This is a genomic window from Paraburkholderia sp. Ac-20347, assembly GCF_017104805.1.
Lineage (GTDB): Bacteria > Pseudomonadota > Gammaproteobacteria > Burkholderiales > Burkholderiaceae > Paraburkholderia > Paraburkholderia tropica.
Map to the genome: position 1 here is coordinate 1 of NZ_JAAGPN010000004.1, position 88778 is coordinate 88778.

Sequence of the window (88778 nt, forward strand, 5' to 3'; positions counted from 1 at the left end):
GGCGTCGGTCAGGGCGGCGATGGCGGCCTGGGCGCGCGGATGCGCATCGGCGGCCGCGTGCGCCTTCACGCGCTGCAACGCGTGGAGCCACATGACGGTGTCGAGAAAGCTGCGGTCGAGATCGAGAAAAACGGAATGCAGCAGCCGCATCGACGGATCTTCGAACAGCGCGCCGGTGCGCAGCAATTCCACGTTCGCCCGCTCGCCGATCAGGCCCAGAAGGGCGCTGGTTTGTGCACTGGCTTGCGTCGGCGCGGCCTCGCGCACGAGCGTCGCGCGCAGCGTGCCCAGCAGATGCGTGAAGCTCGCGCGGCCCGCCGCGTAGAGCGCGGGCGCGACCTTGCGCGGCAACACGACCGTGCTCACCACGCTCGCGCTCAGCACGCCGATCACGACTTCGCTGATCGTATAGATCACGTTGTCGAACACGCCATACGGATTCGAGAGCGCGGGCATCGCGGTGATCGCCGTGGAAAAACCGGCGAGCACGAGCCCGTACGACTGGAAGTTGCGGAAGTACGCCGAGCCGTACGCGCACAGCCCGATCCACGCGGCGAGCGCGATAAAGAACGGCAGCGGCTGCTGCGCGAACAACGCGATCAGCACGAGGCCCGCGAGACTGCCGGCCACCATGCCGAGCCCGCGATAAAAGCCGCGCGCGATCACGATGCCGCTTTGCTGATGCATCATCACGATCACGCAGGACAGCATGGCCGTGGCGGGCGAACGCAGTTCGAGGCGCATGCACAGCCCCATCGCGATGACGACCGCGAGGCCCACCTTGCCGATGTGCAGCAGGCGCGGCGCGTCGTCCCGCCAGTAGGCGAGCCATTCATCGCGCAGGCGCGTGGGTGTGGCGCCGGCGGGCGTCACGTTCATGGGTGTCCCTGGTCGGTGTGGATCGCGAGAAGTTTGCGTACGAGCCGCTGCGGCAGGCTCAAGCGCGCGACACAGGATTGCACAGAGAAAAAACGCGTGCGCTTAAGCGCAGTTGTATCGACGCCACGTGCTGTTCGATGCGTGAGCGGACATGCAGGGACGAGGGCGGCTCAGCGTCAGCGAGACGCGGTTTTGCGGGTCGACGGAAACACGTGCGCGCTCAGAAAATCCACCAGCGCACGCACCTTCGGTGACGGATGTTTGCTGGCGGGCCACAGCACATGCACGACGCCAGGCCGTTCGAGATGCGACGAGAGCACCGCGCGCAGGCGCCCGTCCGCGAGCGGTTCCCTGATCGAGAAGTCGGGCAGGTAGGCAATGCCACGCCCTTCGAGCGCGAAGCACACGCGGGTTTCGATGTTATTGCAGATCATCGAGACCGGCAGCGCGAGTTCCGGCTCGCCTTTGGCGCGACGCAGCGCCCAGCTTTCGAGCCGTCCCGTGCTCGGATAGCGATAGTGCAGGCAGGTGTGATCGAGCAGATCGGCGGGTGTTTTCGGCGTGCCGCGCCGTTCGAAATACGCGGGCGAACCCACCACGCGCCAGCGAAACGTGCCGAGCTTGCGGGCGACGAGCCGCGAATCGCCAGGCTCGCCGATCCGCACCACGGCGTCGAAACCTTCGTCGATCACATCGACGACGCGGTCGGTGAAATCGAGGTCGAGTTCGATCTGCGGATACGCCTGCATGAAGTCGCTGAGCACCGGCAGCATCAGCGCGCTGACGAGCGGCAGGCTCACGCGCAAGCGGCCGCGCGGCGCGGCGCTCGCCTGCGAAATCTCCAGCTGCGCCGCTTCGATTTCGGCCAGAATGCGGCGGCTGCGTTCGAGAAAACGCGCACCTTCCGACGTCAGCGTGATGCTGCGCGTGCTGCGATGAAAGAGCCGCGCGCCGAGCTTGTCTTCGAGCCGCGCGATGCTCTTGCCGACCGCCGACGCCGAGACGCCCAGCACGCGTCCGGCCGCCACGAAACTGCGCGTTTCGGCGACCTGGACGAACACCATGAAGCCGTTGAGGCTTTCCACTCGATCTCTCCATTGCGGACATCGGTGTCCGCATAACGCGGAACTCTACCCCACTTTTTCTTCAATCGTCGGATCACTATCGTGGAGGCATGTTCTTTCGACGAGGTCGAACCGATGACGATTTCCGCTTTTGCTGCGCGCCTGGATGACGCTTCCACGTCGCTGTCCGCGCGTGTTCACGAGGTAGTCCGGCGCGCGCTGGACGAGCGGCGACTGGTGGGCGCGGTCGTGCTCGTCGCGCAGGGCGGCGAGCTGATTCACCGCGAGGCCGCCGGGCTGGCCGATCGCGAAAGCGCGCGGCCGATGCGCGTGGATACGCTGTTCCGGCTGGCGTCGGTCAGCAAGCCGATCGTGTCGACGGCGGCGATGGTGCTGGCCGCGCAAGGGCGGCTCGACCTCGACGCGGGCATCGAACGCTGGCTGCCGACATTCCGTCCGCGTCTGGCCGATGGGCGCGCGGCGCGCATCACGGCGCGTCAACTGCTCAGTCATACGGCGGGGCTCGGCTACCGTTTTCTCGAAGCCGATGACGATGGCCCGTACGCACGCGCGGGCGTGTCGGACGGCATGGACGATTCCGCTATCGATCTCGCGGAAAACCTGCGGCGTATTGCGAGCGTGCCCTTGCTCTACGAGCCGGGGACGGCGTGGGCTTACTCGCTCGCGATCGACGTGCTGGGCGCGCTGATCGAGCGCGTGCAGGACGCGCCGCTCGCCGTGGCGGTGCGCGATCTCGTGACCGGTCCGCTTGGCATGACGGAAACTGGCTTTCATGTGCACGACGCCGCGCGACTCGCGACGCCCTATAAAAACGGCACAAATGAATCAAACGACGACCACGACGAGGCCGGTCCGCGATTGCTGCGCGAAGGCGATCTCGTCGCGCCGTTCGAAGGGACGGTCGGCATCCGCTTCAGTCCGGCGCGCGTGTTCGATCGTGCGGCGTTCCCCTCTGGCGGCGCGGGCATGGCGGGCAACGCCGAGGATGTGCTGCGGCTGCTCGAAACCTTGCGCGAAGGCGGCGGCGCGCTGCTGCCCGCCGAATTGGTGGCGCAGATGGGCCGCGACCAGACCGGCGGCCGCGAACCGCCGGATGCGCCGGGCTACGGTTTCGGCCTGGGCTTCTCCGTGTTGCGCGACCGCGTGCGCGCCGCGTCGCCCGAGTCGAACGGCACCTGGCGCTGGGGCGGCGCGTACGGCCATTCGTGGTTCGTGGATCCGGCGCGTCAACTGAGCGTCGTCGCGCTCACGAATACGCTTTACGAGGGCATGTCGGGCCGCTTCGTGACCGAATTGCGCGACGCCGTCTACGGCGTAGGCGAGGTGGCGCGGTGACGCCCGCCATCGACGCACGCCTGCCGCTCGCGAAGCTGTTGCCGCTGTCGCTCGCAGCCTTCGTCACGATCCTGACCGAAGCGCTGCCTGCCGGGTTGCTCGCGCAGATGGCGCAGGGGCTGGGCGCCTCGCAGTCCGCGGTCGGTCAGACCGTGACGGCGTACGCGGCGGGATCACTGCTGGCGGCGATTCCGCTCGTCGCCTCGACGCAGCGTTTGCGACGCCGTCCGCTGTTGCTGGCGGCGATAGCGGGCTTTGTCGTCACGAATGCGTTCACGGCGCTCTCGCACCATTACGCGCTGACGCTGGTCGCGCGTTTTATCGCCGGTGTTTCTGCCGGGTTGATCTGGGCGCTGCTGGCGGGCTACGCCGCGCGGATGGTGCCCGAGCATCGCAAGGGCGCGGCGATTGCCGTGGCGATGGCGGGGACGCCGCTCGCGTTGTCGCTGGGCGTGCCCGCGGGGACGCTGCTCGGCACGTGGACCGGCTGGCGCGCGGCCTTTTGTGTGATGAGTGTGCTCGCCGTTGCGCTGCTCGTGTGGGTGCGGGCGATCGTGCCGGATTTTGCGGGGCAAACGCAGGGGAAAACGCAGGGGAAAATGCAGGGAAAAGCGCAAACCCGGCGTCCCGCATTGCGCAGCGCGCTCAGCTTGCCAGGCGTGCGCGCCGTGCTGCTGGTCGTGTTGACTTTCGTGCTCGCACACAATCTGCTTTACACGTATATCGCGTCATTTCTTGCAACGGCGAGTCTGGGCGATTCGACCGATCGTGTCTTGCTGACGTTCGGCATCGCGTCATTGTTCGGGATCCTGATCGTCGGCGTATTGATCGATCGGCATTTACGCACACTGACACTCGCCAGCACGCTGCTGTTCGCCGTCGCGACGCTGATGCTCGCGCGCGCGGGCAACGCGGAAACCCTCGTTTATACGGGCGTGGCCGTGTGGGGCCTCGCATTCGGCGGCGCGGCGACGTTGTTTCAAACAGCGCTCGCCCATGCAGCGGGCGAGGCCACCGACGCCGCGCAAGCTGTGCTCGTCACGGTCTGGAATGCGGCGATCGCGGGCGGCGGCATGATCGGCGGCGTGCTGCTCGACCGCTTCAGTATCGCCGCGTTTTTTCCGGTGCTGCTGGGCTTGCTCGGCGTGACGTTCGTGGTCGTGTGGTTCGCGAAAGACCACGGTTTTTCCGCGCGAACTTCGCGAAATCCCACCGAAGCTGTGCCTGCCGAGCATTGCAGCCGTTAGACCGCGAACCCGCGAAGTCGCGCATTCAATGCCAGAACAGCGCGATCAGAATGATGATGGGAATCGGCACACCGAGCATATAAAGAAGAATCGAGCGCATGTCAGTCTCCTGGCGTTAGAAGAAAGAAAATCGTTGCGATGCCTTGAAACAGGCCTCAAACCGGCATCACCATTCGCGCATGCGGGCGCCCACCGTCGCCATCAGACTGGCAACGAATGCGCCCAGCAGCAGCGAAACGAACAGCCACAACGTGACGTGGATGGTGGCCTTGCGCGCCGTGTCGGCGGCTGCGCGCGCGGCGTTGTCGATCTGGGTCGTCTTGTCCTGCAGACGCGTCCAGGTTGTCGTCACGCGAGCGCGGGCGTCGGCGGGCGCGAGTCCGGTGCGTTGCGCGACGATGCGCGCGACGTAGTCGCTGTCCTCGGATGAGAGCGCGCCGTTCGCGGGCAGACTGTTGAGGAAGATGCGCGCGATTTCCTGCTTTTGTTCGACGCTCGTGAGCGCGGTGTCCGCGTTTTGCGCGGCGGGCGTCGGCGCATCCGCGACGGGGCGCAGCATGCCGTCGATCAGATAGCCCATCGGCCAGCTTCGATACGCGGCGAGCGCATTGCCGCGATCGAGCGTGGACAAACCGCTCGCGAGCGGTGCGCCGCCCGACGCGCTTTCATGCGCAGCCAGCGCGCTCGCCCCTTCGCGCGCGATGCCCGAGAGCGCGGAGGTGAGCACGAAGGCGGTCAGCAAGGTGGCGAGCGCCCACGCCAGAAAACCGTGCGCGGTGTCGCGGAAGTGCGTTTCGTCGGTGCCGATGCCCGGCCAGTGACGGCGCAGGCGACCCGCAAGATAACCGCCCAGACCCGCCGACATGATTTGCGTCACGCAGATCCAGACGATGGCGGCGAAGCCAAACGCTTTCGCATGCGCGCCGCTGCCCGGCCACGGCGAGAGCGACGAGAGCCCGAGCCCGGTGCCGAGCGTGAGCAGAATCAGCGCGAACGCGGCCATCGCGACGGCGCCCGCGATCACGGCGGACCACGAGACGGCGGAGCGCGCGCGCCCGCTGCGTTCATAGGGTGCTTGCAGGGCGCGCTCCGCGGCGTATTGTGCGTCTTCTCGCGCATCCAGTCGGCGTGTCTCGTCCATGATGCCTCCGCTGTCCGGTTGGAGCGCGGCGCCGGACTGGGTGTCTGACGCCGCGCGTGTCATGTCGAACACCGATCAGCAGAAAGCGTGCCGCGACTGGCGGTTGTCATGAGCGATGCACGCGAGACGGCCTGAACGGCCTTACTGGCCGAAGTAGACCGGCTTGAGGCCGGTCGCGCCGGTGTGCGCCGGCTGGACGGTTGCGCTGGACGACTGCTGGGGCAGGCGGTTGGGGCCCCATGCCGACGAACCGTCCGCGACGCCGCCGTATCCGCCCGTCGAGGCCGCGCTGACCTGCTGCGCGCCGATACGCGCTTCGGCCGCCTGCACCTGACGCGGATACGACGCCTGGTCGCCGACCGACTGGTCGTAGCCCGCCTGGCGCATCTGCATCTGATCCTGCTGCACTTGCGCACGCGTGAGCGAATCGGACGACGGCGCGGTCTGCGCGAGCGCGACGATCGGCGTGGCGAAGAGTGCGGCGACAACGGCTGTGCGTTTGATGGCATTCATCCTGATTCTCCTGAAGAGTTGGGAACGCACTCTTCGGGAAGCAGGTGGTGTGCCGCGTTTTCGGTGAGGCCTTAAAAAAAGCGGTGTTTCGCCAAACGCTTTCGATTACCCGACATTAACCCACATTACCCGCCAACAAAACGCATCAACTCAAACGCATCAACCCTCGCCAGCCGCAATAAACCGCCGCTCGCGCATCCATTTCGTCGCCACCCATTTTTCGCCACCGAGCACAGGCGCGGCCGCGTGGCGCGTCTTGCCGTCGAGTCGACCGTTGCCGTCGCAGTATTCGAAATACAGCGCATTGCCTTTGCGCGGCACAACCGACAAGCCGATCTCCGGAAACACGGTTTCGCCGCCGGATTCGACATCGTTCAGATAGATCACGAGCGTGCTGACGCGCTGACCGCTGCGTGCAATCGAGGCCTGATTGGCCGCGTTCGACGGAATCAGGAAATCGAAATGCGGACGGCTTTGCGCGCCCGGCGCGTAATTCAAGACTTGCAGCCCTTCGCCATGTTCGATCGGCATTTGCATGAGTGCCGAGACGCGTGCGTCGATGGTTTGCAACAGGCTCGTTTCCGCGAGACGGAAAAACATGCCGAGACTGCTGCGATCGGTCGAGGTGATTTCCTCGCCGGTTTGCGGATCGACTGTGGTCGACGGTTTGAGGCGAGGCCGCGCAGCGTCGATCAGCGCATCGCATTCCGCGTGACTGAGCACGCCTTCGAGCACGGCAATCAGCGGTTGCTCGATACGCGAGAGCACGCGCACGTCGCGGTCGCCGCCCGATAACACCGAGACGCGCGGCAAGCGGCCGGATGCGATCTCGGCGGCCTCGCGCGCGACGGCCTCGCGCTCGACCGTGATCTGGCCATCGGGAATCGGCAAGCCTTCACGCAGCACGCGCGCGAAAGCCTGCACGAGGTCGCGCGCCGTGCGCGGATCGTACTGGCGCGAGGCGAGCGCTTGCACCAGTGCGTCGGGATCGGCGCCGCGCCGTAGCGCATCGAGAATCCAGTCGCGCAACGCGGCGGAAAAGTGCAGCGTGGCGAGCTGCGTTGGCGAGGCAGCATCAGGCGATGAACGAAAGGCGGACGGTGAAGTGGCGTTCATGATGAGCAGTCGATGACGTCGTTTCCCGGCTCATTCGGCGAAGCGCCTCGCGAGCGGGGCTGCAAGTATCGCTTCCTTGCAGTTGTGTTCGCAACAAATTTCCGATTGGTTTCTAAAATATTGGTACGCGAAAGCAATTTGGAATGTTTTTGTATTTTATTAACGAAATAGTCACATCTCCTGCCTAGCATCCCGCCTGCTGCACATGAGCGACAGCGACCCACGGGTGCCGTCGGCCGGGAGACATCTCGCCTGGGAGACACGCGTCGCCATGCGGGCGACCCGCATGACGATCGGTGATCACCATCGGTGACGACGACCGGCGCGGCGCACAACGACAACCATTGATAAGCCGCGACGAACCGGCGATAAAACAATGAGAATGCACCAGAGAATCCGAGGCAATTCCCCCACTTTCGTCCCTCTGCTGACCGCGTTCGCGGCGGCCGCCATGCTCGCGGGCTGCGGCGGCAACGGCAATAACAACAACGGCGCGAGCGGCACCGATCAGAATTCCGGCGGCGTGCAGCAGACGCTCAGCGGCGTCGTCACCGGCGCGGCGATCAAGAACCCGGGCGGCGTGGCCAACTCGTCCGCATCGGGCGTGGACTACGCGAAAAGCAGCACGGGTGACGCCGTCGATCAGACCTTCGTGCCGATCACGTACGCGAACGCCACGGTCTGCGCGGACACGAACAACAACGGCGTGTGCGATCAGGGCGAAGTCTCCACGCGCACCGACAGCAGCGGCCGCTTTACGCTGGCATCGTCGAGCGCGAAACTCGTGGCCGTGATCGACACGGATGCGACCTACAACGACCCGAGCGCCGGCACCAAAAACGTCGCGAGCAAGCTGGTGCTGCGCAGCGCGGCCGAGCAGGCGAGCGCGGGCGGAGACGTGGTGATCAGCCCGCTGACGACCGAAGTGGTGCGCCTGACCGAAGCCGAGCAACTGAGCTACGACGACGCGCGCAGCGCCATCGCGGGCCGCCTGAGCTTCACGGGCGGCACGGCCGATGTGACCGTCAAGGCCGACGACGTGGTGGGCGCGCTGTCCAGCACCGGCAGCGGCAGCACCGCGCTGCTGACCGAAGCCAACGCGTTGGCGAGCCGCTACACGCTCGCTTCGAAGATCCTCGATCGCGGCTACGTGAGCGACGTCACGACCGATCCGGTCACGACGGTCAAGGCCGCGCAGGACGCCGCGTTCAATCCCGAAGGCATTCCGCGCTACGACCATCTGTTCGTCGTGATCTTCGAAAATCACAGCAACCAGACGATCGACGATCCGGCCTATCCGAACTTCTACAAGTACCTGCACACCGAAGGCAACAAGGCCGCCAACTACTTCTCGACCGGCAACCCGAGCGAGCCGAACTACATCTCGCTCGCGAGCGCCGACGACTGGGGCGTGGCCGACGACAACGCCTGGAACTGTCTGCCCGCAGGCGACACGGCGAATCAGCCGAGCGATGTCTACGTGCCGGTGACGGCGTGTAATGCCGACACGAAGGTCCACAACATCAAGGGCCGCCGCAATATGTTCAGCGCGATGTACAACGCGGGCCTCGGCACGCGCGTGTACAGCGAGTCGATGAACCCCGGCCAGGATCCGCGTGTGGATGGCGTCGCCAACGCTTCCATTTCGGGCACGAACTCGGTCTCGGGCGCGACCGAGACAATGCCCGCGGGTCTCTACAAGACCAAGCATCATCCGGCTGTGAATTTCGACGACGTGCGCAACCGCCCGGACTTCTTCAAGAACCTGACGCGCTCGGTGGGCGGCGGCCAGTGGGATACGTCGATCGCGGCTTACGCGACGGCCAACAAGATCACCTGGAACACGCATCAGTTCGAGGACGATCTTCAGAGTGGCGACATCGGCGCGCTGAACTACATCGTGCCCGACCAGTGCGACGATATTCACGGCGTGAGCACCTGCAAGTCGACGGAAATCTCGCGCGGCGACGCCTACGCCAAGTACCTCGTGGACAAGATCGAAGCCTCGCCGATCTGGAAGAACACCAACCGGCGTGCGGCCATCGTCATGCTGTTCGACGAAGGCACGAGCTTCTACGGCAGTTCGTCGTGCTGCGGCTGGAACGTGGGCGGCGGCACCACCAGCGGCGCGCCGCTCGGCGAGGGCATCACCACGGCGATTCCGAAGTACAGCGGCGGCAACAAGGGCGACGGTCCGACGATCTTCTCGCTGCTGACGAATCAGCCGAAGGCGCCGAAGCAGATCGTCGATTCCGACTCGTATAGCCACTTCTCGTTCGTGCGCACGATGCAGGACATGTTCGCGCTGGCCGACCCGGCCGTGGCGACGTCGTATATGAACCGCTCGAAGTACACCGAGAAGTTCATCGCCGACAACCTCGCGAATCTGGCCGAGTACTCGGGCAGCGCCAACACGCACTTCGACTCGGTGCGGCCGATGAATCACAAGTACGTGATGCAGGCCGGCGATATCGAATCGGGCGGCAGCACGAAGGGTGTCAGCGGCAGCGGCTCGGTGGGCAGCGGCAACAACACGGCCACCGGACCGGACGCCACGCAGACCAACATCTGGGCAATCAAGTCGTAAGGCCGGACGCCGGACAAACGGTCCGTCCACGGCAGCCGAAGCGCCCGCGCGAGCGGGGCGCTTCGGCGTCGTACGTGCTTTCGGAATGTCATGCCGGTCATCTGCATTTGATTCGGAATGCGAATGATCGGCCTCAATCGTTATCATCATGCGCCAAACCCTGCTTGCTGCCGGCTTCACGGCAGCCGCGCTCGCCGTTGCACTCGCCGCCTGCAAACCCGCGACATCTGCGGATTCTTCCGGCGCCGTGAAGGCGAATCAAGCCATCGTGCCGGTCAAGGCCGAAGTGCCGCTTGCCCCTGCCTCGCCGTTGTCGCCCGCCGCGCAAGTCGGCGCGAAGCTGTTCTTCGACCCGGCGTTGTCCGGCTCCGGAAAAATGGCCTGTGCGACCTGCCACGATCCCCAACACGCGTATGCGCCGGCCAACGATCTGTCCGTGCAACTGGGTGGCCGCGATGGCTTGCAGCCCGGCACGCGCGCCGTGCCGACGCTGATGTACAAGGATTACACCAACCCGTATTCGGATACCTTCCAGAATCCGGACATGGTCAGCGATCCCGGCCCCGGCGGCGGCCTGACGTGGGACGGCCGGGCCAATACGATCGCCGAGCAGGCCGCGATTCCGCTGCTGGCGCCCAACGAAATGGCCGCGCAGAGCAAGGCCGCGGTCGTGAGCGCCGTGCGCGAGGGCGCTTACGCCGAGCAGTTCCGCGCGGCCTACGGCGCGAATGTGTTCGACGACACGGACCGCGCGTTCGCACTCGTCGGCGCGGCCTTGCAGGCGTATCAGGTCGAAGACCGCAGCTTCCACCCGTATAGCAGCAAGTTCGATCGATACCGCAACAACAAGGTCGGCGGCGCGCTGACCGACGCCGAAATGCACGGCCTGCGCGTGTTCCTCGATCCGAACAAGGGCAATTGCGTGGCGTGCCATCTGATTGGCGGCGGCAACGACGGCAGTCAGGACATCACCAGCGATTACTCGTTCAACGCCATCGGCGTGCCGCGCAACAAGGCGATTCCCGCCAACGCCGATCCGAAGTATTTCGATCTCGGCTTGTGCGGTCCGTTGCGTACCGATCATCGTCCCGGCAAGGACAAAGGCGCGAGCGCGACGTGCGGCATGTTCAAGACACCCGTGCTGCGCAACGTGGCGACGCGGCACGTGTTCATGCACAACGGCGTGTTCAGTTCGCTCGAAGACGTCGTGCGTTTCTACAACACGCGCGACACCGAACCGGAGAAGTGGTATCCGCGCGACGCGCGTGGACGCGTGAATAAATTCGACGATTTGCCCGCGAAATACCGCGCGAATATCGACAAGCAAATGCCGCTCGATCTGCGTCGTGCCGGCAGCCGCGCGCCGATGACCGACGACGAAATGCGCGATCTGATCGTGTTCCTGAAAACGCTCAACGACGGCTACGTGCCGCCCGCGCATGCCGATGCCGATCGCGCGCATCTGCATAGCGTGGCGAACGCGATCAACGATCCGGCAGCGCATAAGCCGGGCGTGCAATGAGCGACAGAAACCCCTTGAAAATAGCGATGAAACCACTTTTTATCATCACGCTGATCGCAACGGCGACGCTCGCGCTTGGCGGCTGCAATCGTCCCGGCGACGCTAACGAGGCGAATCTCAGCGCCGCGTTGGAGAAACATTTCGAAGTCCACGGCGATCTGTGCATTGGTCGTCATACCTGGCCCGTCGATGTGCCCGACGTGCCGGCCGCCGGTCAGTTGCGCGACGGCATCCAGATGCCTGCGCTCGAACATGCCGGGCTTGTCGACCATGTCGACGCGGAAATGAAAATGCCGCGCCGCGACGGTGCCGACGAAACGGTGAAGGCGCGCCGCTACGCGCTGACCGCGAAGGGCAAGGCGCTGTTCAATGCGCATCCGCATACGGCCGCTCGCGGCGCTGACGCGGCGCAGCCCGACCTGTGCTACGGCCACGTGCGGCTGAACAAAATTGCGGGCTGGGACGCGCCGCACAAAAGCGAGGACGATCCGGCGCATCTCGTCACGACCGTGCGCTACACGTACACGCTCGACCCCGCGCCCTGGGCGCGCGATACGGCGGTGCAGGGCGCGTTTCCCGTGCTCGCGCGTGTCGTGAAGGGCAGCGGCGCGCTGGAGTTGAAGCAGATGCTGGTTGCCGCCGACGACGGCTGGCATCCGCTTTAGTTTGAGCGCTGAACGAAGCCAGCCGAAGCGAAGCGCGCGGCGCATGGCGAAGGCGATGAACACTTCGCATGCCGCCGCGTGACTTCGCCTGTCGTCGCGACGGGATGAGCCTGTGCCGCTAATGTCGGCACAGTGCATCCCGAGATTGGTTCATGAACGTCGACAAACTTTCCCACGCCGCGCAATCCGGCATCCAGCAAACGGGCAACGACGCCCACACGCCGCGGCCCGATCACACGAGCGCATCGACTTCGCAGATGCCGTCGCAGTTGTCGGCGCTGTCGCCGCGCAGTCGTTCGGGTTCCGTGGACGGCAATACGTCCGGCAACACGTCCGGCAACGAGGCGGGGCCGTCGCGCTTTCGCGCGAGTCAGGGCAGCCAGGGAACGCAGAACGCGTCCGCGGGCCGCAACCCGAATCTGCTACACAACGACACGAACGACACGCAGTTCTTTCCGCTCGTGGACGACCTCAAGAATTACGACGACAAGTATGTGTACGTCACGCATGGCACGCCGGCGTCGAACCTCGCTGGCATCAAGCAGACCGGCCTCGACCCGAGGCAAGGCGGTAGCCAGCTCGGCGCGGCGTCCTACGAGCGCATGCCCAGCTCGGATTCGATCGGCAAGCTGAAGTACGCGCACGATCCGAATATCGCGCTCAAATATTCGAACGAGCCCGCGAACAACGGACGCGTGGGCCTGCAACTCGAGGCGCGCGTGAAGCGTGAGGACTTCCTGAACCGCTTCGATGGCGATCCAGGTTCGACTTACTGGCGCGCGGAAAGCGGCGGCGAGAACGCGCCCGCGAAAATCAACAACGAGCCCTACAGGCAGTCGATGGAACCGGCCATGCCGCAGGCCGCCAACACCACGCGGATCTGGTCGTCCGAAACCAATCAGCACATTCCGCCCAAAGACGTGCGCGTGGTGGGCGTGTCGGTGCCGGCGCATCAGAGCGTCGATCCATCGACGCTACACACCGAGTACGGCGACGAATAAGCGACGAATAAGCGACATGGCTGTGAGGGCGCCGTGACCGGTGCCAAACCGGTACCCACGCGCCCCATTAAAAAACTACTAGACGACCGGTCGACTACGTGTCATAGTGCGACCCATGGAAACGATCAACACCCCCGAAACCGCTGACGTTCGCGAAAAGATCATCGCGATCGGGCAGAGCATCATCGGCGCGAAAGGCTTCGCGGCGGTGGGCCTGAGCGAGATTCTCGCCGCGGCGGGCGTGCCGAAAGGGTCGTTCTACTATTACTTTGCGTCGAAGGACGCGTTCGGCGTGGCGCTGCTCGAAAATTATTTCGAGGACTATCTGGCCGAACTCGACAAGACGCTGAGTCTGCCCGGCATGAACATGGCCGGGCGACTGATGAAGTACTGGCAGATCTGGCGCGAAACGCAGTCGTTTTTCGACTGCCAGGGCAAATGCCTCGCGGTCAAGCTGGGCGCGGAAGTGGCCGACATGTCCGAGCCCATGCGGGCGGCGCTCAATCGCGGTACGGCCGGGGTCGTTGCGCGGCTGGCGCGGGCGATCGAGGCAGGCGTCGCCGAAGGTTCGCTCACGGTGGACGCCGAACCGCGCGTCGTCGCGCAAAGCCTGTATCAGCTTTGGCTCGGCGCCAGCGTGATGGTCAAGATCGTGCGTAACCTCCAGCCGTTCGAGGTCGCGCTCGAAACCACGCGTCGCACGCTGCATCTGCCGGTCTGATCGGCGCAACAACGGTTTTCCAGGCACTTCCTCCGAAGTGCCTTTTTTAGGCCCGGTTACTAGACGACCGGTCTACTATATGGGGCACATTGCCTCGCTCGACGGAGAAGCAACATGAAAGTCCTGATGGTTCTGACCTCGCACGATCAACTGGGCAACACCGGACGCAAGACGGGCTTCTGGCTCGAAGAACTGGCCGCGCCGTATTACGCGTTCCAGGACGCGGGCGCGCAGATCGTGCTCGCTTCGCCCCAGGGCGGACAACCGCCGCTCGACCCCAAGAGCGACGAGCCGGCGTTCCAGACCGAGCTGACGCATCGCTTCCAGGCCGACGCCGTGGCGAAGGCGCAGCTTGCGGCGACCGTGCGTCTCGACAGCGTCTCGCACGAGGACTTCGACGCGGTCTTCTATCCGGGCGGCCACGGCCCGCTTTGGGATTTGGCCGAAGATCCGGTTTCGATCGCGCTGATCCAGTCGTTCTTCGCCGCCGGCAAGCCGACTGCACTGGTGTGCCACGCACCGGGCGTGCTGCGCCACGCGAAGGCGCCGGACGGCCGTCCGCTCGTGGAAGGCCGCAAGGTGACGGGCTTCACGAATACCGAAGAAGAAGCCGTGGGCCTGACGCAAGTGGTGCCGTTCCTCGTCGAAGACGAATTGAAGGCGAAGGGCGGCATCTATTCGAAGCTCGACGACTGGGCGGTGTATGTCGTGACCGACGGCGTGCTGATCACCGGCCAGAACCCGGCGTCGTCCGGTCCGGCCGCGCTCGAACTGCTCGCGCATCCGGCGCTCAAGGGCAAGCGCTAATCACATCACAACGAGAGCCCGGCACAGGGCTCCGTCGATTCAAAAGACAACGAACGACAACATCCATTTCACGCGGCGCGGGCGATTCAGCCCGCACCCTCTCGCAACACGTTTCAGGAACTCATCATGCAGCACTCCGAATTTTTCGATGCCGTCGCGCTCGGGCCGTATCGACTCAAGAACCGCATCGTGCTGCCGCCGCTCACGCGTCAGCGCAGCGCGCGCGACGGCGACGTCGCCACCGACCTCATGGCCGAATACTATCGGCAGCGCGCGAGCGCCGGTCTGATCGTGAGCGAAGGCACGCAGATCGAGCCGCGCGGCCAGGGTTATGCGTGGACGCCCGGCATCCATACCGAGGCGCAAATCGCGGGCTGGCGCAAGGTGACCGATGCCGTGCACGAAGCGGGCGGCATCATGTTCGCGCAACTCTGGCACGTGGGCCGCGTTTCGCACAACGCGCTGCAGCCGGACGGCGCCGCGCCGGTCGCGCCCTCGGCGCTCAAGGCGGAGCAAGCGAAAGCGTTCATTGCGACCGGTCCCGACACCGGCACGCTGATCGCGCCCCCGGTGCCGCGCGCGCTGAGCACCGTGGAAGTCCGCGAGATCGTCGAACTGTATGCACAGGCCGCGCGTAACGCGCTTGCTGCGGGTTTCGATGGCGTCGAAATTCACGCGGCGAACGGCTATCTCGTCAACCAGTTTATTTCGGCGCATTCGAATCAGCGTGACGACGAATACGGCGGTTCGCTGCAAAACCGTCTACGCTTTTTGCGGGAGATCGTCGAAGCGGTGACGAAGGTCGTCGGTCCGGGCCGCCTGGGCGTGCGTTTTGCCCCGCTGTTTGCAGGTACCGATGAGGACCGCGTGTATATCGGCCTCGTCGAAGAAGATCCGCATGCGACCTATATCGAAGCCATCAAGATTCTCGATGAATTCGACGTGGCCTATCTGTCGATCGCGGAAGCCGACTGGGACAACGCGCCGGATCTGCCGCTCGAATTCCGCCGCGCCGTGCGCGAGACATTCCGGGGCCGCATCCTGTATGCGGGTCGTTACACGGCGGAACGCGGCGCGCGTCTGCTCGCAAGCGGTCTCGCGGATCTGATTGCATTCGGCCGTCCTTTTATTGCGAATCCCGATTTGCCCGCGCGTATTGCCAACGGCTGGCCGCTGAATCAAGTCGATGCCGCCACGCTTTACGGCGGCACGGAAAAAGGCTTTACCGATTATCCGACGTACAGTGAATCCCAACGTCTTTCCACCGAAGAGGTGCTGTGATGAGCAATAACATTGAAAGCAAGGTCGTGCTGATTACCGGCGCAAGCAGCGGCATTGGCGCGGTGTCCGCGCGTCATCTCGCGGCGCAGGGCGCGCACGTGGCGGTCGCCGCGCGGCGCACGGATCGCCTCGATGCCCTGGTCGCGGAAATCGAAGCGGCGGGCGGGCGCGCGAAGGCGTATGCGCTCGACGTCACCGACAAGGCGCAGGTCGAGAGCGTGGTGGCGGCCGTCGTCGCCGATTTCGGGCGTCTCGACGTGCTGATCAACAATGCGGGGCTGATGCCGATCCGTCCGATGGCCGAAGTGAATACGGACGAATGGGACGCGATGATCGATGTGAATATCAAAGGCACGCTGTATGGCATTGCTGCCGCGCTGCCGCGTTTTCTGAAACAGCAAAGCGGTCATTTCATCAATCTGAGTTCGGTGGCGGGCATCAAGGTTTTCGCGCCGGGCGGCACGGTTTATTCGGGCACCAAATTCGCCGTGCGCGCGATTTCCGAAGGGCTGCGCCAGGAAGTCGGCGAGAACATTCGCGTGACGTCGATCGAGCCGGGCGCCGTTGACAGCGAGCTGAAACTCAGCACAACGGGCACGGCGCAGCAAACCGTGCTCGACTTCTACAAGCAGGCGGTGCCGACCGAGTCGGTGGCGCGCGCGATTGCGTTTGCGATCGAACAGCCGGGCGACGTCGATATCAACGAAATCGTGATCCGGCCGACTCGCCAGGAATTCTAGGCATCCGGCCCGCCCAATCCGCACGATCCGCGCGCGAGTCATTGCGAAGCGGATCGTGCGGGCGGTAGAATTCGTGTCGCCGAAAATAGAGTGGCAGGTTGGTATCTCCTGCGCCCCGCGAGGGGTTCTATGCATGCCACGGCGTCAACCTGACTTTCACAAGTTGAGGGGACGCGCGGGGGTATGGACTGCGCGCCCCGCACGAATGGGGATGTGTACCGATGCGCAATCACGCAAACGATCCGGCGGCCGGCAACGGCGTAGTGTTCAGCGACACGAGTTTCAATCGCGACGACCTGACTCGCGCGCTCCGCGAGTCCGGCGACGAGCCGACTTTCGAGCGCTGCCAGTTCGACGGCGAAGACCTTTCCAATATCGATTTCCGCGCGGCGCGATTCGCGCAGTGCACGATCGGGCAAACCCGCTTCGAGCACAGCGATTTATCGCGCACCCGCTGGATTGGCTGTCGAGGCGCGGCGGCCAGTTTCCGCTATGCGAATGCCGGCGACGCGCGCTTTATCCGCAGCGATCTGAACAATACCGACTGGACCGGCGCGAAACTCGCTTCGACCGTATTTACCGAAGTGAAATTGACGGGCGCGCGTTTCATCGACACGCGCGCATTGGGCCTCAGTTTTCACGATTCGCTGCTCGTGGGCGCCACGCTTCGAGGTTTGTCGTTTCGAAAACAGACGCTCGAACAATTGAATTTCTCCGATGCCGATCTCGCGGATTGCGACTTCCGCGACGCCGTTTTCGAGGGCGGCAGCCTCGGCAACGTGCGCCTCCTCAACACGCGTTTCGACGGCGCGGATCTGCGTTCCGTCGATTTGAGCGGGCTGCGTTTATCGGATGTTTTGCAGCATCTGAAAGGCACGATTCTTTCGGTCGATCAGGCGGTTATGCTGGTCGGCGATTGCGGCGTGCGTGTGATGTGAATCGTCCCAGCCGATGCTGCATAGACCCGCTGCCGAGGCACTATTGCACGGCGTGAAGATGACCGTCGACAATCGACGCAACGATCGGCGGCAACTGCGTCATCCGCTCGAACACGAGGCTCGCGCCCGCGTCGAGCAGTTTGCGGATCTGATCGCCGGGTAGATGTTTCGCGCCCGCGAAACCGAGCACGGTCATGCCGGCCGCGACGGCGGCGCGCGCGCCGGTCACGCTGTCTTCGACCACGAGGCAATGCGCGGGCGCGACGCCCACGCGATGCGCGGCGGCGAGATAGACGTCGGGCGCGGGCTTGGGATGCGCGACCTGATCGGCGGTAAATACGCGGTCGGCGAAGTGGTGGATGAGGCCCGTGCGTTGCAGCGCGCTCGACACGTAGTCGGCGTTGCTGTTGCTCGCGCAGGCCTTGCCGAGTGCGATCGCGCCGAGTGCTGCGTCGACGCCCTCGATCATGGGCGCGAGCACGGCGCCGCGGCGCACGGCGTCGTCGATGGTGGCGAGGGTTTCGGCATGAATGACATGGCCGAGCGTGTCGGCGACGCGCTCCAGCAGCGGCCGCGTGCGCATGCCGAGCAAAGGGCGCACGGTATCGGCGATATCGTCGCGCTGCCAGAGCGCTTCGAGCCGCTCGACGATGATGCGTTCCGCGATGGCTTCGCTATCGATCAGCACGCCGTCGCAATCGCAGATCAGAAAGCGGGCTTGCGGCAGGCTGCCGCTCGGTGTGGCTTGCATGGGGTGTCGTTCCATTTTTCAATCAGGCGCTGGCGCGCGGGGTGAAACTGCCGTCGCGCAGCGCGCGCTCGATGTCTTCGAGGCTGCGTCCGCGCGTTTCGGGCATGGCGAAGAAAATGAAGATCCACGCGAGCACGTTGAGGCCGCCGTACACCCACATTGCGCCGCCTACGCCGAGCAGTTTCGTCATCGAAAGGGCGGTGCCGGTGAGAATCAGATTCGAGCCCCAGAGCATCGCGCTGTGCGCGCCGGCCGCCTTGTCGCGTATCGGCAGCGGATAGATTTCGGCGCCCGTGAGCCAGCCGATCACCTGAATGCCGCCCGAGTTGAAGACCATGAACACGATCAGGCAGGCGATCACCCACCATTGCTGCGCGTGGCCGGCGAGATGGAAATGCAGCACCGCGCCCAGCACGAACAGACTCGCGGCCGCGAACGGCAGCGTCGCAAGACTCAGCGCGCGGCGGCCGAGATGGTCGATGCTGAACTTGCCGAGCAGCGTCATCGTGAGGTAGGTGAGCGCCACGCCGAGCGCGGCCCAGAGCGACGCCGAGTCGCCGAAGCCCGCATCGCGCAGGAAAGTGGGCGTGTAGTAGATCATCATTTCGATGCCCGTGAGTTGCGTGAACGCGGCCACGCCCAGACCGGCGATCAGCGCGGGACGCACCCACGGTTGCGCGAGCGCGCGCCAGCCGTGCGCGCCGCCTTCGTCGTGATGCTGCTGGGCGATTTCCATCATGTCGGCGATTTCCGCACGCACCTGTTCGCGCGTGTGGCGCACCTTCGCGAGTTCGATGCGCGCATCGCGCACGCGGTCGTGCTCGACGAGCCAGCGCGGACTGCGCGGCAAACGGCTCATGCCCGCGAGCAGCAACAGCGACGGCACGAGCGCCACACCGATCATCCATCGCCACGTGAACACATGCTCGCCCGCCACGCCGACGATCGCGGCGAGCAGAATGCCCACGCCAATCGCGCAGTTGAAATAGGTGACGAGGCGGCCGCGCTTGTCGGGTTCCGCGAGTTCGGCGATATAGGTGGGCACGACCTGGGTTGAGCCGCCAACGGCGAGGCCGATCACGAAGCGCGAGAGCGCGAGGCACGTCACGTTCGGCGAGCATGCGGCGGCCAGCACGCCCACGGAATAGAGCGCGGAAATCATCATGATGGCGCGACGGCGGCCTTGCGAGGCGGACAGGCGCGTGCAGGCGAGCGAGCCGATCACCGCGCCGAGCAGGATGATCGCGGCGACGAGTTCCTGGGCGCGATAGTCGAGCGAAAACTCGCGCGCGATGAGCGGCAGCGCGCCGGAAATGATGCCGGTGTCGTAGCCGTAAAGGCCGCCCGCGATGGCGGCGACCGCGGCGATCAACGTCATGTAGGCATCGGGTTTCAGGCGCTGCGCGGCGGCCGAGTCGAGTGACGTGGTGCTCATACGGCACCTCCGACGACGATCGACGGGCAGGGCGGGAAGGCAGTAGCGTGGGTCAACATGGGCGTGGCTCCTCAAGGCGTGGCGCAGCCGCGTGCGCGCCGCCGTGCGCGTAGGCAAGGCGGCAGCGAGCGAATAGCGCGAACTGCGCGTATGGGCGTGCGTATTTATTTCGCAATGCGAATTACTGCGCAAGCGCGGTGAAACTCGCATGGGCGAAGCAACGCATTTCGGCGCGAATCAACGTTGAATCAGCGCGATATCACACGAATGACGGAGCGGGCAAAAAGCAAAATGCAGCGTCAATCAGCGGGCAGGCCGCGTGAATCGCGTGACCTCGTGCTTGATCCGTACGTGAGCGAAACGGAGAACTCAGACGGCCGGCCGTGCGGGCGAGCAGGCAGACGGAAAGCGGCCGCAGGAAGCGGCGCAAGGAGCGGTACGACGCGGTCCGCGCGAGCGCAGGGGAGCGTTGTGACGGAGATGGGTCATGGCAGTCGCCTCGTTCTGAACCCGCATGACGCGTGAGCCGGTGAGAGCCGCCGCGTGGCGCGTGTTCTTTGGGGTTGCCGCACGATCTATAGCCGCACTTTGGGGGAAGGTGCCAGTGTCTCCCCTGGCACTTCAGTTCGGGTTGCCGTCGCGGCTCGCAGGATGATCGAGCTCGCGTGCCGCATTCAACAGAACAGTATCCGTCGATTAATGTGCAGCGCAACACATTGCGCTATTGCGATCAATTGTACATCATGCGGGCAAATGCTCAAAAACATCAGGAAAATTCGCCAAACCTCACGCGCGATTGAGCGGCGCAAGACGCTCCATCAATTGATCGACGAATAACGCCACCTTGCGCGAGCGCGAGCGATTGACCGGATGGATCGCGTAAAAGCTCGCGGGTTCCGGCTCGAACGCGTCGAGCACGGTCACGAGTCGGCCATCCTCGACGTGTTGCGCGACCTCCCACCACGACTTCTGCGTGAGCCCGAGTCCCGCGAGCGCCCACGTGACCGGCAAGGTCGAACTCGTACTCGCGAGCGCGCCCGCGATGCGCTGTCTGCGCGCGTGCTCGCCGCGTCCGAAACGCCACTCCGCGAACAGATGCGGCTGCGTATTGAAGACGAGACAGCGATGCGCGGCGAGATCTTCCGGTTGCGCGGGCGCGCCGTGCCGCGCGAGATACGCGGGGCTCGCCACGACCACGCGCCGCGTATCGAAGAGATGGCGGCCGATCAGATTCGCGTCGACGCTCGGACCGCCGCGAATGGCGACATCGAAACCTTCGGCGACGATATCCGCGTAACGGTCGTCGAGCGTCAGATGCAGGGCGATCTCGGGATAGCGCGCGGCGAACTGCTCGATGAACGGCGCGATCCACGCGTGGCCGAGCGGATTCGGCGCGGTCACGCGCAACGTGCCGCGCACCTCGCGCGCGCTTTCGGTCACGCGATGCTCGAGCGCGGTCAGGTCGCTGAGAATGCGCCGCGCCTCGTCGAAATAGGCCTCGCCCGCTTCGGTCAGCGACTGACGCCGCGTCGTGCGCAGCAGCAGCGGCACGCCGAGGCGCTTTTCGAGCCCGCTCACGCGATCGGCGATCACCGACGACGCGAGGCCCAGACGCCGCGCCGCCGCCGAGAAACTGCCTTGCTGCACGACCTCGACAAACACTTCCAGTTCGGTAATGGCATGCATGGGATTACACGGAAAAGCCGGGAGCTGTTTCCGGGATTTAACCATTTTTCGATGCAGCGCAGCATTGGAAAATTCGTGCGTTGCAGCATTTTTCCGTTCGACGAAGGGAGGCAAGACCCGTGATGCAGGCGATTCCCATGATGCAGAAGCCGAAACGACGCGCCGCGCGGATCGCGTGCGCGGCGGCGTTGCTGTTGAGCGCGGCGTCCGCCGCGCACGCCGCGGACTCGAATCTCGTCAGCACGCAAAAGCTGCGCTGGCAAACCGCGCAGGCGCTGGCGGCGGAGGCGGTGCGCGTCTGCGCGAGCGAGGGTTATTCGGTGACGGCCACGGTGATCGATCCCTCGGGCCATCAGCAGGCCGTGATCAAGGGCGATACGGTGCCGCTGCAGTCGTTGTCGGTGTCGTATCGCAAGGCCTACACGGCCTACGCGTACGGTCTCGCGTTCGACAAGGACAGCACGAGCGCGCTGATCGCCGCGAAAGTGACCGGCCCGCTCGACGGCGCGGTGCTCGCGACCGAGCCGGAAGTGCTGTTCATTCCGGGCGGCGTGACGTTGCGCACGGCGAATCGCGCGGCTATTGGCGGACTCGGCGTGTCGGGCGCGCCTGGAGGCGACAAGGACGAAGCGTGCGCGCAGGCCGCCGTCGACAGGTTCAAGGGAGACTTCCATTGAAGCGCCGCGATCTGTTTGCCGCGACGGCCGGCGCGGCGCTCGCCGCCGCGCTGCCTGCGAGCGCGCGAGCGGCCGGAACGGTGTCGGGCGATACCGCGCCTGCGGGCGCGTTCGAGATCGTCGCCGCGTTTTCCGGGGCGGGGCCGTCGGGCATCGCGGTGACGCCGTCGGGACGCGTCTTCGTCGGCTTTCCGCGACACGCCGACAATCACCGCGAGGCCACGCTCGCCGAATTGCGCGACGGCACGCTGATTCCCTATCCGGACGCCGCGATGAGCCTGCCTTCGTCGCGTCCGCCCGAGCAGCGGCTCATGTCGATCCACGGCATGACGACCGACAGCCATGGCCGTCTCTGGGCCATCGACGACGGCAAGCTCGCGGGCCAGCCGATCGCGCCGGGCGCGGCGAAAGTCATCGGCATCGATCCGGCGAGCGACCGCGTGATCGCGAATATCGTGCTGACGCCGCCCGCGATGCGCGAGGACAGCCACATGAACGATCTGCGCGTGGACCTCACGCATGGTGCGCGCGGCACGGCGTATGTCGCCGATTCGTCGTTCGGGCACACGGGCGCGCTCGTGGTGGTGGACATCGCGACGGGGCGGCAGCGCCGCGTGCTCGCCGCGCATCGTTCGACCCAGCCCGAAGCGGGCTTTCGCGCCGTGCTCGAAGGGAAGCCGCTGCGTTACGACGCGGCGCATCCGACTTTTCCGGTCGGTGGCGCGGACAGCATCACGCTCAGTGCGGACAGCACGCGGCTTTACTATTCGCCGCTGACGAGCCGTCGGCTCTACAGCATCGCGACCGATCTGCTGGCGAACTTCGACGCGACCGAGGCGCAACTCGCGGCCGGCGTCGTCGATCACGGCGAGAAGGTGATGACCGACGGACTCGCAACCGATGCCGCCAATCGTCTCTACCTGACGGCGGGCGAGCATGACGCGATCATGCGGCTCTCGCCCGACGGCAGCATGGACGTGGTGGTGCGCGATCCGCGTATCGTGTGGCCCGACGGCATCTTCGCGGATGCCACGCATGTCTGGTGCACGCTCGGGCAATGGAATCGATTGCCCGGTTTCAATGGCGGCAAGGATTTGCGGCAGCCGCCGTATCTGCTGATCCGCACGCCGATTGTCAGTAGCCCTGAGTTATCGTGAACGTGACGATGAGTGCGGCCGCCACCACGCCACGGCCCTGAAACACAGCCAGTTGGCAAGCACGACGCCGATCGCGACGAGCGGCAGCGCCGAGCCGTGAATGCCCGCCGCGATCAATCCCGCGCCCATCGCAAAGGCCGCGACGAGCGGGAGCAGAAACAGGGCGACGCCGCGCAGCACCGTCGCGCCGTTCAATACCGCGCGTATTTCGGCCCGCGTCATGCGCAGTTTGCCGATCTGCGCGATGCAGCCTGCGTAGACCGCGCCCGAGCCATAGAGACACGCGGCCAGCGCCACGCCCGCCCAATGAAACGGCGTCATGGGCGGCGCGGCGTGATCGCTGCGAAAGTTCACCGCGAACGCCTGCGTGACGAGCGGATCGACGGAGAGCATCAGCACGTAAAAACTCGCCGCCGAATACAGCACATAGCCGAGCCAGCCCGCATTGGCGCGGTCGAAAATCAGGTTCACGGGTTCGCGATACGGTCTCATGGAATCCGGTTTCTCCTCGCAACGATGCGCAATGCGTCATCACGGATCACGCCTTGCGCATCGGCCGCTCACTCGCTCAGCGACGCTTTGTCGCTGAATTGAACACTATTTTATCGGCGGCCCGAATCGCTGCGCATGCAATCAACGGGACGCAAACCTTTGCGCGATTTTATATACAAATAAGCTTTCCAAAACCCTTCAGAAGCCCAACGACGCTGCCGTAACCACAGACGTATCCAGCACGTCTGCGTGACGCGCATTTGCCGTGGGAGGCGTATGAAGGAACTGAAGCTATCCACTCGTCTGATTGCGGGTTTTTCGCTGTTGACGGTGTTGCTGCTCGGTGTGGCTGGCCTGGCGTTCTACGGATTGTCGCAACTGAACGACCGGCTCGACGAGATCGCGCGCGTCAACAATACCGAATCGCGGCTCGCCAATGTATTGAAGTCGTCGATTCAGGATCGGGCGATTGCCGTGCGCAATCTCGCGTTTCTGGAGAATCGTCCGGATCTGCTGGCCGAAGTCGATCGCATCAGAAGTCAGGATCGTATTTACGCCGACGCCGCGCGGCAATTGCGCGACATGTTCCGGCAGGAACCCGGCACGAGCGCGAGCGAGCGCAAGCTGCTGAGCGAAGTCGATCAACTCGAAGCGCAGGCCATGCCGCCGATGAACAAGGCCATCGATCTCGCGCTCGCCAACGATATCGCGGGCGCGACCCGCACGATCATGCACGAAGCGCGGCCGCCGCAGCGCGCGTGGCTCGCGAAGGCGGTCGCGCTGGCGGAACAGGCCGACGAGGAGAACGCGAAGTCGCAGAAGGCGGCGGTCGCCACGTACGCGAGCATTCGCGTGCTGGTCGGTTCGCTGGCCGCACTGGCGGTGCTGGCGGCGATCGTCACGGCGACGGTGCTCACGCGCAGCGTGCTGCGCCAGCTCGGCGGCGAACCCAGCGAGGCGCAGCGCATCGCCGGACAGATCGCGGCGGGCAATCTGCTCGTGCCGATCACGCTGGCGCGCGGCGACGAACGCAGCCTGATGGCGTCGCTCGAAGCGATGCGCGCGCAGCTGACACGCATCGTCATGGACATCAAGACGTCGGCGGAATCGATTGCGTCGGCGGCGAGCGAAATCGCGCAAGGCAACCTCGATCTCTCGCAACGCACCGAAGAGCAGGCCGCTTCGCTCGAACAGACCGCGGCGAGCATGGAGGAACTGACCTCGACGGTGAAGGCGAACACGGACAACGCGCGTCAGGGCAGCACGCTCGCGGGCACGGCGTCGCAGACGGCGGCGTCGGGCGGCGACGTGGTGCGCCGCGTCGTCAGCACGATGGAGGATATTTCGTCGAGTTCGTCGAAGGTGGGCGAGATCATCGCCGTGATCGAGGGCATTGCGTTTCAGACCAACATTCTCGCGCTCAATGCGGCGGTCGAGGCCGCGCGCGCGGGCGAGGAAGGGCGCGGCTTCGCGGTCGTGGCGGGCGAGGTGCGCACGCTCGCGCAGCGCAGCGCCGGAGCCGCGAAGGAAATCAAGGAGCTGATCGAAACGTCGGCTTCGTTCGTGCGCAACGGCTCGGCGCTCGTGCAGGATGCGGGCCAAACCATGCACGAAGTCGTGCGTTCGGTGCAGCGCGTGACCGACATCATGGGCGAAATTACCTCGGCCTCGGTCGAACAGACCACGGGCATCGAGCAGGTCAACACGGCGGTGACGCAGATGGACGAGGTCACGCAACAGAATGCGGCCCTCGTCGAGCAGGCGAGCGCCGCCGCGCAGGCGATGGCCGATCAGGCCGAAACGCTGCGCGCGACGGTCGCGATCTTCAAGGTGGATGGCGCGTCGGGCATTCGATGAAGCCGCGCTTCAATGAAAATGCTTAGGCACCGGAAACATATCCGCCGTCGACCGGCAAGGTCGCGCCGGTGATGAACGCCGCGCCCGGCGAAGCCAGAAACAGCGTGGCGCCGACGAGATCCTCGGCTTCGCCCCAGCGCTTGAGCGCGCTGCGCGCGGCGATCTTCTGCGCGGCGGCCGGCGATTCCCAGAGCGGACGCGTCATATCGGTGCGATGGTAGCCCGGCGCAATCGCGTTCACGCGCACGCCCGCCGCGCCGAACGCATGTGCGAGCGAACGCGTGAGGCCGAGCACGCCCGTCTTGCTCGCGCAATACGCGGGCACTTCGACATCGGCGAGATAGCTGAGCATCGACGCGACGTTGATCACGCAGCCTTTCGTGCGTTCGAGTTGCGGGCGCAGCGCCATCGACAGACGCATCGCCGCCGTGAGGTTCACGTCGAGCACTTCGCGAAACACGTCGTCGCGGTATTCGTCGAACGGACGCGCCACGCCCGCTGCATTCACGAGCACGTCGAGCGTTTCCGTTTGCGCCGCGAAATCCTGAATCGCCTGTGCATCGCGCACGTCGAGCTGCGCGAAGCGGATAGCCGAGAGCGTCGTGTCCGCGCGCAGCGTGTCGAGTTTTGCGGCGGAACTGCCGGTTGCGATCACGCGTGCGCCGAGCGACGCGAAGCCGTCGGCGATTGCGAGTCCGATGCCGCTCGTCGCGCCCGACACCAGCACGGTGCGGCCGTCGAACAGGCCGGGGCGAAAGGCGTGCAGTTCCTGCTTTTGCGTCGTGATCATTCGGTATCCTGAGTGTTGTGATGGGAATCGAATCGCGCGGCATAGGTATCCATCGCCTTGAGCGCGGCGACGACCATCGCCGGTTCGACCGGATAAGGTTCGTTATGGATGATTTCGCCAGCGCGGCAGGCACGCGCCGCGACAATCTCAAGCGCGGCGGTATCGGCCACGTCGACGTTGATTTGATGCAGGCGCGTCGGCAGTCCGACCGCGTGGCAGAAGTCGAAAACGCGCCGGCGTTCTTCGTCGGGCACCGTCGAGAGGAACAGCGAGGCGAGCACGCCGATCGCCACTTTCTCGCCGTGCAGCAGACCATGCGACGAGGGCAGATCGGCGAGGCCATGATGGATCGCGTGTGCCGCCGCCACGCCGCCCGATTCGAAGCCGATGCCCGAGAGCAGCACGGTGGCTTCGAGCGTGGCGTCGAAGTCGGGCGTGACGAGCTGGGCGCGGCAGTCGGCCACGGCTTGCGGCGCGTGCGCGAACAGCATGTCGCGGCACAGGCGGGCGGCTTCGAAGGCGAGCGCGGTGCCGCGTCCGCCGCACAGGTTGCGCGCGTAGGCGCGGCGGCAGGCGTCGGCTTCGTAGTAGGTGGCCAGCGCGTCGCCGATGCCCGCGATAAAGAAGCGCGCGGGCGCGCGCACGATCACGGCGGTATCGAGCAGCACGAGATCGGGATTGCGGCGCACGAAGCGGTCGCGGACCACGCGGCCTGCTTCGTCGTAGATCACGGCAAGCGCGCTGCACGGCGCGTCCGACGCCGCGATGGTCGGCACGCAGACGAACGGCAGGCGCAGGTCGTCGGCGGCCGCACGGCCCGTGTCGATCACCTTGCCGCCGCCGAACGAGACCACGATATCCGCGCCGCTCGAACGGATCCAGTCGGCGGTGTCCGCGACGGCGCGCTCGGTGCAGGCGGCGTCCACCGCGCGCACTTGCAGCGTGACTTTGTCGGCGCGCGCGAGCGACGGTTCGAGCAGGTTCGCGACATTGCGGTCGACGAGACAGGCCGCGCGCGTGCCGAGCCGCGCGAGTTCGGCGTCGAGCGTGTCGAGCGCGCCCGCGCCCTGGACGTAGCGCGAGGGAAAGATACTGGTTTTCAGCATGATCGTGGCGAGGTCGAGGGTGGAAGGGAGAGGCCGAGCGCGGCGGCGAGTTCGCTGGCGCTGCGCACGAGTTGAACCTGCGGCGGGAACAGCGCGACGTGGGCTTCTTCCGCGGGCCAGCCGAGCACGCGCATGCCCGCCGCGAGCGCGGCCTGGGCGCCGGTCGGGCTGTCTTCGACGGCGACGGCGTCGCGTACGTCGACGTCGAGCAAATATGCAGCGCGCAGATAAGACTCGGGATCGGGCTTGCCGTGGCGCACGTCGTTGGCGCTCACGGAAACGAGTTCGGGCGCTTGCAGGCCGAGCGCGTTCAGATTCGCTTCGAGCAGCATGCGTCCCGCGTTCGAGACGATCGCCTGACGCAGCCCGGCGGCTTGCGCGGCGCGCCAGACTTCCAGCGCGCCGGGCCGCGGCACGAGATGCCGCGCTTCGGCCACATAATGCGCGGCGCGAAACGCCGACCAGTCCGCGAAACCGGTCTCGATGCCGAAGCGTTCCTGCACGATGCGGTGTACCGCTTTGCCGGTCTGCCCGAACATCAGCGGATGCAGTTCGTCGCCCGCGATCACGCCGTTGTGCGCGAGCGCGGCGATCAGCGTGCGCATGTGGAGCGGTTCGCTGAGCGCGAGCGTGCCGTCCATGTCCCAGAGGACCGCGCGCGCAGAAGTGCCGGTTCGTGTGCTCATGCGCGTTCTCCCTGAAGTGCGTCGAGATCGTCGTAGAACTGCTGCGCGTTCACGTAGAGCCGTTCGAACAGCGGCATCATGCGGTCGTAGAGATCGCTCGCGCGCGGGTCGGGCTGCACTTCGCGCTCGAAGCGCACGAACTTGCGCACGGCGTCGCCGAGCGTGGCGAATTGCCCCGATGCAGTCGCCGCAAGCAGCGCGCAGCCGATCACGCCGCATTCGACTTCGGCGGGCACGAGGATCGGCGTGCGATACATGCTCGCCTTGATGTCGAGCCACAGCGCGGCCTTCGCGCCGCCGCTGGCCGCCACCAGACGTTCGATCGGCACGCCTTCGGGCTGGATCATCTGCATATGGCGGCGCACGCCGAACGCCACGCCTTCGAGCACCGCGCGATGCAGATGCGCGAGTCCATGCCGCGCCGCGATGCCGAAGAACTGCGCGCGCGAATTCGGATGATCGCCGAAACGTTCGCCGGTCAGATAGGGCAGGAAAAACAGGCCTTCCGCGCCGACCGGCGCTTCGGCGGCCTTGCGCGCGACGGCCTCGTAAGAGAGCGTGTTTTCGTGGAACGCGCGGCGCGCCCAGCGCATCGCGTCGCCGCCCGAGTCGAGCAGCGTGAAGCGGCCCCACAAGCCTTCGCAGGTGGCCACGTTCGAGACTTCCGGATGCAGCATCGGCGTGTCGGCGATCACCGTGATGATCGAGGAAGTACCGGTGATATCGGAGGCGAGGCCCGGTTCGTAGACGCCCGAGCCGAGCACCGAAGCCGGATAGTCCGCCGCGCCCACCAGCACGGGCGTGCCTTCGCGCAGACCGGTCGCGGCGGCGGCGGCGCGCGTCACGTGGCCGAGCAGCGCTTGCGGCGCGCGAATCGGCGGCATCTTGCGGATGTCGAGGCCGAGTTCGTCGAACATCGCGGGCGACCAGGCGCGCGTTTGCGGGTCCATCAGGAACATCATCGACGCGTCGCTCCAGTCGCACGCGCGCTCGCCGGTCAGGCGGAAGTTCACGTAGTCCTTCGGCATGAAAACGGTGGACGCGCGCGCGTAGGCGTCGGGTTCGTGATCGCGGATCCACTGGAGCTTGAACGCGGGCCACGCGGCCGTGGGCGGATTCGCGGTGCGCGCGAGGTAGTCGTGGCGTTCGTGCAGGCGGTCGGCGCTACGGTAGCGCGCGCGGAACGCGTCGACCTGCGCGGCCGAGCGCTTGTCGTTCCAGAGCGGCGCGGCGTCGCGCGTGAGTTCGCCGTCGGCGTCGATCAGCACGGTACCGTGCATTTGCCCGCACGCGCAGATCGCCGCGATCTGCTGCGCGGCGCCAGGCTCGGCGGCGAGCACTTCCCGGATCGCCTCGACCGCGCCCGTCCACCAGTCGAGCGGACGCTGTTCGGACCAGCCGTAGCGCGGCACGATCTGTTCGTGCTCGCGCGCGGCGAGGCGGCGGATCTTGCCGCTGGCGTCGACGAGCGCGGCGCGCACGCTGCCGGTGCCCACGTCGATCGCAAGGTAAGGGGTTGTCTCCATCATCGTTCTATGTGTCCGGGTCGCGAGGGAAGCGTGATGCCTGTCGTTCGAATCGGCAGGCTAACCGCTTTGCCGTGGGTCCGTCTGTGCGTTCGCGCGGATACGCCAGGTGCATTGCGTGCGCGCGCGATAGAGCGCGAGCGCGCCGCGCTCCGCGACGATGCGCGTGTCGATCACGGCGGGATCGAGCGTGTTGAAATCGAACAGGCCATGATGATGCGCGATCATCGCGCGCACGCCCGCATGCTTGCAGAGCGCCACGGCTTCGTCGAGCGTGAAGTTGCCCGGCACGCCGTTGCCGCTGCGTTCGTCGTCGCGGCCGTTCACGGGCAGCAGCGCGAGATGCGGCTGCAAGGCCGCCACGTTTTCATGCAGGCCGTCGTACGGCACGCAGTCGCCCGAGTGGTACACGCGCACGCCCGCCACGTCGATCACGTAGCCGAGCCACGGATGGCGGCCCTGATCGTCCACATCGAGCGTTTCGTGCGCGGACGGCACCGGCGCGATCCGCACGCCCGGCAGCGGCTCCACGCGCTCGCCCGCATCGACGGGAATCAGGCGCGCGACATCCACGCCGCAGCGCTTGATGGCTTCGTCGAGCGTGGCGGCGGGCACCACGAAACGCAGCTTCGGAAAGCGCCGGGCGAGTGGCTGGAGCGTGTCCGGGTCCATGTGGTCGGTGTGACGGTGCGTGCACAGCACGAGGTCCACGTGCTCGAAATCTTCGGGCGCGACCGGCGCGGCCATCATGCGCCGGTGCGGGTAGCGCGTGCCCTGATACTTGCGCGCGAGCGAATCGGAGAGATACGGATCGATCAGCAGACGCAGGCCCGCGCCCTCGATCACGAAGCCCGCCTGGCCGAGCCAGTTCAGCGCGACGCCGCCCGCGGGCGGCGCGGGCGTGAACGGTTTCGGCGCAGACCGCGCGCGCGCCGCGAGCTGCGCGGCGAGCGGCATCTCGAAGGTATCGACGTCGATCGACAGCATGGCGGCGCTCATCGTTACCAGCACACGTAGCCGCCGTCGGCGAGCACGATCGAACCGGTCATCAAGCTCGCGGCCTCGCTGGCGAGAAACAGCACCACCGAGGCGACTTCGTCGACGCGGCCGAGCCGGTTCATCGGCGTGCCGCCGACCCAGTGGCGATACATCTCCGGGTCGTCGTAGACGTACTTGTTCATTTCGGTGTCGATATAGGTGGGCGCGACCGCGTTCACGCGCACGCCGCGCGCGCCCCATTCGGCGGCGAGCGAGCGCGTGAGGTGATGCACGCCCGCTTTCGACGCGTTGTAGTTCGCCTGTTCCTGCGGCCGGTTGACGATGAAGCCCGACATCGAACCGACGTTCACGATGCTGCCGCCGCCGTGTTCGAGCATGCTCTTGCCGAACGCGCGGCAGCAGCGGAACACGCCGTTGAGATTCACGTCGATGACGCGGTCCCAGACTTCGTCGCTCATGGTTTCGGCGGGATGGTTCGAAATGGCGATGCCCGCGTTGTTCACGAGCACGTCCACGCGGCCGTGGCGCGCGATCACGGCGTCGTGCACGCGCTGCACGGCGGCCGCGTCGGTCACGTCGAGCCGTTCGCTTTCGACCTGCGCGCCCGCGGCCGTGAGTTTCGCGACGGCTTCGTCGAGCGCGCCTTGATGCATATCCGTGAGCACCACGCGCGCGCCCGCTTGCGTCAGCGCTTCGGAGATGGCGAAGCCGATGCCGCGCGCGGCGCCGGTCACGACGGCGAGCTTGCCGTCGAGGCGGAATTTGTCGAGATACATCGTCGATCCTTCGGTTCAGTGTCGGTTCGGTGGTCGTTCTTTATCAGACGGGCGGCCTGGCGGGCGCCGGCTTGCCCGCCGCAGCGGCGATGCGGCAGATTTCGTCGAAGTCCGGCCCGCGCGTCGGAATGTCGATATGAAACACCTCGGCGATCACGCGCGTCCAGCCATAAATGAAGTAGGTCCAGCCGTCTTCGACCTGCAGGGCGCGCGCGCTTTGCTGGGCTCGCGCCTGATCGAGAAATACCAGCTCGCCGCGATAGTTCAGATCCCAGGCGATGGCGCGTTCCGGGAACACGCCCGCGTTCGTGAGCGGTGAACCGGGCGCGTCCTTGCCGAGCCCCGTCGCGTTGATGACGAGCGCGCCCGGCGAGAGCCGCGCGAGCACCGCGTCGTTGTCCTGCGGACGCGGCGCGACGACGTACTCGCACGGCACGCCCAGATGCAGCTCGCGGTGAATGCGCTCGATTTCCTCCAGACGCGCCGCCGAGCGATTCGAGACGATCACGCGCGACGGCCGGTTCGCGCCCCGGCTTGCCTGCATCAGATGCCAGGTGAGGGCGATGGTCGAACCGCCCGCGCCCATCGAAAACACTTCCGCGCCGGTGCGCGCGAAATGCTCGGGCGGCAGAAAACCGTCGAGCGCGAGACCCGAGGTGATCGGGTCCTTCGCGTGGCAGATGAACTTGCCGTCGCGCTTCGAGAGACAACTGGTCTCGCCCATGATGCGCGCGTGCGGGTCGATTTCGTCGAAGAGATCCTCGCAGGCCGCGTACAGGTCGATCTTGTGCGTGGTCACGAGCGCGCCGAGCGACAGCGGATCGTCGCGCAGAAACTCGACGGCCTCGCGGTACGCCTCGCGGCTCGCGTGCAGCGGAAAGTCGATGCCTTTCATTTCGACGTCGCCGAGGCCGAGATGGCGCGCCCATTCGGGGAACACGCGCATGATCGAACTCTGCGCCGTGGTCACGCCGATGAAGTAGAAGGTCGGTCGGGTGGCGGCGGTGTAGCTCATCGGGCTTGCTCCGTTTCGTTGCGGCGCGCGACCAGCGCCTCGATTTCCGCGAGCGTGCGCGCGCGCCATTCGGGATTCGGCTCGCTGCGCCAGCCACGCTCTTTGTCCTCGACGATGCGCAGTCGCATGCCGTTCGAACGCTCGATGATTTCGTAGTCCTGGCCCGAGTCGGCCGGATAGCAGAACAGCATGACGAAGTCGCCCTGACCGAGATTGACCGAGCGGTGAATCCAGCGCGGCGGCACGTAGCAGACGGTGTTCGCGCGGATTTCCACGATGCGCGTTTCGCCGTCGGGCGCTTCCATCAGCATCAGGCCGTGGCCTTTGAGGCCGAAGTACAGCTCCGGGCGGTCGATGTTCGCGTGGATGTGCCCGCGCGTCATGAAGAACTCCTTGCCCACCTTGCCCGCGCTCATGCGCGTCACGCCCGTGATGAGGTCGCCCGGCTCCGCGTTGGGCCGATGGTCGGTGACTTCGTAGACGACTTCGTCCGCGCGCGCGGCGGCCAGCGCGTCGAACGCGGCGGCGTCGGCGTACAGACCGGCGAGATCGCCAAGCCGTTTCTGATAGTGCGAATCCGTACCGGTCATCAGACCCGTCTCCAGATTCACGTCGAACGAACGGGGTTCCGGCCATTGCATGGTGCTTCTCTCCCTGAAAGTGTGTCGATGCCAAAACGTTAGTATTGGTGATGATATAGTTTGTGAAACAAACGAACACTCGGGTTTTCACTAGGGTTAAACGTGTGTTTTGCAAATATAATGGCAGCAACACTATCGTTAATGCATCTCGGGTAGGAGACAGATCCCATGCAAGATCAGGCTGAAGAGGCGCGCCGCGAGGCAGTGGTCGCGGCATTGCGCGAGGCGCTCGGCGCCGCCGTGGTCAGCCTGCCGGCCGACTTCGCCGGCCGCCGTCACGCCGACTCCAGCCGCATGCCGTGCGCGGAGCCGATCGCGCTGGTGCGGCCGCGCACGACCGAACAGGTATCGAAAGCGTTGAGCATTTGTCACGCACACCATCAGCCGGTGGTCACGCAGGGCGGCCTCACGGGGCTCGCGGGCGGCGCGTGCATGCTGGGCGGCGAAGTGGCGCTGAGTCTCGAACTGATGAACGCGATCGAGGAAATCGATCCGGTCAGCGCGACCATGACCGTGCAGGCGGGCACGCCGCTGCAGACCGTGCAGGAAGCCGCCGACGCGGCCGGTTTCATGTTTCCGCTCGACCTCGGCGCGCGCGGCAGCGCGACGATCGGCGGCAATCTGGGCACCAATGCGGGCGGCAATCGCGTGATCCGCTACGGGATGATGCGCGAGCAGGCGCTCGACGTCGAAGCCGTGCTCGCGGACGGCAGCGTGGTCGGCGGCCTGCGCAAGATGATCAAGAACAACACGGGCTATGACCTGCGCGATCTGCTGATCGGCAGCGAAGGCACGCTCGGCGTGATGACGCGCGCCGTGCTGCGGCTGCGTCCCAAGCCGCGCGCCGTCTCGACCGCGTGGTGTGGTCTGCCCGACTACGAGAGCGTGACGACGCTGCTGCGGCTCGCGCAGGAACGCCTGCCCGCGGGTGTGTCGGCGTTCGAGGTGATGTGGCCGGGTTATTACGACTTCGTGCTGTCGCGCCTGCCGGAACTGCGCGCGCCGCTCGAAGGCCGTCACGCGTTCTACGTGCTGCTCGAAAGTAGCGGCGCGGATCCGCAGAGCCAGAACGACGTCTTCGAAGCCTTCCTCGCCGACATGCTCGAAGCCGGCACGCTGAGCGACGCCGCGCTGGCCGCCAACGAGGCGCACGCCGCCGCGTTCTGGGCGATCCGCGACGCGCCCGGCGAATACGGCCGCTTCATTCCCGGCCGCGTGTCGTTCGACGTGAGCTTTTCGGTCGCGCAGGTCGGTCTCGCGGCGCGGCGCTGCGAAGCGCGTCTGCGCGAGCACTGGCCCAACGCGACGATCCTCATCTACGGCCATCTCGGCGACGGCAATCTGCACATCGTCGTGCACGAGCCGGACTGGCCCGCGAGCGCCGCCGCCGAGGTCAAGCGCGTGGTTTATGGCGTGACGGGCGAGCTGGGCGGCTCGGTATCCGCCGAGCACGGCATCGGCACCAAGAAGCTCGAGGTGCTCGCGCTCTCGCGCACGCCTGCCGAACTCGCCGCGATGCGTGCGGTGAAGGCCGCGCTCGATCCGCGCGGCATCCTGAATCCTGGCAAGTTGTTCCTTGAGTCAACGCCCACGATGCAGTTGAAGTAGCGCCGGCGCGTTCGTGCCGGTTCATTACGTGACACACCTAAAAGAGGAGGAGACATGTCGCGTCTCATGCAGAAGTTGCTGTGCGCAGCCGCGTTCGCCACGGCGGGCATCCTGGCCGCGGCCCCGGCGTTCGCCGCCGACAAGATCAAGGTCGGCATTTCGATGAAGGTGCTCAACGCGCCGTATTTCGCCGCCGCGATGGAGTCGGCCAAGGCGCGCGCGACCGAACTGGGCGCGGACGTCATCGTCGCCGATGCGCAGGGCAAGATGGGCAAGCAGATTTCGGATGTCGAGGATCTCGTCACGCGCGGCGTCAAGGTGCTGCTGATCGATCCCGCCGATCCGGAAGCGCTGGTGGGCGCCGTCAACGCCGCGAGCGCGGCGGGCGTGAAGGTGGTCGTGTTCGACAGCACGCTCAACGAGAAGGCCAATTACCTCACGCTCGTGCAGTCGTCGAACAGCCAGAACGGCGCGCTGGTGGGCCGCTGGGTCGTCGACAACATGGGCGACAAGCCGCTGAAGATCGCGCTGATTTCCGGCGAAAAGGGCAATCCGGTCGGCCGCGAACGCCGTGACGGCGTGCTCTCGGGCATCGTCGAGGCGCAGCTCGAAAAGACCGGCAAGTCGAATCTGCAGATCGTCGGCCAGGGCTGGGGCAACTGGTCCGATGAAGGCGGCCTGAAGGCGATGGAGGATCTGCTGGTCGCCAACAAGGACATCAACATGGTTCTGAGCGAGAACGACAGCATGCTGCTCGGCGCGCGCCGCGCGATCCAGAGCGCGAACCGCGACGGCATTACGCTGGTCGCGGCCGCCGACGGCCAGAAGGAAGCGCTCGCGCTGATCAAGCAGGGCAAGTACGGCGTGACCGCGCTCAACGATCCGGCGCTCGTCGCGCGCACGGCGGTCGATATCGGCATGAAGGCCGCGAAGGGCCAGGCCGTGAATGTGCCGAAGGTCTCGTACACGCCGCCGGTCGCCATCTCGAAGAGCAACGTCGACAAGTACTACAACCCGAAGGCGATTTTCTAAGGCGTTTGCTTCGCCGGTTTTTTTCGACGTATGCGCGCGCCCGCCGGACGCCGGGCGCGCGCCTGAGTGGAGACAGTTCAATGATTCCGTTCATCGCACTAACGGGCATCGACAAGCGGTTCGGCGGCATTCACGCAATCGAGAACATCGATTTCGATGTCCGCAGCGGTGAAGTCCATGCGCTCGTCGGCGAAAACGGCGCGGGCAAATCGACGCTCATGCGCGTGATCGGCGGCGGCCATCAGCCCGACGCCGGCAGCATCAGCGTGCAGGGCCGGGCGATGGTGCTGCGCAATCCTCACGCGGCGCTCGCCGAAGGCATCGCCGTGATTCATCAGGAGACGGCGCTCGCGCCCGATCTGTCCGTGGCCGAGAACGTGTTTCTCGGCGCGCTGCCCGCCGTGATCGACTGGCGCACGCTGCGCGCGAAGGCGCGCGCGCTGATCGAAAGCCTCGGCTTCGAGATCGATCCGGCGGCGCTGGTCGGTACGTTGTCGGCGGCGCAATGCCAGGTGATCGAGATCGCCAAGGCGCTGTCCGGCGAACTCAAGCTGCTCGTGCTCGACGAACCGACCGCCGCGCTCGCGCCGTCGGACGCGGACCGTCTGCTCGACATCGTGCGCTCGCTGCGTGCGCGCGGCGTGGGCATCGTCTATATCTCGCACCGGCTCGAAGAAGTGTTCGCGATTGCCGACCGCATTACCGTGCTGAAAGACGGACGTCGCGTCGATACCGTGACGCCCGCCGATATCTCGCGCGACGAACTGATCCGCAAGATGGTCGGGCGGCCGCTTTCGGTGCTGTTTCCCGAGCGCAAGGCGCAGACCGGCGCGGTCGTGCTGAAGGTGGACGGCCTGTCGCGCGGCGAGGCCGTGCGCGACGTGTCGTTCAGTTTGCGCGCGGGCGAAGTGGTCGGACTCGGCGGGCTGATCGGCTCGGGCCGCACCGAAGTCGCGCGCCTGATTTTCGGCGCGGATCGCGCGGACGCGGGCACGATCGAACTGAAAGGCAAACGCCTGAATGTGCGTACGCCGATGGCGGCCGTGCGCGCCGGTATCGGCCTTGTGCCCGAGGATCGCAAGGGCCAGGGCGCGGTGCTGTCGATGCCGATCCGCATCAACGCGACGCTGGCTTCGCTCAAGTCGGTCAGCGCGCCGGGCGGCTTTCTCGCGTTCGGACGCGAACGCGGCTACGTGGCGCAACTGATGGACGCGCTGCGCATCAAGGCGCGTTCGATGGACGCCGACGTGTCCACGCTCTCGGGCGGCAATCAGCAGAAAGTCGTGCTCGCGAAATGGTTTCATGCGGACGGCGATCTCATCATTCTCGACGAACCCACGCGCGGCGTGGACGTGGGCGCGAAGGTCGAAATCTACACGCTCATCAACCAGCTCGCGGAACGCGGCAAGGCGGTGCTCGTGATCTCGTCCGAGCATCAGGAATTGATGGGTCTGTGCGACCGCATCATGGTGATGGGCGAGGGCCGGATTCGCGGCGAATTGCAGCCGGACGACTACAGCGAGGAAGCGATTCTCGCGCTGTCGCTGCGGCGCGATCCCGGCGAGACGCATGGCGATCCGCACGGCGAGCTGCCTGACGACACACGCGATACACGCGCGAGCCAGCAAACCGGCGCGCGCGACGGCGCCACGCTCATGCACGGTTGACGCCGCCCACGCGCGTCGAAACAGACAGTCATATCAGATTGCATAGATTGGACAGATTGGAGACACCCATCATGAATCCCAGCGCCACCACTCCGAACACGCGTCATCGCCAGGCCAGCAACTGGCAGCATCTCTGGCAGACGGCGCGCCGCTTCAACACGGTCGCAATTCTCCTCGTACTGGTTGTGGCCGCATCGTTTATTTCCGACGACTTCTTTTCCGCGCCGAATCTTTCCAACATCACGCGCCAGGTCGCGGGCGTCGGCATCATGTCGGTCGGCATGCTGCTCGTGGTGCTTACGGGCGGCATCGACCTGTCGGTCGGCTCGGTGGCGGCGCTCGGCAGCGTGCTGTCGGCGATGCTGATTCCCGAGCACGGCCTCTGGTTCGCGCTGGCGGCGGCGCTCGTGACGGGCGGCCTGTGCGGGCTCGTTTCGGGCGTGCTGGTGGCGTTCTGCCGCCTCACGCCGTTCGTGGTGACGCTCGCCATGATGACCGTGGCGCGCGGCATCGCCATGATCGTCTCGAACGGCTCGCCGATTCTCGTCGACGACGCCGGCCAGGCGCTGCTCGACTTCGGCCGCCACAGCTATCTCGGCATTCCCGGCCCGACGCTGGTGATGCTGATCGTGTTCGTGGCGGGCGGCGTCGCGCTTGGCCGCATGCGCGCGGGCCGCGTGGTGCGCGCGATCGGCTCGAACGAGGAAGCGGTGCGGCTCTCCGGCGTGCCGGTCGCGCGCCATATTCTGGGCACTTACGTCTGCTCGGGCGCGCTGGCCTCGCTGGCGGGCATCATCTCGACGGCGCGCGCCAGCGTGGGCGCGCCGACCGTGGGCGTGGGCGACGAACTGACCGTGATCGCCGCCGTCGTGATCGGCGGAGCGAGCCTCGCGGGCGGCAAGGGCGGCGTGCTCAATACGCTGATGGGCGTGCTGATTCTGGGCGTGATCGGCAACATCATGAATCTCGCGAGCGTGCCGGGCTATCACCAGCAGGTCGTGATGGGCGCGATCATCGTCGCGGCGGTGCTGATGCAGCAGGGCGCGGGCTTCTGGCGGCGCTGGATCTTCCGCTAAACTCCTCTTCTGGCGCGCCGCGAACCGAACCGCGATGCACGGCGCGCCGGATTGCAGGACCCTGGCTCCGCGCCCGTACGTCAAAGAAGGAAATCTCGCGTGCCCGATTACAACATCCTCGAAGTGATTGACCGCGCCCGGCCGAATTTGCGGCGCGGCAGCCGGCAGGTCGCCGATTACATTCTGGAAAACGTTCACTCCATCGCGGAGCTGAGCCTGTCCGAACTCGCGCGCCTCGCGCAGGTGAGCGAGCCGACGGTGCTGCGTTTTTGCACGACGATCGGCTGCAACGGCTTCAAGGACTTCAAGATCCGCGCGGTGCAGAGCCTCGCGCTCGGCGCGCCCGCCACGCATTCAGTGCTGTCCGGCGCGGATACGCCCGAAACCGTGGCCACGAAGATTTTCGATTACACGATCACGAGCCTCGACTGGGCGCGCAAGAAGCTCGACTTCGAGGCGATCGGGCGCGCGGTCGATCTGCTGGCGGCGGCGTCGCGCATCGAATTTTTCGGTTTTGGCGCATCGGGCATCGTGGCGCTGGACGCGCAGCAGAAGTTTCCGCTGTTCGGTGTGCCGTGCGTGGCGCATCAGGATTCGCATCAGCAGTTCATTGCCGCTTCGATGCTCAAACCGGGCGACGCCGTGGTGGCGATTTCCAACACCGGCGCGACGCGCTCGCTCATCGAAGTCGCACGCACGGCAAAGGAGCGCGGCGCGCATGTGGTGGTGATCACCGGTTCGCACGGGCCGTTGACGCGCTATTGCGATGTGGCCGTGGTGGCGGAGACGCTTGAAAACACCGACGTCTACACGCCGACTACGTCGCGGCTGGCGGCGCTGGTGATCGTGGATATTCTGTCCACCAGCGTCGCGCTGAAAAAGGGCGAGGCCCACGCGCGCGACGTGCAGGACATGAAGCGCCATCTCGCCGATATGCGGACCTCCGGCGTGATCTGATTTTCCATGGTTGGCGATGGCTCTTTTTTGAGCGATCGTCCGGTCTTATTGCTTAGCTATCCGTACGATATGAAGATTATTGTCGCTGTGAAACGCGTGGTCGATTACAACGTGAAAGTTCGTGTGAAGTCGGACGGCACGGGCGTGGATATCGCGAACGTCAAGATGTCGATGAATCCGTTCGATGAAATCGCGGTCGAGGAAGCGGTGCGCTTGAAGGAAGCGGGTATCGCGACGGAAGTGATTGCGGTTTCTGCAGGCGTTTCGCAAGCGCAGGAGACGTTGCGCACGGCTTTGGCGATTGGTGCGGATCGTGCTGTGTTGATCGAATCGAATGAAGATTTGCAGCCGTTGGCTGTCGCGAAGCTTTTGAAAGCGCTCGTCGATAAAGAGCAGCCTTCGCTGGTGATACTCGGCAAGCAAGCCATCGACGACGATTCGAATCAGACCGGTCAGATGCTTGCCGCTTTGGCTGGCCTTCCGCAAGCGACCTTCGCTTCGAAGATTTCCGTCGCGGATGGCAAGGCAACGGTATCGCGTGAAGTCGATGGCGGCGCGGAAACCTTGGCCTTGACGCTGCCCGCTGTCGTGACCACGGACTTGCGTTTGAACGAGCCGCGCTACGTCACGCTGCCGAACATCATGAAGGCGAAGAAAAAGCCGCTCGAAACTCTGACGCCTGCCGACCTCGGAGTCGATGTCGCGCCGCGTTTGAAAACGCTGAAAGTTTCGGAACCGCCCAAGCGCAGTGCAGGCGTGAAAGTGCCTGACGTGAAAACGCTGGTCGAGAAGCTGAAGACCGAAGCCAAGGTGCTGTGAGGAGCGAATCGAAAATGACGAATCTGGTAATTGCAGAACACGACAATCAGTCGATTAAAGCCGCAACGTTGAACACGATTGCAGCGGCGCAGAAAATCGGCGGCGATGTGCATGTGCTGATCGCGGGCCATAACGCGCAAGCGGCTGCGGAAGCGGCGGCGAACATCGTCGGCGTTTCCAAGGTGCTGCTCGCCGATGCGCCGCAACTCGAACACAGTCTCGCGGAAAACGTTGAAGCGACGGTGCTTTCCTTAGCGAAGAACTACTCGCATATTCTCGCGCCCGCTACGGCAAGCGGTAAAAACGTTACGCCGCGTATTGCAGCCAAGCTCGACGTCGCGCAGATCAGCGATATCACTGCTGTCGTTAGTGCCGATACGTTCGAGCGCCCGATTTACGCTGGCAATGCGATTGCGACCGTGCAATCTCAAGATGCGATCAAGGTCATCACCGTTCGCACCACGGCATTCGACGCAGTCGCTGCAGAAGGCGGCAACGCATCGGTAGAAAAAATTGACGCGGCAGCGGATAACGGCAAAGCGCAATTCGTCAATCGCGAAGTCACCAAACTCGATCGCCCTGAATTGACTAGCGCGAAGATCATCGTGTCAGGCGGTCGTGGTCTTGGCAGCGGCGAAAACTACACCAAAGTACTCGAACCGCTCGCGGACAAACTCAACGCAGCACTCGGCGCATCGCGCGCAGCCGTCGATGCGGGCTACGTGCCGAACGACTATCAGGTCGGTCAAACCGGCAAGATCGTCGCGCCGCAGCTTTACGTCGCCATCGGTATTTCAGGCGCGATTCAACATCTCGCGGGCATGAAAGATTCGAAGGTGATCGTCGCGATCAACAAGGATGAAGAAGCGCCGATCTTCACCGTGGCCGATTACGGCATCGTCGGCGATCTGTTCAGCGTGGTGCCGGAACTCGTTGCGTTGACCTGAGCGCCAGCACGCACAATCTTTAGCGGCCCTGCTTCTCGACAGCAGGGCCGCACCGTTCGCGCGCCTACAAGGTTCGCAACATTCCCCCATCCACGAAATACGTGGACCCCACGCTGTAACTCGCGCGCTCGGAGCACAGGAACACGACGAAATCGGCCAGTTCCTCGGGCGAAGCAAAGCGCTGAATGGGTGCGTGCTCGTTCGCGACCTGCTGCAGATAGCCTTCCCAGTCACCGCCCGTTTCGCTGCTCAGTTGTTTGGCCGTCTTGATCCAGTCCGGCGTGAGCACAAGCCCCGGATTGATGGTGTTGACGCGAATATTGTCGCCGACCACTTCGTTCGCGAGCGTCTTGGAAAACATCATCAGCGCGGCTTTCGTGACGTTGTAAATGGGCTCGTAGCCCAAAGGCTGCGTGGCGCAGATCGAGGCGTTATGAAGGATCGCGCCGCCGCCCCGTTGCTTCATCAGCGGCACGAGTCCGCGCGCGAGGCGCACGGCGGCCATCACGTGCAGTTCCCAGTACGCTTGCCATTTGTCGTCGGGCGCGGTCATGATCGTTTCGTTGCTGCCCGTGCCCGCGTTATTGAACAGAATGTCCGCGCCGCCAAATGCGTTGACGGTGGCGTCGACGAGTTGCGTCACGCCTTCGACCGTTGCGATATCGCACGCAACGGCTACGGCCTGAATGCCATGCCGCTCGACGAGCGATTGCGCCGCTGTTTCCAGACGTTCGCGCTGACGCGCGGCCAGCACGAGATGGGTGCCTTCGGCGGCGAAACGGTCCGCGACCGCAAGACCAATGCCGACACTCGCGCCGGTAATGACCGCGACTTTTCCACGCAATTTCAAATCCATCGCTCGCTCCTGAATGCTGTGAATAGTGTGATGGGTGTGACTCGGCATGCCCGCGCTTTTCTATCGCACCGTGCAGAAAAGCGCACTATTGCGGCGCTTATTAAACATTATCATTTGTAATGATGTTTGAGTTCAATGACGCGTGATTTCACGTATACACCTATGTAACGATAGCAATACTATCGTTATTCTGCGCTTGCACAGTCGTCGAAAATCCGCGCCAGCATGCGTGCGGAAGGCGGGAAGTGTTGTCGTGACGATGTGAATCGCAATCCAGCCAAGCAAAACAAATAAACAGGAAAGTGCGTCATGAGACTACGAAATGTGTTGATGGCCGCGCTCGTTTGCGCAGTGTGCGCCGGTCATGCTTTTGCTGCCGACAAGCTCAAGGTCGGCATTTCCATGAAGGTGTTGAACGCACCGTATTTCTCGGCGGCCATGCAAGCCGCGAAAGCGCGCGTGGTGGAACTCGGCGGCGAGCCGATCGTCACCGACGCGCAGGGCACCATGCAGAAGCAGATCGCCGATGTCGAAGACCTCGTGACGCGCGGCGTGAAAGTGCTGATCATCGATCCGGCCGATCCCGAAGGGCTGGTGAGCGCCGTGAACGCTGCGACGGCAGCGGGCGTGAAAGTGATCGTGATGGACGCCGATCTCGATCCGAAGGCGAATTACCTCACGCTCGTGCAATCGTCGAATCGGCAAAACGGCGCGCTGGTCGGTCGCTGGGTCGTCGATACGTTCGGCGACAAGCCGCTGAAGATCGCGCTCGTGTCAGGCGACAAGGGCAATCCGGTGGGCAAGGCGCGACGCGATGGCGTGCTCGAAGGCATCGTCGAAGCGCAGCTCGAAAAGCTCGGCAAGGCGAATCTGCAGATCGTCGGGCAAGGCTGGGGCAACTGGACCGACGAAGGCGGCCTGAAGGCGATGGAAGATCTGCTGGTCGCGAACAAGGACATCAATCTCGTGCTCGGCGAAAACGACAGTATGGTACTGGGCGCGCGTCGTGCAATCGAGAGCGCGAATCGTCAGGGCATCACGCTCGTGGCGGCTGCCGACGGTCAAAAGGAAGCGCTCGCGCTCATCAAGCAGGGCAAGTATGGCGCGACGGCGCTCAACGATCCGGCGCTGATCGCGCGCACCGCTGTCGACCTCGGATTCAAGGCCGCAAATGGTCAGGCGCGGGATCTGCCGAAGATCACCTATACGCCGCCTGCGGTGATCGATCGCGGCAATATCGACAAGTTCTATAACCCGAAGGCCGTGTTCTAAAGCGGTGCTTCGATTCAACTGCAACGCAGTTTCCATCGAACTGGAGTCAAGCTTGATGTCAGTTATTCCCGCGCTGGGTCTCGGCACATTCCGCGTCGCCCCGGACATCACCACGCAATCGGTGCGCACCGCGCTCGAACTGGGCTATCGCCATATCGACACCGCGGTCCACTACGAGAATGAAGCGGCAGTGGGTGCCGGCATTCGCGAGAGCGGCGTGAATCGCGACGAGATTTGCGTGACGACCAAGGTGTGGTTCGACAGCCTGCGCCATCGCGCGGTGCTCGACAGCCTGGAAGCGAGCCGCGAGCGGCTCGGTGTCGGTGTGATCGATGTGGCGCTGGTGCATTGGCCGTCGGTCGACGGCGTACCGGTGGCCGAGACGATCGGTGCGATGCGCGAAGCCGTGGATGCGGGATTGATCCGCTATTACGGCGTGTCGAATTTCACCGGGCCGCTGCTCGACGAAGCCGTCGCGGTGCCGGGCGGCGATGCGATCGTGACGAATCAGATCGAGGTGAATCCGTTCTTCGCGAATCGCGCTGACGTGGACGCGACGCATCGGCATGGCATCAAGGTGACGGCCTATATGCCGCTGGGCGAGGGCCGCGTGCAGCGCGATCCCGTGATCGCCGCGATTGCCGAACGTCATGGCGTGGATGCGCCGCAAATCGCCTGTGCGTGGCTGCTCGCGCGCGGCATGCTGGTGATTACCGCGTCGCGCAGCGTCGAGCATCAGCGTGCGAATCTGCGTGCGCTGGATGTGCGTCTGAGCGATGACGAACTCGCACGCATCGACGCGCTCGATTGCGGCGCACGCAACGCGAATCCGCCGTTTGCGCCATGGAATCGTGCATGAGTTGCGTATGAGTCGCAGACATCGCCCTGTACGCCAAAAAATTTTCGCTTTTCAACTGGCATCTTAGATACGCAAAAAGCATGGCGTGAGGCAGGCCGAACCGGATGAATACGGTTCGGTTGTCGAATCAAGCATGCGATTCATGCAACACATAATGTTAGGTATCCGTATCAGTTGAAGCGGGCCTGGAAGAATGAGGAACCCGCTTCTCAATCCAGAGAGGAGACAGCAATTGAACAGCACGACTCGTCTGCTTGCCGCGTCGCTGGTGGCGTCGGCCATTGGCGTTGGCATTTCGTCGCCGGTATGGGCGGCATCCGACAAGACCACGCTCGTCGTCATGATTCGCGGGCTCGACAATCCGTATCACGCCGACTATGCGGCGGGCGCGAAGGCGCTCGGCAAGAAGCTGGGTTTGCCCGTCGATGTGCTGAGCAGCGAAGGCAATAGCCAGAAGCAGTTTTCCGATCTGAAGGCGGAGATTGCGAAGACCGGCGGCAATATGGTCGTCAACGTCGATCCGAACGAGGCGCCCGACGTGGTGCCGATCGCGAAGATGCTGGAAAGCGCGGGCGTTTACTGGGTGAGCTGGTGGAACAAGCCGGACGACATCAAGGTGCAGGACTATCCGCACTGGGTCGCGCATATCAGTTTCGACGCGGTGGGGCAGGGGTATTTCAATGCGAAGACCCTCTTCAAGAACATGCCGACGCCGAACAAAGGTTCGATCATCGCGATTCAGGGCATGTTGTCGAATAACGCGGCCATTGGGCGCTTCCAGGGTCTGCAAAAGGCGCTCAAGGAAACGCCTGGCGTGAAGCTCGTGCAGTGGGAAGCCGCCGATTGGGACACCAATAAGGCTTACGAAATCACCAAGCAATTGCTGGCCGCGCATCCCGATACCGCGGGCGTGTGGTCCGCCAACGACAACATGGCGCTCGGCGCGGTGGCCGCGCTCAAGGAGGCGGGCCTCGCAGGCAAGGTCAAGGTGAGCGGCACGGACGGCGTGCCCGACGCGTTCGATGCGATCAAGGACGGCACGATGTCCTCGACCGAATACGACGACGCGCGTTATCAGGCGCAACTCGGCTTGTCGATGGCGCTCGCGGCCAAACAGGGCGCGCTCGACGTGAAGGCCACGCCCGCGAAATACCGCGCGTTCCTGATTCCCGGCATCGAAGTCGATCGTTCGAACGTGGAGAAAGTCGTGAAGGACACGGTCAGCAAGATGCCGGATTACGACCTGAAAAACTTCTACGCGCGCTGGGTTGCACCGATCAAATAACACCGCGTAGCAGGTATCGAAGCAAGCTTCGGCGCGAGCGTGCGAAACCGGTGCGCTCGCGGTCGGAACCATCAGGAGGGACGGCCGTTCATGGAACCTGTGGAAAGCATGGGCGACGCGAATTTCTCGCGCCAGCCCGCACACAACGCGTGGATGCAGGGCGCGCGCCGCTGGCTGCGTCGCAGTGGCGTCGGCGCGCAACTGCTCTCGCTTGCGCTGATCGTGGCCGTGTTCGCCATCGGCACGCGCGGCGCGAGTCTCTCGTGGGACAACGTGCAGGTCGTGCTGAGTCTCGCTGCGATACCCGCGATTCTCGCCGTGGGTCTGCATCTGACCATCGTGATCGGCGGGATTGATCTTTCGCTGCAAGGCACGGTCGCGTTGTGCGCGGTTTTCGTCGGCGTGCTCAGCAAGAATCGCTACAACAATCACGATGTCGGGCTCCGGATTCTGCCGATCTGTCTCGCCATCGGCGGCGCGGCGGGCATGCTGACCGGCGTGCTGCACACGAAACTCAGAATCCCTTCGTTCATTACGACATTGGGCGTGAGTTGGGTGCTTTATGGCGTGGCCGTCTACGTGAACAAGGCGATGCTGATTACACTGCTCGATGACCGTATTCAGAATTTTATTAACGATAAGCCGCTCGGCGTTGCGAATGTCGTGCTGGTGGCGTTGGCGATTGTGATCGCTGTGCAGTTTTTCGAGGATCGCACGCGCACCGGGCGCTATCTCTACGCCATCGGCGGCGACGAAGCGCTCGCGCGTCAGGCGGGCGTGAACGTGCCGCGTATGAAAGTGGTGGCGTTCGCGATCGCCGGGTGTCTCTACGGCCTGGGCGCGCTGCTGCTCGTGAGCCGGATGGGCAGCGCCACCGCGCGCACGGGTCTCAATCTGCTGTTTCCGGTGATCACGGCGGTGGCGGTGGGCGGCGTGTCCCTCACGGGCGGTCTTGGCGGTGCGAAGAATGCGCTGCTCGGCACGCTCGTGCTCGCCGTGCTCAATAACGGCATGGTGCTGATGGCCGTGAATCCGTATGCGCAAACGGCCGTCAACGGCATCGTATTGATCGTTGCCGTGGCGCTCACGCTTGATCGCCGCAAGCTCGGCTTCATTAAATAAGGCCGCACTATGGAAACGCTTATCGAACAGGACACCGGCGTGGTGCTGGCGCTCGAAGGCATTACGCGCCGTTTTCCCGGCGTGATTGCGCTCGACGACGTTGCGCTGACTGTGCGCAGGAACGAGATCCTAGGCCTCGTCGGCGAAAACGGTGCGGGCAAGTCGGTGCTCACGAAGATCATGACCGGCATTTATCAGCCCGACGAAGGCCGCGTGATGCTCGACGGCAAAAAGGTCGTCATGAAAGGCACTGCGGATGCAATCCGAAAAGGCATTGGCGTGGTGTTTCAGGAAGGCTCGTTGATTCCAAATCTCTCGGTCACGGAGAATCTGTTTCTGTGCCACGAAGCGCGCTTTCGCCGCTTTGGTGTGCTGTCACGGCGCGAGATGGCCGCCGAGGCGCGGCGCGTGCTGGAACCGATGAACCTCGATATCGACGTGGATCTCCCGGTTGCATCGATCTCGCCCGCCGCGCGGCAGATGGTGGAAATCGCGCGCATGGTCTGGCTCTGCGAGCAATATGGCGCCTCGAATCCGATTGTGATTCTCGACGAACCGACCACCGTGCTCAACGACGGCGAGCGCGACACGCTATTCGACATTCTCAATCGCCTGAAAAGCCGCGCCTCGATGATACTCATCTCGCACCGGCTTCAGGAAGTGCTGGAGAACTGCGATCGCATTGTCGTGCTCAAGGACGGCCGCAACGTGACGGAGATGCCCACGTCCGGCCTCGATATCGCCGATGTCGAGAAGCTGCTCGTCGGTCACGATTTCGCCGGCGACCGCTTTCGCGAAAGCGAGCAGCGCGCGCCGGGCGGGAAAGTGACGTTCCGCGTCGATCAACTCGCGAAGCAGGGGGAGTTTGCGCCGCTGAGTTTCGAGGTGCGCGAAGGCGAGATCGTCAGCCTCGTCGGACTCGTCGGCTCGGGGAAAGAGGCGTTGTGCCGCTGCATCGCCGGATTGGAGCGCTACGACGCAGGCACGCTCACGATCGAAGGCAAGACGCCCGTGAACGGTTCGTCGCGATCGGCCGTGCTGCATGGCGTGGGACATGTGCCCATCGAGCGGCGCGAAGAAGGGCTCGCGCTGAACATGAGCGTGGCCGACAACATCAACTATCTCGTGCTCGACAAGCTCAAGGTGGGCGGCATGATCAGCACGCGCAGAGAGCACGAACACGCAAAGCAATGGGTCACGGAATGCCTCGTCAAGACGCCTTCGATTCATGCGGCCTGTTCGGGATTGAGCGGCGGCAATCAGCAGAAAATCATTCTGTCGAAATGGCTCAGTTCGGATGTGCGTCTGCTGATTCTCGATCACCCGACGCGTGGTATCGACATCAAAGCCAAGGACGAGGTTTATCGGCTCATTCGCAAATTCGCGAATGCGGGCATTGCCATGATCATCATGTGCGACACGCTGGAGGAGGATATCGGGCTGGCCAATCGTCTGCTGATCATGCGCGAGCGGCGTTTGATCGGCGAACTGGAGGCGTCGGCGCATGCCAAGCCGACGCCGCAGGATCTGATCAAGCTGATCGTCTGAACGAAGCTCTCGACAAGGAACCGAAAATTGGACGCACCTTCTTTTGACGGCGCCCGGCGCGCCGCTTCGCGTACCGGCATCAAGCATTTGACGAGCCGGTTGAAGCCGATCCATCTGACGCTCGCGCTGATCGTGGTCGTGGGCGCATTCATGGCAATCGGCAATGACCAGTTTCTCTCGCTGTACAACATCAATACGATTCTGGATTTCGGCGCCATTCTGCTGATTGCCGCGCTCGGGCAAATGTTCGTGATTCTGATCGGCGGAATCGATCTCTCGGTGGGCGGGACGATTTCGCTGGTTTCGGTGGTGTTTATTACGCTCGTGCATCGCATCGGTTACTGGGCGTATCCGTGCTGTCTCGCACTCGGTCTGGCGCTCGGCTATATCAACGGCGTGATTCTCACGCGCGTGAAAATTCCGTCGTTCATCGCCACGCTCGGCACGGGCGGCATCATCACGAGTCTCGCTTATCTGGTGTCGCCACGGCCCGTGAGCGCTGCGCCCGGCGATTATTCGATGCTCGATATTGTCAACGGCAACGTGTTTTCGATCAGCAACGTGTTCATTATCGGCGCGCTGGTTTTTTGCGCCGTTGCCGTGTTTCTGCGCTTCACGCGCACGGGCCGCAATATCTATTTCGTCGGCAGCAATATCCGCATGGCGTGGATGTCCGGCACCGATATCGCGCAGACGCGCAACGTGCCGTTCATGATTTCCGGTGTGTGCGCGGCGCTCGTCGGCATCATTATTTCCTCGGTGCGATTTGGCGGCGATCCGGTCGTGGGCACCTCGTATGTCCTGAACTCCATCGCGGCCGTGGTGGTGGGCGGCACGGCGCTCACGGGCGGCGCGGGCGGCGTGCTCAACGTGCTGTTCGGCACGCTCTTTCTGAGCATGCTCGACAACGGCATGAACGTGATTGGCGTGGACCAGTATTTTCAGCAGGCGATTTACGGCGCCATGATTATTTTCGGCGTGGCGGTCACGTTCGACCGCAAGAAAACGCCGATCATCAAATGACGTTTGCCTTTCCTTGAACGAGACACTCCACTATGAACGCAATGGCAACGAGAGCCGTGTCGGCCAACGGGCTGGCTGTGACTACGATGGGCCTCGGCGGCACCGGGCTGGGCAATATGTATCGCGCGACCGATCCCGAAGTGGCGACCGCGACCGTTCATGCCGCTTTCGCGCGCGGCATGCGTTATTTCGACACCGCGCCGGTCTACGGTTACGGCCTCGCCGAAACGCGTCTGGGCGAAGCCATCAAAACACTGCCTCGCAACGAGATCGTGATTTCGTCGAAAGTCGGTTATAGCCTCGTGCCGATTTCCGAGCGCGAGAAGTCGCCCGCTTTATGGGCGGACGCACCGGCATTCAGGCCGGAATTCGATTATTCGCGCGACGCGGTGCTGCGCTCGATCGAGCAGAGTTTGAAGCGCTTGGGTGTGGATCGCATCGATATGATTGCAATTCACGATCCCGACGAATCGATCGTATTCGGACCCGGTGAAGATCCCTATGCGCGCAGTCATTTTCGCGAGGCCATGGACGGCGCGTATGTCGTGCTCGACGAATTGCGCTCGCAAGGTGTGATTGGCGCCGTGGGCGTCGGCATCAATCAATGGCAGATGCTTTCGGATTTCGTGGTGGCGGGGCAATTCGATTATTTCCTGCTCGCCGGGCGCTATACGCTGCTCGAGCAGGAGCCGTTGCGCACGCTGTTGCCGCTGTGCGAGCAGCGCAATACGAAGCTCATCATTGGCGGACCGTATAACTCGGGCATTCTCGCGTCGGGGCCGGTGCAGAGCGCCACGTTCAATACGCGGCCCGCGCCGCCGTTCGTGATTGATCGCGTGCGCCGGCTCCAGCAGGTGTGCCAGCGTCATGGCGTGCCGCTGGCCGCCGCGGCGCTGCAATTCCCGCTCGGTCATCCGCTCGTGTCGAGCGTGATTCCCGGCGCGCGCAGCGTGGCCGAACTCGAAGAAAACGTGGCGTTCATGCAGCATCCGATTCCCGTCGCGTTGTGGGCCGATCTCAAGGAAGAAGGGCTGATGGAGGCGAAAGCGCCGGTGCCCGCGAGCACGTAATCGTGGCGTGACGCGCGTCTTGATTCCACAGTTGATGATTTTGTCTTCAGCGCCGTTTTGCACCGCAATGGGCACGGCGCTGTTTTAAATCTGAATGCGTCGATCGGCGCAATCGTCGGTGCGCATGCTCTGAAAGTACGCACGCGAATGCGTCCAATCGGGCGAACGATCGTTTCTCCCGCGTTTCCTTCCATCCCCCATTTCCCCGCCTCGCCGATTAAACAACCGCAGCCGCCTCTTTAACACCACCGCAACAGGTTCTTAAAACCGCTTGTCGGCGAATTATGGTTGGTATACCGTATTACGATTTTTGACCGTGCCGATGAGCCGACGCTCGCGGCCGGATTTCGATTCCCCACCTGAACAAGAAGATGCAGAACCTTTCGATCGGCAAGAAGTTGACCTCGGCGTTCTGCGTCGTCATTGCGTTTTTCCTCGTCAGCTCGGCCGTGTGCTGGTACGGCCTGGACGCCATCGACCAGAAGCAGCAGCAAAACGCCGTCTCCGTGCAGGCGCAGCGCCTCGTGAAAGACGCGAGCGCCGATTATCTGAACATCATCTGGGCGCTGCTCGCCTATAACCTCGACGGTCAGCCTGGCCACATGAAGTGGAAGGTCGATCACATCGGCGATTTCCGCACGCGCATGGCCGCGATCAAGGCGCTCGATCCCGCCGATACGGAGCGCAATCAGCTCATCGATACCGCCGTCGCGCAGTACGACGCGTGGGAAGCGAAGGTCGTCGATCCGATGCTCGCGATGCGCACGCACGTGAACGAGGGCAGCGCCACGCTCGCGCAACTGAGCGCGCTGACCGAGAGCTTCGGCAGCTATCTGGGCACGGGCGACATGATTGCCGCCGTCGATGCGCTCGACAAGGCCGAGAGTCAGCGCATCGAGGCGCGCACCGCGGAACTCGCGTCGCTGCGCCACACGATCTATCTGAGCGTGGCGCTGGCCGCCGCGTTCGCGGTGTTGTGCGCGGGGCTGGCAGGGCGCTGGCTCGTCACGGCGATCCGCGATCCGCTGTCGCGCGCCGTCGACACCGCGCAGGCGATTGCCGCCGGACGTCTCGACAGCCGCATCGAACGCAATCGCACCGACGAGACCGGCCGCCTGCTCGCGGCGATGGATGCGATGCAGACGTCGTTGCAGACCATCGTCGGTTCGGTCACGCAGGGCGTGGAAGCCGTGAAGGTTGGCGCCGCGCAGATCGCGGCGGGCAACACGGACTTGTCGTCGCGCACCGAGCAGCAGGCGGCGGCGCTCGAACAAACATCGGCGACCACGCATGAACTGACCGAAGCCGTGCGTCAGAACGCCGACAATGCGCGTCACGCGTGCGATGTCATCGTGCGCGCGATGGACGCGGTGAATGCGGGCAATACGCTGTCGAGCGATCTGATCGAGACGATGAACGAGGCGTCGGGCAGCGCGGAAAAGATCGCGACGATCACGGCGATTATCGAAGGCATCGCGTTCCAGACCAACATTCTCGCGCTCAACGCGGCGGTCGAAGCGGCGCGCGCGGGCACGGAAGGGCGCGGCTTCGCGGTGGTCGCGTCGGAAGTGCGCTCGCTCGCGCAGCGTTCGTCGACGGCGGCGAGAGAGATCAAGGAATTGATCGAGCAATCGACGATGTCGATCTCGGGCAGCGTGACGCGCGCGCACGACGTCGGCGCAACGATGACGCGTTTGCGCGCCGATATCGCGACCGCGAAGGACGTGTTCGAGACGATCGCGCAGGCCTCGAACGAGCAGAGCCGTGGGCTCGAACAGGTCAATCAGGCGATTGCGCAGATGGACCAGGTCACGCAGCAGAACGCCGCGCTGGTGGAAGAGGCGGCGGCCGCCGCGCATGCGCTCGACGAGCAGGCGGTGCGTCTGCAAGGCGCGGTGGCGGTGTTTGCGGTGTAAGACGCAGCTTGCGTTGATGACGGCGAACGTGCGGCGGTCGAATCGAAACCGCACGTCGCCAGTTCATTGAACGCGCGTCAGCGGCGCATCAGAAGTCCACCGTGGCCGATGCGAACACCGTGCGCGGAGCGCCGAGCGAGATCGTTCCATAGGACGCGACACCCGACCAGTAGCGGCGGTTGAACGCGTTGAGCAGTCCGGCGCGCAAAGTCGTGGCCTTGCCGAAAATCGACGCGCTATAGCGCGCGCCGAGATCGACCGTGGTCCACGAAGGCACGGACTGCTTGTTCGCCTGATCGAAATACTCCTGACCGGTGAAATTCACGCCGCCCGTCAGCGTCAAGCCGTGCACCCACGGCAGATCCCATTCCGCGCCCGCGTTCGCCAGCCAGCGCGGCACGCCCACGGGCCGGTTGCCGAGCGTCGCGGCGCTGTTCGTCTTCGTGAGTTCGGCGTCGAGCCACGTCACGCCGCCGAGCAGCCGCACGCCCTTCACGGGCTCGCCCGCGAACGTCAGCTCGAGCCCCTGATTGCGCTGCTCGCTGTCGACGGTGTAGACGGTGCCGTAAAGCTGGCCGCTCGGCTTCGTGATGCGGAACGCCGCGAGCGTGGCCATCAGGCTGTGGTAATCGAGTTTGACGCCCACTTCTTCCTGCTTCGCCTTGTACGGCGCGAAAACCTGTCCGGCGTTCGACGCCGTGGTCGGCGCGATGTCGCCGCGGCTCAAGCCTTCGACATAGTTCGCATACAGCGAGACATGTTCGATCGGCTTGAACAGGATGCCGACCAGCGGCGTCACCGCGCCCTTGTCGTACGACGACGATTTCGCGCCCGTCGTGGTGTTGAAATTGTCCGACTGGATCTGCTGTTGCCGCACGCCCACCGTGAGTTGCACGCGATCGTTGAGCACGCTCAGCGTGTCGCCGAGCGCGACGCCATATAGCTGCGACGACGACACTTTCGCCACGCGCGACGGCGCGGCGATGTCTTGCTGCGGACTCGCCACGGGCGCGTAGATATTCGACAGAATCGCCGAGCCGGAATTGCTGCCGTTGGCGATGCGGTCGCCGTAATAGCTCGCCATCAGCGTGAGCGCGTGCGAAACGGGACCGGTGTCGAAGTGCGCGCGCGCGCCCGTGTCGGCGCTCCATCGATTGACCTGGAATTTCCAGTTTTGCGGCGTGGAGCGCGTGTCGCCCGCGGCGTTCAGGATCGTCGGCGTCTGGTCGGAGAGGCGCGAGACATCGGTTTTCGCGGTGCCCGCGTCCGCGAACAGCGTCACGTTGTGGCTCGCGTCGTATTCGGAATGCAGCAGGACCGATTGATCGAGCGACTTCCACCATCCCCACGATTGCGTGACGTTGCGCGCGCCATCGGGCGCCGACGGCACGGCGATGCCGGTGGCGAGCAGGAACGGACGCGTGGGCGCGTCGATCCACTGATACTGCTCGATGAAATCGAGCGTCGCGCGAAAGCGCTCGCCCTGATAATCCAGCGACAGCGCGCCGACTTCCGAGCGCGAGGACTGGTTATCGAGCGGCGTGCCGCCCTGGCGGTGCAGTCCGTTGAAGCGAATGCCGAACTGGCGCTCGTTGCCGAAACGGCGGCTGAAATCGACGTGGCCGCCCACCTGCGCATCCGAGGTGTAATCGACGCCGACGCGCGTCAGATCCTGCGCGAGCGGCCGTTTCGGCACGATGTTCACGACGCCGCCCACGCCGCTGTTCGGCGACATGCCGTAAAGCAGCGCCGCCGGGCCCTTGATGACCTCGACGCGTTCGACGTACTCGGGAAAGACGTGGTAGTTCGGCACCACGCCATAGACGCCGTCGAAGGCGAATTCGCTGACGTTGCCCTCGTTGACCGGAAAGCCGCGGATAAAGAACGAATCGGTCACGCCGCCCGTCTGGCCCGTGAAGCGGATCGACGGGTCTTTGTTCAGCACGTCGGCGAGCGTGGCGGCCTGCTGATCCTGCACGCGCTTCGCGGTGTAGCTGGTCACGCTGAAGGGCATGTCCATCACGCGCTTGTTGCCGAGCAAGCCGGCGCGCGCGCCCTGAGCGACCTGGCCGCCCGCATACGCGGCGGCCAATTCATCGGGCGTGGCCTGAGCCTTGACCTCGACGGCGGGTAATGCCTGCCGCGTGTCTTTCACTTCGGCGTTGACATCGGCATCGGCCGGCACCTGCGCATGCACAGCCGGTGCGAATGACGCGAGCGGCAACAGCGCGCAATGGAGTGCGCCTGCAACGAGCGTGCGCACGGCGAGCACGGAGCGGCGCGGTCGAAGGCGTGACGGCAATATCGGATCGATGCGGCAGCCAAAATCATTCGGATTACTGATCATGTCGTGCGTTCCTCTTCTCATTCTTTTTGCGTGACCGCTGCAGAGAGCGGCTGGGAGCGTTGTTGTCGTGACGTTGCGATCGCCAGATACGCAGCGGGGAGGCCAGTCCCGCCAGCTCAACGGAATTGAGAATTATTATTATTTGTAAGGCAGTGTCAAGCACTTTCGGGTCAAATCGCAAGCTTTGTGCAGCGCTAAGTCCTTAATTTGAGAACGTTTCTCAAATCTATTGACAGTGTCTTGTAAACATCCGTGATTTCCAATCTCTTTATTGCTGTAAGATTTCTCCCCCGATTGGCTGTCCGGCCCGCCGGACGGGCGTCGGGCGGGAAATCGAGCACGTCACCGGGCAACATCGCCTAACGTTAAAAAATTTTCAGAATCGATGTCAGGGTTTGGCGGAGTCGTGCGTCTTCTTCGGTAATGGTTCTTATTTCGTTACCCGTCGGAGATGTCTTTCATGATGTGCCCCCGTTTTCCGCTCGCCACGCTGGCGGCCGCAGTCATCCTGGCCGTAGCTGTGCTCGAGGCACCCGCCGCGCGCGCTCAAACCCCCACCACCGCGGCGCCCGAGGCGCTCGCCGACTTCTCGATTCCGGCTCAGCCGCTGGGCGACGCGCTCAAGGAAGTGGCACGTCAGGCCAACGTCCAGTTGCTGGTCAAATCCTCGCTGGTGGCGGGCAAGACCTCGCCCGCCGTCAAGGGGCGCATGACGGCGAACCAGGCGCTCGGTAGCGTGCTCAAGGGCAGCGGTCTGTCCGCCGACGTTCGCGACGGCACGGTGACGGTCGCCCCCGCACCCGCCGCGCCGGTCAGCGAAACGGACAACACGCTGCCGGCGGTCGTAGTCTCTGCGGGCCCCGACGAACAGCGGCCGACCGAGCAGACGCACTCGTACACGATCAAGACGACGACGGCGGGCAGCAAGATCGCGTTATCGCCCAAGGAAACGCCGCAATCGGTGTCCGTGCTCACGCGTCAGGAAATGAACGATTTCCAGATCAATAGCGTGAACGATGCGCTGCGCCACATCACGGGCGTGACCGTCGAGCCGTACGATTCGTACGCAACCGATTTCACGTCGCGCGGTTTTCAGATCACCAATCTGCAATTCGACGGCATTGGCATTCCGCTCGTCTACACGTCGCAATACGGCGATATCGACATGGCGTTTTACGACCGCGTCGAAGTGCTGCGTGGCGCCGACGGCCTGAACGCCGAAACCGGCAATCCTTCCGCGACGGTGAACTTCATCCGCAAGCGCCCGACGTATGATTTCCAGGCATCGGCGGGCATTTCGTATGGCTCGTGGGACAAGAAGCGCGTCGACGTCGATATTTCGGGGCCGCTGAACAAAGCGGGCACGGTGGCGGGCCGCCTCGTCGCGTTTCACGAGGACGGCAATTCCTATACCGACCGTCTGAAGCCGAGCAAGGATGGTATTTACGGCGTGGTCGAAGCGAACCTGACGCCGAGCACGCTCGCGACTGCGGGCTTCAGCTATGAGTACAACCGCCTGGGCGGTGCAAGCTGGGGCGGCTTGCCGCTGCTCGATGCATCGGGAAACGCGCTCAATTACGACGTGCACGCGAGCATGGCGCCGAAATGGGCGTTCTTCAATACGCAGGAACAGCGCGCGTTCGCGGAGTTGAAGCAACAGATCGGCTCGCGATGGACGTGGAAAACATCGGCTAACTGGAGCGATATTTATAACAACGCGCGATTCTTTTATCCCTACGGTTCGCTCGAATCGGATGGATCGGGCGTCAATTCCTATACCTCGGATTACGAGTCGTCGAATCGGCAGATCGTGCTCGATTCGAGCCTGAGCGGAAAATTCGATTTGTTCGGGCGAACGCATGAACTGACGTTCGGCGCGAACTTCTCGCGCTCGGAATTTACGAATCCGTCTTCCGAAGGCGAGGGCGATGGCGTGCCGGTCAGCTACGCCGATCTGCTTGCGGGATCGTATCCGGAACCGACGTCGTGGGGCGAAAACGCGACGCGCGTGCATTATCTGGATGTGCGCCGCTCGCTTTATGCATCGTCGCGATGGAGCCTGACCGATCGCGCGCATCTGCTGCTCGGCATCAACTATACGCAGGCGGCCAGCAGCGGCGATTCCGCCGGCACCAGCTATAACCAGCAGTCGTCCGGATCGGCGCCGTATATTGGCCTGACTTACGATCTGACGCGCAACATTACCGCGTACGCCAGCTTCACCAAGATTTTCAATCCGCAGTATCAGTTGAACGTCGACAATCAACTGCTCGGACCGGCGCGCGGCCGCAGCGCGGAAGCGGGGATCAAAGGCGCGTTCTTCGATAATCGCCTGAATACCTCGTTCACGGTATATCGCATTCACCAGTCGAATATCGCTACGGAAGCGGGATTCAACGCGGACACGGGGCAATACTATTACTCCGGCGGCGACGCGACGTCCGAAGGTATTGAAGCGGAAGTTTCCGGGCAAATCACGAATGACTGGAACGTCAGCGCGGGCGCAACGATCCTGCGTGTCACCGACGACAACGGCCAGGCGACGCAGTTGTTCGTGCCGCGTAAATCCGCGCATTTGTCGACGACGTATCGTCTTCCGTACTTCGATCACAAGCTGACGGTGGGCACGAGCGTGCGTTGGCAGAGCGCCACGAGCTATGTCGACGAAGGTGTGGGCATGGCGCGCCAGGGCGCTTACACGGTGCTGGATTTCATGGCCCGTTACGACGTGAACAAGCACTTCACGATTACCGGCACGCTGAATAACGCGCTCGACAAGAAATACTGGTCGACGATGGAATACAGCTATAGCACCTACGCTGCGCCGCTCAATGGCAGCGTCAATCTTACCTGGCGCTATTGAGTGCTGAACTGCTGGCGGGCGGCGTACGTTGGTTGACGTGCGCCGCTTTGTCCGTCGTGCGGAAGCCGTTAATCGAATCGGGACCGGCGATTTAGTCGGTCCTTGTCGATAACGGCTTCCGTCACGCTCAGCGCGCTCGCAAGCCCGACATCATCGCGGCCAGAATATAACCTGCGATACGCGGATTCTCCTTGATTCGCCTTGTGCTATAGCCGTACCAGTCCCGGCCGTAGGGCACATAAACCCGCACGTTGAATCCCTGCGCGAGCAACGCGTCGCGCTGCGATTCACACACGCCCAGCAACATCTGAAACTCGAATCGTGAGCGGTCGATCTGTTCGCGTTGCAACCAGCCGGTTAGCGCATCGATCAAATGCGTATCGTGCGTTGCAATGCCGACGAACGATCCGGCCTGAATGGCGTTCGATATGTGCCGAACGAAATGCGGATTGATTGCGGCACGATCACTCGATGCGCCATCGACGAGATGCGCGGCTGCCTCCGCATAAATGCCTTTGCAAATACGCATGCGGCTTTTGCGCGCCTGAAGCGCAACGATGTCGTCGTTCGTGCGTTTTAAATACGCCTGCAAGGCGATTCCAACTGAATAGCCGTTCGCTTCGAGCGTCGCGAAAGCGTCGAGCGTCTTCTGCGTGCAATGGATGTCTTCCATGTCGATGCACGCACGAATGCCTTTCGAGGCGGCCGCATGCAATATGCGGGAAACGCGCGTCATGCATGCGGCTTCGTCGAGCAACAATCCGAGTGCGGTGAGTTTGATGGATAGCTCGGTGGCTGCATTGTCTGCGCCGAGTGCCTCGATGAGCTGGAGATAGTCGCGCGCCATCGACTCCGCTTCATCGGCCGTCGAGGCCGTTTCGCCCAGCACGTCGATGGTGGTGAGAAAACCCGCCGTGTGGAGCGCGTGAATACGCGTGCGCGCTTCGTCGAGCGTTTCGCCGGCAATATAGCGGCGGGAAATCTTGCGGATGAGCGAACGCGGAACGAGCGGGACGGCGTGCGCCGCCATCGTATTGAGAATACGCATGTTGTGGTCTCGTGAAAACGCAACCGCATGAATCGCGATCCGGAAGATCGGTTCATGCGATATCGCCGGACTTTCTTTCACGACAGGTCCGGGGCGATTGCCCAAGCCGATGCAGTGACTGCATCGATAGGGGCTTTCAGTGCGCTTTCGCGGGAGGCCAGGCAGCTGCGTACATTTTCGCGTTTCGCGTGGAGTGCGTGTTTCCAGTCTGCTGAGCGTTGCTTTCACGCCAGCTTGGTTACTTCTTTGAGCAGCGCGAATCGTAGCACGAACAGGTGGTTTTTATGGACCGATGTGTGAATCGCTGCCGCTTGCTCTATGAATTGAAATCCCGTTTCACACTGCCTCCGCAGCCTGTCTCGAACGAACAAACGCAACGACATCGGCGAGAAACGCGGCGATTGCTGTTTCGTTTTCGGGCAAGCGCAGCACGGTCGAGATTTCCGACGTTGACTTGCCAACCAGCGGAATGCGCAGAAAAGTCGAGTCGATAAAACCATCGCTCACCGTAGAGAGAACGAGCCGCAGCGAGGCCAGCATGTCATCGCCGCGGTGAGACGCATGAGCGAGCGCGATCGGTTTCCCGATCACTTCGAATCGGGAAACCATCCAGTCGATTGCATTCTTGAGTCCGCCGGGAATCGCTCTGACGTATTCGGGGCTTGAAATAATGATTGCGTCGGCGTTCGCTACGAGCTCAATGAATCGGGCTACCGGCGCCGGCAATTCCGTGCGCTCCGAGTCGGGAGAAAAAACGGGTAGCGCGTCGAGCGATGCGAAGACCGATAACGTCACGCCTGCCGGTAAATGGTCCTGCATTGCCACAAGCAGCGCGGTATTCGTGGACTCGCGGCGCGCGCTACCCGAGATGGCCAACAATTTCATGTCGATTTCCTGTCTGGACACATATCGTCCCGTTGCGGAAATCTTAACGGAAAGTCGGCAGTCCACCATCCGAACGCGCATTCCGTCTAGTTTGTTGCCTCACGCAACAAAGCCAGCAAACGGCGTTTGGTATCGACAAAGCCCGCTTCGGTCGTGCTCTCGTCGTTACGGGGCCGCGAGAGCGGAACGGCGATATCGGCGACGAGGCGCGCGGGACGTTGAGACAGCATCAGGATGCGGTCGCCGAGAAACAGTGCTTCGTCGATATCGTGCGTCACGAACACGACGGTCGTGCGAATCTTCGCCCAGATTTCGAGTAGCAGCGTTTGCATCATGCGACGCGTTTGCGCATCGAGCGCGCCGAACGGTTCGTCCATCAGCAGAATGCGCGGGCGGTTGATCAGCACGCGCGCAATTTCCACGCGCTGTTGCATGCCGCCCGACAACTGCGCGGGATAGTGTGACTCAAAACCGGAAAGGCCGACTAGTGCAAGTAGTTCGGCGGCCTCGCGCCGTCGCTCGCGCGCGCCGATGCCTTTCATCTTGAGTCCGAACGCCACGTTGTCGATCACGCGCTTCCATGGAAACAGCGTGTGCTGCTGGAACACGAGACCGCGATCCGGATGCGGACGATCGACCGCGAGATGATCGACGGCGACTTCACCGCGCGTGGCCGCAATGTGCCCCGCAATCGCACCGAGCAGCGTGGATTTTCCGCAACCGGAAGGGCCGAGTATGCAAACGAATTCGCCCGGGGCGATGTCGACATCGAGTGAATCGAGCGCGGCAATACGCGCATGCGGCGGTCCGACTTCGACGGTTAATGAACGCACGTCGATACGTCCGGCTGCGTGGGCCGCCGGCGCGCTGACGAGCGCTTCCGGTTGAATGACGGATACGGTGCTCACCGGCGTGCTCCATTGCGTCGATACCACGGCGTCAACGCTGTACCCACGCGTTTGATGAGCATACTGCTGCCCATGCCGAGCACGCCGATCAGCGCCATACCAACTACGATATCGGCGTAATTCTGCAATGTATAGGATTCCCAGGTGTAATAACCAATTCCATACTGACCGGCAATCATCTCCGCAGTCACGAGACAGAACCAGGCCGTGCCCATGCCGATAGAAAGACCCGTGAAAATCGACGGCGCCGCGCCCGGCAAAATGACTTCGGTATAGAGCGACAGCGAGTTCGTACCCAGACCGCGTGCCGTCGCGATGAGGCGCTGATCGACGGCTTCCACGCCGTGAATGGTGTTTAGCAGAATCGGAAACAGTGCGCCGATGAACGTCACGAACATCATGCTGATTTCCGAAGACGGAAACATCAGAATGGCGAGTGGAATCCACGCGACGGCAGGAATGGGACGCAGCGTTTCGAGCGGCGGCAGCAGGAGATCTTCAAGCAGCGCATACCGGCCAATCGCAAGACCGAGCACGACACCCACCACGGACGCCGCGCAGAAACCGGCCAGCACGCGCGTGAGGCTCGCGGCCAGATGCATGGGCAGTTTCGGTGAATGGAGCAAGGTCCACAGCGCGGGAATGGCGTCGGCGGGCGAGGGCACGTTCGCGAAGGTGATGAAGCCCAGTGAGAGATGAACGTGTACGGCCGCTTGCCAGAGCGCGACGAATAGCAGGATCGCGCCTACACGTCGCGTATAGCGGCGTGTCGGTGCGCCGCGCAGCGTAGTGGCGCCACTCAGCGTGGAGTCTGGAGCGACCGGGCCGCGTCGGCCCGTGAGGTCGAGCATGGCGGACATGCGGATTCCTCGTAAATGAAAATGTTCGACGGGGACGGAAACCGACGCGGTCAGCGAGACGCAATGGCCTGCTGCGCGCCGGAAACGGCCGCGGTGTAATCGACGACCGCGCCCGACGTCTGTTGCGCGTAGGTATCCGCGCCCGACTTCTGCAGAAAGGCGGTGACGCCGCCGCGCGCATCGCGCACATACCAGGCATCGGACGCAAAGAGCTTCTGTCCGCTGTCGTGATCCTGCACGTAGACCGCGCGCGGCTTGCTGCCGGATTGTTCGAGCTTGGCAAGCGCGGTAAACGCTTCTGCGGCGCTGGCGTAATTGCGCACGTGCGCTTCATTGCCGAGCCAGATTTGTGCGACCGCGTGGAAGTCGCGAATGGGTTTGCTGGTAATCGCGTCGTTTGCGACGAGCGGCTGACGCGCGTAGTTCTTCAACGCGGCGTCATAGTCGAGTCCCGACTCCTTGAACGCCTGACGAATGTAGCGGTCGTCGATAAACGTATTGGCGTCGAGATTGACATCCGTTTTCTTGAGCAACTTCAGCGTGTCGATCGCCGTAACCACGGCCTGACGGTATTCGGGTTTCCATGTGAGATCGCGAGTCTGCAGACCGAGCGGACCGTGATAGAGATAGTCGACCGGCGCATCGATGCCTGTCGTTTTTTCGATCAACAGGCTGTATTTCTCGGGGTCTTCTGCGATCAGGCGATTTGCCTCAATGGCGGCGCGCAGATACGCGACGACGACCTCGGGGTACTTCTGCGCGTAAGCGGCGTCGACGAGCGCGCCGTGAAAAGTCGGTGTATGGCTTTGTGCGCCGTCGTAGATCTTGCGCGCGATGCCGCGATACGGGAACAGGTCGGCGAACGGCACGAAGTCGGCATGTGCGTCGATCTTGCCGGCCTTCAGCGCGCTGCCGGCCACTTCTGGCGCTTGCGTGATGATGTTCACGTCGGTATCCGGATTCCAGCCTTGCGCCTTGATTGCGCGAAGGAGCATGCCGTGCGCGGTCGAAGCGAAGGGCACGGAAATCGTCTTGCCTTTCAGGTCGGCGAGCGAGTGCACCGGTGAATTGACGGGCACGACGATGCCGTTGCCGCTGCCATCCGTACTGCCTTCGAGCACGGAGATGAAGATGCTTTTACGGCCGGCTTTTTCGAATGCCGCGCCGTTGAGCGAGCCCGGAAAATCCGCCATTGCGCCGAAGTCGAGTTTGCCCGCCACCATTTCATTCGTGAGCGGCGCGCCGGAGGTGAAGTCTTTCCATTCGACGTCGTATTTCACGTTCGCGTATTTGCCGGTGTGCGGCAGATATTTATCGAGCAGATGCAATTCGCGGATCAGCAGGCCGCCGGTCGCGCAGTTAATCGTGGTGTCCTGCGTGCCGATTGCAACGCGAATGGTCTCGGCGTGAGCAGTCACCGCGGCGGAGAGCAGCAGCGGCACGGCGAGAAGACAAAGGAGCCGTTGGCGTGTTTTCATGGCTGATCGGGCAAGTAGTGTGGGTGGTGGCGTGTGGAAATATTCCTGGCTCCTCGTCGGGAACGCAGGTGGGTGTTGGCGAGACGATCATCGGGCGGCTGGTGCGCGGTAGCCGATTCGCCTGCAACAGGTTTCGCTTGTCATAACAAGATGAGAGGCAGACTACTTTGACTTTTATCCGCGACAAACTAACTAATTCAGATATCTATTTCGCGTGATATCGGTGAATTATGTTGGGTTGTGAAATGCGATGTTGTGGCGGCGGTGGGGTGTGTTGGTGATGCGGAAAGGCTAGGCGCGGAGGGCACAGATTGGTGTGTGCTGGAGAGTATCTACGGCACTAGACGATTATTGCGTCGTTTAGCCGTTTGCTAACGTGAGCACATTCGGTGGCGCTTCGTGGCGGTAGCGAGTGCTACGTGGGAGGCGGGAATCGACCATCCCGGTCGTCCGGTTGCTTGAAAGCGCAGTCACTGCATTGGCTCATTGGCTTCCAACATCGGCTCGCCGTCCTTACCGATTCGTGTGCGCTGCAGTTGCAATAGTCGCTTCACGATTTTTCAAGAACTGCACGTCAGGCCGTCTCGCTATCTATTTAGCTGGCCAGATCGGACGCAAAGCAAATCAGGTTGCCGTCGAGATCGCTGACGATCAGGCTGCGCATGGCCCAAGGTTCGTCGCGCGGCCCCTGCCAAATATGTGCGCCAGCTGCTTGCAGTGAATAGTGCAGGGCGTTGACGTCGGAGACCTCAATGAACGCGCTTAACAGATCCTCGCCGGCGGAGTGATCGATTACAGGTCTGGTCACATGGCGGATTGCTAGAATCGCCTCATCACGCGCCACATGAGCATAAAAAGGGGTTTCGCCGTAGACGAACAATGGGCGGAAGCCGAGCGGTCCCGTGTAGTAGGCGAGTGCCGTCTGGAAGTCTTTGACGAAGATGTTCGGAATGGCCTGTTTCAACATTGCGATCTCCTTGCACTTTCCAGCGGCGAGTTTTTCCTTCGGCCGTCAACATGGCATTCAGCCCACGCGGCGGCTAGACCAGCGGAGGCTCACCCCCGAATCATGACGTGTTCGAATCAGGCTAAGGCGCAGACCATGTGCGTCATCGTACGCCTGGCTGCGCTGGTGGTGTCAATGTTCATTAGGGGCTAGCGGTCCCCTGTACACTCGGAAGCGGACATTGCATTGGCTTGCTGTAGAGCGACGGCTTCGGGTCGGTTCAGGGCGGCCGTTTCGGGCTGTACTCGGCCAATACCTGTCGTTCCCGAAATTCACGAACCAGTCATTTGAGCGTCGGCTTGGCATGAGGCAGCGGTCGTCCATCGTCGGCAAATTGCTTTCCTCGAAGGCGGCCTGACGAGTGACTTTAGGGCTGTAACAACGCTTGCATCTTGTGGCTCGTCGCCGCGGAAAGGTGTTATCGTGCCGACGCGGTCGCGTACGGCGACTCGCCATGGACGCCGCCGGGATTGTCTGTTGTGCACCAGCCAGCGGCTCGGCGTTGCTGAGAAGCCGCGCCAGTTTATTTCTCTTTCGCAAATGGCCCGCATAGTCCCTATCATGAATGAAGTAGGAACGGCGTGTGCGTCCTGCTTTGCTGTGCCTTTCGTGCGCTGCCCCACGTATTCTGCCGACGAATTCGGGAAAACTCATGCAGAAGGCGTCGGTTCCAATGGCGGTATTTAAGCATTCTGTGAACTGAAGGAGACGGCAATGGCGACTGATTCTTACCTTACTCCTGAAAAGACGGGCTGGTTCGTGGTTACGGAAGATCACGGCCGCTATGTGCTGCGCGTGCATGCCTCCTCCGATGGTCCGACCGACCTTATTTGGCGCGGCCGGGTGGGTCTCTTCCAGTTGCTTCGATTCGTTAAATCGCTGGCGCACGGTGGCTCGGTGTCTGCCGAAACGCAAACAGCAGACTCCATCCTGGAAATGTCCGACGTAGCTGACGAGCGAGATCTCATATCGCAACTCGAAGCACACGGCATCGAACGCGCGGCGCTCCAGTATGTAGTGTTCACTTTGAAGCGCCGGGTGTGGCAACGCGATGAAGGGAATCAAGGGATAAGCATAGGTGCTCGGGTAGACCTCGGAAGGATCGATACGGTCGACACGCGCGTGGAGAACGCGCCGGATGATATTGAACTCACACTGCCCAAGTCGCAGTTGGAAGAGGATTCGCCGAACATCGCGGAGTTTATCTATCAAACGAATCGTTATCCCGTGTCACAAGAAACCGCATTGACCAGCCTCCGGCTGGTTTCGGAGGCACTTTCCTAACAAGAGACCTGTCGGGGAGACTTCTATGCCGACGTTCTACTTCGGGCAAATTACGCTTATCGCGGAGTTGCGCCAGAATAACGTAGCCACACTGACGGTTACCAAAGGTAACAACGCAGTCAACGCAATTGGCGGAACGTCACGAAATTCAAAGAACCGTGATATCAAAGTCGAGCTGGAAATTCCTTACTCTACGCGCGCCACCTTCAACGGCACATTAGAGTTCGATGACAAGACCGGCGGAAAACGACCAGATTACGAAGCGTTCATAAAGAACGCCAGCACAAGCCCGGCGCTTTGGGATTTTAGGGATCTATTGGTGGATTCCAGTGCGCCGTCTGCCCACGCTGAGATCTCGATAATGAAAATTGAATTCCGGGGACAGTGTCCTGGGGATACATGGCGAGACCCGACAATCGGAATGAACTTTAACGGCACGCTGCCGTTTACTGTCGCGTGATGTCTGGCCAGATCCTGCTTGAACTCGCTCCCCCTCTGTTTGCTCTGTTGTTAGAACTCGTTTCATTTCCCAGAGATTATTACTTGGCGTCCGTAGCCGAAAAACTCTTGGATGATCCCGATGTCAGCCCATATGTAGTAAAAGATCAGCCAGGAGTGCCTGAAGAATCTAGCATAAGAAAGCGTCTGAAGGATTCAGTTGCGGAAGCTTGCCGCGGATCTATCTGCGTTTATAGCGTGGCTCCTACATTGATTGCCGTCGTTGCGACGCTCGTCACCCTGAGGACGCTTACTTGGGTAATAATCGGTTTATTTTACACGGTCGGGATGATCATTTTTTTTCTCGCATTTTTCACCGGGCAGGCCGTGCATGAAATGGAAAATGAAATGACTTGGCCGGTCAATGCGAGAATCACCAATGCTCAGTTCATTCGATACTGGATCATTCTAACCAACTTGGCACTGGCGGCGATTATATTTATGTTCCATCCGAGCGATGGAAAAGAGGTGTTGAAAATTCCGGATAATTATCCGGCACGTCAAGCTATCCCCGGTCAAGCTAATGGAATAGATTCGCCGTCGGCCGCTGATCACAATTTAATGACTAAAGAAGCACTGGCTGCATCATGCCCTACACTTGTGCCGGCAGCGCCAGTGAGTGCGACAGCAAGTGAACCTTTACTAGAACCTCATGCAGCGAACGACAAGCGGATGGGTGAGAAATCGCACGTATTCGTGAGGAATAAAATAGATCATTCCGCAGCACACGACGTTCACGGCACTGCAAAGTCATCGGCTTGTAAGTGATGCCCGATCCACTTACCGAAAGCGAAAACACAAATCGACTCACCGGTGCCTTCCTCGGTTTACTTTCCATTCGTTTTGTCATGCTTAACAATGTAACCTTTGTTCGGCACTGACAGTCGCATTCATGCGCCAGCCTTGAAAGACTACGTGTGTGACATCTTCCAAGTTAAAGGCGGAGTAAGTGACTATTATGTACTCGGAGACGTCGAACACGCCGAACTGAGAAGGGAGCACCGTCAAAAAACGAAGAACCCGAGGTTTAAACCGGTCCCGATTGGTTATCGGATGTCTCGTATGAGAAAGAAGGCTGAGTGAACGCACATTGATAGTTTGCAATCTAATGCAGCGCAAACGTCGACTTCGGCCCGAGGACTTGTCCTAACGGGTGCCACGCCGAACGGCCGCTGCGCGCCGGGAGCTGCCTTTGATTCTGTGCGCGCTTGACGGGCGGTTCAAGGTCGCTCTCAGCCATTCTGCACCATCAAAAACCCGCACAAACCCCGCAATCAACAATCAGCCTCCCCAGCAAAAAACATCAAAACACCGCCCCCGAAAGCGCATTCGCCGCCGCCTTCACACTGCTCTCAACCTTAGCCCGCAAGTCCGCATCGACTGAAAAAGCCGTATTCGGCCCGGCAACACTCAGCGCCGCGAGCACTTCGCCGCGCGTGTCGCGTACGGCGACCGCGCAGGAGTCGATCCCCGCTTCGAGCCCGGAAAAACTCCACGCACAGCCCTTCTCGCGCACCGTATCGAGCGTGCGTTCAAGCACGTTCCAATCGGCCGGCGCATCAACATCCGGCTGATTCGCATAACGCGCACGCAGCGATTCACCATTCGCCGACGCCAGCATGGCCAACCCCGGCGTCGCGCGATGTGCGGGCAGACGGCTGCCCACACGAATGCGCGTCACGAGCGGCGTATCAGGCGTTTCGCAAATCAGATAAACAATCTCCGCGCCCTCGAGCACGGCGAGAAATGCCGAAAGCCCGGTCTGTTCGACGAGCCCCGGCAGAATCTGGCGCGCGCGCGCCGTGAGATCGGATGCGCCGAGCGCGCTCGCGGCGAGCGTCAGAAACGGCAGGCCGAGCCGATGCGAGCCGCCCGCCGGGTGCTCCTGAATCAGCTCCGCCGCCTTGAGCGACTCGATGAGCCGCATCACCGTGACCCGGTTCACGCCGATCTGCCGCGCGACGTCGCTGAGGTTGGCCGTCGAGCCGCCTTCCGCGATGTAGCGCAGCAGACGAAACGCCCGCTCGACGGGGGATCTGGCCGCGTCGGCGGCAGTGGGGGAAGACGTATCCGTACGCATCTGATCCTGTTGAAAAGCGTGCCGTTATTGCGCAGTTATTGCAGCGGCACCGTCCACGCATCGTAGCCATAGACCCAGTCGGCGTTGCCGCCGCTCTTGAGCCAGTTGTTGCCGCGCGAGCCAATCTGCACGCGCGCCGTGCGTTCCTGGCGCGCACGCGCATAGCGCGCGAGCGCGTCGTCGAGTCCGGCGGGCGCCACGTCGGTCAGCGCGCGCGAGAGCACCACGGCATCCTCGATCGCCATGCCCGCGCCTTGCGCCATGAACGGCATCATCGGATGGCAGGCGTCGCCGAGCAGCGTCATGCGCGCGCCGCTCCATTGCGGCAACGGATCGCGAATATACAACGCCGAGGCGAGCACCGTGTCGCAAGCGTCGAGCAGCGCGCGCGCTTCCGGGTGAAACGCGGCATAGGCGCGGCGCAGCGCGTCGGGGTCGCCGGGCAGCGTCCACGATTCGTTGGTCCAGTCGCTCTGCGACGTGGTCGCGAACACGAACACGTCGCGGCCGCGGTTGAGCGGGAACGTGACGATCTGCAGGTCGTCGCTCGGTCCCCACCATTTCACGAACGCGCCCGTGTCGATGCCGCTCAGGCGCTCGACGGGCACGACCGCGCGATACGAGACGATGCCCGTGAACTGCGGATGCTCCGCGCCGAACAGATGGCGGCGCACGCCCGAGTGAATGCCGTCCGCGCCGATCACGAGGTCGAACGCGTGCGTCGTGCCGTCCGCGAGCGTGATCGTGGCCGCATCGGCCTCCTGCGCGAACGAGACCGTGCGCTGACCGAGGTGCAGCACGCCCGGCGCGAGCGCGGCTTCTAGCGCGCTCATCACGTCGGCGCGATGCATCGTCAACTGGGGCGCGCCGTACTGGCGTTCCGCTTCGTCCGACATGGCGAGGCGCGAGGTTTCCTCGCCCGTGTCCCACATGCGGCTGATGCGGGCGTTGGGCCGCGCGGCCGTCTCGCGCAGTTGTTCGCCGACGCCGAGCCCGTCGAGCGCGCGGACCGCGTTCGGCGTGAGATTGATGTCCGCGCCCACGCGCCCGAAGCGCTCCGCCTGCTCGAACACCGTCACGCGATGCCCCGCGCGGTGCAGCGCGATCGCCGCTGCCAGTCCGCCAATTCCGCCGCCCACCACTCCAATTTTCAGCATGTCTGTCTCGTCCGTCCGGTTGCTCGATAGGTCTTGATATGTTCAAAAATGAACAGATAGAACATAAATGAACCGACATTCTGCGGCGGAAGATTTTTGACATCAAGCAAAAAATGCAGCAATTGACACGACAGGATGGGGTCAGGGCGCGCGATCACGTTTGAGACGATCGGCGACTTTTTTGGATTTTGGGGAAGTTGTAAGCGCGCAGGCCGTCGCCAAAAATGCACTCATCGACGGCCGTGCACTGCAGTCGCATGACGCCGCGTTTCCAACGAGTGAGGACACAAGACATGTTGAGCGCTGAAAAAAACCGGTTGCTGACCGAGGTGGGCCCGGGCACCCCGATGGGAGACTATCTGCGCCGTTACTGGCATCCGGTGGCGGGCGTCGCGGAATTCGACGACAAGGCGGTGCGTCCCATTCGTCTGTTCGGCGAGGACCTCGTGCTGTTCAAGGATCTGAGCGGCACGTTCGGGCTGGTGCAGCGCCGCTGTCCGCATCGCAACGCCGACCTCGCGTTCGGTTTCGTCGAGCAGTGCGGGCTGCGCTGCGCGTATCACGGCTGGGAGTTCGATGCGAGTGGGCAATGCACGCATCAGCCGTTCGAGGAGATCGTCGACGTCGATGCGCGCCTGCGTCAGAAGACGAAAATCACGGCGTACGAAGTGCGCGCGAAGGCGGGCATGATCTGGGCGTACATGGGCGCTGCGCCCGCGCCCGAACTGCCCGACTGGGAGCCGTTCAACTACGCGAACGGTTTCGCTCAGGTCGTGATGGCCGAGATTCCGTGCAACTGGTTCCAGTGCCAGGAAAATTCGATCGATCCGATCCATTTCGAGTGGACGCACAACAACTGGACTTCGCGTCAGCAGGACAGTCACGCCGAACACGTGCCCACGCATCTGCGCACGCAGTACGAGGAGTTCGAACACGGCTTCGTCTACAAGCGTCTGCGCGCGCATGAAAACGAAGAGAACCCGATGTGGACCACGGGCCGCGTGACGCTCTGGCCGAACGGTTTCTATCTCGGGCATCACTTCGAATGGCGCGTGCCGATCGACGATCAGAACACGCTCAGCATTCTCTGGGTGCTCAACAAGGTGCCGAAGGAGCGCGAGCCCTATGTGCAGGAGCACATTCCCGCGTGGTACGGGCCGCTGCGCGACGAGCAGGGCGAGTGGATCACCTCGCATGTCGCGAATCAGGACTTCGCCGCGTGGGTCGGTCAAGGCGCGATCACCGATCGCACGAAGGAAACGCTCGGTGCGAGTGATCGCGGCATCGTGATGCTGCGCCGGCGCTTCTTCGAGGAACTCGAAGCGGTGGCCGCGGGCAAGGCGCCGAAGGGGCTCATCACCGATCCGCAGGCGAACCACAACGTGTTCCTGCCTTCGGCGTGCCGCGACGAGATGATGAACGGGCTGTCGCGCGAGGCGCTGGCGGCGCATCCGCTGCTGGGTGCGTATCTGCGCGATTTCATCGGCCAGTATGGTCAGCCGGAAGCCGTGCGCGAGGCGTATGAAGCCGCGATCGGTCAGAAGGTCGAGCGCGCGCGATTCTTCTCCGTGCATGGCGTGCGTGCCGCCGACGCGACCGAGAGCGACGAAGCTGCCGCTTGACGCCAACCGAAGAATTTTCCGGAAGCCTCGTCACATGATGATCGACTCCACTCACGGCGCGAATGCTGGCTCGCAGGCCCGCTTGCAGGCGCGCGTGCGCACGCTGCGCCACGAGGCGCAGCGCATTGCGAGCATCGAACTGGTGCCTGTGGAAGGCGACGTGTTTCCGCCTTTCACGCCTGGCGCGCATCTCGACGTGCATCTGCCCAACGGCCTCACGCGCAGCTATTCGCTCGTCAACGCGCCTGAAGAACGCGACCGCTATGTGATTGGCGTGCTGCACGATGCAAAGAGCCGCGGCGGTTCGCGCTGGCTGCACGAGGAGCTGCGCTGCGGCGCGACGTTGTCGATCGGCGCGCCGCGCAACAACTTCGCGCTCGACGAAGCGGCGTCGTCGACGCTGCTGGTCGCGGGCGGCATCGGCGTGACACCGATGCTGTGCATGTACCGCAAGCTGCGCGAGCGCGGACGCGCGGTGCAGTTCGTCTATTGCGCGCGCAGCCGTGGGCAGGCCGCGTTTCTTGACGAACTGGCCGCGCTGGGCGGCGACGTGCTGCTGCATTTCGACGACGAACACGACGGCCGGCCGTTCGATCTGGCCGCGTGTCTCGCGCGTCAGCCGAAGGACGTGCACGCGTATTGCTGCGGTCCGGGCGTGATGCTCGATGCGTTCCAGGCGGCATGCGCCGACGCGGGCATCGCGAACGTGCATATCGAACGCTTCGCGGCGAGCGCGCCGGTCGAGAGCACGCAGGGCACCGGCTACACGGTGGAACTCGCGCGCAGCGGCCGCACGTTGTTCGTGCCGGCGGGCAAGCCCTTGCTCGACGTTCTGCTCGACGCCGCCGTCGATGTCGAATACAGCTGCCGCGAAGGGCTGTGCGGCGCGTGTCAGACACGCGTGCTCGGCGGCTGCGTCGATCATCGTGACAGCGTGCTGACGCAATCCGAACGCGACGCGAACGACGCCATGATGATCTGCGTGTCCGGCGCGCAAAGCGGCACGCTGGTGCTCGATCTTGCCTGACGTCGTCTGACTGTTCACTCATCGCGCGCTGACCCGCGCGATTTCCTCCTGTTTTTCCGATGCTTTCCCCACAAACGTTTCCTTCGAGGACACGATGGAACTGACACGTCTTGCGAACGAGTACGAGACGATCGACGACGCGCGCGTCGCCGGTCGGCATGAAGCCGCGCTGATCTCCGCGCGCATCGAGCGTCTGCCGTTCACGCGATGGCATACGCGCGTGCTCGGCATGATCGGCTTCGTGCATATGACCGATGCCTTCGACGCGCTGACCATCGCGTTCGTGATGCCGGTGCTGATGGGCCTCTGGCATCTCACGCCGACCGAGGCGGGTTTGCTGGTGTCGAGCGGCTATGTCGGGCAGACGATCGGCGCGCTGCTGTTCAGCGCCGCCGCCGAGCGTTTCGGGCGTCTGCGCGTGCTGCGCTGGCTGCTCGTGCTGCTGGCGCTCGGCAGCGTGGCGTCGGCTTATGCGCCGGGTTACGCGGTGTTTATCGCGCTGCGCCTGTTTCAGGGCATCGGGCTCGGCGGCGAATCGCCGGTGTCGGCCACGTATATGAACGAAGTGTGCCCCGCGCGCATTCGCGGACGCGTGATCTTCGTGCTGCAATCCACGTTCGCGCTCGGCAATCTGGTGGCGGCCATCGCGGCGCTCTGGCTGATTCCGGCTTACGGCTGGCAGATCATGTTTCTCGTCGGCGGCTTGCCGATCGTGCTGGCGGCGATTTTGCCGCGCGTCGCGCCCGAGTCGCCGCGCTGGCTCGCGATCAACGGACACGCCGACGCCGCGCGCCGTATCGTCGACGAGATGGAGCGCTCGGCGCCCGCCGCGCGGCTCGCCGACGCAAGCACGCTCGACGTCGCTGCGGCCGGCGCAATCGGTGCAATCGGCGCAATCGGCGCAATCGGCGCAACGGGCGCAACGGGCGCAACGGGCGCAACGGGCACGCACGGCACGCAGGAACTGAAAGAGCCGAAGGAATCGTTCCGTGCGCTGTTCGCGCGCGGCTTCGCGCGGCGCACGCTGGTGGTCTGGCTGATGGCGGGTTGCGGCAGCCTGACGACTTACGGGATTCTGGTCTGGCTGCCGTCGCTCTATCGCACCGTCTATCACTTGCCGCTGGAAGTGGCGCTGCGATACGGCATGGTGAGCATGATCGCGACGCTGCTGGGCACGTTCATCGGCACCTTCGCGATCGACTGGATCGGCCGCAGAAAGACGTTTGCGATTGCGTTTCTCGGCGCGGCGCTGCCGATGTGCTGGCTCGCGCTGAGCGGCACGCGCGTGCCTGCCGGCGACGTGCTCGTGCTCGCCTCGATGAGCGTGGCGATGATCGCGATCGTGCAATGCGGCATCTACGTCTATGCGCCCGAGGTATATCCCACGCGCATTCGCGCGACCGGCGCGGGTGCGGCTTCGGCGATTACGCGGATCGCGTCGGTGATCGGTCCGCTCGTGATTGGCACGTTGCTGACGTATCTGCGTGTCGAAGCGGTGTTCGGTTATTTCGCGCTGGTCTCGCTGCTTGGCGCGATCGTGATCGGCGCATTCGCGATTGAAACGCGCGGGCGCAAACTCGACGAGATCGCAACGTGAAATCAGGCGCGCTGAATTCGCTCGTCATGCATTCGCTTTCAGCGCGCCTTTATCGTCGAGATCAGCGTGAATGACCGTGGCGACGGCGATAAACCGTCCGAGCGGCTTACTGATCCTTCGCGTCCTTCACGCGTGCATCGGCTTTTTCCTTGTCGGCGTCGGCTTGCGCGTCGGTCTTTTTCTTGTCGGCCTTGGCCTGGGCGATATCGGCCTTCTTGTCGGCTTTCGCCTGCTCCTTCGCGGCCTTTTTGTCCGCGTGCGTGGGCGGCGCGGCGTTCGGATCGTTGTTCGTTTGCGCGGCTGCGCCGGTGGCGATCGTCATTGCGCCAGCCGCTGAAAGAGCGAGTAGAGCGGCAGCGAGGCCGCGTGCGGGTTTGCGGATCGTCGGCATAAGTTTCTCCGTTTGGTGTTGAACAGTCCACGGAGAGCCAGCAAATGTCGTGCCGCGCGTGTTCGCGCCTAGAAGGAAATGGCGATGCCGAACATCGCCACGAACTGATTATTCGTCGATGAAGGCGTGGTATTTTGCGAATCGCCGACGATAGGCAGTGCGTCGATGATATCGCCCGCGCCTTTTGCGCCGAGCGTCTGCCCCGACGCATGCTGATACGCCTGCAACGTATAAAGCGTCGTGCGTTTGGACAGGTGATACAACTCGCGCAACGAGACCTGTTGATAGCGCGCCGCATCCTGAATGCCATTGGCCGACGACGCGCGCGTATAGCTATAGCCGCCCGAAATTTCGAATGGCGTGCTGATGCGATAACTCGCCAGCGCGCCATAAGTATTGAACACGGCGGTATCGGTGAAAAGCGAATGTCCGCCTGGCCGATAAAGAACGTTCGAATAATTCACGCCGAGCAGAAGATTGCCGAAAGAATAAGTCGCGAGCGCCGCCACGTGCTGCACAGTGCGTGCGGAGAGATAGCCGCTATTCAATTCGGAGTGGGGAAACGACGCACTCGCGGACGGATCGAAGCCGCCTGTATATTCCGTATTGCTCATGCGCAGATAGCCCGCGCCGATGGAAAGCGGGCCGTTATCGTAGCGAAGCGCCGCGCTAAAGAGGCTGCCGCTTTTCAGGCTGCCCGCCACGCCGCCAAAGCCGTATTGCACGCTGCCGCGCAAGCCTGCAATCGTCGGCGAAGTGTAGGTGACGGAACTGTTCGAGCGGATATCCGTGTCGAAGCCGTCGATATCGCCGGGATGCGCGCCGGTTGCACCGGTCAGATACGTCACCGGCCCGAGCGTGCCTGCGAGCAGATAGTAGGGCGTGTATTGGCGGCCTAAAGTCAGCGTGCCCGCGCGCGTATCCTGCAGACCCACGAACGCATAGCGATTAAACGCCAGCCCGGCCGTTTGCTGCGCCCCCGTGCCCGGATCGAAACCCTGTTGTAGATCGAAGATCGCACTGAGATCGGAACTGAGCGGCTCGCTGCCTTTGAAGCCGAACTTCGACGCATACAGATTGCCGTTGCGCATATACACGTTCGACTTGCCGTTCTGGTTGTTTGCATAGACGATCGCTTCGTCCACGTTGCCATACAGCGTCACGCTGCCTTGCGCGAATGCGGGCTGAGCCGCTGAAGCCATCACGCAAAGCGCCGAACGAACCGCGAACGCACGTCTCACACGCATGCCTGTCTACCTCGTTCGTCGTAATAGCGGGCGCGCGCACGGCTTCATGGTGCGTGCGCGCCCGCGAATGACTGCGCCTTGAGGCTGGCGCGCAGCGAGCCGACCTGCGCGGCGTCGACGGCCGGAGCGGCGTTGCCCCAGCTATTGCGGATGAACGTCGCGACGGCGGCGATATCGGCATCCGAGAGTTTCCACGCGAAGGCCGGCATCTGCGCGCTGGTCGGATTGCTCGCCGTGGCCGCGCCGCGTCCGCCCACGAGTATCGTGCGCAGCACGTTGTTCGCGCCGGGCGCACGCACGCCGGGATTGTTCGCGAGCGACGGCACCATCGCATCGACGCCGTCGCCGTTGCTCTTGTGGCAGGCGATGCAGTTGGTGCGATAGAGCGCGCCGCCGAGTTTCATCGCGGGATCGGTATCGACGACCGGTTGCGGCGCGCTGCGGCCCGATCCCGGCAGACTCTTGAGGTAGACGCCAATCGCTTTCAGATCGGCGGTACTCAGATACTGAGTGGAATTCGAAACCGCTTCGCCCATTGACCCGGCCGCCACGCTGAAGCGATTGCCGCCGGTCTGCAGATACGCGACGAAATCTTCGTCGCTCCACGTGCCGATGCCGACATAGCGATTGCCCGTGATTTCCGGCGCATGCCAGCCTTCGAGGTCGTAACCCTGCAGGTAATCGGTATCGCCGCCCAGCGCATTTTTTCCGCTATGGCAGGCGGTGCAATGGCCGAGACCGTCGACCAGATACGCGCCGCGATTCCATTCGACCGATTGCGCCGGATCCGGATGGAACGGTGTCGGATTGAAAAACAGCAGGTTCCAGCCGAACATCATCAAACGGATATTGAACGGAAACGGCAACTGATTCGCGGGCGGCGCTTCGGCAACCGGCGGCACGGTCTTCAGATAGGCGAGGATGTCGAGCAGATCGCGGTCGCTCACGCGCGCGTAGAGGTTGTACGGCATCGCCGGATAGAGCAGCTTGTGATTCGGCGCGACGCCGCGTTTTACTGCGGCGAGGAACTGCGCGTCGGTCCAGTTACCGATGCCGTATTGCGGATCGGGCGTGATGTTGCTCGACACGATCACGCCGAAGGGCGTGTTCAGGCCCAGGCCGCCCGCGAACGGCTTGCCGCCTTGCGCGGTGTGGCAGGCGATGCAGTCGCCCGCGCGCGCGAGGTAGAGGCCGCGCTTGACGGGATCGCTGGCAGCGCTGCCGTTTTCGTCGCCGAAATGAAGCACGTTGCGCAGCAGATCCGAATCGGCGGGCTCGGTGTTGCGCTGCGAATTGCGCCACGCGTACAGGCCGCCGAGCACGATGAAGGCCAGCAGGACGAGCACGATCAGCGCCGTCCAGAGGCGTCGCCCACGGCGCGGCGAGGGAGTGTCGGGAGTGCGCGCCATGGTCTACACCTGCACGAGCGCGCCGGGCGCTTTCAGATACTGATCGCGAATCGCCTGGGCGGCGTGCAGCGTGAGCGCGGCGACCGTGCCGGTGGGGTTGTAGCCGCCGTTGTTCGCGAACGCCGACGCGCCGCAGACAAACGTATTCGGCACGTCCCAGCTCTGCAGAAATTTGTTGACCGCGCTGGTGTTCGGATCGGCGCCCATGCACGCGCCGCCCGTCGTGTGCGACGAGAGATTCGTCATGGGCGTATAGGGCTGCGCGGTCGGTTCGGAACGCTCGATGGTTTCGGCATTCATCGCGCGGGCGATTTCCTCCGATTTGTCGGCCATGAATTTCGCCGAGCGCTTGTCGTTTTCGTTCCAGTCGAAGGTCACGCGCAAAAGCGGCTGGCCGTGACGATCGCGGTAAGTTGGATCGAGATCGAGAAAGACATCGCGATGGGGATAGCTGTTGCCCATCACGTAGATCGAGTTGTAGTTCTGATAAGCCTTGCGATAGGCCTCTTTCCACGCCGATCCCCACGCGGGCGTTCCTTTCGGCACGCCCGCCGACAAACCGATCGGCCGTCCGTTCGTCGAATGGATCAAGGCCACGCCGCCGCCGATGAAATCGACATTCGAATGGTCGAAGTTATCGTCGTTGAAATCGTCGATGGCCTGCGCGAGCGCGCCCGCGCCGATAAACGGATTGAGGTTCTGATCTTTCAGCCAGATCGACGCGCCCGAAATCGTCTGATACGCGTAATTGCGACCGACCACGCCCTGGCCCGCATCGCGGTCATACGGCTTGCCGATGCCGGACAGCAGCATGAGCCGCACGTTGTCGAACTGATACGCGGAAAGCACCACGATATCGGCGGGCTGTTCCCATTGCTGGCCGTCGTTGTCGATAAACGTCACGCCCGTGGCCATTTTCTTGTCGGGCGTGAGATTCACGCGCAGCACTTCGGCATTCGGAATCACGGCGAAATTTTTTCGCGCCATCAGCGCGGGCACCACGCAGGCTTGCGGACTGCTTTTCGACCAGTTGCCGCAACCGAAAAATTCGCAATAGCCGCAATACGTGCACGGCGCCATTTTCACGCCGAGTGTATTGGTGTACGCGCCCGACGTATTGCCGGCCGGCACCGGAAACGGATGGTAGCCGAGATCGCGCGTCGCTTTATCGAATAACAGCGCCGCTTGCGTGCGGGCGAGCGGCGGCAGCGGATAGTCGCGATTGCGCGGGCCTTCGAATACGTTGCCGCCTTCGACTTTCTGCCCCTGAAGATTGCCGGCCTTGCCCGACGTGCCCGCGATGCGTTCGAACTTGTCGTAGAACGGTTCGAGTTCGTCATACGTGACGCCCCAATCCTGCACCTGCAATCCTTCGACGAAACGCTCCTTGCCGTACTTCTGGACAGTGTTCGTATAGGTGACGAAGTCGGTCGGCAGAAAGCGCCACGTCATGCCGTTCCAGTGCGTGCCCGCGCCGCCCACACCCCAGCCGAACTGGTAAGTGTTCAGGTCGCGCAAGGGCAGCGCTTCCTGATCGGGGCGATTGCGGAACGTCATCGTTTCCACGCTCAGCGGCTGCAGCAGTTCGCGGCGGCGCGCGTAGCGCAATTCGTCGGTGTCGATCGTGGTGGGGAAGTCCGTGCTCGTGTCGCGCCAACTGCCGCGTTCGATCGCGACCACGTTCAGACCGGCTTGCGCGAGTTCATTTGCCATCAGCGAGCCGGCCCATCCGAGACCGACGATGACGGCATCCGCCTTGGGCCGCTTCTGTGCCATGCTGGACGCTCCTTGTTCTCGTTCGCGCGATATCGCGGCAGTGCGCGCCGCGACGCCGCGCGAATCAGGTTTGCTTGCGGATGAAGCTCACGGGCTGAATGCCGAGCGGTTGGCCGGGTTTGTCGAGATAGTCCCGGAAGTCGTATTGCGCGCCGGGAAAACCCACCATTTTCCAGCCCGCCATATCCTTGTTGCCGCCGTAGATCGGATCGGCGAAGAAGCCTTCGCGCACGTTCCAGAGCACCTGCGTGAAGAACTGCTTCGCGTCCACGCCGCCCATCGCAAGCGTGCCGGCTTCCCATTCGCGGATCATGGCGTCTTGCGTGTCGGGCGCGAGATCGACGAAGCGTTTGCCGCCGGGCTGGGCTTTCACTGCGCTGTCGAATGCGGCGAGACCCGCGCGCCAGCGCGCGGCGGGGCCGGTGTCGAACTGCGGACCGGCTTGCGGCAGACCCTGCTTGAGCGGGCCGTCGAGATAGAGGTAGGTGCCTTTGCCGTAAGGTCCGGCGAGTTGCGCGTCGATGAACACGGCGCAGCCGGCTTCCTTGCCGCCGATGCTCAGGCTGTCGGCCGGAATGAGGCGGTCCGCGATGGCTTCGGTGAGGGCGGCTTCGTCGGCGGTGAAGAACTTCCAGCCGTCGGCGACGACCGGCTGTGGCGGCGGCGCGGGCTCGCCGGTCCACGGCATGCCGCCCCAGATCACTTTGACTTTCGCGACGGCCAGACTGCCGACGAGTAGAACGAGTGACACCAGGACGCCACGTCTTCGCATGGTGAACCTCAGACGAAATATGACTGGACGGCGCGCTCCGGCGACCGCGACCAGGCGGGACGCGCGGCCTGGCAGCCGCGATCCGCATCGGCGACGTGGGGACGCGTCGCACATATCGATTTACGATAGTTGCCAACGCGGCCATGCGCAAGCGCGGTATTCACTGATTCACGGATGCGCGGCGGTGCCGGGCGGTACCGCCAGTTTATGCAGACGACATGGAATGCGGCGGGCTAATGTGGCGGGAGCGCGGATTGCTGGCGGCGCCATTTCCACCGTGGTCGATCTGGAGTACTTTCCATTACCGGCAGTCGAAGGCCGCGTTTTGCAAGAGAATTGAAATCGATAACGGTCATATGCGGAGTTCCATTAAAAACATATTCTGCACTGTCGTGCGCCGCCCGATCTCGATACAGTGGAGCAAGTTGCTTCCAGCACGCTCTCATTCGTGAACTGGCGCGCTTGACATCCCACCATCGTGAACGTGACAAACATGAGCATTCAGAGAACAGGCCATCGCTATCGCGATGTCGCAACCGGCAAGACACTCGACGTGTGGTTTCCCGTTTCCAGCGAGCCACGGAGAAGGCGCTGTCTTGCGGAGAAAGTCGGCTTCGTAGAGGGCGATTTCGTCGACGTCGCGATCGACTCGCTGGCGGCCGCGCCGGTTTCCACCGAGGAAGCGTATTTGCGCCTGCATCTGCTGTCGGAGCGCTCGGTCAAACCGAATGAGATTAATCTCGAAGGCATCTTCGGCCTGCTGCCGAATATTGCGTGGACGTCCGCCGGTCCGGTGCTTCCTGGTCGCGTGGATGCCTTGCGCGAGCGGCTCGCCGAGGAGTTTCATCACCTCACGGTCACGTCGGTCGACAAGTTTCCGCGTATGACCGATTACGTGATTCCGGAAGGCGTCAGAGTGGCCGACGCCGATCGCGTGCGACTCGGCGCGCACCTCGCGAGCGGCACGACGGTGATGCACGAAGGCTTCGTCAATTTCAATGCGGGCACGCTCGGCGAGTCGATGATCGAAGGGCGCGTGACGCCCGGCGTGGTCGTCGGCAAGAATTCGGACGTGGGGGCGGGCGCGTCGATCATGGGCACGTTGTCGGGCGGCGGCAAGAGCCGGAACGCCATCGGCGAGCGCAGCCTGCTGGGCGCGAATGCGGGCATTGGCATTTCGCTCGGCGACGATTGCATCGTCGAAGCCGGGCTGTATGTGACGGCGGGCACGAAGGTCAAGCTGCCGGACGGCAGCGTGGTTGCCGCGCGCGAGTTGTCCGGCCAGCACGGCTGGCTGTTTCGCCGGAACAGTCAAACCGGCGCGGTGGAAGCGATCCCCACGCAGTCGCAGCGCTGGGGCGGCTTGAACGCGAGTCTCCATAGCAACGATTAGCGATCGTTGTGATCGCTCGTTTTAGACCGTAAAACAAGCGCTCAAATGATAGGCGCGGTCTGCGTGAGCGTCGAAATGAAGCGCGCGGTGCGCGCGTCGCGCGGGCGCGAAAACAGTTCGCTCGATGGCCCGGCTTCGACCACCGCGCCGTCCTTGAGAAAGATCGCATCGTGCGCGACCGACGCGGCGAGCCGAAAATCGTGCGTCGCCATCAACATGGTCGTGCCTTCGTTCGCGAGCTGGCGGAGCACGTCCACGACTTCGGCGGACAGTTCGGGATCGAGCGCGGAAGTGGGTTCGTCGCAGAGCAGCACTTGCGGCGACGGCGCGAGCGCGCGTGCAATCGCCACGCGCTGTTGCTGGCCGCCCGAGAGCGTGCTGGGCCATGCTTCGGCCTTTGCGGCGAGGCCCACTTTATCGAGCAGCGCGGCGGCCCGTTCGCGTGCGCGCACGCGATCCCATTGCGGCAGAATCACGAGCCCCGCCATGACGTTCTCGATCACGCTCAGATGCGGGAACAACTGGAAGTTCTGGAACACCATGCCGGTATGGCGGCGCACCTTCGCAATCTCCGCCTGCGCGATGCGCCGTCCTGGCGCGAATGTGATCTGCGCGTCGCCGACACGCAGCGTGCCGCTGTCCGGCACTTCGAGCAGATTCACGCAGCGTAGCAAGGTGCTTTTTCCGCTGCCGGACGGACCGATCAGCGCGGTCACGCTGCCCGCCTTGAGCGTGAGTGCAATGTCGATCAGCACGCGATGTTCGCCGAACGATTTGCCGATACGGTCGAATTCGATCATCAGCGGCCCGGCGAAAAGAGGGCGTGTCGGCCAAAGCGCGCTTCAAGCCGGAATTGCGCGCGCGACAGCACGGAACTGAACGCCAGATAAATCAACGCGGCCTCGCTATACAGAATGAGCGGTTCGTAGGTCACGGCCGCAATGCGCTGCGCGGCCTGAAAAATCTCGGGCACCGTGAGCACGGCGGCCAGCGACGTGTCTTTCACGAGCGCGATAAATGCGTTCGACAAGGCGGGCAAGGCCACGCGAATCGCTTGCGGCAGAATCACGCGACGCAGCGCCTGCGCGCGCGTCATGTTCAGCGAATACGCGGCTTCCCATTGCCCGCGTGGAATCGATTCGATCACGCCGCGAATCACTTCGGCGTTATACGCGCCCACGTTCAGCGAAAAACCGATGATCGCCGCCGTCAACGGATCGAGCACGATACCCACGTTGGGCAGGCCGTAAAAGATCACGAATAGCTGTACGAGCAGCGGCGAGCCGCGAAACAGCCAGATATAAAAGCGTGCGGCGGCGCTGGCCCAGCGCGGTCCGAACAGGCGCACGAGCGCCACCCAGAACGCGAGCGCGACGCCGATCGCAAACGATGCGAGCGTGAGCGGCACAGTGAACACAAGCCCTGCGTACAGCAGCGGCCAGAGCGATTGCGCCATTAAATTCAGCCATGCGGGCATCGTTCAGCCCGCCTTATTGCGAGACGTCTTTGCCGAAATACTTCTGCGAGATTTTCGCGTAGGTGCCGTCGGCCTTGATGTCGGCGAGCGCCTTGTCGACAGCCGCGACCAGCGCCGGATTGCCCTTGCGCAGCAGCACGGCCGATTGATCGCCGGCGCTCGACGTATCGGTGGCGACGATCTTCAGCTTGGCGTCGGGCTTGTGCTTGCGGAAGTCGAGGTACGACAGCGAGTCGTTGACGGTGGCGTCCACGCGGCCCGAGGTCAGCAGATCGATCGACTCGTTGAAGCCTTGCACCGGCACGACATCGGCGCCGTGCGAAGCGGCGAGCTTGCCGAAATTGCTGGTGAGCGTGTTCGCCGACTTCTTGCCTTTCAGATCGTCGAACGAATGAATCGTGGTGTTGTCGTCGCGCACGATCAGCACGGCGTGCGTGGCGATATACGGCGTCGAGAAGTCGTATTTGACCTTGCGCGCGTCGGTGATCGACACTTCATTGATGACGGCGTCGTAGCGGTTCACGTCGAGACCGGCGATCAGTCCGTCCCACTTGCCTTCGACGAATTCCGGCTTGACGCCCAGACGTTGCGCGATGGCGCTGGCGATGTCGACATCGAAACCCGTGAGCTTGCCCGTTTCGTCGTGATACGTGAACGGCGCGTAGGTGCCTTCGGTGCCGACGCGGAACACGCCGGACGACTTCACCTGGGCCAGTTCGTCGGCGGCGAACGCGGGCGCGGCGGCGACCGCCGAAAGGAGTGTGGCGAGCAAGACGGAGCGGATAGCTTTCATGGTGGTAACTCGCGTGTGAATGCTGCTGAATAGTGGGCTCGATGCGTGAGCCGCACGATTCTACTGACCGCGCGTTCGACCACAAAAGCGATGATGCGCTATCCATATGCCCCGGCGGAATATCACGCTACGGTGCGTTTTCGCGCGCGCTCGCAATCGATAGATGAAAAAACGAATTGCTTATTCGATTGCGATGCGCGCGATTGCAGTGGGCTTACACGTCGTCGGGGACGAGCGCGAGCAGGCCGATCGCACCGAGTCCCCATTGCGCGGTGGAATTGGTCGAAACGCGCGGCGCTTCGTCCACGTCGTAGAGCACGGTCGGCACGCGCACGCGCTCGATCACGAAGTCCTCGAACGTGCTGCCCGCGCGACCGGCGAGGAACTGCGTCCACGCGCGATGCGCCAGTGCGCGGTCGCCGGTTTCGCTGGCCGCATAGGCGAGCAGTCGCGCGTGTCCCTGATTCAGATTCAGCTTGCCGAGCGGCTGCCCGAGCGCCTCACGCTGCGCGTCTGCGCTCGCGGAATAGAGCGTGCAGTATTGCAGCCAGGCCGTGCGGAACGTCGGCACATCGAGCACGCGCAACAGCTCGCCGCAGATTTCGGGCAGACCGAACACGGCGCTCAGATGCGAGACCGACAACGCGCCGCTCGCATCGCGCGCGAACGCGCCCGTGCGCAGATCCATCACGCCGTAGCCCGTGAAGAATCCGTGCGGCTGTGCGGCGATGGTCGTCATGCTGGCCACGAGTTTGTCGCGCCAGGCGAGATCGCCCGTGCGTTCCCATTCGGTGAGCCAGGCTGCCGCCACCGCGCCCCAATCCGTGCCGAACGAAACGGTGGCGTGATGCGCGCGATCGTCGGGCGGAAACGGCTCGCCGATCTTGCGGCCCGGCAGCACGTCGCGCAGCCGCTCGACCGCGTTCACCTGCGCGCGCATGAGGTCGCCGATGCGTTCGTCCGCGCTCACGTAGTAATAGAAGCGGTGATTCGCGACCGTGGACACGCGCAGTTGCTTCGCGCTGTCGCCCCAGTGCTGGACGTCGTGACGCGAGCCGAGCGGACTGAACGGACCGATGTGATGAACGTCGACTTCGCTGCCGTGGCGCGTCATCGCTTCGGCGGTGCGGAAAGCGTCGGCGCGGCCCGAATGCAGCCAGTAGTGCCAGAGCCAGATGCCGCTGCTCAGCTCGCCGTTGTCCCACGCGAAGCCGCCGACGTCGTAGCGCCAGACGTGACGCGTGGCGTCGTAGGTGTGCATCACGTCGCCGAAATCCCAGAAGCCGTACCACTTGCGCTGCTCGATCTGGCCGCGATAGAAGTCGTAGTTCCAGTCGAGCGCGCGTTGCGTGCGGGCGATCACGGGCGCAGCGGCGGCGCGCGACGCGCGTGGACGCCAGTACGGATCGAACGCTTCGGCGCGATGCATCCACGTGCGCGAAGGTAGCAGACGCGGCGGCGTTTCGATGCGCCGCGCGATGTCGATCAGTTCGGCGTTGGTCGGCGTGCGCGGCAGCAACTGCAGTTCGATTTCGCTCGTGCGCGCCACGCCATACGGCGTCATGAAACCCGGCTCGTAATCCTCGTAGGTGATGTCGAGTGCGTCGCGTTGCAGCGCGTAACTCGTTTCGCCCATGCCGTCGTGGTACGGGCGCAGATCCATGCCGGGCGCGTCGGGCGCCCAAAGCCAGAGCGTGACGGTGGCGCGTTCGCTGTGCGCGCCGCGAATGTCGAGTTGCGCCGGATAGCTCTGCCAGAAGTGGCGGATGCCGAATGCCACGCTGCCTGAAAGCGCGCCGAGGCAAGCGGTGCCCGCCGCGCGCGTGCCGCTTGCCGCGCGAATCCAGCCGCAGCCGCTTTGCGTGCGCTTGTCGATCGTGAAGCCGTCGGCGTTCGGCTGGAGCAGCGTGTAGTCGCCCCAGGCGGGCACGAAGCGCAAATCCTTCGCGAATATAGGGCCGAGCGCGGAAGCGGGCGGCGTGACCTCGCCCGCGAACTGCGCGGCTTCCACGCTAGCGCCGGGGCTGCGGCGCAGGCCGGTGAGCGTGCGCACGGCTTCGGCGAAGACGCCGCCATTGTCGCCCGTGAAGCGCACGAAGCGTTCGTGCGGCTCGCCTTCGAGCGGCATATCGAAACGCAGACCCACGCCGCGAATGAAGCTTCGCTGCGGATCGGCATCGTAGACGAGGCTGTGAACGATACGCACGGCGTCCGAGTCGCGGTAGAAGTAAAGCCGCAGCACGAAGGGCAGCAGCGTGGCGTTGCCGCCTTCCTGCGCGTGCGTGCCGGTGAGCTTGACGACCGCGCGCGCCGGGCCGCTTTGTTCGAGCGTGGCATGCTCGATGCGGCCCGTGTAGCGTTTGCGTGCGGGCGCTTGTGTTTCGTCGTCGTGCTGTGCGGTAGGCGCTTCGTCGGCGAGCACAACGAGGCGGCCGTCGTGCAGCGTCGCCTGGCCGTTGCGGCTCAACGTGTCGAACACGCGCGCGCCATTGAGCGGCAGCGTGGCCTGCAATGCGCCCGTATCGATGCGGATCAGGTCGCCGTCGAGATGCGCGATGGCGGGCGTATTGTTCGTTTCGGCGGCGCGTGCCGCACGAGGTTCGACGACGAAGCCGCGAGGCGTTTCGCCGCCATTTTGCAGCGCTGCGAGCGCTTGCGGTGCAAGCGCATGCGCCGACCATTTCAGCGAGCCATCGGGCCAGTAAGCCAGCGGCCACGATTGCAGCGCGACGCGCCCGGACGCAGACGTTGGCGTCGCTGCCGCGTGCTCGATGCGCAAATCGAACGCGCTGTGCGCATCGACTGCGCCGCGCGGCCACGGCACGCCCCACGTCGCGCCGGTGAACGATTCGGGCGTGGCGCGCAGCGAGCCGTCGAGCCAATGCACGCGCGCTTCGTTCGCGTTGGCGTCGTCGATGGTGTCGGCGTACGAAGCAGAAAGCGCTTGCGCCGTCGTCGACGCATCGGCGAGCGTGCCGCCTACGGCCAGCGAAGCGAGTTTGAAGAAGGTGCGGCGATCGAATCCGTTGCTCATCGCGGCCTCAGAACTGATAGGTCAGCGTGCCGCCGATCGTGCGCGGTTCGCCGATCCAGCCGAGCACCGACCCGTAATCGCTTTCCACGAGCCGCTGATAGTAGGTCTTGTTGAACAGATTGTTGACCCAGAGCGAGGCGGTCCAGCTGCCGCGACTGAATTTGCCGCCCGTGCCAGCCGAAAGCGAGACGAGGCCATAGCCCGGAATGCGCGTGAACGCCGAATCGTCGACGGTGCCGTACATCCACGTGCGATACGAATAGCGCGCGCTCACGAACGAAGTGAGGCCGTTGAGCGTGTGCCACGTATAGCGCGCCGTCGCATTGAACGTAAGCTTCGGTGCGTTGAAGACCTGATTGCCCGTGAGGTCGCAGATCGCGGTGGAACCGGCCGGTCCGAGCGTGACTTCGGGCGGGCAGATTGCGTGGTGATAGTTGAGGTAGCGCGCGTCGTTATAGACCGCGGATGTCTGCAGCAGCAGATGATCGTCGGGCGTGTATTGCAGCGAGAATTCCGCGCCGCGCGAGCGGAATGTCCCTGCATTCACGAGGTAAGTCGATTGCGTGCTGGGGTCGTAGCTCTGCGTCTGGAACGCGTTCACGTAGGTCAGGAACACGTCGGCTTTCGCGCTTAGCGAGCCGTCGAGCAGCGTGCCCTTGATGCCCAGTTCCGCGCTCTTGGTGCGTTCGGGCGCGATCACGAGCGAGCTGTCGCCGGCCTTCGATGCCGCGCCCGCCGAGACGTTCAGGCCGCCCGCCTTCTCGCCGTACGAGAGCGCGAGATAGCTGCTCAGATCGCGCGTGAGCAGGTACTTGAATGCGAGCGTGGCCGAGGGCAGCGTGTTGTATTGAACGAGGTAGCCGGAGTTGAACGGCGCCTTGTTATAGCGGATGAACTGGCCGCCTTTCTTGTCGTAGGTGAGGCGTACGCCCGCCGTGATGTCGAAGCGCGGCGTCACGTGGAAGGTGCCCTGACCGAAGCCGGACCACACTTCGTCGTGCAGCGTGCCGTAGCGAATGATGTCGAGCCCGTCGTAAGCCGTGCTGCCGTAATAGAGGCCCGGCAGCTTGCTGTCGGCGTAACGCGTGAAGGCTTGCGTTGCTTCGTTTTCGCCCATGTAGGTCGCGCCCACGGCCCAGTCGAAGTATTGGCCGTGCGGCGAATCGAGGCGGAAATCCTGCGACCACGAACGGTCGAGAAACTGCGTGCCGCTGTTCGCGTAGACGGGCACGCTCAGGCTGTCGGCCACCGAAGGCACGTAATTGAAGTAGCGATACGAACTCACGGAACGCAGGTTGTAGCCGTTGTCGAAGCGATAGTTCGCCTCGGCCGAACCGCCGCCCTGCACGAGATGCATGCTGTTTTCGTCGTCGAGCGCGACGTTGTGGTCGTCGCCGCCATACACCACGCGATTGCCGATCAGCGACGAATGCGTGAGGAAGCTGTTCACGCCATTCACCGAATTCGACGAATACGTCACCGGCGTAGGCGAGTCGTTCTCGTTGCTGTAATCGGCGCTCAGACGCAGGCTGAACTGATTGTTGGGCTTGAAAAGCAGCTGGCCGCGCACGCTGTTGCTCGAATTGCCGTTGAGCGTGTGGCCGTTCGTGATGTTGTTGACGTCGCCGTTGGTGCTGTTGTGCACGAAGTCGATGCGGCCCGAGAGCATGTCCGCGATCGGTCCCGAGAGCATGGTGTGATTGAGCACCGTGCCGCGCGAGGCGAACGAGAGGCTTTCCGAGCCGGTCAGCGTGGAACTCGGCAGCGGCGTGTGGATGTCGATCACGCCGCCCGTCGAGTTCGCGCCGAACAGCGTGCCTTGCGCGCCGCTCAACACGTCGACGTAATCGACGTCGGCGAGTGCGCCCGCGAGCATGCCGGGACGCGGCAGGTACACGTTGTCGAGATACACGGCCACGCTGCTCGGCATGCCGATGTTCTGCTCGCCGCTGGTCTGGCCGCCGCCGTCGCCCACGCCGCGGATCGTGATCTGCGTGTCGGACGGATCGGTGGTCTGCACGTTCAGGCCGGGCACGAGCTGCTGGAGATCCGCGAGCGAGGTGATGTGCTGCTGTTGCAGTTCGCGGCCCGTCACGCGGTAGCTCGACGTCGGCGTGCGCTGCGGGTCGTCGCGGCGCGCGCGCGTGGCGCTCACGGTCACGGTGCCCAGTTGCGTGGTGGTGGTCGTGTCGGCGATGGCGGGCGGGGGAACCGGCCGCTTCGGCCGGTCAGCTTTTGGGCGCGCTTCCTCCGTCGCGGTGGCGGCCGGTACGGCGCGGCGCACGGCGAGCGCGTGGCTGTCCGTGGTCACGACTTCGAGACCGGTGCCCTTGAGCGCCTGGGCGATCGCGCCTTGCGCCGTGAGCGCACCGCTCACGGGCGCGGCCTGCACGTGTTCGACGAGATGCGGATCGTAGCTGAGCGGCACGCCGCTTTGCGCAGCGATGGACAGCAGCGTGCGGTTGAGCGGTTGCGCCGCGAGATGGAAGGTGTGCGTCGCGGCGTCCTGCGCGAGCGCGGCGCCGGCTGCAAGAAAGAGCGCGGCCGAAAGCGCGATTGAGAGCGCGCTGCGGCGCGATGCCGGGGTACGGGGTCGTTTCACGTTAAGCCTGTCGTTATGTCGATGATCGATGCGTTCGGGATGCGCGGCATGCCGATGCGCGGGTGAACGATGGCCATGTGCAACGAGCATCGAAAAGCGTCAGCGAAACAGTGCGGTCGAGCGAGATTTTTTTGTGTGGCGCTCCGAATCATTTATGCAATGCGCAGCACCGCGCGCGTCATATCGATTCGAGAATCCGTGCTTTGGACGGCTGCGTCCGCAACTTTAGAATCGCCGCTCCAGCCTCAGCCCAACTTGCCTGCTCACGCGTTGCGCGCAACGCGTTCAGTCCGACCGTCATGGCGATCCGATCCCAAAGCCTGTCCGCCGGCCGCGCCGCCGACGCCGAGGCGCTCACCAATCCGGCGCGCGAGCGTTTCCTGTCCGACGAATTCCGCCGCAGCTACGGCTGGCTCACGGGCTGTATGCACCGTCTCGTCGGGTCGAGCAGCGACGCAGAGGATCTCGCCGCGAGCGCGTTCACCGAGCTGGCCGCGCATCCGGACGTCAGCGCGATCCGGCAGCCGCGCGCCTTGCTCACGACGATCGCGCGCCGGCTGACGTTCGAGCATTGGCGTCGACGCGATATCGAACGCGCGTATCTCGCGCGGCTCGCGCTCGCCCCTGAACCGGTCGCGCCCGCGCCCGAGGTCGCGCTCGAAGCCGTGCAGGAGATCATGCTGATCGACGCGGCCTTGCAGCAGCTTTCCGCGCGCGCGAGAGAGGCGTTCATCCTGAGTCAGTTCGAGGACATGAAATACGCCGATATCGCGGTGCGGCTCGGTGTGTCCGTGAGCATGGTGCGCAAATACGTCGCGCAGGCGCTCATGCTCTGTTGCGAGGCGGCATGAGCACGACGCGCGTCATGAGCGGCACCGAGGCGGGCAGCGCGCGGGGCGCTGTCGAATGGGAAGTGCGTCTGCGTGAAGGCGAACTCGATGCGCGCGAGATCGCCGCGTTCGAAGCATGGCAGCGCGACGAAGCGAACGGCCGCG

The 88778-nt window shown here is 63.6% G+C and carries 75 protein-coding genes; 38 read left to right on the plus strand and 37 right to left on the minus strand.

The annotated features are described in order from the left end of the window. On the minus strand, positions 1–879 hold an 879-nt coding region (locus G3N97_RS01525; RefSeq protein ID WP_205991578.1), incomplete at its 3' end, for an FUSC family protein. A gap of 176 nt (positions 880–1055) precedes the next feature. Beyond that, positions 1056–1964, minus strand: coding sequence for a LysR family transcriptional regulator (locus tag G3N97_RS01530; protein ID WP_205991579.1), 909 nt, complete (start codon positions 1962–1964; stop codon positions 1056–1058). 114 nt (positions 1965–2078) lie between these two features. Between G3N97_RS01530 and G3N97_RS01535 the strand changes: the two genes are divergently transcribed. Together G3N97_RS01535 and G3N97_RS01540 are read left to right on the plus strand one after the other, a co-directional pair. Further along, on the plus strand, positions 2079–3299 hold the full coding sequence (locus G3N97_RS01535; RefSeq protein ID WP_205991580.1) for a serine hydrolase domain-containing protein: 1221 nt from the start codon (positions 2079–2081) through the stop codon (positions 3297–3299). Continuing rightward, positions 3296–4546: an MFS transporter gene (locus G3N97_RS01540; RefSeq protein WP_346777999.1), complete on the plus strand. Its 1251-nt coding sequence runs from the start codon at positions 3296–3298 to the stop codon at positions 4544–4546. Before G3N97_RS01535 ends, G3N97_RS01540 begins: the two co-directional genes overlap by 4 nt. A 166-nt stretch (positions 4547–4712) precedes the next feature. Here G3N97_RS01540 and G3N97_RS01545 read toward each other — a convergent pair whose 3' ends face one another. From G3N97_RS01545 to G3N97_RS01555, 3 genes are all read right to left on the minus strand, one after another. Beyond that, complete coding sequence (locus G3N97_RS01545; protein ID WP_205991581.1) at positions 4713–5687, minus strand: hypothetical protein; 975 nt, start codon at positions 5685–5687, stop codon at positions 4713–4715. A 141-nt stretch (positions 5688–5828) separates the two neighbouring features. After that, positions 5829–6200 carry a DUF4148 domain-containing protein gene (locus G3N97_RS01550; protein ID WP_205991582.1) on the minus strand — a complete coding sequence of 124 codons (372 nt, stop codon included), beginning with the start codon at positions 6198–6200 and terminating at the stop codon, positions 5829–5831. Between the two features lie 159 nt (positions 6201–6359). Continuing rightward, positions 6360–7316, minus strand: coding sequence for a 2OG-Fe(II) oxygenase (locus G3N97_RS01555; protein ID WP_205991583.1), 957 nt, complete (start codon positions 7314–7316; stop codon positions 6360–6362). Between the two features lie 382 nt (positions 7317–7698). Here G3N97_RS01555 and G3N97_RS01560 point away from each other — a divergent pair, with 382 nt between their 5' ends. From G3N97_RS01560 to G3N97_RS01600, 9 genes are all read left to right on the plus strand, one after another. After that, positions 7699–9903 carry an alkaline phosphatase family protein gene (locus tag G3N97_RS01560; RefSeq protein WP_241030302.1) on the plus strand — a complete coding sequence of 735 codons (2205 nt, stop codon included), beginning with the start codon at positions 7699–7701 and terminating at the stop codon, positions 9901–9903. Positions 9904–10051: 148 nt separating this feature from the next. Beyond that, positions 10052–11425 carry a cytochrome c peroxidase gene (locus G3N97_RS01565; protein ID WP_205991584.1) on the plus strand — a complete coding sequence of 458 codons (1374 nt, stop codon included), beginning with the start codon at positions 10052–10054 and terminating at the stop codon, positions 11423–11425. A 26-nt stretch (positions 11426–11451) separates the two neighbouring features. Next, on the plus strand, positions 11452–12090 hold the full coding sequence (locus tag G3N97_RS01570) for a hypothetical protein (RefSeq protein WP_205991585.1): 639 nt from the start codon (positions 11452–11454) through the stop codon (positions 12088–12090). Positions 12091–12242: 152 nt separating this feature from the next. Then, positions 12243–13091 carry a hypothetical protein gene (locus G3N97_RS01575; RefSeq protein ID WP_205991586.1) on the plus strand — a complete coding sequence of 283 codons (849 nt, stop codon included), beginning with the start codon at positions 12243–12245 and terminating at the stop codon, positions 13089–13091. 115 nt (positions 13092–13206) lie between these two features. Then, on the plus strand, positions 13207–13812 hold the full coding sequence (locus G3N97_RS01580; RefSeq protein WP_205991587.1) for a TetR/AcrR family transcriptional regulator: 606 nt from the start codon (positions 13207–13209) through the stop codon (positions 13810–13812). A gap of 114 nt (positions 13813–13926) precedes the next feature. Then, positions 13927–14619 (plus strand): type 1 glutamine amidotransferase domain-containing protein, encoded by a 693-nt coding sequence (locus G3N97_RS01585; protein ID WP_205991588.1) that lies wholly within the window; start codon positions 13927–13929, stop codon positions 14617–14619. 126 nt (positions 14620–14745) lie between these two features. Further along, positions 14746–15900 (plus strand): alkene reductase, encoded by a 1155-nt coding sequence (locus G3N97_RS01590; RefSeq protein WP_205991589.1) that lies wholly within the window; start codon positions 14746–14748, stop codon positions 15898–15900. Next, a complete protein-coding gene (locus G3N97_RS01595) occupies positions 15900–16640 on the plus strand; it encodes an SDR family oxidoreductase (protein ID WP_205991590.1) in 741 nt (246 codons plus the stop codon). Before G3N97_RS01590 ends, G3N97_RS01595 begins: the two co-directional genes overlap by 1 nt. Before the next feature lie 221 nt (positions 16641–16861). Then, entirely contained in the window at positions 16862–17578 is a 717-nt protein-coding gene (locus tag G3N97_RS01600) for a pentapeptide repeat-containing protein (RefSeq protein ID WP_205991591.1), read from the plus strand. Positions 17579–17618: 40 nt separating this feature from the next. Here the strand turns inward: G3N97_RS01600 and G3N97_RS01605 are convergent, their stop codons facing one another. The 3 genes from G3N97_RS01605 to G3N97_RS01615 form a co-directional block, all read right to left on the minus strand. Continuing rightward, complete coding sequence (locus tag G3N97_RS01605) at positions 17619–18329, minus strand: HAD-IA family hydrolase (RefSeq protein WP_205991592.1); 711 nt, start codon at positions 18327–18329, stop codon at positions 17619–17621. 22 nt (positions 18330–18351) lie between these two features. Next, complete coding sequence (locus G3N97_RS01610) at positions 18352–19764, minus strand: sugar porter family MFS transporter (protein WP_205991593.1); 1413 nt, start codon at positions 19762–19764, stop codon at positions 18352–18354. A gap of 786 nt (positions 19765–20550) precedes the next feature. After that, positions 20551–21450 carry a LysR family transcriptional regulator gene (locus G3N97_RS01615; protein WP_205991594.1) on the minus strand — a complete coding sequence of 300 codons (900 nt, stop codon included), beginning with the start codon at positions 21448–21450 and terminating at the stop codon, positions 20551–20553. A gap of 137 nt (positions 21451–21587) precedes the next feature. On the opposite strand from G3N97_RS01615, the gene G3N97_RS01620 reads away from it, so the two are divergent. Further along, on the plus strand, positions 21588–22127 hold the full coding sequence (locus G3N97_RS01620) for a heme-binding protein (protein WP_205991595.1): 540 nt from the start codon (positions 21588–21590) through the stop codon (positions 22125–22127). Next, positions 22124–23284, plus strand: a complete 1161-nt coding sequence (locus tag G3N97_RS01625; protein WP_205991596.1) for an L-dopachrome tautomerase-related protein — start codon at positions 22124–22126, stop codon at positions 23282–23284. The genes G3N97_RS01620 and G3N97_RS01625 overlap by 4 nt, the downstream gene beginning before the upstream one ends. On the opposite strand, the gene G3N97_RS01630 is transcribed toward G3N97_RS01625, so the two are convergent. After that, positions 23276–23776 (minus strand): hypothetical protein, encoded by a 501-nt coding sequence (locus tag G3N97_RS01630; protein ID WP_205991597.1) that lies wholly within the window; start codon positions 23774–23776, stop codon positions 23276–23278. The genes G3N97_RS01625 and G3N97_RS01630 overlap by 9 nt on opposite strands. A 276-nt stretch (positions 23777–24052) precedes the next feature. Between G3N97_RS01630 and G3N97_RS01635 the strand changes: the two genes are divergently transcribed. Further along, positions 24053–25633: a methyl-accepting chemotaxis protein gene (locus G3N97_RS01635; RefSeq protein WP_205991598.1), complete on the plus strand. Its 1581-nt coding sequence runs from the start codon at positions 24053–24055 to the stop codon at positions 25631–25633. Between the two features lie 22 nt (positions 25634–25655). On the opposite strand, the gene G3N97_RS01640 is transcribed toward G3N97_RS01635, so the two are convergent. The 8 genes from G3N97_RS01640 to G3N97_RS01675 are packed head-to-tail and all read right to left on the minus strand — an operon-like array spanning position 25656 to position 33172. Beyond that, positions 25656–26423: an SDR family oxidoreductase gene (locus tag G3N97_RS01640; protein WP_065060734.1), complete on the minus strand. Its 768-nt coding sequence runs from the start codon at positions 26421–26423 to the stop codon at positions 25656–25658. Next, a complete protein-coding gene (locus tag G3N97_RS01645; protein WP_205991599.1) occupies positions 26420–27529 on the minus strand; it encodes a glycerol dehydrogenase in 1110 nt (369 codons plus the stop codon). The genes G3N97_RS01640 and G3N97_RS01645 overlap by 4 nt, the downstream gene beginning before the upstream one ends. Beyond that, positions 27523–28215 carry an HAD family phosphatase gene (locus tag G3N97_RS01650; protein ID WP_205991600.1) on the minus strand — a complete coding sequence of 231 codons (693 nt, stop codon included), beginning with the start codon at positions 28213–28215 and terminating at the stop codon, positions 27523–27525. Before G3N97_RS01650 ends, G3N97_RS01645 begins: the two co-directional genes overlap by 7 nt. After that, positions 28212–29744, minus strand: a complete 1533-nt coding sequence (locus G3N97_RS01655; RefSeq protein ID WP_241030303.1) for an FGGY family carbohydrate kinase — start codon at positions 29742–29744, stop codon at positions 28212–28214. The genes G3N97_RS01650 and G3N97_RS01655 overlap by 4 nt, the downstream gene beginning before the upstream one ends. A 57-nt stretch (positions 29745–29801) precedes the next feature. Next, positions 29802–30752 (minus strand): MBL fold metallo-hydrolase, encoded by a 951-nt coding sequence (locus G3N97_RS01660; protein ID WP_205991601.1) that lies wholly within the window; start codon positions 30750–30752, stop codon positions 29802–29804. Next, positions 30743–31516: an SDR family oxidoreductase gene (locus G3N97_RS01665; protein ID WP_205991602.1), complete on the minus strand. Its 774-nt coding sequence runs from the start codon at positions 31514–31516 to the stop codon at positions 30743–30745. The genes G3N97_RS01660 and G3N97_RS01665 overlap by 10 nt, the downstream gene beginning before the upstream one ends. A 43-nt stretch (positions 31517–31559) precedes the next feature. Then, positions 31560–32531: a shikimate dehydrogenase gene (locus G3N97_RS01670; protein ID WP_205991603.1), complete on the minus strand. Its 972-nt coding sequence runs from the start codon at positions 32529–32531 to the stop codon at positions 31560–31562. Further along, entirely contained in the window at positions 32528–33172 is a 645-nt protein-coding gene (locus G3N97_RS01675; protein ID WP_065060728.1) for a glucose-6-phosphate isomerase, read from the minus strand. The genes G3N97_RS01670 and G3N97_RS01675 overlap by 4 nt, the downstream gene beginning before the upstream one ends. Before the next feature lie 168 nt (positions 33173–33340). Here G3N97_RS01675 and G3N97_RS01680 point away from each other — a divergent pair, with 168 nt between their 5' ends. The 7 genes from G3N97_RS01680 (at position 33341) to G3N97_RS01710 (ending at position 41278) form a co-directional block, all read left to right on the plus strand. After that, the gene (locus tag G3N97_RS01680; protein WP_205991604.1) at positions 33341–34780 is read left to right on the plus strand and encodes an FAD-binding oxidoreductase; all 1440 of its coding nucleotides are present in this window, start codon (positions 33341–33343) and stop codon (positions 34778–34780) included. A 54-nt stretch (positions 34781–34834) separates the two neighbouring features. After that, the gene (locus G3N97_RS01685) at positions 34835–35812 is read left to right on the plus strand and encodes a substrate-binding domain-containing protein (RefSeq protein ID WP_241030304.1); all 978 of its coding nucleotides are present in this window, start codon (positions 34835–34837) and stop codon (positions 35810–35812) included. Positions 35813–35892: 80 nt separating this feature from the next. After that, on the plus strand, positions 35893–37479 hold the full coding sequence (locus G3N97_RS01690) for a sugar ABC transporter ATP-binding protein (protein ID WP_241030305.1): 1587 nt from the start codon (positions 35893–35895) through the stop codon (positions 37477–37479). 71 nt (positions 37480–37550) lie between these two features. After that, positions 37551–38555, plus strand: coding sequence for an ABC transporter permease (locus G3N97_RS01695; protein WP_205991605.1), 1005 nt, complete (start codon positions 37551–37553; stop codon positions 38553–38555). 99 nt (positions 38556–38654) lie between these two features. After that, complete coding sequence (locus tag G3N97_RS01700; protein WP_080180813.1) at positions 38655–39512, plus strand: MurR/RpiR family transcriptional regulator; 858 nt, start codon at positions 38655–38657, stop codon at positions 39510–39512. Between the two features lie 69 nt (positions 39513–39581). After that, positions 39582–40331 (plus strand): electron transfer flavoprotein subunit beta/FixA family protein, encoded by a 750-nt coding sequence (locus tag G3N97_RS01705; RefSeq protein ID WP_205991644.1) that lies wholly within the window; start codon positions 39582–39584, stop codon positions 40329–40331. Between the two features lie 14 nt (positions 40332–40345). Next, positions 40346–41278, plus strand: a complete 933-nt coding sequence (locus G3N97_RS01710; protein ID WP_205991606.1) for an FAD-binding protein — start codon at positions 40346–40348, stop codon at positions 41276–41278. Between the two features lie 64 nt (positions 41279–41342). Here G3N97_RS01710 and G3N97_RS01715 read toward each other — a convergent pair whose 3' ends face one another. After that, positions 41343–42134, minus strand: coding sequence for an SDR family oxidoreductase (locus G3N97_RS01715; RefSeq protein ID WP_205991607.1), 792 nt, complete (start codon positions 42132–42134; stop codon positions 41343–41345). Between the two features lie 309 nt (positions 42135–42443). Between G3N97_RS01715 and G3N97_RS01720 the strand changes: the two genes are divergently transcribed. The 8 genes from G3N97_RS01720 to G3N97_RS01755 all read left to right on the plus strand — a co-directional run bounded on the left by G3N97_RS01720 (position 42444) and on the right by G3N97_RS01755 (position 52229). Continuing rightward, entirely contained in the window at positions 42444–43406 is a 963-nt protein-coding gene (locus G3N97_RS01720; RefSeq protein ID WP_205991608.1) for a substrate-binding domain-containing protein, read from the plus strand. Between the two features lie 55 nt (positions 43407–43461). Further along, positions 43462–44265, plus strand: a complete 804-nt coding sequence (locus G3N97_RS01725; protein ID WP_241030306.1) for an aldo/keto reductase — start codon at positions 43462–43464, stop codon at positions 44263–44265. A 232-nt stretch (positions 44266–44497) separates the two neighbouring features. Further along, positions 44498–45550, plus strand: a complete 1053-nt coding sequence (locus G3N97_RS01730; RefSeq protein WP_065059826.1) for a sugar ABC transporter substrate-binding protein — start codon at positions 44498–44500, stop codon at positions 45548–45550. 90 nt (positions 45551–45640) lie between these two features. Continuing rightward, positions 45641–46672: an ABC transporter permease gene (locus G3N97_RS01735; protein WP_205991610.1), complete on the plus strand. Its 1032-nt coding sequence runs from the start codon at positions 45641–45643 to the stop codon at positions 46670–46672. Between the two features lie 9 nt (positions 46673–46681). Continuing rightward, positions 46682–48220 (plus strand): sugar ABC transporter ATP-binding protein, encoded by a 1539-nt coding sequence (locus G3N97_RS01740; RefSeq protein ID WP_205991611.1) that lies wholly within the window; start codon positions 46682–46684, stop codon positions 48218–48220. Positions 48221–48247: 27 nt separating this feature from the next. After that, positions 48248–49243, plus strand: a complete 996-nt coding sequence (locus G3N97_RS01745; protein WP_205991612.1) for an ABC transporter permease — start codon at positions 48248–48250, stop codon at positions 49241–49243. Between the two features lie 41 nt (positions 49244–49284). Next, positions 49285–50313 carry an aldo/keto reductase gene (locus G3N97_RS01750; protein WP_241030307.1) on the plus strand — a complete coding sequence of 343 codons (1029 nt, stop codon included), beginning with the start codon at positions 49285–49287 and terminating at the stop codon, positions 50311–50313. 371 nt (positions 50314–50684) lie between these two features. After that, a complete protein-coding gene (locus tag G3N97_RS01755) occupies positions 50685–52229 on the plus strand; it encodes a methyl-accepting chemotaxis protein (RefSeq protein WP_205991613.1) in 1545 nt (514 codons plus the stop codon). An 88-nt stretch (positions 52230–52317) separates the two neighbouring features. Here the strand turns inward: G3N97_RS01755 and G3N97_RS01760 are convergent, their stop codons facing one another. Next, complete coding sequence (locus tag G3N97_RS01760) at positions 52318–54501, minus strand: TonB-dependent siderophore receptor (RefSeq protein ID WP_346778000.1); 2184 nt, start codon at positions 54499–54501, stop codon at positions 52318–52320. A gap of 535 nt (positions 54502–55036) precedes the next feature. Here G3N97_RS01760 and G3N97_RS01765 point away from each other — a divergent pair. Then, positions 55037–57439 carry a TonB-dependent siderophore receptor gene (locus G3N97_RS01765; RefSeq protein WP_205991615.1) on the plus strand — a complete coding sequence of 801 codons (2403 nt, stop codon included), beginning with the start codon at positions 55037–55039 and terminating at the stop codon, positions 57437–57439. A gap of 127 nt (positions 57440–57566) precedes the next feature. On the opposite strand, the gene G3N97_RS01770 is transcribed toward G3N97_RS01765, so the two are convergent. From G3N97_RS01770 to G3N97_RS01795, 6 genes are all read right to left on the minus strand, one after another. After that, complete coding sequence (locus tag G3N97_RS01770) at positions 57567–58715, minus strand: proline dehydrogenase family protein (RefSeq protein WP_346778001.1); 1149 nt, start codon at positions 58713–58715, stop codon at positions 57567–57569. A gap of 108 nt (positions 58716–58823) precedes the next feature. Further along, positions 58824–59372, minus strand: coding sequence for an NADPH-dependent FMN reductase (locus G3N97_RS01775; RefSeq protein ID WP_241030308.1), 549 nt, complete (start codon positions 59370–59372; stop codon positions 58824–58826). A gap of 86 nt (positions 59373–59458) precedes the next feature. After that, positions 59459–60262, minus strand: a complete 804-nt coding sequence (locus G3N97_RS01780) for an ABC transporter ATP-binding protein (protein WP_346778002.1) — start codon at positions 60260–60262, stop codon at positions 59459–59461. A 14-nt stretch (positions 60263–60276) separates the two neighbouring features. After that, entirely contained in the window at positions 60277–61140 is an 864-nt protein-coding gene (locus G3N97_RS01785; RefSeq protein ID WP_205991618.1) for an ABC transporter permease, read from the minus strand. Positions 61141–61190: 50 nt separating this feature from the next. Beyond that, positions 61191–62618, minus strand: a complete 1428-nt coding sequence (locus tag G3N97_RS01790) for an ABC transporter substrate-binding protein (RefSeq protein WP_205991619.1) — start codon at positions 62616–62618, stop codon at positions 61191–61193. A gap of 595 nt (positions 62619–63213) precedes the next feature. Further along, a complete protein-coding gene (locus G3N97_RS01795; protein WP_205991620.1) occupies positions 63214–63585 on the minus strand; it encodes a VOC family protein in 372 nt (123 codons plus the stop codon). A gap of 753 nt (positions 63586–64338) precedes the next feature. On the opposite strand from G3N97_RS01795, the gene G3N97_RS01800 reads away from it, so the two are divergent. The 3 genes from G3N97_RS01800 to G3N97_RS01810 are packed head-to-tail and all read left to right on the plus strand — an operon-like array spanning position 64339 to position 66174. Then, a complete protein-coding gene (locus tag G3N97_RS01800; protein ID WP_205991621.1) occupies positions 64339–64908 on the plus strand; it encodes a hypothetical protein in 570 nt (189 codons plus the stop codon). A gap of 25 nt (positions 64909–64933) precedes the next feature. Then, positions 64934–65368 carry a hypothetical protein gene (locus G3N97_RS01805; protein WP_205991622.1) on the plus strand — a complete coding sequence of 145 codons (435 nt, stop codon included), beginning with the start codon at positions 64934–64936 and terminating at the stop codon, positions 65366–65368. Continuing rightward, the gene (locus G3N97_RS01810; protein ID WP_205991623.1) at positions 65368–66174 is read left to right on the plus strand and encodes a hypothetical protein; all 807 of its coding nucleotides are present in this window, start codon (positions 65368–65370) and stop codon (positions 66172–66174) included. The genes G3N97_RS01805 and G3N97_RS01810 overlap by 1 nt, the downstream gene beginning before the upstream one ends. Before the next feature lie 535 nt (positions 66175–66709). On the opposite strand, the gene G3N97_RS01815 is transcribed toward G3N97_RS01810, so the two are convergent. Further along, positions 66710–67486, minus strand: coding sequence for an IclR family transcriptional regulator (locus G3N97_RS01815; RefSeq protein ID WP_205991624.1), 777 nt, complete (start codon positions 67484–67486; stop codon positions 66710–66712). 35 nt (positions 67487–67521) lie between these two features. Further along, positions 67522–68643 carry an FAD-dependent monooxygenase gene (locus tag G3N97_RS01820; protein ID WP_205991625.1) on the minus strand — a complete coding sequence of 374 codons (1122 nt, stop codon included), beginning with the start codon at positions 68641–68643 and terminating at the stop codon, positions 67522–67524. Between the two features lie 293 nt (positions 68644–68936). On the opposite strand from G3N97_RS01820, the gene G3N97_RS01825 reads away from it, so the two are divergent. The 3 genes from G3N97_RS01825 to G3N97_RS01835 all read left to right on the plus strand — a co-directional run bounded on the left by G3N97_RS01825 (position 68937) and on the right by G3N97_RS01835 (position 72889). Further along, positions 68937–70265, plus strand: coding sequence for an aromatic ring-hydroxylating dioxygenase subunit alpha (locus tag G3N97_RS01825; protein ID WP_205991626.1), 1329 nt, complete (start codon positions 68937–68939; stop codon positions 70263–70265). A 34-nt stretch (positions 70266–70299) separates the two neighbouring features. Beyond that, complete coding sequence (locus G3N97_RS01830; RefSeq protein ID WP_241030309.1) at positions 70300–71292, plus strand: PDR/VanB family oxidoreductase; 993 nt, start codon at positions 70300–70302, stop codon at positions 71290–71292. Positions 71293–71386: 94 nt separating this feature from the next. Then, the gene (locus G3N97_RS01835; RefSeq protein WP_205991627.1) at positions 71387–72889 is read left to right on the plus strand and encodes an MFS transporter; all 1503 of its coding nucleotides are present in this window, start codon (positions 71387–71389) and stop codon (positions 72887–72889) included. A gap of 106 nt (positions 72890–72995) precedes the next feature. Here the strand turns inward: G3N97_RS01835 and G3N97_RS01840 are convergent, their stop codons facing one another. The 5 genes from G3N97_RS01840 to G3N97_RS01860 form a co-directional block, all read right to left on the minus strand. After that, a complete protein-coding gene (locus G3N97_RS01840; RefSeq protein ID WP_241030310.1) occupies positions 72996–73211 on the minus strand; it encodes a hypothetical protein in 216 nt (71 codons plus the stop codon). Positions 73212–73348: 137 nt separating this feature from the next. Further along, positions 73349–74482, minus strand: a complete 1134-nt coding sequence (locus G3N97_RS01845; protein ID WP_241030311.1) for a porin — start codon at positions 74480–74482, stop codon at positions 73349–73351. An 89-nt stretch (positions 74483–74571) separates the two neighbouring features. Next, on the minus strand, positions 74572–75936 hold the full coding sequence (locus G3N97_RS01850; RefSeq protein ID WP_205991629.1) for a c-type cytochrome: 1365 nt from the start codon (positions 75934–75936) through the stop codon (positions 74572–74574). Positions 75937–75939: 3 nt separating this feature from the next. Continuing rightward, the gene (locus G3N97_RS01855) at positions 75940–77712 is read right to left on the minus strand and encodes a GMC family oxidoreductase (protein ID WP_205991630.1); all 1773 of its coding nucleotides are present in this window, start codon (positions 77710–77712) and stop codon (positions 75940–75942) included. Between the two features lie 64 nt (positions 77713–77776). Then, complete coding sequence (locus tag G3N97_RS01860; protein ID WP_205991631.1) at positions 77777–78463, minus strand: gluconate 2-dehydrogenase subunit 3 family protein; 687 nt, start codon at positions 78461–78463, stop codon at positions 77777–77779. A gap of 514 nt (positions 78464–78977) precedes the next feature. On the opposite strand from G3N97_RS01860, the gene G3N97_RS01865 reads away from it, so the two are divergent. Beyond that, positions 78978–79877 carry a DapH/DapD/GlmU-related protein gene (locus G3N97_RS01865; RefSeq protein ID WP_205991632.1) on the plus strand — a complete coding sequence of 300 codons (900 nt, stop codon included), beginning with the start codon at positions 78978–78980 and terminating at the stop codon, positions 79875–79877. Positions 79878–79918: 41 nt separating this feature from the next. Here the strand turns inward: G3N97_RS01865 and G3N97_RS01870 are convergent, their stop codons facing one another. From G3N97_RS01870 to G3N97_RS01890, 5 genes are all read right to left on the minus strand, one after another. Then, the gene (locus tag G3N97_RS01870) at positions 79919–80677 is read right to left on the minus strand and encodes an amino acid ABC transporter ATP-binding protein (RefSeq protein ID WP_205991633.1); all 759 of its coding nucleotides are present in this window, start codon (positions 80675–80677) and stop codon (positions 79919–79921) included. Beyond that, positions 80677–81354 (minus strand): amino acid ABC transporter permease, encoded by a 678-nt coding sequence (locus tag G3N97_RS01875; RefSeq protein ID WP_205991634.1) that lies wholly within the window; start codon positions 81352–81354, stop codon positions 80677–80679. The genes G3N97_RS01870 and G3N97_RS01875 overlap by 1 nt, the downstream gene beginning before the upstream one ends. Positions 81355–81367: 13 nt before the next feature. Next, complete coding sequence (locus G3N97_RS01880) at positions 81368–82147, minus strand: amino acid ABC transporter substrate-binding protein (RefSeq protein WP_205991635.1); 780 nt, start codon at positions 82145–82147, stop codon at positions 81368–81370. Between the two features lie 214 nt (positions 82148–82361). Beyond that, positions 82362–85181 (minus strand): Tat pathway signal sequence domain protein, encoded by a 2820-nt coding sequence (locus G3N97_RS01885; protein WP_205991636.1) that lies wholly within the window; start codon positions 85179–85181, stop codon positions 82362–82364. Positions 85182–85188: 7 nt separating this feature from the next. Then, the gene (locus G3N97_RS01890) at positions 85189–87783 is read right to left on the minus strand and encodes a TonB-dependent receptor (protein WP_205991637.1); all 2595 of its coding nucleotides are present in this window, start codon (positions 87781–87783) and stop codon (positions 85189–85191) included. A gap of 299 nt (positions 87784–88082) precedes the next feature. Between G3N97_RS01890 and G3N97_RS01895 the strand changes: the two genes are divergently transcribed. Further along, positions 88083–88634: a sigma-70 family RNA polymerase sigma factor gene (locus G3N97_RS01895; RefSeq protein ID WP_205991638.1), complete on the plus strand. Its 552-nt coding sequence runs from the start codon at positions 88083–88085 to the stop codon at positions 88632–88634. Positions 88635–88778 lie beyond the last annotated feature (144 nt).

Bases quoted from the DNA above. Each gene is read 5' to 3' on its own strand.
- G3N97_RS01825 (WP_205991626.1), top strand. From the start codon at position 68,937: ATGTTGAGCGCTGAAAAAAACCGGTTGCTGACCGAGGTGGGCCCGGGC.
- G3N97_RS01795 (WP_205991620.1), bottom strand. From the start codon at position 63,585: ATGTTGAAACAGGCCATTCCGAACATCTTCGTCAAAGACTTCCAGACG.
- G3N97_RS01650 (WP_205991600.1), bottom strand. From the start codon at position 28,215: ATGAGCACACGAACCGGCACTTCTGCGCGCGCGGTCCTCTGGGACATG.
- G3N97_RS01655 (WP_241030303.1), bottom strand. From the start codon at position 29,744: ATGATGGAGACAACCCCTTACCTTGCGATCGACGTGGGCACCGGCAGC.
- G3N97_RS01695 (WP_205991605.1), top strand. From the start codon at position 37,551: ATGAATCCCAGCGCCACCACTCCGAACACGCGTCATCGCCAGGCCAGC.
- G3N97_RS01880 (WP_205991635.1), bottom strand. From the start codon at position 82,147: ATGAAAGCTATCCGCTCCGTCTTGCTCGCCACACTCCTTTCGGCGGTC.
- G3N97_RS01640 (WP_065060734.1), bottom strand. From the start codon at position 26,423: ATGATCACGACGCAAAAGCAGGAACTGCACGCCTTTCGCCCCGGCCTG.
- G3N97_RS01600 (WP_205991591.1), top strand. From the start codon at position 16,862: ATGCGCAATCACGCAAACGATCCGGCGGCCGGCAACGGCGTAGTGTTC.
- G3N97_RS01720 (WP_205991608.1), top strand. From the start codon at position 42,444: ATGAGACTACGAAATGTGTTGATGGCCGCGCTCGTTTGCGCAGTGTGC.
- G3N97_RS01850 (WP_205991629.1), bottom strand. From the start codon at position 75,936: ATGGCGCGCACTCCCGACACTCCCTCGCCGCGCCGTGGGCGACGCCTC.
- G3N97_RS01870 (WP_205991633.1), bottom strand. From the start codon at position 80,677: ATGATCGAATTCGACCGTATCGGCAAATCGTTCGGCGAACATCGCGTG.
- G3N97_RS01710 (WP_205991606.1), top strand. From the start codon at position 40,346: ATGACGAATCTGGTAATTGCAGAACACGACAATCAGTCGATTAAAGCC.
- G3N97_RS01725 (WP_241030306.1), top strand. From the start codon at position 43,462: ATGTCAGTTATTCCCGCGCTGGGTCTCGGCACATTCCGCGTCGCCCCG.
- G3N97_RS01555 (WP_205991583.1), bottom strand. From the start codon at position 7,316: ATGAACGCCACTTCACCGTCCGCCTTTCGTTCATCGCCTGATGCTGCC.
- G3N97_RS01590 (WP_205991589.1), top strand. From the start codon at position 14,746: ATGCAGCACTCCGAATTTTTCGATGCCGTCGCGCTCGGGCCGTATCGA.
- G3N97_RS01645 (WP_205991599.1), bottom strand. From the start codon at position 27,529: ATGCTGAAAACCAGTATCTTTCCCTCGCGCTACGTCCAGGGCGCGGGC.
- G3N97_RS01630 (WP_205991597.1), bottom strand. From the start codon at position 23,776: ATGAGACCGTATCGCGAACCCGTGAACCTGATTTTCGACCGCGCCAAT.
- G3N97_RS01690 (WP_241030305.1), top strand. From the start codon at position 35,893: ATGATTCCGTTCATCGCACTAACGGGCATCGACAAGCGGTTCGGCGGC.
- G3N97_RS01670 (WP_205991603.1), bottom strand. From the start codon at position 32,531: ATGAGCTACACCGCCGCCACCCGACCGACCTTCTACTTCATCGGCGTG.
- G3N97_RS01535 (WP_205991580.1), top strand. From the start codon at position 2,079: ATGACGATTTCCGCTTTTGCTGCGCGCCTGGATGACGCTTCCACGTCG.
- G3N97_RS01715 (WP_205991607.1), bottom strand. From the start codon at position 42,134: ATGGATTTGAAATTGCGTGGAAAAGTCGCGGTCATTACCGGCGCGAGT.
- G3N97_RS01840 (WP_241030310.1), bottom strand. From the start codon at position 73,211: ATGACGATCGCCACCGGCGCAGCCGCGCAAACGAACAACGATCCGAAC.
- G3N97_RS01565 (WP_205991584.1), top strand. From the start codon at position 10,052: ATGCGCCAAACCCTGCTTGCTGCCGGCTTCACGGCAGCCGCGCTCGCC.
- G3N97_RS01550 (WP_205991582.1), bottom strand. From the start codon at position 6,200: ATGAATGCCATCAAACGCACAGCCGTTGTCGCCGCACTCTTCGCCACG.
- G3N97_RS01610 (WP_205991593.1), bottom strand. From the start codon at position 19,764: ATGAGCACCACGTCACTCGACTCGGCCGCCGCGCAGCGCCTGAAACCC.
- G3N97_RS01750 (WP_241030307.1), top strand. From the start codon at position 49,285: ATGGCAACGAGAGCCGTGTCGGCCAACGGGCTGGCTGTGACTACGATG.
- G3N97_RS01835 (WP_205991627.1), top strand. From the start codon at position 71,387: ATGGAACTGACACGTCTTGCGAACGAGTACGAGACGATCGACGACGCG.
- G3N97_RS01805 (WP_205991622.1), top strand. From the start codon at position 64,934: ATGCCGACGTTCTACTTCGGGCAAATTACGCTTATCGCGGAGTTGCGC.
- G3N97_RS01570 (WP_205991585.1), top strand. From the start codon at position 11,452: ATGAAACCACTTTTTATCATCACGCTGATCGCAACGGCGACGCTCGCG.
- G3N97_RS01885 (WP_205991636.1), bottom strand. From the start codon at position 85,181: ATGAGCAACGGATTCGATCGCCGCACCTTCTTCAAACTCGCTTCGCTG.
- G3N97_RS01865 (WP_205991632.1), top strand. From the start codon at position 78,978: ATGAGCATTCAGAGAACAGGCCATCGCTATCGCGATGTCGCAACCGGC.
- G3N97_RS01685 (WP_241030304.1), top strand. From the start codon at position 34,835: ATGTCGCGTCTCATGCAGAAGTTGCTGTGCGCAGCCGCGTTCGCCACG.
- G3N97_RS01755 (WP_205991613.1), top strand. From the start codon at position 50,685: ATGCAGAACCTTTCGATCGGCAAGAAGTTGACCTCGGCGTTCTGCGTC.
- G3N97_RS01775 (WP_241030308.1), bottom strand. From the start codon at position 59,372: ATGAAATTGTTGGCCATCTCGGGTAGCGCGCGCCGCGAGTCCACGAAT.
- G3N97_RS01585 (WP_205991588.1), top strand. From the start codon at position 13,927: ATGAAAGTCCTGATGGTTCTGACCTCGCACGATCAACTGGGCAACACC.
- G3N97_RS01815 (WP_205991624.1), bottom strand. From the start codon at position 67,486: ATGCGTACGGATACGTCTTCCCCCACTGCCGCCGACGCGGCCAGATCC.
- G3N97_RS01680 (WP_205991604.1), top strand. From the start codon at position 33,341: ATGCAAGATCAGGCTGAAGAGGCGCGCCGCGAGGCAGTGGTCGCGGCA.
- G3N97_RS01675 (WP_065060728.1), bottom strand. From the start codon at position 33,172: ATGCAATGGCCGGAACCCCGTTCGTTCGACGTGAATCTGGAGACGGGT.
- G3N97_RS01855 (WP_205991630.1), bottom strand. From the start codon at position 77,712: ATGGCACAGAAGCGGCCCAAGGCGGATGCCGTCATCGTCGGTCTCGGA.
- G3N97_RS01735 (WP_205991610.1), top strand. From the start codon at position 45,641: ATGGAACCTGTGGAAAGCATGGGCGACGCGAATTTCTCGCGCCAGCCC.
- G3N97_RS01605 (WP_205991592.1), bottom strand. From the start codon at position 18,329: ATGCAAGCCACACCGAGCGGCAGCCTGCCGCAAGCCCGCTTTCTGATC.
- G3N97_RS01615 (WP_205991594.1), bottom strand. From the start codon at position 21,450: ATGCATGCCATTACCGAACTGGAAGTGTTTGTCGAGGTCGTGCAGCAA.
- G3N97_RS01810 (WP_205991623.1), top strand. From the start codon at position 65,368: ATGTCTGGCCAGATCCTGCTTGAACTCGCTCCCCCTCTGTTTGCTCTG.
- G3N97_RS01595 (WP_205991590.1), top strand. From the start codon at position 15,900: ATGAGCAATAACATTGAAAGCAAGGTCGTGCTGATTACCGGCGCAAGC.
- G3N97_RS01765 (WP_205991615.1), top strand. From the start codon at position 55,037: ATGATGTGCCCCCGTTTTCCGCTCGCCACGCTGGCGGCCGCAGTCATC.
- G3N97_RS01545 (WP_205991581.1), bottom strand. From the start codon at position 5,687: ATGGACGAGACACGCCGACTGGATGCGCGAGAAGACGCACAATACGCC.
- G3N97_RS01820 (WP_205991625.1), bottom strand. From the start codon at position 68,643: ATGCTGAAAATTGGAGTGGTGGGCGGCGGAATTGGCGGACTGGCAGCG.
- G3N97_RS01635 (WP_205991598.1), top strand. From the start codon at position 24,053: ATGAAGGAACTGAAGCTATCCACTCGTCTGATTGCGGGTTTTTCGCTG.
- G3N97_RS01895 (WP_205991638.1), top strand. From the start codon at position 88,083: ATGGCGATCCGATCCCAAAGCCTGTCCGCCGGCCGCGCCGCCGACGCC.
- G3N97_RS01705 (WP_205991644.1), top strand. From the start codon at position 39,582: ATGAAGATTATTGTCGCTGTGAAACGCGTGGTCGATTACAACGTGAAA.
- G3N97_RS01830 (WP_241030309.1), top strand. From the start codon at position 70,300: ATGATGATCGACTCCACTCACGGCGCGAATGCTGGCTCGCAGGCCCGC.
- G3N97_RS01620 (WP_205991595.1), top strand. From the start codon at position 21,588: ATGATGCAGAAGCCGAAACGACGCGCCGCGCGGATCGCGTGCGCGGCG.
- G3N97_RS01740 (WP_205991611.1), top strand. From the start codon at position 46,682: ATGGAAACGCTTATCGAACAGGACACCGGCGTGGTGCTGGCGCTCGAA.
- G3N97_RS01560 (WP_241030302.1), top strand. From the start codon at position 7,699: ATGCACCAGAGAATCCGAGGCAATTCCCCCACTTTCGTCCCTCTGCTG.
- G3N97_RS01875 (WP_205991634.1), bottom strand. From the start codon at position 81,354: ATGCCCGCATGGCTGAATTTAATGGCGCAATCGCTCTGGCCGCTGCTG.
- G3N97_RS01580 (WP_205991587.1), top strand. From the start codon at position 13,207: ATGGAAACGATCAACACCCCCGAAACCGCTGACGTTCGCGAAAAGATC.
- G3N97_RS01845 (WP_241030311.1), bottom strand. From the start codon at position 74,482: ATGGCTTCAGCGGCTCAGCCCGCATTCGCGCAAGGCAGCGTGACGCTG.
- G3N97_RS01785 (WP_205991618.1), bottom strand. From the start codon at position 61,140: ATGTCCGCCATGCTCGACCTCACGGGCCGACGCGGCCCGGTCGCTCCA.
- G3N97_RS01800 (WP_205991621.1), top strand. From the start codon at position 64,339: ATGGCGACTGATTCTTACCTTACTCCTGAAAAGACGGGCTGGTTCGTG.
- G3N97_RS01575 (WP_205991586.1), top strand. From the start codon at position 12,243: ATGAACGTCGACAAACTTTCCCACGCCGCGCAATCCGGCATCCAGCAA.
- G3N97_RS01665 (WP_205991602.1), bottom strand. From the start codon at position 31,516: ATGTATCTCGACAAATTCCGCCTCGACGGCAAGCTCGCCGTCGTGACC.
- G3N97_RS01790 (WP_205991619.1), bottom strand. From the start codon at position 62,618: ATGAAAACACGCCAACGGCTCCTTTGTCTTCTCGCCGTGCCGCTGCTG.